60 protein-coding genes, 1 tRNA gene and 4 pseudogenes (2 of these 65 running past the window's edge) are annotated in these 115,343 nt (G+C 49.0%); 39 read left to right on the top strand and 26 right to left on the bottom strand.

Annotated elements, in window-relative coordinates:
- The 9 genes and pseudogenes from EJL04_RS08230 to EJL04_RS08270 all read right to left on the bottom strand — a co-directional run.
- Positions 1–1,557 (bottom strand): annotated as a pseudogene (locus tag EJL04_RS08230) (helicase-related protein) (its annotated part extends 963 nt beyond the left edge of the window); the annotation flags it as partial.
- A gap of 115 nt (positions 1,558–1,672) precedes the next feature.
- The gene (locus EJL04_RS08235) at positions 1,673–3,475 is read right to left on the bottom strand and encodes a reverse transcriptase domain-containing protein (RefSeq protein WP_008646012.1); all 1,803 of its coding nucleotides are present in this window, start codon (positions 3,473–3,475) and stop codon (positions 1,673–1,675) included.
- A 564-nt stretch (positions 3,476–4,039) separates the two neighbouring features.
- A pseudogene (locus EJL04_RS16815) lies at positions 4,040–5,698 on the bottom strand (DNA methylase); the annotation flags it as partial.
- Between the two features lie 699 nt (positions 5,699–6,397).
- Positions 6,398–7,246 (bottom strand): annotated as a pseudogene (locus EJL04_RS16820) (N-6 DNA methylase); the annotation flags it as partial.
- Positions 7,236–7,688 carry a DUF1896 domain-containing protein gene (locus tag EJL04_RS08250; RefSeq protein ID WP_005830224.1) on the bottom strand — a complete coding sequence of 151 codons (453 nt, stop codon included), beginning with the start codon at positions 7,686–7,688 and terminating at the stop codon, positions 7,236–7,238. The gene EJL04_RS08250 and the pseudogene EJL04_RS16820, both read right to left, overlap by 11 nt.
- Positions 7,689–7,856: 168 nt before the next feature.
- The gene (locus EJL04_RS08255; protein ID WP_077154596.1) at positions 7,857–9,968 is read right to left on the bottom strand and encodes a type IA DNA topoisomerase; all 2,112 of its coding nucleotides are present in this window, start codon (positions 9,966–9,968) and stop codon (positions 7,857–7,859) included.
- Positions 9,969–10,024: 56 nt separating this feature from the next.
- Positions 10,025–11,617, bottom strand: a complete 1,593-nt coding sequence (locus EJL04_RS08260; RefSeq protein ID WP_077154597.1) for a DUF3945 domain-containing protein — start codon at positions 11,615–11,617, stop codon at positions 10,025–10,027.
- A gap of 20 nt (positions 11,618–11,637) precedes the next feature.
- Complete coding sequence (locus EJL04_RS08265; RefSeq protein ID WP_004308425.1) at positions 11,638–11,988, bottom strand: helix-turn-helix domain-containing protein; 351 nt, start codon at positions 11,986–11,988, stop codon at positions 11,638–11,640.
- 3 nt (positions 11,989–11,991) lie between these two features.
- Positions 11,992–12,351: a helix-turn-helix domain-containing protein gene (locus EJL04_RS08270; RefSeq protein ID WP_077155842.1), complete on the bottom strand. Its 360-nt coding sequence runs from the start codon at positions 12,349–12,351 to the stop codon at positions 11,992–11,994.
- A 210-nt stretch (positions 12,352–12,561) separates the two neighbouring features.
- Between EJL04_RS08270 and EJL04_RS08280 the strand changes: the two genes are divergently transcribed.
- Positions 12,562–12,855: a helix-turn-helix domain-containing protein gene (locus EJL04_RS08280; protein WP_077155843.1), complete on the top strand. Its 294-nt coding sequence runs from the start codon at positions 12,562–12,564 to the stop codon at positions 12,853–12,855.
- 32 nt (positions 12,856–12,887) lie between these two features.
- Positions 12,888–13,193 carry a helix-turn-helix domain-containing protein gene (locus tag EJL04_RS08285; protein WP_077154598.1) on the top strand — a complete coding sequence of 102 codons (306 nt, stop codon included), beginning with the start codon at positions 12,888–12,890 and terminating at the stop codon, positions 13,191–13,193.
- An 80-nt stretch (positions 13,194–13,273) separates the two neighbouring features.
- On the opposite strand, the gene EJL04_RS08290 is transcribed toward EJL04_RS08285, so the two are convergent.
- Together EJL04_RS08290 and EJL04_RS08295 are read right to left on the bottom strand one after the other, a co-directional pair.
- Positions 13,274–13,636 carry a virulence RhuM family protein gene (locus EJL04_RS08290; protein WP_004308431.1) on the bottom strand — a complete coding sequence of 121 codons (363 nt, stop codon included), beginning with the start codon at positions 13,634–13,636 and terminating at the stop codon, positions 13,274–13,276.
- Between the two features lie 12 nt (positions 13,637–13,648).
- Positions 13,649–14,884 carry a site-specific integrase gene (locus tag EJL04_RS08295; RefSeq protein ID WP_077154599.1) on the bottom strand — a complete coding sequence of 412 codons (1,236 nt, stop codon included), beginning with the start codon at positions 14,882–14,884 and terminating at the stop codon, positions 13,649–13,651.
- 394 nt (positions 14,885–15,278) lie between these two features.
- Here EJL04_RS08295 and EJL04_RS08300 point away from each other — a divergent pair, with 394 nt between their 5' ends.
- From EJL04_RS08300 to EJL04_RS16360, 4 genes are all read left to right on the top strand, one after another.
- On the top strand, positions 15,279–16,691 hold the full coding sequence (locus EJL04_RS08300; protein WP_021853761.1) for a threonine/serine exporter family protein: 1,413 nt from the start codon (positions 15,279–15,281) through the stop codon (positions 16,689–16,691).
- A gap of 600 nt (positions 16,692–17,291) precedes the next feature.
- On the top strand, positions 17,292–20,363 hold the full coding sequence (locus EJL04_RS08305) for a DUF6298 domain-containing protein (RefSeq protein WP_125104631.1): 3,072 nt from the start codon (positions 17,292–17,294) through the stop codon (positions 20,361–20,363).
- Between the two features lie 133 nt (positions 20,364–20,496).
- Entirely contained in the window at positions 20,497–21,006 is a 510-nt protein-coding gene (locus tag EJL04_RS08310; RefSeq protein WP_021853759.1) for an RNA polymerase sigma factor, read from the top strand.
- 47 nt (positions 21,007–21,053) lie between these two features.
- Entirely contained in the window at positions 21,054–21,197 is a 144-nt protein-coding gene (locus EJL04_RS16360; protein WP_021853758.1) for a hypothetical protein, read from the top strand.
- Positions 21,198–21,519: 322 nt separating this feature from the next.
- On the opposite strand, the gene EJL04_RS08315 is transcribed toward EJL04_RS16360, so the two are convergent.
- From EJL04_RS08315 to EJL04_RS08330, 4 genes are read right to left on the bottom strand one after another with little or no spacing between them, the layout of a single operon-like run.
- Positions 21,520–22,485 (bottom strand): glycoside hydrolase family 43 protein, encoded by a 966-nt coding sequence (locus tag EJL04_RS08315; protein ID WP_053397920.1) that lies wholly within the window; start codon positions 22,483–22,485, stop codon positions 21,520–21,522.
- A 42-nt stretch (positions 22,486–22,527) separates the two neighbouring features.
- Positions 22,528–23,649 (bottom strand): endo-1,4-beta-xylanase, encoded by a 1,122-nt coding sequence (locus EJL04_RS08320; protein WP_125104632.1) that lies wholly within the window; start codon positions 23,647–23,649, stop codon positions 22,528–22,530.
- A gap of 9 nt (positions 23,650–23,658) precedes the next feature.
- The gene (locus EJL04_RS08325; RefSeq protein WP_021853755.1) at positions 23,659–25,080 is read right to left on the bottom strand and encodes an MFS transporter; all 1,422 of its coding nucleotides are present in this window, start codon (positions 25,078–25,080) and stop codon (positions 23,659–23,661) included.
- Between the two features lie 46 nt (positions 25,081–25,126).
- On the bottom strand, positions 25,127–26,308 hold the full coding sequence (locus EJL04_RS08330; protein ID WP_125104633.1) for an SGNH/GDSL hydrolase family protein: 1,182 nt from the start codon (positions 26,306–26,308) through the stop codon (positions 25,127–25,129).
- A gap of 241 nt (positions 26,309–26,549) precedes the next feature.
- Here EJL04_RS08330 and EJL04_RS08335 point away from each other — a divergent pair, with 241 nt between their 5' ends.
- The 24 genes and pseudogenes from EJL04_RS08335 to EJL04_RS08450 all read left to right on the top strand — a co-directional run bounded on the left by EJL04_RS08335 (position 26,550) and on the right by EJL04_RS08450 (position 85,061).
- Complete coding sequence (locus EJL04_RS08335; protein ID WP_125104634.1) at positions 26,550–29,063, top strand: glycosyl hydrolase 115 family protein; 2,514 nt, start codon at positions 26,550–26,552, stop codon at positions 29,061–29,063.
- 82 nt (positions 29,064–29,145) lie between these two features.
- Entirely contained in the window at positions 29,146–33,057 is a 3,912-nt protein-coding gene (locus EJL04_RS08340; RefSeq protein ID WP_125104635.1) for a hybrid sensor histidine kinase/response regulator transcription factor, read from the top strand.
- Entirely contained in the window at positions 33,054–34,985 is a 1,932-nt protein-coding gene (locus EJL04_RS08345) for an alpha-glucuronidase (protein ID WP_125104636.1), read from the top strand. Before EJL04_RS08340 ends, EJL04_RS08345 begins: the two co-directional genes overlap by 4 nt.
- A gap of 57 nt (positions 34,986–35,042) precedes the next feature.
- Positions 35,043–36,767: a GH35 family beta-galactosidase gene (locus EJL04_RS08350; RefSeq protein WP_125105325.1), complete on the top strand. Its 1,725-nt coding sequence runs from the start codon at positions 35,043–35,045 to the stop codon at positions 36,765–36,767.
- 1,038 nt (positions 36,768–37,805) lie between these two features.
- Positions 37,806–40,970 carry a SusC/RagA family TonB-linked outer membrane protein gene (locus EJL04_RS08355; protein ID WP_125104637.1) on the top strand — a complete coding sequence of 1,055 codons (3,165 nt, stop codon included), beginning with the start codon at positions 37,806–37,808 and terminating at the stop codon, positions 40,968–40,970.
- 51 nt (positions 40,971–41,021) lie between these two features.
- A complete protein-coding gene (locus EJL04_RS08360) occupies positions 41,022–42,734 on the top strand; it encodes a RagB/SusD family nutrient uptake outer membrane protein (RefSeq protein ID WP_053397927.1) in 1,713 nt (570 codons plus the stop codon).
- A 37-nt stretch (positions 42,735–42,771) separates the two neighbouring features.
- Positions 42,772–44,166 carry a glycan-binding surface protein gene (locus EJL04_RS08365; RefSeq protein WP_021854991.1) on the top strand — a complete coding sequence of 465 codons (1,395 nt, stop codon included), beginning with the start codon at positions 42,772–42,774 and terminating at the stop codon, positions 44,164–44,166.
- A 178-nt stretch (positions 44,167–44,344) separates the two neighbouring features.
- A complete protein-coding gene (locus tag EJL04_RS08370; RefSeq protein ID WP_125104638.1) occupies positions 44,345–46,156 on the top strand; it encodes an endo-1,4-beta-xylanase in 1,812 nt (603 codons plus the stop codon).
- 2,140 nt (positions 46,157–48,296) lie between these two features.
- A pseudogene (locus tag EJL04_RS08375) lies at positions 48,297–51,314 on the top strand (SusC/RagA family TonB-linked outer membrane protein).
- A gap of 13 nt (positions 51,315–51,327) precedes the next feature.
- A complete protein-coding gene (locus EJL04_RS08380) occupies positions 51,328–53,283 on the top strand; it encodes a RagB/SusD family nutrient uptake outer membrane protein (RefSeq protein WP_125104639.1) in 1,956 nt (651 codons plus the stop codon).
- Between the two features lie 405 nt (positions 53,284–53,688).
- The gene (locus EJL04_RS08385; protein ID WP_125104640.1) at positions 53,689–54,555 is read left to right on the top strand and encodes a sugar phosphate isomerase/epimerase family protein; all 867 of its coding nucleotides are present in this window, start codon (positions 53,689–53,691) and stop codon (positions 54,553–54,555) included.
- Positions 54,552–55,217: a DUF3826 domain-containing protein gene (locus EJL04_RS08390; protein ID WP_021854996.1), complete on the top strand. Its 666-nt coding sequence runs from the start codon at positions 54,552–54,554 to the stop codon at positions 55,215–55,217. The genes EJL04_RS08385 and EJL04_RS08390 overlap by 4 nt, the downstream gene beginning before the upstream one ends.
- Before the next feature lie 36 nt (positions 55,218–55,253).
- Positions 55,254–57,335 (top strand): aceric acid hydrolase, encoded by a 2,082-nt coding sequence (locus EJL04_RS08395; RefSeq protein WP_125104641.1) that lies wholly within the window; start codon positions 55,254–55,256, stop codon positions 57,333–57,335.
- Positions 57,314–59,074, top strand: coding sequence for a right-handed parallel beta-helix repeat-containing protein (locus EJL04_RS08400; protein WP_125104642.1), 1,761 nt, complete (start codon positions 57,314–57,316; stop codon positions 59,072–59,074). Before EJL04_RS08395 ends, EJL04_RS08400 begins: the two co-directional genes overlap by 22 nt.
- A gap of 70 nt (positions 59,075–59,144) precedes the next feature.
- Positions 59,145–60,521 carry an MFS transporter gene (locus EJL04_RS08405; RefSeq protein WP_021854999.1) on the top strand — a complete coding sequence of 459 codons (1,377 nt, stop codon included), beginning with the start codon at positions 59,145–59,147 and terminating at the stop codon, positions 60,519–60,521.
- Entirely contained in the window at positions 60,505–62,586 is a 2,082-nt protein-coding gene (locus EJL04_RS08410; protein WP_125104643.1) for an alpha-L-rhamnosidase-related protein, read from the top strand. Before EJL04_RS08405 ends, EJL04_RS08410 begins: the two co-directional genes overlap by 17 nt.
- Positions 62,583–65,225: an alpha-d-galacturonidase gene (locus EJL04_RS08415; RefSeq protein WP_125104644.1), complete on the top strand. Its 2,643-nt coding sequence runs from the start codon at positions 62,583–62,585 to the stop codon at positions 65,223–65,225. Before EJL04_RS08410 ends, EJL04_RS08415 begins: the two co-directional genes overlap by 4 nt.
- A gap of 18 nt (positions 65,226–65,243) precedes the next feature.
- Positions 65,244–69,287 carry a beta-d-glucuronidase/beta-L-arabinofuranosidase gene (locus tag EJL04_RS08420; RefSeq protein WP_125104645.1) on the top strand — a complete coding sequence of 1,348 codons (4,044 nt, stop codon included), beginning with the start codon at positions 65,244–65,246 and terminating at the stop codon, positions 69,285–69,287.
- A gap of 323 nt (positions 69,288–69,610) precedes the next feature.
- Positions 69,611–72,709, top strand: a complete 3,099-nt coding sequence (locus EJL04_RS08425; protein WP_125104646.1) for a glycoside hydrolase family 2 TIM barrel-domain containing protein — start codon at positions 69,611–69,613, stop codon at positions 72,707–72,709.
- Between the two features lie 10 nt (positions 72,710–72,719).
- Positions 72,720–75,530 (top strand): glycoside hydrolase family 2 TIM barrel-domain containing protein, encoded by a 2,811-nt coding sequence (locus tag EJL04_RS08430; protein ID WP_125104647.1) that lies wholly within the window; start codon positions 72,720–72,722, stop codon positions 75,528–75,530.
- Positions 75,530–78,676, top strand: coding sequence for a glycosyl hydrolase (locus EJL04_RS08435; RefSeq protein WP_125104648.1), 3,147 nt, complete (start codon positions 75,530–75,532; stop codon positions 78,674–78,676). The genes EJL04_RS08430 and EJL04_RS08435 overlap by 1 nt, the downstream gene beginning before the upstream one ends.
- Before the next feature lie 34 nt (positions 78,677–78,710).
- Positions 78,711–80,120, top strand: coding sequence for a sialate O-acetylesterase (locus EJL04_RS08440; RefSeq protein ID WP_125104649.1), 1,410 nt, complete (start codon positions 78,711–78,713; stop codon positions 80,118–80,120).
- Between the two features lie 917 nt (positions 80,121–81,037).
- Positions 81,038–82,603: an ATP-binding protein gene (locus tag EJL04_RS08445; protein ID WP_125104650.1), complete on the top strand. Its 1,566-nt coding sequence runs from the start codon at positions 81,038–81,040 to the stop codon at positions 82,601–82,603.
- Between the two features lie 226 nt (positions 82,604–82,829).
- Complete coding sequence (locus EJL04_RS08450; protein ID WP_241209965.1) at positions 82,830–85,061, top strand: DUF5703 domain-containing protein; 2,232 nt, start codon at positions 82,830–82,832, stop codon at positions 85,059–85,061.
- A gap of 247 nt (positions 85,062–85,308) precedes the next feature.
- On the opposite strand, the gene EJL04_RS08455 is transcribed toward EJL04_RS08450, so the two are convergent.
- Both EJL04_RS08455 and EJL04_RS08460 read right to left on the bottom strand, forming a co-directional pair.
- Positions 85,309–86,481 (bottom strand): iron-containing alcohol dehydrogenase, encoded by a 1,173-nt coding sequence (locus EJL04_RS08455; protein ID WP_125104651.1) that lies wholly within the window; start codon positions 86,479–86,481, stop codon positions 85,309–85,311.
- 145 nt (positions 86,482–86,626) lie between these two features.
- Positions 86,627–87,859, bottom strand: a complete 1,233-nt coding sequence (locus EJL04_RS08460; RefSeq protein WP_021855011.1) for a Cof-type HAD-IIB family hydrolase — start codon at positions 87,857–87,859, stop codon at positions 86,627–86,629.
- A 372-nt stretch (positions 87,860–88,231) separates the two neighbouring features.
- Here EJL04_RS08460 and EJL04_RS08465 point away from each other — a divergent pair, with 372 nt between their 5' ends.
- Positions 88,232–90,940: an alpha-L-rhamnosidase gene (locus EJL04_RS08465; protein ID WP_241209966.1), complete on the top strand. Its 2,709-nt coding sequence runs from the start codon at positions 88,232–88,234 to the stop codon at positions 90,938–90,940.
- 843 nt (positions 90,941–91,783) lie between these two features.
- Here the strand turns inward: EJL04_RS08465 and EJL04_RS08475 are convergent.
- From EJL04_RS08475 to EJL04_RS08505, 6 genes are all read right to left on the bottom strand, one after another.
- Positions 91,784–94,615, bottom strand: a complete 2,832-nt coding sequence (locus EJL04_RS08475) for a putative LPS assembly protein LptD (protein ID WP_125104653.1) — start codon at positions 94,613–94,615, stop codon at positions 91,784–91,786.
- Positions 94,616–94,848: 233 nt separating this feature from the next.
- A complete protein-coding gene (locus EJL04_RS08480) occupies positions 94,849–97,125 on the bottom strand; it encodes a cation:proton antiporter (protein WP_021855016.1) in 2,277 nt (758 codons plus the stop codon).
- A gap of 287 nt (positions 97,126–97,412) precedes the next feature.
- Positions 97,413–98,636 (bottom strand): peptidase T, encoded by a 1,224-nt coding sequence (gene pepT / locus EJL04_RS08485; protein WP_053398870.1) that lies wholly within the window; start codon positions 98,634–98,636, stop codon positions 97,413–97,415.
- Between the two features lie 613 nt (positions 98,637–99,249).
- A complete protein-coding gene (locus tag EJL04_RS08495) occupies positions 99,250–99,621 on the bottom strand; it encodes a hypothetical protein (protein WP_125104654.1) in 372 nt (123 codons plus the stop codon).
- 527 nt (positions 99,622–100,148) lie between these two features.
- A tRNA-Arg gene (locus EJL04_RS08500) sits at positions 100,149–100,222 on the bottom strand.
- Between the two features lie 372 nt (positions 100,223–100,594).
- A complete protein-coding gene (locus EJL04_RS08505) occupies positions 100,595–101,968 on the bottom strand; it encodes a tryptophanase TnaA (protein ID WP_125104655.1) in 1,374 nt (457 codons plus the stop codon).
- Positions 101,969–102,837: 869 nt separating this feature from the next.
- Between EJL04_RS08505 and EJL04_RS08510 the strand changes: the two genes are divergently transcribed.
- The 3 genes from EJL04_RS08510 (at position 102,838) to EJL04_RS08520 (ending at position 105,404) form a co-directional block, all read left to right on the top strand.
- Positions 102,838–103,275, top strand: a complete 438-nt coding sequence (locus EJL04_RS08510) for a hypothetical protein (protein WP_125104656.1) — start codon at positions 102,838–102,840, stop codon at positions 103,273–103,275.
- A gap of 1,070 nt (positions 103,276–104,345) precedes the next feature.
- The gene (locus EJL04_RS08515) at positions 104,346–104,729 is read left to right on the top strand and encodes a hypothetical protein (RefSeq protein WP_125104657.1); all 384 of its coding nucleotides are present in this window, start codon (positions 104,346–104,348) and stop codon (positions 104,727–104,729) included.
- A gap of 87 nt (positions 104,730–104,816) precedes the next feature.
- On the top strand, positions 104,817–105,404 hold the full coding sequence (locus EJL04_RS08520) for a hypothetical protein (RefSeq protein ID WP_125104658.1): 588 nt from the start codon (positions 104,817–104,819) through the stop codon (positions 105,402–105,404).
- Positions 105,405–105,621: 217 nt separating this feature from the next.
- Here the strand turns inward: EJL04_RS08520 and EJL04_RS08525 are convergent, their stop codons facing one another.
- Positions 105,622–106,701, bottom strand: a complete 1,080-nt coding sequence (locus EJL04_RS08525; protein WP_241209967.1) for a TlpA disulfide reductase family protein — start codon at positions 106,699–106,701, stop codon at positions 105,622–105,624.
- A 203-nt stretch (positions 106,702–106,904) separates the two neighbouring features.
- On the opposite strand from EJL04_RS08525, the gene EJL04_RS08530 reads away from it, so the two are divergent.
- From EJL04_RS08530 to EJL04_RS08550, 5 genes are all read left to right on the top strand, one after another.
- Complete coding sequence (locus EJL04_RS08530) at positions 106,905–107,597, top strand: queuosine precursor transporter (RefSeq protein ID WP_021855022.1); 693 nt, start codon at positions 106,905–106,907, stop codon at positions 107,595–107,597.
- On the top strand, positions 107,594–108,070 hold the full coding sequence (gene queF / locus EJL04_RS08535; protein ID WP_021855023.1) for a preQ(1) synthase: 477 nt from the start codon (positions 107,594–107,596) through the stop codon (positions 108,068–108,070). The genes EJL04_RS08530 and queF overlap by 4 nt, the downstream gene beginning before the upstream one ends.
- Positions 108,071–108,121: 51 nt before the next feature.
- On the top strand, positions 108,122–110,347 hold the full coding sequence (locus EJL04_RS08540) for a patatin-like phospholipase family protein (protein ID WP_021855024.1): 2,226 nt from the start codon (positions 108,122–108,124) through the stop codon (positions 110,345–110,347).
- 1,077 nt (positions 110,348–111,424) lie between these two features.
- Positions 111,425–113,206, top strand: coding sequence for a pyruvate carboxylase subunit B (locus tag EJL04_RS08545; RefSeq protein WP_021855025.1), 1,782 nt, complete (start codon positions 111,425–111,427; stop codon positions 113,204–113,206).
- A 411-nt stretch (positions 113,207–113,617) separates the two neighbouring features.
- Positions 113,618–114,154, top strand: coding sequence for an HDIG domain-containing metalloprotein (locus tag EJL04_RS08550; protein WP_125104659.1), 537 nt, complete (start codon positions 113,618–113,620; stop codon positions 114,152–114,154).
- A 298-nt stretch (positions 114,155–114,452) separates the two neighbouring features.
- On the opposite strand, the gene EJL04_RS08555 is transcribed toward EJL04_RS08550, so the two are convergent.
- On the bottom strand, positions 114,453–114,878 hold the full coding sequence (locus tag EJL04_RS08555) for an Hsp20/alpha crystallin family protein (RefSeq protein WP_021855028.1): 426 nt from the start codon (positions 114,876–114,878) through the stop codon (positions 114,453–114,455).
- Positions 114,879–115,085: 207 nt separating this feature from the next.
- A protein-coding gene (locus tag EJL04_RS08560) for a Ppx/GppA phosphatase family protein (RefSeq protein ID WP_125104660.1) crosses the window boundary here: on the bottom strand, positions 115,086–115,343 show its 3' portion. It continues 684 nt past the right edge of the window; the window shows 258 of its 942 coding nt (coding positions 685–942); its start codon lies beyond the right edge, outside the window; its stop codon occupies positions 115,086–115,088.

Genomic DNA, 115,343 nt, shown 5'->3' on the forward strand with positions numbered 1-115,343 from the left:
AAAATGCTTGGCAATCTCGTTCCCGGCTCTAACACCCCGTCCGTCACGCTGTTGCAGGTCGGACGGTCGCCACGGTGTATCAAGGTGATGGATGGCGACACATCTTTTCTGCGCATTCACGCCCGTTCCGAGCATACTTGTGGAGCCGAACAGCACGCGTACCGTCCCGGCGTTCATGGCATCTATCACCGCCTTACGAGCCTTATCCGTCTTACACTCCTGAATGAAGCGCACCTCACTTGCCGGTATGCCGTAATCCTCCACCAACTTGCGTTTTATCTCGCTGTACACGTTCCATCCTTCCCCCGGCTGGTATGTCCCCAAGTCGGAGAATACGAACTGCGTACCCTTGTGCGCCTCGTACTTGTGGTAATACTCTGCAATCATCTTGGCACAATGGCTTGCCTTGTTGTCGGGATGGTCCTCGTAGTTCGGGTCTATCATGCGCATATCAAGAGCCATCTTTCTCGCGTAGTCGGTGGCGATGAGCATCTTCGCCTTTTCCTCCGTTTCCGACAGGGGTAACCTGCCAAGCAGAGTGGCATCGCCGGTTTTGGCAAACTGCATCAGCTTCTGTATGAAGTCCTCCTGCTCCGGTGTGGGCGGTATGTGGTGCAGTATCTCATTCTTGTTTGGTCTGTCCACACCTACATCCTCCGCCGTGCGGTAGTCGGTAATCTCGTTGTAGAAGGCGGCAAGCTCCGGCACCTTGATGAAATAGCGAAAACGCTCCTTCTGAACGATATTGTTCGTTACGTTGAACTCAAAATCGGTCGTCTTTTTGGCGAAGATGGCAGCCCAAGCATCGAAACAGCGGATGTCCTGCCGTTCCAGTTCGTTGGGGCGCAGGTATTTGAAGAGCAGGTACAGTTCCGTCAGACTGTTGGAAATGGTCGTGCCCGAAAGGAACGTAGCCCCCAAGTCCTTGCCCGTGCGTTCCTGTATGGTACGGATGGCAAAGAGCATATTCAGGGCCTTCTGGCTTCCTTCCGAGTTCCCCAATCCCGCCACACGGTCATGACGGGTGTTGAAAGTCAAGTTCTTGAACTGGTGACTCTCGTCAATGAAGATGTGGTCGATGCCCATCTGCTTGAAGTCCACCACATCATCCGTGCGGGACTTGATAGCGTGTTCCACCTTCTCCAGCTTCGCCACAAGGTTGTGCTTGCGCTTCTCCAGCCCTTTCAGCATCGCCCGCGACACGTTCTTGCCCTGCTGCCGCAAGACTTCGAGGTTTTCCTCCACCGTATCAAGCTCCGCCTGCAGGATGCGCTGCTGCAACTCCGGTGACTGCGGTATCTGGCCGACTGGGTCGTGCGACATGATGCCGCAATCGTAATCGTTATTTTTGATGTTGTTGAAAAAACGCACGCGGTTGGCGGTCGAGAAATCCTTTTCAGAAGCGTAGAGAATCCTCGCATTGGGATATGCCGCCTGATAGGTGGCGGCAATCTCCGCCACATTCGCTTTCAGCCCGATAATCATCGGCTTGTGCGCCAAGTTCAGACGCTTCATCTCATGTGCCGCTATGCACATTATCAGCGTCTTGCCGGTTCCACAGGCTAAGCGCAAAGCGCCTTGCCGTCCTTTCGGACGGTAGGTTTCTAAACGCTCGCCACCGAACCGTACGTACACGTCTCCATGTATACGGCTCTCCATGGTTATTTTCAGTCTATTTCTTTTCATGAATCTTACGATAACAATTTTCACATACTGCTATTGTTTTTCTCTGTCTGGCAATCATGAAGCGTTCCCACTCCTGTTTGCCTTTCAGGTCTTTTAGCTTGCGGACATGCACCATTCTAAGGTTGTCCTCCGCTCCGCAATATTCACATTCACGGGCTTTCAACCGAGCCATAAGGCTGGTACTTTCAGTCCCGCGATAACTGGGCATGATATGCGCATTGTCAATACGCGCGTCTTTTCTCTGCTTGAACCCTCCATGATAAATAGTACGTTCCAACATTTCGCCCTTGTTGTTTTCATACCTTACTGTAAAGACTTTATTCCGGCAATATTTACGGATTATTTTCCTTACGGTTGATTCATACTTGGATGATAATGTTTTATACATACTCTCTTTCATGTAGTAATAGAAACTATTGAGAATGTTGACATTGTTTGCAATACAGTAGTAGTTATAGATTCCCCGAATTTCCGAATTGTATCGGTTGAGTATTTCAAGGTCATCATTACTACGGAGATACGGGCGTGAGGTCGATTCCCATGCTTCCTTGCCATTCTTGATTATTATGCGCATCGCATTATAGTCAAGCAGTTTCTTTCTCATAACCTCATAAGGCAGGAGAAGAACCACTTTATGGTCAAGTGAGCGTATGGGGATTCCTCTGAAATCCTTTCTCGTCTTGTCCGTACTGCGGACTGTAACATCAAAGCCGAGAAATTTGGCTGCGTCGTGTGAGTTGGTGATTAACGTCTTTTCATCCGAAAGTTCGAGTTTCAACGTATCTTGCAGAAAGGTCTTAATGTCCCCCTTTGCTTTTACACAGTCCTCTTTACTTCCGATTACGCAAATCAGAAAATCATCGGCATAGCGTACATACCTCATGCGTTTGAAGTTTTCGTCCATGTCAAGAGTTGCAGGAAGTTGTTGCATCTCACGGTGGAGAATGGCTATCTCCCTGCGCAATGCTTCTTTCTTCTGCTCGTCTGTTTCATTCTTCAGTTTCTTTACACGTTTGTCCTTACGATTTGCAACCCTTTTATATTCGGGGTTGCGTACACGTGCTTTACCTTTATTGAAGACGTTTATGTAGTTCCGCATAAATTTATCGAGTTTGTCAAGATAAATATTCGCCAAAATCGGACTTATTATGCCTCCCTGCGGTGTTCCGATATAGGAATTTTTGTACTCCCATTGTTCCATGTAGCCTGCTTTGAGGAATTTACGTATCAGTCGCAGGAAACGCTCGTCATTGATTCTTTCAGCAAGGATTCCGATTAAAACATCATGGTTGATGTTGTCAAAGAAACCCTTGATGTCTCCCTCGATGAACCAACGTGCTCCCGTACCTCCCTTTTGTAAGGAAGCCATAGCCGTATGACAGCCACGGTGTGGTCTGAATCCATGCGAGCAGTCTTCAAAATGACCTTCGTAGATGGATTCAAGAATCATCCTTACAACTTCCTGTACAAGTTTGTCCTTAAAGGCTGGTATGCCTAAAGGACGTTGCTTGCCATTCTTTTTGGGAATGTAAATTCTCCGTGCAGGGCACGGACGGTAACTTTCGTCTTTCAACTGTCCAATGATAGAGTGAATGTGCTTTATGCTCATTCCGTCTATGGTCTGCCCGTCTGTGCCTTTCGTATAGTTGCCCGCATTCTGCGACAACTTTTGATAGGCAAGTGCGTACAGATTTTCATTGAACAGCAGTCGGTAAAGCCGTTCAAACTTGTAATTAGGGTCTTGGCTGTGCCCAGCCAGACTGTTTAATACATTTGCTGAATCTCTCATAATGTCTCACACATCATTCGTTAAACATATTAAATAATAACTCACTGTCTCCCTTCGCCATGTACAAGGCTTTCCCTTGCTCGGACTACTACGGAGACTCTGTTGTCATATAGGATATTCAGGGGGCAAACCCCATAGCCTTTCGGCATTCCTACTTAGACAATCCCCATTTAGACATATAGTAACATAGCTCAATAGATTGTCGGATGCGATTTTCGTCCTTTTCCGCTTATTGCGGCTGTTCTGCAATCGGTTTTCGGCTCTCGTACTTGAGGTAGGAAAGTAGAAGTATTGCAGCCCGACGTTTGTAACTATCTTCCGTCGGGGTTTACCAACTAACAACTCGGACTGTCGTTCAAACAGTATAGTCTTCATCCTCATATCTATCATTTCATTTAGACATTCAGTAGCAGCATGATAGTTAGCTGACTTATGCCGTTTCCAACATGCGACACTCCCCACCGCCTTTCGGCTAAGTGGATAAGTTGGCTAATGACCGGCGTTGAAAACCCTTGCCGGGTAGGTTGCTAAGCCTACATTTACTATATGCCCTTATGGGCGCAGCACCTCGTGGTCGCAGATCCCGCCGCCGTTCTGTTTCAGCATCCAGACGCAATCCTTCTGCGACGGATAAACGCTTTGAATACCCCGGCTTGCCAATCCTTTCAGATTGAGGTCGGGAAACGTCTGGTGCGAACCGTCATACTTCGGGCGCACGAAACAGTTGAACTTGCGGTTATACATTGTCACGAGCCGTTCCTTGAACTGCGGCGACTGCTCTTCCAACCATTCCGAGAACCCGTTGCGGATTTCGTCAATCTTGGCGTTGGCGAGCTGTATGCCCTCGCTGTCACGCACCTTGATGTCGTTGCCGTTCTCATCTTTGCCAATACTTTTCATCATGTCGGGACAGGTGTTGTGCAAAGCGTGTTTCAACAGGTGCATACCGTCATAGTTCCGGTAATAGCCCTTTACCAGAAACTCGTCCGTGATCTTCATGGTGCGGTAGCCGCACGCCACGGAAAACTCGTCCATGCTGGCGGAATAGGCGATTTTCACGTCCGTGTCGAAAAGATGGCTCATGTAGGCGGCATACACGCCCGTGGGAATCCAGCGTTCACCGAAGTTGAAGTCGAGGTCTTCAAAGGCGATACGCTGCGGCTCGGCTTCCTTCAAAGCCTCCAAAGCCTGTTTCACTTCCGGCAATCTTTCGCTTTCCAGATTATTTTCCATCCATGCCTCTATACGCTCCGCCTTCTCTATCACGTTTCCCGCGATGAAGCGGTCTTTAATCTCGTAACCGGTTACGAGCGGATTGTAGAAGATACGCCCCTTGAGGGCATTGAGAAGCTCCTCTTCCGTACTGTCTGTTATCCCCCGCATATAGTTGAGATTGACCGTACCATACTTGTTGAGCGATGCAGACAAGGCTTCTTCCGGAGAACCGACGTTGGCATGGTTCTCCACCGAGAAGGAAACGGGACGGTCGAAGATGTCCGCTTTGACGAACTTGCCGTCCTCCGCACGTTCCAGCGAAAGGATGTCGCGCCCTCCGGCGTCCATCATCACCAGTTTCACGTTCTGTTTGGCGTTGAGGTTGCCATAACGCATGACAAACTCGTCGTAACAGGTGTTCAGGTGTTCACGCCAAGGTACATTTTCCTCACGTCTGTTCGATTCATAGCGGTACAACCGCTCGTATGCGTCACGGAGCGATACATACAGCAACGCTTTCTCTTTCTGATAACCGGTTAGTCCAAGCGGCTGGAAGGTTGCACCGTAGGGAGTAATGTCCTTCAGATAACCGATGTCGCGTGCCCTGTTTGCCACCAGCGACCCTTCACGCAGGTGCATTTCCGGCGTGCGGTGATAGGGACGCGGCGTAAGGTCGAGGGCTTCTTTTTTCGGCTTTTCCGTTTCAAATTCCGGGAACAGGGAAGTGGCAACCGTTTCGGAAGTAGGCACAACTTCTGCCGGTGTTTCAGGTTGCTTTATTTCTTCCGTTTGTTCCGGCTTTTTATCCATATTGTCCGAAGAAGGCGCAAAAGCAGGGTTCAACGTGTCTTTGATACCCATCTTTTTCAGTTGTTCCTGCCTGTGCCGTTCTGCCTCAAGCCGTAGGGCCTTGCGCCGTTCCGCTGTCAGACTCATCATTGTCTCATAGAAGCCGTTGATGGGAGGATTGGTTTCCCAATCCAGAGTGGCGTAAATGTCGTCCGGGTCGTTTGGCTTTTCGGCATTTTCCGGCTTTTCTTCCTTATTACCGTTTACCGGCTTGGCGGCTTCAACGGGTGGAGTAACTTTGACCTGCGGTTTAGGCGTGGACGGCATAGGCTTCGGCTTGCTTTCCTTTTTCGCTGCCTTTTTCTTTTTTGCCGGTTCCTCTATGGGCATACCCCAAAGGTCGAGCAGGGTAAGCTGCACGGCTGACGAATGGTTGGGTTGGCGCGGCTCAATCTCCGGCTTTTCCTCTATGGGCTGTGCCTGCGGCTTCTCCACTCCCTTGACAGGCTCAATTACAGAAACGGGGGCTATTACAGAAGGTGATACCTTTTCTGTTTTCGGAGCAGGTTGCACTTCCGCAGCCGTGCTTTCCTCCTTTGTCGGATGCAGGCTGTGTTTCTCATACAGTTTCCTGTCAAGTTGTTGCAGTTCTATTTTCAGATGCTCCCGCAAGTCTTCCGCCAGTTGTGCGATGTCCCCACGGTGCAGGAGTTTATAGGCTGGTTTCCCGTACGGGTCGGTACTTCTGATCAAATCCGTGTGTGAAAGCGAGCCGATGCTCCATACATACCCATTTACGGAAGTGCCGATAGGGGTCTGTTCGGTCTGCACGAAGAGTTTTTCGTTGTAATACAGTTCACCATTCTTTCCGCTGTTCTTTTGCAGGATAATCAGGTCGCTGCCCACCTCCGTTCCCGCGTTATCCGTAAAGAGGTTGTTCGGCAGGCGGGCTACGCCCACCAGATTGGTATGGTTCATCATATACTCGCGTATGGGCGCGTTGGTCGGGGCATCCAGTACCCCCTGCGAGGTGATGAACGCCACGATTCCGCCTTCACGCACCGCGTCAAGGCTTTTCAGGAAAAAGTAATTGTGTATCGTCCGTGCCGCCGAGTGCCTTGCAGGATCCTTGCTGCCCGAAAATTCCGGGTCGAACACCGCCACATCGCCAAACGGTATATTGGAGACAGCCAAATCAAAATGGTTCATGAACGGCTTTTCTATCTTCTCGAAGCCCTGTACCCTTACTTTCTGTCCGGGATGCAGGTGCTTCAGTATCTTGCCCGTCATCAGGTCTTTCTCAAAAGCCATGATGTCCGCGTCCGGTCTGTTCTCCAGCACGGCGTCCACGAATGCACCGACACCTGCCGACGGCTCCAGCACCCGGTCGGGACGGATGCCGTGTTCATGCAGCACGTCCGCGATGGTCCCGGTTATCTCCGGCGGGGTATAGAAGGCGGTCAGCACGGACTGCTTCATGGCATCCATATACCGTTTGTACTCCGTCTCGTCTTTTGTGTTCTCCCGCAGCAACCTGTGCAGTTCCACGGTAGGGGCAAACAGTTCGAGGTCGGACTTCGCCCAGTGGACGGCATCCGTCAGTTCCCTTGCAGGGTTGAGTATGCTCTTCAGTCCCCCGAAACCGCAATAACGCTCTAACAAGAGCCGTTCGCGTGCGGTGGGTGTGCGCTGTTCCCTGTCAAGGAGGAATGCCGTCCGTATCGCCTCGATGTTGTCCCTCAGCCTCTGTTTGCGGTTAAACGCCATACTCTTCGATATAGAGGATGACGGCTCCCGTCAGCTCCGTGTAGAGCAGGTCATATTCGGGCGACAGGGCGAAATTGTCGTCCGAGAGGTCATAGATGGAGAATACGTTTCCGACAAGCGGTAGCAGCTTCTGGGTAAAGGCTTCACATTTTTCTCCCGGTACTTCACCCGCAAATTCGTTCTCCACGACTTCGCGCAGGATGGCGTGCCTGGAGTAGCGAAGGCCCTCCGTCAGCACCTTCATCGCCAGTTCCTGCGCCCCGTCGGCAGGATAGCCTTCGAGCCTTGCCCGTTCATACGCTTCGGCGGCACGGTCGGTTCTTTCTCGGATGAAGGCTTCATCGGCTGCCTGTTCGAACTTGTTCGTGGTGAGGTAGTCCAGCAGGTACAGACCGTAATAGGAAAAGTCGGTCCGACCCTCGTTTTTCTTCTTGTTGTTCATTTCTTTGGAATTTAGTGGATTGATAATGATGATAGGGATAATCGTTGGAAAACGAGAAGAAAAAGGCACCCGGTATCCCTCCGAGTGCCACCACTAAATCCAAAGTATGAGTGTAATCCGGTATCGAAGAACAATTCATTACTCTGAACCAGTGGCAAAGTTAAACATTTATTTTCTTCTTTTCGCAGAGGTCGCTTTACTTTTCCTTTCTGGGAACACGAAAACCGTGTTATAGTCCCCGTCAAAGGCGACTACGGCATCAAAACTCTTGCCCTGCTTGCTCTTGAATCCTTTGAGCAGTTTCGTGTGTCCGTCGGTGAGCAGGTTTTTGATTTCATCATCAGAGAGGGTGCGGTTTGCTTTCAGGCGGAACACGGGCAGACCGCACTCCGCGTTGTCGCAGCGGACGACCTTGCCGTAAAACTGCATCGTCCCCGCTCCGCACTTGGGACACTTGCAGCCGGAATCCCTGCGGGCGAACAGCTTGTCGCACGACAGCAGTTCGGAGGTAATTTCCCGTGTATATGCCTCAATCTTCCTGCGGAAGTCATCGGCGGGCAGTTCCCCACGCTCGATGCGTGCCAATTCCTTTTCCCATTCGCCCGTCATGGCGACATCGGCAATACGCATCGCCTTCACGACCGAGTAGAGGGCAAGCCCTTTTTCGGTGGGGACAAGCGACTTCTTGCAGCGTTCCATATAGCCGCGCTTGAAAAGCGTTTCGATGATGGACGCACGGGTGGCGGGCGTGCCGATGCCGCAATCCTTCATAGCCTGCCGCAATGCGTCGTCCTCTATCTCCTTGCCAGCCGTTTCCATCGCGGACAGCAGGGTGGCTTCGGTATGCAGCGGCTTGGGTTTGGTCTTTCCCTCCGTGATGGAGGCGGCTTTCAGTGCCAGCGTGTCGCCTTCCTGCCAACAGGGAATGGCGGCGGTTTCCTCTTGGCTGTTGTTCTCTTCTCCATTCTCCTTGCCATAGACGGCACGCCATCCGGCTTGCCTGATGATGCTGCCTTTTGCCACGAACTCCACTCCGGCACACTCTGCCGTGACGGTGGCAGTGTCCTTGACGCATTTTTCGGAGAAAGCCTCAAGCATGCGCCCGGCTATCATGTGATAGACGGTGCTGTCCTCTTTGGAGAGGAACAGCGGCTTCTCGCCCGTGACGAGCAGGGCATGGTGGTCTGTCACCTTGCCGCCGTCCAGGCTGCGGCGTGTCGGCACGGCTTTCGGCTGCAACTTGCCCTTCCATTCGGGCAGGCTGCCGATGAAGGCAAGCAGCTTGGGGATTTCCGCGAACACGTCTTCGGGAATGTAGCGGCTTCCGGTTCGCGGATAGGTGATGAGCTTCTTCTCGTAGAGCTTCTGCGCGATTTCAAGCGTCTGTTCCGCCGTGAAGCCATGCTTGGCGTTGGCTTCCTTCTGGAGCGTGGTCAGGTCGTACAGGAGCGGAGTTTCCTCTATCTTCTCCTTGCGTTCCACTTTCGTGACGGTGGCTGTGCCTGTTTCCTTTACCTTATTATATAAGACTGTGGCAGGCTCCATCTCCTTCCATTTCCCGGTGGAAGAGAATTTCACGGTATCACCATCGCCTCCGTCAGCGGCAATATGGAGTTGCCAGAAAGGTTCCACCGTGAAGCGGCGGTTCTCCCAGTAGCGTGCGCACACCATCGCCAGCGTGGGTGTCTGTACCCGTCCGACGGAATACGTGCCGTGTCCGGCGGCGATGGAGAGAGCCTGCGTGCCGTTGATGCCCACGAGCCAGTCGGATTCGCTCCGCGCTTTGGCGGCGAGGTAGAGGTTGTCATACTTGCTCCCCGCTTCGAGGTTGCGCAGTCCATCGCGGATGGCCTTGTCGGTAAGCGAGCTTATCCAGAGGCGCACGAAAGGGGTGGCGCATCCTATGTAATGGTAGAGGTATCGGAAGATAAGTTCGCCCTCGCGACCGGCATCGGTCGCCACGATGATCTGCTCACTGTCATTGAACAGGCGGGTTATGGTTTTTATTTGTGACACCACGCCGCTGTCGGGTTTGTAGCCCTTCTCAACCTTTACCTGACGGGGTATGAGCGTGAAGGAGTCGGGGATGACGGGCAGGTTGTCACGGACAAAGCCGCGTATGCCGTAACCGTCGGGCATGGCAAGCTGGACGAGGTGCCCGAATGCCCATGTCACGGCGTAGCCGCTTCCCTCGAAATATCCTTCCTCTCTCTTTGTCGCGCCCACGATGCGGGCGATTTCACGTGCCACGGATGGCTTTTCTGCAATGATTGTCTTCATGCTGATTACTTTTTTTTATGAATTGTTACTTTGGATTTAGTGGCGGACACGGGATGTTACATCTTCATGCCCTTGTTGTTTTTCTTCTGAGATTTCTCCTGCAGCTTTTGCTGTTTGTCGTCTTTCGGGGCGGTCTGTCCTTTCAGCAACGGCTCTTTCAGGTTCTTAGTCGCCTCGTTGGTCTTGCCTTCGCTGTTCACCGCCACCTGTGTACGGCTCTCGTTGGATGGGGCGACCTTCTGCGCATTGTCGGGGTTGGTGTCATAGCGGTACGGACGTCCCTTCTCCGGGTTGAACTTGATGTACATCGTGGCGTGGAAGCCTTGCTTGTCGGTCACGTTCTCCAGCTTTATCGCCTTACCCGCAGCGTAGTCGGCTTTCTGCTGGTCGGTGAAGTTCACACCGCTCCATTTGCTGATGGGGCGGATACTGCCATCAGCGTTCGTCCACGTGTTGCGGCGTTGCTCTTTCTGTGGGGCTGCGGAATTTTCCATGCCCTGAGCCTGTCCCTGCGTGGGATTGTTCTTGGCTTCCTGCGTCTGGGTGGTACGGGGCGACCTGCCAGTTCCCGGTACGAACTCCACGCCTCGCTGCTCTACATTCACTTGAAGAGTGGTGACGAACTTCCTGCCGTCGTTGCGTTCGATGAGCTTGTCGCGCACGGGCAACCCGGCACGCAGCATATCCTGTTCCTGCTTGGTGATTTCCGTCTTTCCGATGCGCTCCGGTATGCGTACCTTGTTTGCAGGAATGTCCGTGATTTCATTCGTCTTGCGGTCTATGCTGATGAACGAGGGGATGATTTCACCCGTTTCTTTGTCCACGATGTCCACGACCCTGCCGAGGTTACCCGTTTCGCGCAGGTTCTTACGGTCTTCGTCGGAGAACTTGTGTTCCTTGTACTCGTCGAGTTTCTGCTCCTTGCGGATGAAGTGCGGCACGAGGCTGACATTGCCTTCACCGTCCTTCTTGAAGGAAAGGCGGGCATCCAGTTCAAAAGCCTCGCCGCCGAACTTGGGCGACACTTTCACCAAATCGGACTTGCCGTAGTTGAGCATCTTGTTCAGATCACCAGACTTTTCAAGGTCGTCACGTTTCACGCCCCATTTCTCTTCCAGCTCCTGCCAGTTGATTTTGCTCTCGTCAATGGGTTGGTAGCCACGTCTTCCCTGCGCCTGTTGTTGCGGGCTTTCCTGATTCTGTTCCTGCTTCTTTTCCATTTCTTCCTGTTTTTGGGTTTCTTTGGGTTGTCCTTCCTGTTTTTGTTCCGGCATCCCGGCGGTCTGTTCTTCCTTTACCTGCTTTTCGTAGCCGGAAGTGTCCACCTTGTGGGGCGCAAGCAGTTCCTTGTTGGCTTCGGGGTCTTTCAGCAGGTCTTTCATCACCTCCATCAGTTTGTCGGCTTGGTCTGCCGCGAAACGGTAGAAACCGAAGCGACTGGGTTCCTTGCACTGCCGGAAGAAGTTTTTGAAGAAGTTGTCCAGCACGTCGCCGTGGCGGTCGAATTGCAGGAAACTCTGTGCGTTCTCCGCCTTTGCGGGGGTACGCTTGGGTGAGCCATCGGCGTTAAGCCCGGCTACCACACTGATCTCGCCCGTCTTCTCGTCGCGGACTATCAGCACGTCTTTTTCTGTTGTTTTCTTTGCCATTTGAAAAATGTTTTAATGGGTTATTTATTAAAGAAATTATGGATACGCGCCTTGTAGAAGGCTATATCTTCCTTGCGGAAATCCTTTACGTGTTCGGAGAGGAATGTCAGTACGTCCTCCTCGCTGTAATAGGTCTTTTTGCCGAGCGTCTTGTACGGCAATGCACCGATGCTGCGGTAGCGCTGCAGGGTACGCTTGCTTATCTGGAGCAGCATGCAGAGGTCTTGGTTGTCGAACATCCTGATACTTTCCATCGGGTTCGGGGCTTTGCCGGACGGTCGCAGGGAGAGCAGCAGCTCGTCCTGACGGTCGAGCCGTTCCATCAGCTTCTGCATCCAGTCCTCAAAATTGTTTCGTGTAAGCAGTTCCATATCTTATGTCCTCCTTCCTTTGGGTTTGCTGCCGCCCGTGCGCAGCGTGTGGTTGCGTTTCAGTTCCGTCAGTGTCGCTGCATCTTCTGCCACGGTGCAGTCTGCGAGCAGGCGGTCTATTTCCGACCGGCGGTAGCGGCATTTGCCGCGCAGCACGATATAGCCGATGCGCTGTTCGCTGCGCATACGTTGGAGGGTACGGGTACTCACGTTCAGCAGGTGCGCCGCCTCGCGGGTGGTGAGCAGCATGTCGGTAGACTCTCCCTTCCTCTCACCGGAAACGGCACGCACATAGACCGCTATCTCGGCTATCTGTTCCGTCAGGGCGGTGAAGGCGGAACTTTCAATCGTTATCACTTTCATATTTTGTCCTTTCTTTTGTTTCTCTGCGGCAAAATTCGGCAATAAACAAAAGGGGCTTTAACAACTCACTACGTGACTCACGTAAGATTTTCTTTGAAAGTGACTCCGTAACCCGGACAACCGGCGCAACAAGCTGCCGTATAGCGGAAAACGGCACGCATTCAAGGCGGCTGCGTTACCTTTGCGGTAAATCATTAAATGTTTTGGTATATGGAAATCGTATCTATCGAGAAAAAGACCTTCGAGATGATGCTGGCGTCATTCAACGCCCTCTCGGAGAAAGTCACCGCCCTCAGGCGCAAAAGCGACGGCGGGCGGCTGGAAAGGTGGCTCACGGGCGAGGAGGTCTGCGGGCAGTTGAGAATCAGCCCGCGCACGTTGCAGTCATTGCGTGACAGGCGACTTATCGGCTACTCGCAGATAAACCGCAGGTTCTATTACAGGCCGGAGGAGGTCAGGCGGCTGATTCCGCTTATCGGCACGATCTATCCCGATGGAAAATGACTCTGTTTTTATTAACCACTTAATCCGATGTTATGATGAACGAGAACAACGAGGTTTTCACAATGGAGGACGAGCCGGTTGCCACCGCGATACAGAATATGCTCAAAGGCTCCAAATGGCTCTCCGCATTTTTGGAAAGTTACCGTCCGCCACTGGACGGGGAACATTACTTGACGGACAAGGAGGTGGCGGAAATGCTCCGGGTAAGCCGCCGCACCTTGCAGGAGTATCGCAACAACAGGATGCTGCCCTTTATCCTTCTGGCAGGTAAGGTGCTTTATCCCGAATCGGGACTGCGTGAACTGTTGGAGGCGAATTACCTCAAGCCGCTGGAATAAGGCGGTTGCATGAAAAAAAGAGGAAGCGGACAGCACCCGATGGCGTTGTCCGTTTCCTTTTTCGTTGTCTGTATGCGTGTTCAGCAATATCCGGTTTTCCCGTTCTGTATGAACATCACGTATGCCTGCCTCTTTTCCTTTGAGAGTGCCTTCTCCACCAGCCACATGCGGAACACGTGTGTATAGTAGGTGTTCAGCCGGAAGGCTACTGGAATGATGATTTCAAGCGAGTAAACATCCGCGTACAGGCCGTTTTCAAGCTGTATGTAGCGGCATACCTCGTAGTCGTTCAGCACGTCCGACTTGCGGACGGCTTTGATGGCGGCGTTCACTGCCGGGACGGTGGCATGGAACTCTTCGGCGATTTCCCCGGCGGTCATCCATACCTCGTTACCAGTTACGCTGACCGTCTTGTCCTCTATAATGATTATGTCACGTTTCATGGCGTCTCTGTTTTAGATGGTACATCCTGCAAATTCCTCGATTTGGTTCAATCTCGCGGCAAGGTTCTCCATGTCTTGGTTGAGCTTCTCTTTGGTTACCTTCGCGTATATCTGCGTTGTCTTTATACTCTTGTGTCCCAGCATGGAACTGACTGTTTCGATGGGTACACCGTTGGAGAGGAACACCGTCGTGGCTGCCGTATGGCGGCTCTGATGCCACGTGATATGCTTGGTGATGCCGCAACGCTTGGCGACGGCACGGATTCCGGCGAGGCACGTGTTGTAGTGGGGAACAGGGAAAATCCTGCCGTTTTCGCACAGCCCGCGGTATTTGTCGATGATTTGTTTCGCAATGTCAAGCAGGCGGATGTTAGACACCACGCCCGTCTTCTGGCGGTTGATGTTTATCCACTCGTGTTCATCGAAGTAGGTGCGGATGTTCTCTTCCGTCAAATTGCGCATATCGGCGAATGACAAGCCCGTGAAGGCGCAGAACAGGTAGAGGTCGCGGTATAGTTCCTGTTTGGCGTTCTTCAGTTTACCTTCCATCAGCAGGCGGATTTCGTCTTTGGTCAGGAAACTGCGTGTCGTTTCCTCCTTCTTGATTTCATACTCTCTAAACGGGTCGCGTGTGAGCCATTCGTTGTTGATGGCGATGAACACCATCGTCCGAAGCGGGCATACATACAGCCACACGGTATTGGTGCAGCAGTGTTTGTCCGTGCGCAGAAACATCTCGAAGTCGGAAATGAAAGCGGGGGTAAGCTCTTTCAACGCGATGTCCTTCACGTGGTAACGGATGTTGAGAAACTCTTGCAGATGCTTGTAAACAGTCTTGTACTTCAAGAGCGTGCCTTTGGCTTTCATGCCTGCTTCCACCTGCTTGGCATAGTCCTCGTTGTGTTGCTGGAACACCTGCATCAGCATGTGATAGCGGTGTTCCAGTCCGAGAAAGGCGTTCTTCACCTTCTCTGCCGTGACGAAGTTGTCACGCTCCATGATTTCCTGATAGTGCTTGTTGATGCGCACCCGCATCTTGTCAAGCATGCGGTTCGTTTCGAGTGCCGCCGTGCTTCTGCCCATGACACGTCCCCCTTTGGTGTCCCACAACTTGGGATCGACGGTCAGTTTGCAACTGAATTGCGTCTGGCTGCCGTCCACCGTGATGCGTCCCATGACGGGAACCGTCCCGTCGTTTTTCACTACCTGACGTTTGAGGTAGTAAATAACTGAAAATGTACTCTTCATCGTCCTTAATTTTTTTTTGTTCAAAATTAGTTGGTGAAGAGCCCTCCTCTGATACGCAAATCGCGGAAGAACGGCGCAATCTTTTTTCGTTAACGGATTTTTTGCGTGAGTTGTCAGTAACTCGCTAATCCTTAAGGCCTTGTTTCGTTATTCGTGTCCATTTCGTCACCTATTGGGCGTGGTTACGAACAAGTAACGTAGCTCCGTCTTGATTTGGCTTCGGCGTGGATTGTAATGGCTCTCAGAATAATTGGCAGCGTTAATGAAACCCCTGTAAATCAAATCCATTACCATATTCTTCCGCATTTCACTTTTTTGTAGTAACTTTGCACCCTGAAAATGAGCATAGGTATGACTATTCGTCAAATTTCATTAAAATAAAGGCAAAAAGATTATGGAAGAAACTCAGCAGTCTGACTCCCTGGAGGTGTTACGCCGTAAACTCGACCTGCTGCTGCGCACCGGTCAGTTATTGATGGAAAGTTCGGCAGACACCAGCCGCATAATACGCAACATGGACCGCACGGCGGCATATCTGGGCCTGCCGGAAAAGAAGCTGCACATTCACATCACCTACAACATGCTGATGGTAAACCTCAGCGACAAGACCCATTCTTTCTCTAAATTTCAGCGCTGCGACAGGCACGGCATCAACATGGACGCCATATCTGCCATAAGCAAGCTGTCGTGGAGGGCCATCAAAGAGGACTATACCCTCGACCAATACGAGAAGGAGCTGGAAAGAATAAAGAACAAGAAGCGCAACTACAGCCCGTGGCTCACAGCCATAGGAGCCGGTCTGGCCTGCGGCGGCTTCTGCGTTCAGTTCGGCTGCGACTGGCCTGCGTTTATCTATTCTTCGATAGCAGCCATAGCAGGCTTCCGCCTTAGAGCATGGCTCAACTCGACAGGCTCCAACGAATACGTCAACATTGCCTTTGCAGCATTTTTCTCCACACTGCTGGCATGCCTGTCAGCATACATCTCGCTGCCGGTGATTGAGTCGCACATACCGTCGGCACTGATACCCTTCACACACAGCGACACACCTTGGCATCCGCTCATGGCCTGTGCCCTGTTCATCGTTCCGGGCGTACCGCTGATCAACTTTGTGAGCGACATGCTCGACAGCCACATCAGCATAGGCATAACGCGGGCCGTCAACACGCTCATGATAGTGGCGGCCATGTCGTTCGGCATAGTAATAGCCATCAAGGTGTGCGGCATAGACAACTTTGTGAAAGACCTCAGCATGACGCCACACAACAGCTATCTGGCCTATGCCGTGGCGGCAGCCATATCGGCCATGGGCTTCTCTATGATATTCAACATACCGCGGCGTCTGCTCTGGGTGGTAGCCATAGGAGGCATAATAGCCGTATGCACGCGTAACTTCGTGAACCTCGGACCGAGCAACGGCAACGTGGGACTCGACTGGGGCCTCATCCTTGGCTCGCTCATAGGCTCGTCGCTCATAAGTATCATCTGCATAAAAGCCGTTCACATATTCCACACGCCTCACCACTGCCTGTCTATCCCAAGCGTCATCCCGATGGTGCCGGGCGTGCTCATGTACAGGGCTCTCTTTGCACTGATAGAAATGCACGGAGTGGTCGGCGAGCTTACCATCGCCATACATAACGGCATAAGGGCGTCGCTGATTATTCTCTGCATAGCCATCGGCGTGGCCATTCCTAACATATTTGCACGCAAATGGATTGCACCTGAACGCCATAAGAAACTGATAAAGATGATAGCCGAGCGCAAAGTGAGAGGCAAGTTTGTCGACCTTGAACACATGAAATAACCTCTGACTCAGCGGCCACAGCGACTGCACGGAAGGTATGAAAGACGGACCGGCATGACAGTTTCTGCAACATATAAAGAAAGGCCGGGGCTGATGAAAATATAAAAGGTGTCCTTTTGCACTGCGAAAGGGCACCTTTTGCATTGTAAAAGGGCATCTTTTAAGAGCCAAAAGGCGGCATTTTACAACGCATTGAATATCAAAAGATTACGACATAAGTACAATCAGTCTCAGCCATAACCCACTGATAGGACCCAACAATGGCAGCCGCAGCTGGATAATGAGACCTGCTATAAGCCTAAACGCGAATAGCCCGGCAGACCGAATACTGTCTGATTTTACAAACAGACTGATGCTTTCTGCCGGGTATGTTACTCTTTCTGCCGGATTGCGGTCCGTCTGTTCTTGACGTAAGCAGCCATACCTGCGAAAAAGTCGTCGGCCATCCACATCATATTAAACTAAAAAATCCTGCCTAATCTCTATGACTGATTTGGGTTAAAAGAAAAAATGGCGCAGAATAATAAGTACAATAAAAAAACATACGCGTCGTTTTGTAAGTATAGGTAATTACTGAAACAAACAATTTGTCAATCTGATATGAAAAAAAATCTAACAAGCCGCTGCCTTGCCATTCTGCTGATAGCCGGATTGTGCACAGTTAAGGCCATGGCAGGCAAGGCAAAAAAAGAGGTTTACATTCCGATGGACTATTCGGCATGCGGATATCATGCGTCTGAAATAGCCATTCCGGATGTACGAAACGCTGTCTTCGTGGGCAGCGACGGGGCCGACTGCTACGAGAAACTGCAGCGCGCCATCAACTACGTGTCGGCACTGAAACCCGACAAGAACGGCCACCGCGGAGCCGTATTGCTGGGCGAAGGCACTTTCAGAATAAGCAAACCGCTGCGCATAAGCACATCGGGAGTGGTGATAAGAGGTGCCGGACGCGGCAAGACAACCATAATAAAGCAGGGCTATAACAGAGGTGCACTGCTCTATATCGAGGGCGGAATGAAGATGACTGGAGGCGACACCATTGCCGTTGCAGGCGAAAAGACCATGGCCGGAGCCACTACGCTGACGCTAGCATCTGCCGCCAAGATACAGAAAGGCAGCCGTATAAGAATTGTAAGGCCGTCGACAAAGGAATGGATAGCGTCGCTCTGCTGCAACGACTTCGGCGGAGGACTCGACTACACCGGATGGAAACCCACCGACATCGACATAACATGGGACAGAACCGTCAGCGCCGTTAACGGCAACAGCATAACGCTCGACGCGCCGATAACAACCACGCTCGACAAGAAATACGGCGGGGGCTTCGTTGTTACGGGATATAACAGCGCGGAGATAAGCGAATGTGGCGTTGAGAACCTTACTCTCATGTCGGAACACAACTCATGGAACCCTAAAGACGAGGACCACTGCTGGGACGCGATTTGGGCTGACAATGCGCGCGACTGCTGGGTAAGACGTGTGGAATTCAGGCACTTCGCAGGCAGCGCAGTAAATTTGCAGAAGCAGACAAGCCGCATAACGGTCGAAGACTGCATTGCAGGCGAGCCCGTGTCGGAGACAGGAGGATGGCGCAGATGCGTGTTCATAACACGCGGACAGCAGACCCTGATACAGCGCTGCGTGTCGCGCCAGGGCATACACGACTTTGCGGCAGGCTTCTGTGCGGCAGGCCCCAACGCCTTTGTACAGTGCGAGGGCGAAAACTCTTTGGGCTTCAGCGGAAGCATTGGCTCATGGGCAGCCGGACTGCTGTTTGACATTGTGAACATCGACGGCAACGACATAAGCTTCAAGAATCTTGAGCAGTTCCAGTTTGGAACGGGCTGGAACACGGCCAACAGCATGATGTGGCAGTGTACAGGCTCAACTCTCTACTGCTACTCGCCCGACAGCGACAACCGCAACAGCGCACACGGATGCTGGGGCACGCTGACAGGCAACGCCGAATGGACAAGCAGCAACGACCACGTGCAGCCGCGCAGCCTCTTCTACGCACAGCTCGAGAAGCGCATGGGCAAAGAAGCCATAAACGGATACATACTGCCCAGAAACACCAACGCATCGAGCAGCCCTGAGATTGCACAGGCGCAGATCATGGCACAGGTGTCGCTGACACAGCCAAGACTGACTATGGAGATGTGGATAGACTCTGTACCCTACACAGCAAGCACATCGGCCAAAGGCGTGAAAGACATTGAGAGCGTGAAAGGAAGCAAGTATGATGTGGCTGAAAATGGCGGCAAAGCCATGAAATTTGCAATAGAGAACGGCCACATCACTGCCGACGGCAAGCTGATAACGGGCAACAACTACCAGATACCATGGTGGGCCGGACGCGTGAAAGACAACTTCGTGAAGAAAGGCGCACGCCCTGCCATAACACGCTTCGTGCCGGGACGCGAGGGCACCGGCTGGACCGACCGCATAGACTCTGTGGTGACATATCTCGACAAAAACAACTTCTGCATCTTAGACCACCACTACGGACTGTGGTATGACCTGCGCCGCACTGACCATGAGCGCGTGCGCCGTGCCGACGGCGACGTTTGGGCTCCGTTCTACGAACAGGCTTTCAGCCGTACAGGTCAAGGCACCGCATGGGACGGCCTGAGCTGCTACGACCTTACAAAGCCTAACCAATGGTACTGGATGCGACTCAACGAGTTTGCCGAAAAAGGTGCAGAGAAAGGCATACTGCTGTTCAACCAGAACTATTTTCAGCACAACATACTCGAGGCAGGAGCCCACTGGGTAGACTGTCCGTGGCGTCCGGTGAACAATGTCAACGGCACCGACTTTCCCGAACCTGTGCCTTTCACAGGCGACAAGCGCATATTCATGGCCGAGCAGTTCTACGACATCAACAACCCCATACTGCGACCGCTGCACAAGCAGTACATCCGCCAGTGTCTCGACAACCTCAAGGACAAGGGCAACGTGGTGCAGCTGCTGAGCGAGGAATATACAGGTCCGCTGCACTTCACACGCTTTTGGCTCGAGACAATAGCCGAATGGGAAAAAGAGACAGGCCTGCATCCTATGGTGGCGCTGAGCTGCACGAAGGACGCCCAGGACGCCATACTTGCCGATCCGGAGCTGTCGAAAGTGGTAGACATCATCGACATAAGATACTGGCACTACAACACCAAGGGCCTTTGGGCGCCAGAGGCAGGCAAGAACCTTGCTCCGCGACAGTTCATGCGCAAGATGAAGGTAGGCAAGACTGGATTTGCCGAGGCATATAATGCCGTGAAGGAATACCGCACAAAGTATCCCGAAAAGGCCGTAACATTCTTCTCGCAGCAATATCCGCAGTATGGCTGGGCCATCCTCATGGCCGGAGGCTCTTGTCCAAACGTGGCCATAGGCAGCGACAAACTGCTGACCGACCTGACAAAGATGAGCTACATCAGCGGCGAAGGCAACTCAGCCACTCAGGTGATAGGCAACCCTGCCGTTGGATATGTGATATATGCCCATGCCGAAGGCGACATTACGCTCAACGTTGAGAACGGAAAATACACACTGCATGCCGTCGACACGAAAAGCGGACTGGTAAAAACTGTGAAGAAGAGCGAAAAAATTTCAGGCACATACACAATAAGCGGTAAAGCCAAAGACACAGCCTACTGGCTGGAAAGATTATAAGAAATCATAGAATTTACTGATAACAGGTGTTGATTTTACACGTCAATACCTGTTTTTCGTATTTATAAATCAATTTTTCCCATTCTTTTAAGCCGTTCATCACTAATTTTGCAGCAAAAGAACGAGAAAACCTATGATTAACTTTACCGAACTTTACGACAAAACAATTGATAACCTTTTCGCATTCGGAACCAAATTCACCTCCGACCGCGAAATGATTAAAGACTGCATACAGGACGTCTTTGTCAAGTTGTACACCAAACGCGGTGAACTTGAATCAGTGATCAACATTGAGTCGTATCTGTATGTATCATTAAGGAACAGAATCAACGACGAGTTCAGACACAACACTCATGTCTGCGACAACGAGATTAACGATAACAATGTCAAGCCGCTCTTCGACAGCGAGACATACGACATGGAACGCATCGAAGAAGAGCAGAAAAAGAACAACACCCTTACAGAATATGTAAAATGCCTGTCGCCCAGACAGCAGCAGATAATAAAGCTCTACTATATTGAGCAGCGCAAATATGACGATATCTGCCAGATTATGGGCATAAACTATCAGTCGGTGCGTAACCTCATGCACAGAAGTCTGCTAAGATTGCGTTTTTTAGCAGCAAGAAATGAGGCTGTATAAAGAGTACAAAACAAACTGCTTGCCGTCATATTATAAAATAATATAAGATGGCAAAAAAACAGAACATTAAAACAATGGCTGACAGGATTCTGTCAGGCAACAGATTTAACATTCCCCCTCTTACAGAGATGGAGAAAAAAGAACTCAAAGAGAGAACTCTATTGACTATTTTACAGCTGAAAGAGCTTTAACGCATAATACACTTTTTTATAATAGCAAACGAGAACGGCCGCAAATCTTATGATTTCTGCGGCCGTTCGTTATCAAAAAGACTTATTTTTACCATTATTTATTACAACGCATTTTTAGCACGCCTATCTATTTTCGCATACATCAACTGCAGCATATCCTGTATGTAAAAGCCAAAAAGAAGACATTGCAGCATAAGCGGCACTGCAAACGAAACGTACCTAAGGCAAAACCGTACATATATAAAAACAGGACCGCAACACTGCGGCCCTGCCAGAATAATTGATATAATCTAATACAAATCAGGCTTAGTCAGACACCTGATTATTCGCTTTTTGCTGTCTTTATTTCGCCTTCTTCGTTGACATCAAGCTCAAGCACCTTCAGACTTCTTAGCCATGTAACGTCGTTAGAGGGCACACAGTCGTGATGGAACAGATACCATTTGCCTTTATATTCAACAATAGAATGATGAGTTGTCCAGCCTACAACCGGCTCAAGAACCACCCCCTTGTATGTAAACGGACCATAAGGGTTATCGCCAACAGCATAACACAGCAGATGGCTGTCGCCGGTTGAATAAGAGAAGTAATACTTACCATTGAACTTGTGCATCCATGAAGCCTCAAAGAAACGGTGAGGATCAGAGGCAGCAAGCGGCTTGCCGTTTTCGTCAACCACAAGCACGGGCTTCGGCTCTTCGGCAAACTGCAGCACGTCATCGGTCATCTTAACCACTCTTGACGGCAATGCAGGCTCATCTCCTTCGGGCAGATACTCCTTGCCCATGGCTTTGTTGTCTTTATAGCGCTGAAGCTGTCCGCCCCAAAGTCCGCCAAAATATACATAAATAGAGCCGTCATCATCCTTGAAGACACAAGGGTCTATCGAGTAAGATCCGCGAATGTGGTCGGCCTGCGGCTTAAACGGACCTTCCGGTCTGTCAGCAACAGCCACTCCGAGGTGGAACACATCGTTCTTGTCCTTTGCGCTGAAGATAAGATAATACTTACCGTCTTTCTCAACGACATCATTGTCCCACAGCTGTCTGCCTGCCCATGGAATATCCTGCAGGTCGAGAATCTTGCCACAGTCGGTAGCCTCTTCGTTCTCAATATCAGTGAGCGTGAGCGCATGATAGTCTTTCATTTCGAAATGACCGCCGTCGTCATCAAACGCAGCACCTGAATCCCAGTCGTGAGACGGATAAATATACAGTTTGTCGTTAAACACATGTACAGACGGGTCTGCCATATAATCAGACGGGAAAAGATATCTTGCTTTTTTCATGATTATTAATTTTAAAAGTTGTTTCTATTTAATTCATTGAACTTATTTCTCAAAGATCTTTATAATCTTGTCGACCACCGGCTTAGGCTTATTGCTGCGGTCGAAGAGCAGCGGATAGTTTACACGTCCGGGAACGGGGAAATCGTTAAGCCATGAACGTGTGTCTGTAACACCCCACAGAGTGACGCGCGAAATCTGTCCGCGATGGCGATAGTAAATATTGAAAATGTCGAGATAACGCTTTTCAAACTCTTTTTCAACTTCCTCGGGAAGTCCGTTCTTATACGGATTCAGTGCATCAGCATACTTGAAGTTCTGGCTTATCTCTGCTCCGCCAAACTTTTCAGGATTTGGCAGGACATTTACATCAAGCTCAGTAATCATCACCTTAACGCCACAGGCAGCAAAGGCATCTATCGACTTCTCGTATTCATCAAGGTCGGGATATTCGAGTCCGTTGTGCGACTGCATTCCGATACCGTCAACGCGGTAGCCTTTCGATTTCAGCTCTCTGACAATACGGCAAACTGCGTCGCGCTTTGCTGGTTTTGCCAACGAATAGTCGTTGATATAGAGTTCCGCATTAGGATCTGCCTCATGGGCAAACTTAAATGCAAGTTCAACAAATTCAGGACCTATTATGCGATAATATGGAGAATTACGGAAGGTGCCGTCATCGTTAAAAATCTCGTTTACGACATCCCATCCCAAGATACGTCCCTTGTAACGGCCTACAACTGCTGAAATATGACGGTGCATACGGTCGATGAGTACATCGCGTGAAACCGTGTCGCCACGCTCGTCGGTAAACATCCATACAGGAGGCTGAGAATGCCATACAAGGCAATGGCCGATAATGGCGAGACCATTGTCCTGACCAAACTTTACAAAACGGTCGGCATCGTCCCAGAAGAAACGGTTTTCTTCAGGATGAATCTCCTCCCCTTTCATACAGTTTTCTGCCACAATAGAGTTAAAGTTATTCTTAACGACGTTTGTTTCATCCGGCGTCCTGTTCCATATCTGGTCAACATTCATGGCCGCTCCGACCAGGAAGTAACGTCCCAACACATCTTTAAGAGTCTTGGTGTTTCCGGCAGAAACGGGCAATGCACTTGCCATAGCGAACATACATGCCAGCAAAAATACTACATTTCGTTTCATTTTTTTATATTAAGCTTTTTCAGTTGAACGTTTTTCTATTTCCATGTTTATCTTGTCAATAACCTCGTCTGTAAGCTCATATTTTGAAATTATGAACATTGAAAGACCTAACAGCAAGGCCGGAATGACAGCTACAAGCCAAAGAATACCCTGCTCTGCAAAAGCAGTCTGCGAAACAGAATTGTTCTTGTCGAAACCGACAAAAGCCAGAATAAGGCCGGGAACAACGCCTCCGAGAGCCATACCGGCTTTATAGAATATACCGGTAAGGGCGTTTACGATGCCTGAAATACGCTTGCCATGAGTGTATTCGCCATAAGAAATAACCTCAGGAACGAGCGCCCACATATATCCCGTGGCAACGATAACTCCGGTAGACTTGATAAACTGTGCAAGATATACCAGCCATATCTGTGAACGGAGCGACGGCACCATTGAGATAATATAAATAAGTATCATACCGAGAATGGCAACAGACAAGAAGATGTTGAACATGCCACGCTTGCCAACCTTGCGCTTGATGGCCGGAACCATAGGCATGAAAATAAATGCCGGAACTGAACCAAGAGCCATGAAGTAAGCCAGCTGGTCGGCTGAAGAGTGTATGTTGTAAATCATGTAATAAGAACCGGCAGAGTTGCCTATTGCCATCATGGCGAAAGCCGTTACAAAGAAGAAGGCAAGAATGCGCAACGGACGGTTGCGGCGGAACTCAACCCAAAGGTCGCTCACCTTAACATCGTCGGTCTCACTCTTATCCATAACCACACGTTCCTTTGTCTGAGTGAAGCAGAACAGCAGCAACACAAGACCGGCCACTGCATAGATGGCCATTGTTACGAACCAGGCATTGGCTGATTCAACGGTATTTATCTTGCCGTCGGGCGATAATGTTGCCACAATCATAGGTATGCCATATGCAACGGCAAGTCCTCCGACGTTGGCAAGGAACATTCTTACAGACGTAAGCACGGTTATCTCTTCCGTATCGCGGGTCAGCGACGCATTAAGCGCGCCATAAGGCACATTTATCAGAGTGTAGAGCATAGACATGCCCACATAAGTGATGTATGCATAAAGCAAAGACCCGGAGAAACCATCCCAGAAACATAATATGGCGAAGCCCGTAAGCGGCACGCCGGCCAGCAAAAGGTAAGATCTGTACTTGCCAAACCTTGGATTATGCTTATCGACATAGGTTCCAACAACAGGGTCCCAGATAACATCCACCACCCTGACAATCAGGAACATAAATGCAGCAGCAGAAGGGTCGAGGCCATATACGTTTGTATAAAACATAAGCAGATACATCGATATGGTCTGATAAATAAGGTTTTGGGCCAAATCACCTGATCCGAAACCTATTCGCTGAAGCCACGACAGCTTGTAAAAGCCTCTCGAGGCTGCGTTTTCCATCGTGTTTGAACTCATCTTTTTTAATTTAAATTTGTTTTGTAACTAAGGTAAACCAATTATGCTATTTTATTATTTTTGCGGCATACTCACCCATAACCTTATATCCTGCGGCATTAGGATGCAGCCAGTCGTCCTGCAAATCAGCCTTGAGCTTTGAAGGCTCTGAAGGATCGCGCATAAGCTCGTCAAAGTCTATCACGTCATCAAACGTTCCGCTCGTTCTTATCAACTCGTTCACTGCCTGTCGTGCAGCCTCACGGAAGAATGTAAAATAAGAATGTCCGGCAAAAGGAGTTATCGTTGCTCCATATACCTTATATCCACGTTCGCGTGCCTTCTTGGCAAGCTGCTGATAAGCCTCAATAAGCTTGGCTGCCATAGCCTCACTGTTGCCGTTGATAGAACCCAAGTCGTTGACACCCTCAAAAATCACCACAGCCGAAACACCTCTCTGTGCCAGGATATCCCTGTCATAGCGCTGCATGGCAGGCGTACCGAGTCCGCCGTTCAACACGCAGTTGCCGCCAATTCCGAGGTTAAGCACAGCCAGGTTCTTTCCGCCGGCCTGCAGGTTTGTAGCCAGGATGTCTGTCCAACGGTTCTGCATATTTGTAGTACTTCCTCTACCGTCTGTTATCGAGTTACCCAACACGGCCACTGCACTATTTTCATTTCCGCAAATATCTATTGCTGAAATATTGTACCAGTGGTCTATCTTTATTCCTTTTGAGAAATCGCTGCCGGGCTTTGACACACCTTTAATAATATATGACGTTGTACGCGAACCGAGATGTGATGTGGCTTCTGAAGGCGTGCTGCCATAATTTATTGTTATGGCGAGGCGCTGCAGCGGTTTAAGGTCAAACTTAACGGCATCAGACATTACAGCCTTGCCGGCTTCAATGGTAACATTGCGTTTCTTGCCAAAAGTAAGATACTTTGCCGAACTCTTGTCGATAACACACGAATCTTCTGCATCTGCGATGTAAACCGACTTGATTTCAACAGGCGTCTTGCTGTATTCGTTTGAAAGTTGAAGCCTCAAGACATCTCCACCAACCGAAACACGCACAATCTGACGCAACGACATGCCCGACAAGTCGGTCTCGGCAGGCATATCCTTTCCGGCAGCAAGCTGAGGTGCCGCTGCCCATGTGCCGGTCCACCGGTTATCCTTAACATCATTACCGGCATTGGCACTCATTGCAATGCTCAACAGAGCAACAATAAAAAACTTTTTCATGTTATTAAATATTAAAGAAACAAGCCGTCGGTGTCACAGCCTTGATGAAAAAGCAGACATCAGTCAGGCTTATACAAAATCAAAATTATTTATCAATTGCAAAAATACTCCATTGTTTTCTAAATGGGGATTATTTTCGTTACCATTGCGTTTCAATTCGTATCATCGGCAACTATTTACAACAAATAAATTAGGTTTTTTATATTTACGTAAGTATTTTTGCATAAAAAACCTTAGTAATATGAAAAATAAAGTAGTTACAGCATTTGTATTCTTTATCTTTTTTGCATCATTAAAAGCTTTTAGTGCAAATAGCTTTATCAGTTTTTCGGCAGGCGACATGCTGCTGAACCAGAACAATGAAGTGACTATATTTGTTGACCAAAACGACTGTAAGGGTGTGATGACGGCTGTACGCAACATGTCAACTGACATCAACAAAGTTTGTGGAGCAGACGTAAAGATCAGCACAAACAGCAACAACGCAAAAATTATTGTAGGCACAATAGGCCACTCTGCTGCCATAGACAAAATAATGAAACAGCGCAAGAACGACATGAAGCAGCTGAAGGGAAAGAGAGAGATGTATGTCATCACCATCGACAACGGCCAGCTGGTGATTGCCGGCAGCGACAGAAGAGGTACGATATACGGAATTTATGAACTGTCAAAACAGATTGGCGTCTCGCCATGGTACTATTGGGCAGACACTCCTATCGAACAGCACAAACATATATATATAAAAAAAGGTGTCTATACGGACGGTGAACCGGCCGTAAGATACCGTGGAATTTTTCTCAACGATGAAGCTCCATGCCTCACAACATGGGTGAAGAACACCTTTGGCACAGAATACGGCAACCACGAGTTTTATGCAAAAGTGTTCGAACTTATACTCCGTCTGAAAGGTAACCTGCTATGGCCGGCCATGTGGGGATGGGCCTTCTACGCTGACGATGAGCTTAACAGCAAGACTGCAGACGAGATGGGAGTGATTGTAGGCACATCGCACCATGAGCCCATGGCACGCAACCATCAGGAATGGGCACGTAACCGTGACAAATACGGAAAGTGGAACTATAACACAAATCAGGAAGTACTTGACAAATTCTTTAAGGAAGGAATTGAAAGACGACAGGGTACAGAAGACATTGTAACCATCGGCATGAGAGGCGACGGTGACGAGGCAATGAGCGAGGAGTCTGACGTAGCACTGCTCGAAAAGATAATACGCAATCAAAGACAGATAATCAGTGACGTTACGAAGCAGCGGGCAGACAAGACCCCACAGATGTGGGCATTGTATAAAGAGGTTATGGACTATTACGACAAAGGCATGAAGGTGCCGGACGACGTTACCATACTGCTGTGTGACGACAACTGGGGCAACGTAAGACGCGTGCCAAACGCAAAAGAAGCAAAACGTGCCGGAGGCTGGGGTCTGTATTACCACGTTGATTACGTTGGCGCACCGAGAAATTCAAAATGGATAAACGTAACACCCACACAGAATATGTGGGAACAGCTCTCGCTGGCTTCTGAATACGGCATAGACCGCATCTGGATATTAAACGTTGGCGACTTAAAACCGATGGAATATCCTATCAGCCTGTTCCTCGACATGGCATGGAATCCAAAGAGATATAACGAAACCAACATAACCGACCACACCCTCGACTTCTGTAAACAGCAGTTTGGCGACGAACAGGCAGAAGAAGCCGCACGCCTGCTTAACCTCTGCTGCAAGTACAACGGAAGAATCACGGCAGAAATGCTTGACCGCAACACATATAACCTTGAAACCGGCGAATGGGAAAAGGTTGTCAACGACTATATGAAACTGGAAGCAGAAGCACTGCGACAATTTATCACGCTGAAAGATGAATATAAGGACACATACCGCGAGATAATCCTGTTCCCCATACAGGCTATGGGCAACCTTTACCAGATGTATTACGCACAGGCCATGAACCACAAGCTATACAAGAACAACGACCCTGATGCAAATATATGGGCCGACAAAGTGGAAGAAGCCTTCAGACGCGACTCTGTATTGTGCGCGCAATATAATCATGAGATTGCCGGCGGAAAATGGAACGGCATGATGATCCAGAAGCACATTGGATACACCAGCTGGAACGACGATTTTGAGAAAGACATGTTGCCCGAAGTGTTCAGAATAGCAGAAAACAACGCCGAAGGCGGCTTCATACACAAGGCAAGCAACGGCTATGCAGCCATAGAGGCAGAACATTTTTACAGCAAGGCTGATGCCAAAGATGCCAAGTGGACTGTAATCCCATTTATGGGCAGGACTCTGAGCGGAATATCATTAAGACCATACAACAAGGAGGTTGAAGGCGCCGGACTGACATACAAATTCGTTACAGACGGTAAATACACTGGCGATGTTAAGGTATATGTCGTAGTGAAGTCAACTCTCGACTTCCTCAATAAAGGCGGACTGACCTATAACATTAGTATTGACGGCAGCGAAGCCAAAACAATAAACTTCAACAAGGATCTGAACGAAAGTCCGGAGAACATCTATACGGTCTACTACCCCACTGTTGCCCGCAGAGTTGTTGAGAGCGTAATAACACTGCCGCTCGGAAAAACAAGCGACAACATGCATGAAATAAAGATAACGCCCAACGATCCGGGCATCGTGTTTGAAAAAATCGTTATAGACATGGGCGGATACAAAAATTCATATCTGCACATGAAAGAATCTGAGAAGTTCAGGACGATGTAATCATAATAAAGGCAAATAAAACATAAAACAATTTGGCGGTTAAGATTTTTTCGTTATTTTTGTAGTTATACAACAAACGGATATGAAAAACTTTAAACTTGCTATTTACTTTATTATATATTTGTGTGTATCGTTGTTGGCAATAGCCGACAGCGGTTCACACCTTTATACGTCTGAACGCCTAGCCAGTAACAAGACAACATGTATAATTCAGGATAAATATGGATTTATATGGATAGGAACAGAATATGGGCTTAACAAATTCGACGGTTACAGATTTACACATTACCTCACAGACATCAACGACAGTACGTCTATAATCAGCAATGACATAACATCTTTCTTAGTTGATAAAAAAGGGCAATTTTGGATTGGAAGCGAGAAAGGCTTGATGAAATACAACTACAAGACCAACGATTTTAAAAGATATCATTGTCCAGACGGCAACACACCAAGAATAGAAACAATTCTCGAAATGAGCAATGGCGACATTTTCATTGCCACTGCCGGATACGGATTATATAAAATATCCAAAGGCACAGATAAAATCATTAAGGATAATTCTTTTTGGAAAAGTCATAATGACGACTATAAAAGCAGAATATTCGAAGATGACATGGGTAACATATGGCAAAACAGTCATCTGCCAATAATAACAAGAATTATTCTGAACAAAGAAAAAGTTCCTGTACAATTCAAAGATTTTAAACTTAGCCATGGTCCTGCTATTAGCTTTATAAAGAATGGCGCTAAAAGTTTTTATATCGTATGCATGTATGGCATACTTGAATATCGATATAAAGACGGAACCATACATGATGCCGGTTTCGATATGAGTGAACTTAACAGGACTGTCTCTATCCGAAAAGCAATATTAGACAGCAATGGAAATATCCTGATCGGTACATCAGGCAAAGGTATGATGATAATACCCCGAAACAGCCGTAAACTTATTTCGTATAAAGATAAAAATTCGACATTTGACTTGTCTACAGCAAATGTAAACAACATGTATGAAGACAAAGACAAAAACATATGGATAAGCTGCTATAAGAAAGGTATTTACATGATTTCACAAAAGAAAGATGCCTTTAACAGCTGGACTTTCTCACAACACAACTACTTGTTAGGAAGCAGCGTATCGTCCATCGCCCCCGGACACAATGGCGACATCTTTGTAACAATACAGAAAACCGGTGTTTATAAATTTGATAAAAATGGCAACATAACATCTCATCCAACATCGCCGGCAGGAGCAAACACCATATACAAGGACAAGCAAGGAAACTATTGGCTATGCAGCGAAACCACACTTTACTCATATAACCCTTATACCGGAGAATATCATCAGAAAGCAAAATACGACGGATGGGGACTAAACTATATCACAGACGACGGAAAAGGCACCCTCTATATATGCAACTACAGTAAAGGTCTCTGTGTCTATAACACTCAAAACTGTTCGACAATACAATTCAGCATGAGAGATAAAGACAAGGGTAAAGGTGTGCTGTGCAACGACTGGATAAAAACGCTGTATATTGACAGAGATGGACTTCTATGGATTGGAACGACAAATGGAATATCCGTAATGGATACTAAATCGTTTAACTTTAATGTTATAAAAGACAAACGTTTCAAGAATATACAATGCCTGTCTGTCAACGAAACGGCAGACGGTAAAATTTTACTTGGCACAAATACTGGATTATATGTTTACAACAAGAAGAAACATACACTTTACACATTTCCAAACTCGCCAAAGCAGCTCCAGAACAATTTTATATACAGCATAGTGTTCGACCATAACAATGACATATGGATGAGCACCGCCATGGGCATTTGGCAGTATAACCATAAACAAAAGACATTTATCAGCCATATACGCGGAAACGGACTTGCCACGAAGGAATACATCGCTGGAGCCGCAGCCCATTTTGACGACGACAGAATTGTATTCGGCATCGACGACGGCATAACCGTATTTTACCCGAAAGACATCAAGAACACAAAGATGGAGCTTGGGCAGATTTATCTGACAAACTTTATTCTCGACGACAAGGAGATGAGCTGTTTTTCTGATAAATTTGTTGTGCCGTATGATGAAAATACATTTTCTTTAGAGTTCTCATTGCTCAATTTCAAATATACTGATGAAATTACATTCCAATATAAGATTAACGACAATGAGAACTGGATTTCCATACCGGAAGGCACAAACGCAATATCATTCAACAAACTAAAACCAGGCAAATACGAGATTGAGGTAAGGGCTACAGCCAACGGTGCTGTATCTAAGAGCATCAAGAAAGTAACCATAAAAGTGCTGTCGCCCTGGTATGCGTCAACGCTGGCATGGATTATATACATAATGGTAATAGCCACAGGCATCTACCTATACGCAAGAAACTACAAGCGCCGCAAGAACGAAGAATTAGAGGAGACCAAGATGCAGTTCCTCATCAATGCGACCCACGACATCAGGTCGCCGCTGACACTTATCCTCGGCCCTCTCAACAAGCTGAAGTCGAGACTGACCGATGCCGAAAGCCAGAACGACATAAAGACCATCGACCGCAACGCACAGCGGCTTCTGCTGCTTGTCAACCAGATTCTTGACATCAGAAAGATTGACAAGAAACAGATGCACCTGCACTGCGAAAAGACGGAAATGGCAACATATATAAATGATGTTTGCGCAAGGTTCAGATATAATGCCGACCAGCACAACATCATATTCAACTTCGAACATGAGGCAGGCTCATGCTATGCGTGGATAGACAAGATAAACTTCGACAAGATTATATCTAACCTGTTGTCGAACGCTTTCAAGTTCACGCCCGACGGCGGAAGCATAACCATACGTCTGAAAGAAGACGAACAGCATGTAACAATAGACGTGCTCGACACAGGCACGGGTTTCAAGAACAAGAACACCGACAAGCTGTTTGAGCGTTTCTATCAGGAACCAAACAGCCGCGGCATCAGCCTTGAAGGCACCGGCATAGGACTCAACCTGAGCCGCACGCTAACCGAAATGCACGGAGGCACGATTAAGGCAGCCAACCGAACAGACAACGTGCAGGGCGCACAGATAACGATAAGCATACCCAAAGGCAACAGCCATCTGAAACCCGAAGAGATAATTTCGCCTGAAGACGACAACTCAAACAGCATGCTGTCTAAAAAGCCCACATACACCAACTGCAGGATGATGGTGGTGGACGACGATGCGGAAATGAGGCAGTACATAAAGAATGAGATGAGCGAATGGTACAAGGTAGACACGTTCCCCAACGGCGTGGAAGCCCTTGACGCCCTGCTGAAAGAACATTACGACATCGTTGTCTCAGACATCATGATGCCGGAGATGGACGGAGTAACGCTGCTGAAGAAGATAAAGACCAACAGCCGCATAAACGACATCCCCGTGATATTGCTAACTTCAAAATCTGACGTTGCCGACAGGCTCGAAAGCTTCAAGAAAGGCGCAGACGCCTTTCTGGCAAAGCCGTTCAACATGTCTGAGCTGCACATACTTACAGACAATCTTATCAGCAACGTAAGAAGACTGCGCGGAAAATATTCGGGCGCACAGGAACAGAAGGACAAGATTGAACAGATAGAGGTGAAGGGCAACAACGACCAGCTGATGAACCGCATCATGAAGTCGATAAACGAGCATATATCCGACCCCGACTTCAACGTTGAGAGTCTTGCTGAAGACGTTGGCATAAGCCGCGCACAGCTGCACCGCAAGATGAAGGAAATAACCGGAATATCAACCGGCGAGTTTATCCGTAATCTGAGACTGGAACAGGCTGCACGACTGCTAAGAGAGCAGAAGATAAACGTCACGCAGGTGGCCTATGCCGTAGGCTTCAACAACCAGACCCACTTCTCTACCGTGTTCAGGAAACGCTACGGCATGTCGCCTACTGAATACGCTAAAAAAGAGCATAACGAAAATACAGAGCAAAAACAGGAATCATGAAAAAGACATTTTTAACCGCCCTGCTAATGGCGGCAATCACATGCGTTGCATATGCAGAAGACGGCTCACGCCTTTGGCTGAGAAGCCAGCGCAACAGCGACCTGTGTGAAATCACGACTAAAGACAGGTCGAACACGGCTAAAATAGCCACAAGAGAACTTGCCACATACTGGCACGGAAAACCGGTAAGCCTGATAAAGGACAAGACGGCAACCGGCGAAGAAGGCTTCGAGATAACAACCGACAAGAGCAACGGCCACATAACAATAAAGGCGAAAAACAGCTGCGGACTGCTCTACGGAGCCTACGAACTGCTGCGCCTGCAGGACAGCGGTATGCCTGTTGACAACATCAACATAAAGGAAAATCCTGCCGTAAAATACCGCATACTCAACCATTGGGACAATCTTGACAGGTCTGTAGAGCGAGGATATGCGGGCCTGAGTATATGGAAGTGGGACGAAATCAACGGCGACAAAGGCACGATGAGCCTTGCCCTGAAAGAACGCCTCACAACTTATTGCCGCGCAAACGCGTCGATAGGCATCAACGGCTCGGTGATAAACAACGTGAACGCTTCGCCCAAGATGCTCAACACCTTATATATAAAAAAGGTAAAGGTGCTGGCAGATATGTTCCGCGACTACGGAATAAAGGTTTATCTCTCGGTGAACTTTGCGTCGCCAATGGCTGAGGGCGGACTGAAGACAGCCGACCCGCTCAACGAAGGCGTGCGCACATGGTGGAGAAACAAGGTAAACGAAATATATAAGGAGATACCCGACTTCGGCGGTTTCCTCGTAAAGGCAAACTCAGAAGGACAGCCCGGCCCCGGCGATTATCACCGCACACATGCCGAGGGAGCCAACATGCTTGCAGAAGCTCTTGCCCCGCACGGCGGACTGGTCATATGGCGCAGCTTCGTTTACGGCAATCATGAGGGCGAAGACCGCGTGATGCAGGCCGTTACAGAGTTTAAAGACCTCGACGGAAAGTTCATCAGCAACGTTATTCTGCAAACAAAGAACGGTCCGCTCGACTTCCAGCCGCGCGAGCCTTATGCTCCTCTGTTCGACCAGATTAAGCATACACCGATGATGGCAGAGCTGCAGATTACGCAGGAATATCTCGGACAGAGCCGCCACCTTGTGTACCTGGCACCGATGTGGAAAGAGTTTTTCAGCTTTGTAAGCCCCAAACAGCTTATCGGCATTGCAGGAGTGGCCAACACGGGCGATGACGCCAACTGGTGCGGCCACCATTTCTCACAGGCCAACTGGTATGCCTTTGGCCGACTGGCATGGGACCCTACCCTGTCGTCAGAACAGATTGCAGACGAATGGCTCAAACAGACTTTCACACACGACACAGCTTTCATCAACCCGATGAAGGAAGTTATGATGAGCAGCCGCGAAGCCTGTGTAGACTATATGATGCCGCTCGGACTGCACCACATATTCAAGGCCGACCACCACTATGGTCCTGAGCCACAGGGCTTCTATCCAAAATATCCGATAGAATGGTGCCCCGTATACTATCATAAGGCCGACAGCACCGGCATCGGCTTCGACCGCACAATGAACGGCACAAAGGCCGTAAGCCAGTATCGCCATCCGTTCGACAGCATATACAACGACATCAACACCTGTCCCGAGGAATATCTGCTGTGGTTCCACCACGTAAGCTGGAATCACAAGATGAAAGACGGCACGACGCTATGGCAGAGCCTCTGCGCCCACTACAACCGCGGCGTGGCAGAGGCAAAGAGATTTGCCGAGACTTGGAGCAAGATGGAGCCGTATGTAGACAGACAGCGCTTTATGGAAGTAAGCCAAAGAATGACCGAACAGGTAGAGAACGCCGAAGAATGGCGCGACACGTGCCTTAAATATTTTCAGACATTCTCAAGACAGGAAATAACAAAATAGCAAGCACATACGATGAACAAAATAACTTATCTGGCAGGCACCGCAGCCCTGTCGGCCATGATGGTCATGCTCTGCGGCAGCGAAGCCCATGCACAGGCAAAGCTGCAGAAACAGGGCACTGCCACACAAATAACAGTAGGCGGAAAGCCCATGCTCCTGCTGTGCGGAGAGCTGAGCAACTCGGCCGCTACGTGCGAGGCAGACATAATAAGCGTGATGCGCACATGCAAGGAACGCGGACTCAACACGGTGCTTGTGCCGGCACAATGGGACCTCATCGAACCGGAGGAAGGCAAGTTTGACTTCTCGCTGCCGAAGACAGTCATAGAACAGGCACGCAAAAACGACCTGAAAGTAATATTCCTTTGGTTTGGAGCATGGAAAAACTCCATGAGCTGCTATGCACCGCTATGGTTCAAGGAAAACACCAGGAAATATCCGCGTGCAATGACACGCCGCGGAAAGCCTCTTGAAATTGCCAGCGCATTCTCAGACAACATACTGCAAGCAGACAAAAACGCCTTCAGCAAATTGATGAAATTCATATCTGAGGCCGACAGCAGCCGAAACACGGTGATAATGATGCAGATTGAAAACGAAATCGGCATGCTCGAGGACGCACGCGACTACTCGGACAAGGCTCAAAAGGCTTTCAGCTCTGCTGTGCCCGAAGACCTTATAAAATATATAAGGAGCAACGGGAAAAAGCTGCATCCTCACCTGCTGAAAATGCTCACAGGCTCAGAGAAATGGACAAAAGACAGCCACAGCGCTATAAACAACAGGCTGAAGAAAGGCGCCACATGGGCACAGGTGTTTGGCACGGACATATATGCCGACGAAGTGTTCATGGCCTACTATCATGCAAAATATGTTGAACAGCTGGCTCTCGAGGCCCGCCGCATCTGCGACATGCCCCTCTATGTAAACGCCGCGCTCAACAGCCGCGGACGCAAGCCGGGCGAATATCCGTCGGCAGGGCCGCTTGCACACCTTGTAGACCTGTGGCACTGCGCCGCACCCAGCATAGACATCCTTGCTCCTGACATCTACGACACAGGCTTCAAGAGCTGGGCCGACCAGTACAAGCAGCCCGAAAATCCGCTGTTCATACCCGAGTCGCGCTTCTGCCGCAACAGTGGTGTGCGTGCGCTGTACGCCTTTGGCGAGCACGACGCCATAGGTTTCTCACCGTTCGACATAGACCACGGCTCTGCCGACGACCACAAGAGCATAAAGGAGAGCTACGCCATGCTGGAAGAGCTGTCGCCGCTGCTGCTGAAATATCAGGGCAAGGGCCTGACACACGGACTGCTCTTTGACGGCAACGACCGCGAACGCGTCATCGTAGACGGCGACATCACGCTGACATGCCGCCACAACTTCACACTGCCATGGGACCCTCGCGCCACCGACGGCTCTGAATGGCCCGAAGGCGGAGGTATTATAATAAAGCTGGCAGACATGGACTACATCATAGCCGGCAACGGCATCGTTGTAGAATTTGCGACCAACAGCGAGAAGGAACAAGAAGAAAAAAAGATACTTGGCGAAGACGGATTTGCCCAGAAGGGCCAAAACACGGGCACGCAGAACGGAGCGCAGCCTAAATTTAAAGGAATGCGTGCAGGCATAGGCTACGTGGATGAGGTGGCAATAAACAAAGACAGAACGCTGAAATATCTGAGAAGAGAAAACGGAGACCAAAGCCATCAGGGACGCCACGCCCGCATATCTGTAGGCGAATATAAGATTCTGCACGTCAAGCTGTATAAGTATTGACAAGGGGAACAGCCAAGCAAATTTAAAAAAGGCTGCAGAGTCTGCCGTCAGACAAAGATGGTTAAGGCTTCACAATAAAAATAAGGCCTGCAAGCGGCCGACAGAAAAATACTCTATATACGCCATAAGGACATCCTGAAGGGCGAATATAGAGTATTTTTTATGCCCTATCGGTCATGCCCCGTCAGACGATTGCCCCGTACACCTTATTATATTATACCCCTTACTTTCAACTCTAACCTGACTGATGCAGCAATTCAATGCTGTTGCGTAATCACTGCACAGGCGGATAAAAGGCGTTTTCGGGCGGCATCTAAAAACAGGCGTAAAAATTATAACCATTTACACCTGTTTCTGTTACATTTTAAATATCAAACGTCATTCTGCAAGAAAATTATTAACCAAACAGCAGTTGTTATGTTTCGAACCGTTAGTGGCCGGTTTACGTGTCGTAAACGGGCCATTTTTGATGCAAAAGTGACCGCTTTTTTATGCAAAAACCATAGAGTTTTGTCATTCGAAATAAAGAGTGGTCATTATTGCATGCAGGAACAAGCATGAACAAAACGTAAAAATACAACCACGCAGGCACGGACATGAGCCTGACAACGGCAGCCATAAAAGCATAAGAGGCATACGGTTTTACTCAAAAAAGGCAACAGAAAAACGTGCATCCCGACATATTTCATGTTGCAAAGCACAACATAGACAGAACACACAATAACCGGAAAACGGAAAAAAGCATGGCTGCCGCAAAAAATATTTTAACATATAGAAACAATCAGCATGCGTAAACAACGGTCAAAATCACATAACTATAAAATATGACCAGCCTACATGAAAAATAGATAAAAAATCATATTATTAACAAGAAAACACAAAAAAGAGAGTAAAAAGCCACTAAAACGACACAAATCAGCACGTCTGCAACATTAAGAAACGTTGCTGAAACATTAATTAATACACTTTTAAACATAAATTCATACTTTTGTGGCGTTGAAAACTTTACCAAATTCAAACAATTTTAAACAATTAATCATGAAACGCGCAAAAGAAGCATGTAAGACTCTGGGCTTACTGATTCTGATGAGCATTTTCCCTATTTGGGCATTTGCACAGAACACAGTAACCATCACGGGTCTTGTTACCGATGACGACGGCCCTATCATCGGAGCAACAGTAAAGGTTAAGGGGTCGACCACAGGTGCAATAACTGACCTTGACGGAAAATACACATTAAAGGTAAGTCCCGGATCAGTCGTAACGTTCACCTACCTCGGATATGCCGACAAGGAAGTAAAGGTTACAAATCAGAAAGAAGTAAACGTAAAGCTCGAACCAGACTCAAAGATGCTTGACGAGGTTGTGGCCATCGGTTACGGAACGATGAAGAGATCAGACGTAACAGGTTCTATGGTGTCAATCAACGACAAGGCCATAGAGCAGACCGTGTCTACAAGTATCGACCAGGTGCTGCAGGGACGTGCTGCAGGTGTGCAGATTCAGGCAAACTCAGGTACTCCTGGTGCCAACACAAGTATCCGCATACGTGGTGTCAACTCTCTTAATGCAACCAACCAGCCTATATTCGTCATCGACGGTGTTGTGGTTGACGCACAGGGAGCAGACAGCAACGACCCCTTGTCAAGTAACAACCCGCTTGCCAGCATCAACCCGAGCGACATCGTGTCAATGGACGTGCTCAAGGATGCCTCTGCAACAGCCATCTATGGTGCAAGAGCGTCTAACGGTGTCATAATGATTACCACAAAGAGAGGTAAGTCTGGCGAAGCCACTATAACCTACGACGGATACATCGGCTGGCAGGAAATGGCAAAGAAGCTCGACATGATGAACCTGCGTGAGTATGCCATACACCACAACGCACGCGCCGAAGAGGGCATCGTTGAATATAACGACGCATTCGTAAATCCCGACGCTCTTGGCGAAGGAACCGACTGGCAGGACGCCCTGTTCCGCAACGCTCTGATGACAAGCCACAACATATCTGTTACGGGCGGAACACAGAATGCGACATACGCAATAAGCGGAGGATACATGAACCAGGACGGTATAGCCATAGGTTCAGGCTTCAAGCGTCTTACTCTGCGCGGCAACACTGACGCACAGGTGAAGAAATGGCTCAAAGCCAGCCTGAGCTTCTCACTGACAGACTCAAAGCAGGAAGTAGGTGCCGACAACAACGTCATCATGAACGCCCTGCTCCAGCAGCCTTCAGTAGCAGTTACCAGCCCTGACGGAAGCTTCGACGGTCCGGACGACGTTTACATGCCTGTAAATGCCGTGGCCATAGCATCTATCAGAGAGAACTACAACAAGAAGATGAATTTCCGTATAAACGGAAGCCTCGAGGCAACCCTGATGAAGGGCCTCACCTTCAAGACAGAGCTTTCAACAGACTATAACCTCAACAAGTTCTATTATTATGAGCCCGACTATGAGTTCGGTGCCCTGACAAACTCTACACGTACCGGTAAATGGACAAAGACAGACACCAAATACTGGTCATGGAGAAACATCCTTACTTATCAGAACACCTTCAACAAGGTTCACAGCATCAACGTTATGCTCGGTCAGGAAATGAGCAACTCTCACTGGGAGACACAGGTGAGCACGGCTACAGGCTTCCTGACAAACAGCGCCCACGACCCGTCGGCAGGTGACATAACAGCCTCAACAGGTACAGGTACACAGAACGACAACTCTCTGTTCTCTTACTTCGGACGTGCATTCTATTCATACGACGACCGCTACCTAATCACAGCGACACTGCGTCGCGACGGTAGTTCTCACTTCGCTAAGAACAACCGCTGGGGATGGTTCCCTTCAGCAGCACTTGCATGGCGAGTTTCTAACGAGAAGTTCATGGCCGGCACAAGCGACGTTATCAACAACCTCAAACTCCGCCTCGGATGGGGTTCTACAGGTAACCAGAACGTATCAGACTGGGCTTACATGGCTCTGCTGTCTTCAAAGACCACGCCATGGGGAACTGGTGTGCTTACAGCCAACACAGCTAACCCAGACCTGAAATGGGAGACTACAACATCATACAACGTAGGACTCGACCTCAACCTCTTTGACAACCGCATCGAGTTTATCTTCGACTGGTACTACAAGAAGACTAAAGACCTGCTGCTGCAGATTCCTCTGCCTGAGTACCTCGGATCATACGGACAGGGCGCAGCTTCTAACCCATGGAAGAACGTAGGTTCTCTGCGCAACACCGGTATCGAAATGACATTGAACACTGTAAACATTGACAAAGGCGGATTCCAGTGGCGCAGCAACTTCGTGTTCTCACTCAACCGCAACAAGGTGCTCAAGCTCGACACAGAAAGTGCAACCATCGACAAGACATTCATGACAGGAAGCGAGAACAACACTGTTACAAGAACTGTTGAAGGCAAGCCTGTAGGACAGTTCTGGGGCTACAAGGTTATCGGACGCTTCGAGAAGGCAGAAGACTTCTACTACAAAGACAAGGACGGCAACGTCAAGCCGGTGGCACTGCCCGAAGGAAGCTCTATCGGAGAAGACAAGACATGGATTGGCGACTATATATTTGAAGACATCAACGGCGACGGCGTGATAAACAACAGCGACTGTACGTTCATCGGCGACCCGCAGCCTGACTTCACTTACGGTATCGGCAACACATTCTCTTACAAAGGCTTCGACCTCACCATATTCTTTAGCGGCAGCTACGGCAACGACATTCTGAACTATACACGCCGCAACATCGAGGACGTAAGAGTAAACAGCAACCTGCTGAAGAGCGCAGCCGACTACGCACAGATTGGCGTCATCGACCCCAACCTGCCCGACGACGACTTCCGCAACCTCTACGTAACCAACCCGAGCTCACGCCTGCCGCGTCTGAGCGCATCTACAACAAATGCCAACAACCGTGTAAGCGACCTCTATGTTGAGGACGGCTCTTACATTCGTCTGCAGAACATTTCGCTGGGCTACACGCTTCCGAAGTCATTCGTAAGAAAGCTCAAGCTCGAAAATGTCAAGGTATACATGAACCTGCAGAATGTTTACACATGGACCAACTACAGCGGCTACGACCCTGAAGTAGGATCAATGTACGGCGATGCACTTCTGACCGGCCTCGACTACGGCCGCTATCCTTCACCGCGCATCTACACCTTCGGTCTGAACATCTCATTCTGATAATCACAAATGTATTTGCGAAAGAAAGTAACAATTTTAACAAGAAAGAAAATGAAAACAAAAATATTCTTAGTAGGCTCGCTCCTGACAGCCGGAATAGCACTGACATCATGCAGCGACGACTTCCTTGACCAGAAAAATACGACGAGCCCTAACCAGGAAACATTCTTCGACAGCGACGAAGCTATCGACAAGGCCATGTATCCGCTTTACAACTATGTATGGCAGAGCTTCAACGACAAGGCCTACTACGGCATGGGCGACGGACGTGCCAACAACCTTACGGCTCAGTATTCAGACTATATCTACCCGTACACCAACTTCAACGAGACATCGTTAAGCCCGGGATTGTCTGACGCATGGGGCTCTCTTTACTCTGTAGTTGCACAGTCAAACAACACAATAAACAACATCCTCACCTACTCTACCTCTGCTGTAAGCGAGGAAGCCAAGACAAGAGGCGTGGCTGAGGCAAGATTCATGAGAGGCGTGGCCTACTGGTATATCGCATCTCTTTGGGGAAATGCCATAATATACACCAGGACAAGCGACCTCGTAAACAACTATGTTGTACCGGCAAACCCGAGAGCTGACGTTATGGAGTTTGCAATACGCGACCTCGAATATGCTGCTGCCTACCTGCCCGCAACATCTCCTGAGAGCGGACGTATCAACAAATACAGCGCATACGGCATGCTGTCAAGAGTATATCTGTCAATGGCCGGTCTGACAACCGAAGGACAGTATGACGGCAACAACGTGGCTACCGACTTCAACCGCGGAACCCGCAACACCTATTATCTTGAACTTGCGCGCAAAGCCGCAATGAAGGTTATCAACGAGTCTGACTTCAAGCTGATGACAAACTACGGCGACTTGTTCAAGATTGAGAACAACAACTGCCAGGAAGATATGTTCCAGCTGCAGTGGAACCAAGGCTCAACCGACGCTATCGGATGGGGATGCAACCAGACAATCACCGCTTACTTCGGATGGTCAACAATGGTTACAGACGGAACCAACTGGGGAGGTGCCACATACGCTTCTTACGACCTCTTCACCGAATATGAGAACAACGACCTGCGCAAGCATGAGAGCGTTGCATGGTACGGCGAATATTATCCCGACATGTACACAAAGGGCGGCGGCTACACCTACGGAGTAACCGAGAATGCAGGTTCTCAGGGTGCAAACATCAAGAAGTATGTTGTAGGCACACACGACGACAACGGCGTAAGCTACAAGCAGAGCTCAGGCATCAACACCCACATGCTGCGCCTGGCTGAGGTATACCTCAACCTTGCCGAAGCTATTCTGGGCAACAACGCATCTACAACAGACGCAACAGCGCTCTATTACTTCAACGAAGTGCGCAAGCGTGCCGGACTCAACGCCAAGACTTCGCTCACATATGAAGACCTGCGCCACGAGCGCCGCATGGAGCTGGCCTTTGAAGGACAGTACTGGTACGACCTCGTAAGACGTGCATACTACAAGCAGCAGGAGGTTGTAAACTACGTGAACAACCAGAACCGCAACGCATCTTATTACGACAGTTCTACTCATGAATACAAGCTCAGCGAAGACTATGTAGCTCCGGGCAAGGGTGTTGCAACAGCAACAGAGAAGAACCTGCTGCTGCCCTACTCTGACACCGACCAGAACCGCAACCCGTATCTCAAGAGCGACGCCAACGGCAACATACAGACCGTTCCTTATGAGTTCGGAGAGCGTGAGGTTTCAGAAGAAAGCCTGTTCAACTAAAATTATCAGCAAAACAAAATAAAAACGGAATTTCATTATGAAAATGTTTAAAAATATATGGCTTTTATGCCTCGCATTCGTTACAGCCGGACTGGTATCATGCAACGATGACGACGATGCGATAGACAGCGCACCTATAAGCGTGCTGCAAGTATATCTTGAAGATGCCGAAGCCACGGTAAAAGACCGCCCCGTAGAATTTGCCCGCCTTGGCCAGACCATACGCATATCAGGTTCTGGATTCAGAGGCATGCAGAAGGTATACATCAACGGCTTTGACACTTACTTCAACAATGCCTACGTTACAGACAACAACCTGATACTGAGCATCGACACAGACACTCCCGTATCAGACGCTCCAGACAGCGTGCGCAACACGATACGTTTCGTGAAGAGAGGCACTGAATATGTCTACACCTTCACAATACGCGCCGCATCTCCCTCGATAACCAGCATCGACAACACGCTGCCTATGCCGGGCGAGACGGTTACAGTGTACGGAGCCAACCTTCAGGAGACTTCAAAGGTTACACTGCCCGACGGAACAGAGATAACAGGAAACGCAATAACCAATGCTCCTGAAGATGAAGACGGCGAATGGTTCTCGTTCGTAATGCCTCACAGCATTCAGGGATACGGCGCCATAACAATAGAGTGTGCCAACGGAACAGCCAAGTCGGCAGAATACTTCAACAACGACAAGTGTATGGTGCTCAACTTCGACGGCGAAGGCAGCCAGGGCTTCTGGAGCTGGAGCGAGACAGGCAGCATGCTCGGAAGCGAAGACGTGGTTGACGACCCGCTCAACAGCGGCCGCGGCAAGGTGATCGACTTTGTGCCCTCACGTCTGCTGAGCAACGGCATCGCAGCCGGCAAGAGCCGCGCAACAGAATGCTGGACAGCCGGCAACGACGACCCGATGGACGACTGGAGCCGCATGTACTCTGTAATACCCGACACAACACTGCTCACCGACGTAGCCTTCCAGTTTGACATCTACGTTCCTGAAGCATGGGTAGGCACAGGCCACATACAGCTCTGCCTCATGAACAACTTCAACTTCGGCGGTATAGGTTCTGACGATGATGCTGACGGCAAGCAGACAGCTTTCTACTGCCCTTGGATACAGGACGGCAAGGCCATTCCGTTCAAGACAGCCGGATGGCAGACTGTTACAATACCGTTCAGCGAGTTCAAGAAATATGCAAGCGAGATTGAAGAAGGCAAGTCGCCCACATTCAGAGAAGTTGTTGAAGACCGCAACGCAGCCACATACCGCAACTTCGGAATGGGCTTTGTCAACACCGACTTCGTGTTCGACGGTCTTAGCGTAACAGCCACAATCTTCAAGCAGCACATCTACATCGACAACTGGCGTGTAGTGCCCTGCAAGAGCGAAGTAATATCAGACTTCCCCGACGAAGAAGAATAAACAATACACCGCCTGCTCCGGTGCGAACAAAAACACCGGAGCAGAATAAAAAAAAACAAGAGCGAAGTAATATCAGACTTCCCCGACGAAGAAGAATAAACAATACACCGCCTGCTCCGGTGCGAACAAAAACACCGGAGCAGAATAAAAAAAAACAAAACAACAAAAAAGTAATATCATGAAACTGAATAAAATAATCATACCGGTGCTGGCAGCCCCGTTACTCCTCACAGGATGCTACGACGAGAAGATGGACTGGCACACGCCGGACGGACATTATCCGGTTGTATCAGACGAGATTCCACTCTCACTCCAGGAGAAGATTGCCAACTACGACAACATCAAGGCCTACATGGCACAGTATATGCCTAACGTAAAGCTCGGCCTGGGACTCGGAGCAGACAAATATATCTCTGACGACACAGCCTATGTGAACAGATGTAACGACAACTTCCAGCAGTTTGTTACAGGCAACGCCATGAAGCACGGCTCAGTTGTTCAGAACGACGGTAGCCTGAAGTTCACCACGATAGACGCATTCCTGGCAAAGGTGCCTTCTGACATTGACATATACGGCCACAACTTTATATGGCACACTCAGCAGAACCAGACATATCTGAAATCGCTCATCGCACCTACGGTGGAGGTTACTCCGGGAAGCGACATCGCCAACGTCATTCAGAACGGCGACTTCGAGAGCGGCACAAAAGACCACTGGAGCAGCTGGGGCAACAGCTCTACAACAGAGGTGCAGGAAGGTGCAGGATATGACGGAAGCTACGGACTCGTAATGGTTAACCCAAGCGATGCCGACGACTATTCGGCACAGCTGGCTTACGACCTGACCGACCCGCTCGTAGCAGGAAAGAAATACATCATAAGATTTAAGGCTAAGGCCAGCACACCTGCCGGCACACTGCAGTTTGCCACACAGAACAGCAGCGACTACTCTGGCGAGGGATACCACTCATTCAGCGTAGGCACAGAATGGACAACATGTGAGTATGACTATACCTGCACAAAGGACAACCTGAACCGAGTGCTCATCAACTTCGGCAAGGTGGCAGGAACCTACTACATCGACGACGTTGAATTCGGCGAGGAAATAGGCGGATCGGCATCAGCTAAGCGCGGCCCTGCAAAGGCTTCGTCTGTAACCTACAAGTTCAAGACACCTGAAGAGAAGAAGGCAGCCCTGCTCGGAGCTATGGAGAGCTGGATTAAGGGCATGGCAGAACATCTGGGCAACAGAATAAGCGGATGGGACGTGATAAACGAGCCTATAACCGACGGCACACCTAAATGGCGCGGCATAGAGGGCAACTTCAGCGAAGGCGACAGCGAGCCTGTTGAAGATCCTGAAAGCGGCTTCAACCTCAACTGGGAGTCAGGCCACTTCTACTGGGGCTACTACATCGGCAAGGAATATGCTACAAAGGCATTCGAACTTGCACGCAAATACGCTCCAAACGCCAAACTCTATGTAAACGACTACAACCTGGAGACAAGTCCGGCAAAACTGGCAGAGCTCATCAACTTCGTAAAATACATCGACGAGAACGGAAGCGTAAAGGTTGACGGTATCGGCACACAGATGCACGTAGACGGCAAGTCGATAACCAAGGAGCAGATTGACGCAATGTTCCAGACGCTTGCAGCTACAGGCAAACTGATAAGGATAAGCGAGCTCGACGTAAGAATCGGCACGACATCGCCTACAGCCGACGACCTGCAGACACAGTCGGACGTATATCAGATGATTATAGAATCATACAAGGCAAACATACCTGAGGCACAGCAGGGCGGAATAACACTGTGGACTCTCTCTGATGCTGCCGACGAGCACACTTACTGGTATCCTGACGACGCACCAAACATCTTTGACAAGAACTATGCCCGCAAGACAGCCTACAAGGGTGTATGCGACGGTATAGCAGGCAAGGACATAAGCGAGGACTTCACAGGAGACATGTGGATGAACGGAAAATAATAATTCTGATACAGCGATTTATCTTATCAATAAGGTGCATAGGCTATCGGCCGTGCACCTTATTATTTTTATATACACAGCCGCCAACCGTGCAAAGATATACCGCCTTAGGCTTTCTGCAAGCCGGCATCATGCCCGTATGATCATTTGCCATAGACAAGAGAAAGGGCTAAATCAGGCTCGCATCAGGCGCACTACGCCCTATCTGCCACCTGTCTTCATTCTGCCTGCCACGTCGCCACATCATGACACGGCATAGTCTTTTTGCCTTACGACAGCATCACGCCACCTGCCATTCTTAACAATGCCCGCCATCACCCGGCCGTTCATCATGATTCGCGGGTAAAAAGCCTGCAACAATCAAAGCAACACAAGGCAAAACATGGATAGATCATGACGTCAGGACAAGAATAAAAACAGGCGCTGAAGGCGGTAAAAAATCAGGACATTAAATTTTTTCATTACAGAAAGCCAACATATAATATAAGTTAAACAGAAACAATAGAATCCACCATTCTATTAACCATTGTTCACAATATGCACACATTAAACATGCAAAAACAATGGTTTTGCCATGCTAAAAGCACCGGTTTTGAAGCAAAAAAGCATCACTTTCAAGTAGAAAACATGCCACTTTTGACCCGTAAACGGCATAGTAATATTATTTAACACATACACAGCAAAGCCAAAATAGAACTAAGACACATAATATCAACCACTTACACAAAACGCTAAATTTTGCGCCATCTATGGTCAAAAATCCGGTTTCATGATGAGCACCGCCATTCTGGAAGCGTTAACCGTTCGGATTTTACGAAAAATCCTTACAGTGTGTCTGTATGTCAGACATTATTTTCAAGACCAAAATATATGCAGCCAGACAATACTGCAAACAGCAAAACAAGAATAAGCATACACGCCCTTAATAAGCCACAGCCGAAAGGCATTAAATATAAAATGCATGACAACGCTTCTATCTGCCGTCAGGATTCATCAAAAGATTGTCTTATACTGAGCTGACTACCATTTTCCTTCTCATAAAATTAACTGACTTGTCAAAAAAGCAGGCGGCAATACAGCAACAGAAAAATAATATGACGGCAGAAAAATTAAGTCTACTTTAAGATTAAAACATACGCAGCAGCATCATCTATTGGTGATAAATACAACATGAAAACATGTACAAGGCAAACCGGCAAAGACTGACCGATATACCGTATGCCCATAACCCAACTGATGTAAATAAAAATCTGTTTTCACTAAAAACATTCCGACAGCAAAAGCATGCCGCAAAAACATGAAAGAAGTATGCCGTTGAGAAAACGGCAATGGCAAAAATCAGAAATAGAGCGCTCAAATATTTAAAAAAAATATGTTACAATTTCAGAAAAAACATGACAAGCCTAGAACAAAATATAAAACTAAGGATAAAAACTCATTAAATATTTTTTCACTAAAAACTTAATTCGCACGAAAATCAGGCTGAAACATCAAAACATACACACCGAAAAACCTTGCATGCATCAAAAACCTTTGTACTATGATTTTTGATACAAAAACCATAAAATAGAAATATTCAGACCATTTTAACAGAAGAAACGTGCCATAAACCATGAAAAACGTCTAAATATAGGCTCTTTTTACTTATATGAGACGTAAAAAACGCGGATGAAACATTAAGAAACGTTGATAAAACATTAAGAAACGTTGATGAAACATTAAGAAATACATTTATAAATATTAATTTATATTTTTGCAACGTAGAAAACTTTATAAAAAATACTATAAAAAAACTTACATCACCACGTAACAAAAATACCATAAAAAACAAAGCAAAAATACTTGAAACAAATATTAATGAGACACAAATGTCATGGCACAAGGCATACAGCCGGCCATAAAGAGAAGGAAAAGAAAACCAATATATAATAATGTAGAAGAAACATAATTCTGAAAACTTAAAAAAAATAATACTTTAAATTAATGTTTAACTTTGATAACTCAAAAGACTATGGATTACTTTAAATCTAGACAAAATCTAAGAGGAATCGTGCTGGCACTCGGAATAGCCTGCACAGCTTCCAATGCTTTTGCGGTATCACTTGCAACACCTCCAGAGAATGCCGGGGCTAACACAGCCATGGCCGTACAACAGAAAATTACTGTAACAGGTAACGTAAGCGATGCTACAGGTCCGTTGGTTGGAGCAACCATCAAGATTAAGGGCACGTCAACAGGTGTTGTAGCCGACATTGACGGTAACTTCAAGATTTCTGCCGGTCCAAACGACGTTCTTGAAGTGTCATACATCGGATATATCACACAGGACGTAAAAATCAACAACAAGTCGAAACTGACCATCGTACTCGAAGAAGAGAAACACTCGCTCAACGAGGTTGTGGTTATCGGTTACGGTACACAGAGACGTGAGGCCGTAACAGGTTCTGTTGCCAACGTAAGCGGCGACGAGCTCAACCAGATTGCAGCCACCAACGCCGCACAGGCCCTGCAGGGACGTGTTGCCGGTGTGCTCATGACACAGACATCTTCAAAGCCTGGTGCTGAAATGCAGATCCGTATCCGCGGTCAGCGCTCGCTCAACGCCAGCAACGACCCGCTGATTGTGCTCGACGGTATTCCGTTCATGGGTCAGCTCTCTGATATCAACCCTGGCGACATCAAGTCGATGGATATTCTGAAGGACGCTTCGGCAACAGCCATCTATGGTAGCCGCGGTGCCAACGGTGTTATCCTCATCACAACCGTAAAGGGTATGCAGGGCTCACCTGCCAAGGTAAGCTACAACGCATACATCGGTTTCAAGACCGTGTTCCACAAATATCCTATGATGAGCGGAAAGAAATATGCCGAGATGCGTAAGTATGCCGGCCTGTATACAAACTCTCTCGACGAGAGCGACGACACAGACACCGACTGGCAGGATCTGTTCTACCGCACAGGTATCACCCACAGCCACGACGTAAGCATACAGGGCGGAACTCAGGGCGGAAGCTACAGCTTCGGCGCAGGCTACTATCACGACGAGGCTGTCATCCCGACACAGGGCTACGACCGTATATCTATCAGAGGTAACTTCGACCAGAGCGTGGGCAAGTATTTCCGCTTCGGTCTTTCTACCAACACCAGCTACCGCGAGACAAAGGGCAGCAACATCAGCATCTACAACGTGCTGTCTATGAGCCCTCTTGCATCTCCTTATGATGAGAACGGCAACCTGAAGCGCACGGTGCGCATGCCTCTCGACGAGACATTCGTGCTGACAAAGAGCGTAGCTGAAGACCTCAAGGACGTATGGCTCAACGAGGACAAGGGTCTTGGTTCATACAACACCATGTTCGCTGAAGTTAAATGTCCGTGGATCGAGGGTCTGAGCTATCGTGTAAACGTAGGTTTGAACTACCGTACAGCAAAGAACGGTGTGTTCACAGGCACAGGTGTAAACAACACCAACCCCGACGCCATCAACAGTGCTTCTGTACAGCAGGACGTAACAAGAAACTGGGTTGTAGAAAACCTCTTGACTTACGACCGCACATTTGCTGAGAAGCACCACGTTAACTTCACAGGCCTCTACTCTGCTGAGCAGACTACATTCGAGCGTACATACATGTCAGGCCGCGGCATCCCGGCTGAATACTTCCAGTATTACAACATCGGTTCTGCAACAGACGAGGTTTCTGTCAATCCTAACAACCAGAACTACTGACAGAGCGGACTTATGTCATGGATGGGCCGTATCATGTATACATACGACAACAAGTATATGATTTCTGCCGCAGTACGTGCCGACGCTTCTTCACGTCTGGCCAAAGGTCATCAGTGGCACACATATCCTGCCGTATCAGTAGGTTGGAACATCTCTCGCGAGAAGTTCATGCAGAAGTTCGACTGGCTCGACAACCTGAAGCTGCGCGTTGGTTATGGTGAAACATCTAACCAGAGTATCGACCCGTATTCTACACTCGGCGCACTCAGCACACGTCCTTACAACTTCGGTCCTGCAAGCACAGGATTCCTCCGCGGATACTATGTTTCTACACTGCCTAACGAGGAACTCGGATGGGAGTATTCATCTACATGGAACTTCGGTCTTGACTTCTCACTCTTCGGCGGCCGACTCAGCGGTACGATGGAGTACTACGTACAGAACACCAACGACCTTCTGCTGAGCGTATCTCTGCCGGCTACATCAGGTGTGGGCAGCTATATGGCCAACATCGGTAAGACACGCAACAAGGGATTCGAAATGAGCTTGAACGGTGTCATCATCGACAACAAGAACGGATGGACATGGGATGCAGGCGTAAACTTCTACGTAAACCACAACGAACTTGTTGAACTTGCTTCAGGTGCAACTGAAGATGTGGGCAACCGCTGGTTCGTAGGTCATCCTATCGACGTTATCTATGACTACAAGAAGATTGGCTTGTGGCAGGAAGGCGACCCGTATCTCAACATTCTTGAACCGGGCGGAAACGTAGGTATGATCAAGGTTGAATATACAGGCGACTACAACGAGGACGGAACTCCTACACGTCAGATCAACCAGGAAGACATGCAGGTTATCGACATGGAACCTGACCTCATCGGTGGTTTCAACACAACAGTAGGCTACAAGGGCTTCGACTTCACTGTAATCGGTGCATTCCAGATTGGCGGTACACTCATCAGTACACTCCACTCTTCTAACGGTTACCTCAACATGTTGTCAGGACGCCGCGGACAGATCGACGTTGACTACTGGACAGAGGACAACACTGACGCAAAATACCCGAAACCGGGCGGCATAATGTCAAGCGACAATCCTAAGTACGGAAGCACACTCGGATACTTCGATGCAGGCTATCTGAAAGTACGTGCCATCACTCTCGGCTACGACTTCGCCAAACTGAAGGCTGTCAAGAACTTCGGCATCAGCAAGCTGCGTGCTTACTTCACAGTGCAGAATCCGTTCGTACTGTTCTCTCCGTTCACAAACGAGTGCGGTCTTGACCCGGAGACAAATACCATGAGTAACGATAACAGCACTATGGCTGTAACAATGGAAGGCTACACAGGCTCACACAAACTTCCGGTTGTCGGCTATAACACTCCTGCCACACGTAATTTCTTATTTGGTATAAATCTGACTTTCTAAAAAACAAATAACCATGAATACGCTTTTAATAAAAATAAGGAACCTCGGAATAGCATCGTTAGGATTACTGATGCTCGGTTCATGCTCTGATATCCTTGACGAGCAGCCTCGTACTAAGTACGATCCAAGTTTCTTCGGAACAGAAGAAGGAATAGAAGGCGGTCTGACCGCACTCTATTCACATCTGAGAGACACATACGGATACGCTTACTACTACAACATCTGCGAAACAGGTACCGACGAATACACCTACGGCCACGACGCTGACGGCAACTTCAAGGATGCCGACCTCTCAGGAGTGGGCTCACTGACATCACAGTCATGCCGCGCAGACGCTTTGTGGAACAACGTATTCACATACATCAACTCTGCCAGCGGCATCATCGAGAACGGTATGGCTTCAGGCATGGACGAAAGCCTTATCAGCGAGGCAAGATTCTTCCGTGCATTCGACTACTTCCGCCTCGTTCAGACATTTGGCGGTGTGCCACTCGACCTCGGAGCAGGCGAACTTAAGTTCAACACATCTCCTTCTCGCGTTTCAAAGCGCAACACTGTGCCTGAGGTTTACACAAAGGCCATATTCCCCGACCTCATCACTGCAGTAACCAATCTGCCGGAAACAGGACGCGTAACTGGCGGACTTACAAAGACTGCTGCACGTCTGGTGCTGGCTCAGGCTTATCTTACATACGGATGGTGGCTTGAGAATCCAAAAGACATCCCGACATACCCCGTATGCGACCGCGTTGACCCGGACGGCCACGACGCACAGTGGTATTTCCAGAAGGCTTACGACATTGCACTCGAGGGAATACAGAACCCTGGCCCGTTTGCACTGCAGCCTACATTCTATGACGTAAACGTAGGTTCAAACGACCGCAACAACGAAATGGTGCTCTATGCTGACCACACTGAAAACAGCGAAGAGTTCAACGGCGGTTCGCTCAGCTACGGAAGCGGAAGCGCTCCTGACAACTTTGCAGGCTGGATGGTTACATGGAACTATCCTAACATGACAGCCACAAGAGCTGACAATGATGCCAAGTTCACTCCGGTGCTCCGTGCTGCAACTCAGAATCTCGGACGTCCTTGGACACGTATGGCTCCTCCGCAGGAAGTGTTTTATAATACATTTGCCGACAAGACTCACGACTCTCGCTACGACGGTACATTTACAACCGTATTGCGCGCTAACTGGAATCTCGACCAGGCAAACTACGGAACACTGACACATGCAAAGAACGCCAACGGTATGCTTATCGGCGTAGGCGATGCCGTACTCTCATTCCTCGACAGCGATGTTGCAGATCAATCTAAGATTAAATATGTAACAGACAACTCTGTTGGCGGAGGCGTTATGGAAGGACGCGCTGACTATGTGGTTGAACCTAAAGCCATAAGCCGTCTGAAATATCCTATTCTGTGGAAACTTGGTCCGTATCGTACAGACAACAACGGAACAGTTGGTCAGCCTAATGCAGCCAGCACACGTCCGTTCCCGATTCTGAAGTTCTCTGAGCTCTACTTTGCAGCAGCAGAGGCAGCAGTTAAGGGTGCAGCAACACAGCCGGGCTATTCAGCACGCGATCTGATAAACGTTATCCGTGCACGTGCAGGTAAATGGAGCTTCAGCAATGCAAAGAACGACTATTATGTAGCCGACTTCAGCAAAGAGATGACAGATGCCACTCCGCAGGAGATCACAATCGACTACATTCTCGATGAGCTGAGCCGCGAATACTTCGGCGAAGGTCACCGCTGGTTCGACCTCGTTCGTACACAGACATGGGCTGAGCGCGCTGGCACTTATACAATCGCCGGCATGAACGCTACAGACGTTACACCACAGACATATACAAGAACCATCAATAAGGAGCACTATCTTCGTCCTATTCCACAGAGCCAGCTCGACGCTATGGAAATGACAGAAGAAGAGAAGGCTGAATTCCAGAATCCTGGATATTGATGAGTCTTTATCCCCAAATCTGCATGTAAGCACTACATAACAGGTAAAGTGTTTCTACAGGTTTTTATTTATGGTAAAGTTAGGAAGGAGATATGCCGTGTTGGCATATCTCCTTTTATTTTTTCATTTCATCAGCAATATGCCGGCGCCCACGTTTACTGAAAGCTACCGATTAACCTATGGCAGGAAAAGCTGCCTGCAACAAACGAAACGCAACAATCCATTTCGCCACAATGTAAACACAAAAGCTTTATTCCACACCCAATATATAATGGAGCCTTCAATGTCTATTTGCCTTGTTTATCAAAAAATGAAGTAGAAAAACATTATTAACGGCTAACACGATCACAAATAGGTCTCAAATAAATAGTACAAAACAGGCCATGGCACGTCTGTAAAATAATTATGAAACGTTTATTTATTACATTATTAATATTAACGGCAGGAATTATTGTTCCTGAATCGGTTTTAGCGCAACAGCGCTATCAAATCGGAGTGTGTGACTGGATGGTGCTGAAGCGCCAGAAACTGGGCGAGTTTAAGCTGGCCAAAGAACTGGGATGCGACGGCATAGAAATGGACATGGGAGGCCTGGGCGTGCGCAACTCGTTCGACAACAAGATGCGCGACCCCAAGATGGTGAAGCTCTTTAACCACACGGCCGACAGCTTCGGCATAAAGGTTGGAGCCGTGGCCATGTCCGGCTTCTACGGACAAAGTTTTGCAAAGAAAGAGAGCTGGCGCTGGCTGATACAAGACTGCCTCAACACAATGGACGCCATGGGAGCCAACGTGGCATTTCTGCCCCTTGGAGGATGCGGCAACAACTGGACCGACTCACTGCCGCTGCGCCAGCAGATAGTGTGGCGTCTGCACGAAATAGGCGAGATGGCCAAAGCTCGCGGCAAAGTGATCGGAATAGACACCCCGCTCGATGCTGAAGGCAACATAAAGCTGCTTGATGAGATAAATTCAGAAGGAATTAAGATATTCTACAAATTCCAGACAGCTATAGAAAACAAAAGAAACATAGCAAAAGAGATAGGAAAACTCGGCAAAGACCGCATCTGTGCCATACACGCAAGCAACACGGACGGTGTATGGCTCAGAAACGACAAGGCTGTGAACATGAAAAAGATAAAAAAGGCCCTCGACAAGGCTGGATGGTCTGGCTGGCTCTTTGTTGAGCGCAGCCGCGACGTAAATCAGGTTCGCAACGTAAAGAAAAACTATGGCGAAAATGTTAAATACTTAAAAGAGATAATGCAATGAAAAAAATTTTAACTATTTTTGTATCGCTTATAACATTCGGAACAAATTACGCTCAAACAATCCAGTTAAACTCTAACGGCCGCGACCAGAACTATGTTAACACCATTCTGGGAAGAGCGCAGAAAGTAACTGACGCACTGAACATAACCGGAACAGACAAGGGCGAACAAGTCAGAAACATTGTTGCAAACAGATATTTTATTCTTAATGACATTTACGAAGAAAGAGACAGCCTGAAGAAAGTTGCTTCTTCACTTGCCGGCGACGACAAGAAACTCGCACAGAACTTCGCAGAAAGTCAGAAAGACCAGAAACTTTACCGTTCACATGCAGGATTTATTGCCGACTTGTCTTTGTTCCTTGACGATGCTCAGATCGAGACAGTTAAGGACGTGATGACCTACAACGTCGTAAAGGTTACATACGACGCTCAGTGTGACATGATTCCTACTCTGAAAGATGAAGAGAAGAAGCAGATTCTGGCATGGCTTAAAGAGGCACGCGAATATGCCATCGATGCAGAAAGCTCTAAGAAGAAGCACGAAACCTTCGGAAAATACAAAGGAAGAATCAACAACTACCTAAGCAAGCGCGGATATAATCTGCAGAAAGAGCGTGAGGAATGGGCTAAACGCGTTAAGGCACGCGGAGGCACACTGTAACGCATCTAAAAAACATTTATACCTCGAAGATATATAATGAAAAAATCTATTCTGATAAATATTCTGATTTCTGCAGCCGCAGCCACACCGGTCATGGCACAGCAGAATGGCATAACAGACACACGCAACAGCAAGTATGCCATAATAAACTCCACCCCTATAAGCGCCGTAAAATGGACAGGCGGTTTCTGGGGTGAGCGCTTTGGCGTGTTCAGCGGCACTTCGCTGCAGAGCATGTGGGAGACATGGAAGTCAGACAAAGGCCACAGTTACAACAACTTCATGATTGCAGCCGGCGAGAAGAAAGGCAAGCGTCATGGACCTCCGTTCCACGACGGCGACATGTATAAGTGGCTTGAAGCTGTAGCTGCAGTATATGCAGTCAACAAAGATCCTGAACTTGAGAAGATAATGGACCGCGTGATAGAGCTTATAGCAAAAGCCCAGCGTCCAGACGGCTATCTGCATACACCGGTGGTAATAGCTGAAATCAACAAGAAGGCACTTCAGGACGAAGAGAAAGAGAACGAGACCATTGGCACAAAAGTAGGCACAAGCAAGGACGGCCGCTTCGGCAATCCGCTCAACTTTGAGGCCTACAATCTGGGGCATCTCATCACTGCCGGAATTATCCACCACCGCGCAACAGGCAAGACCACTCTGCTCGACTGCGCGATAAAGGCTGCCGACTGCCTGTATGACTTCTACATGAATCCGTCTGCCGACGCACTCGAGAAAGGAGTAATCTGCCCCTCACACTATATGGCCATAACCGAAATTTACCGTGAGACAGGCAATCCGAAATATCTCGAGCTGTCGAAACAGCTGATAAACATACGCGACAGCGTAAAGAACGGCACAGACGACAACCAGGACCGCATACCGTTCCGCCAGCAGTACAATGCCATGGGACATTCGGTCAGAGCCAACTATCTGTATGCCGGCGTTGCCGACCTTTATGTTGAGGACGGAGAGGCACAGCTGAAGAAAAACCTCGACTCAATATGGAACGACATCGTCTACCGCAAGATGTATATCAACGGAGCCTGCGGCGCACTGTATGACGGCACTTCGCCCGACGGTACTGAATATAAGCCAGACCTTATACAAAAAGTACACCAGAGCTACGGCCGTCCATATCAGCTGCCCCACTCTACCGCACACAACGAAACCTGTGCCAACATTGGCAACATGCTGCTCAACTGGCGTCTGTTCCAGAACACAGCAGACGCAAAATACACTGACCTGGTGGAAAACTGCCTGTTCAACAGCATTTTGTGCGGCATAAGTCTTGACGGCAAGAAATATTTCTACACCAACCCGCTGAGAATGTCAGACGAGCTGCCGTATAAGCTGCGCTGGCCCAAAGAGCGTACAGAATACATCAGTTGCTTCTGCTGTCCGCCGAACACGCTGCGCACACTCTGCGAGGCTCAGGACTATGCTTACAGCGTAGGCAAAAAAGAGATTTACGTTAATCTGTATGGCGCAAACACTCTCACGACAAAGCTTGACGGAATAGGCGAAATAACTCTAACACAGGAAACCGACTATCCGTGGAACGGAAGCATCGCCCTCAACGTGACAAAGCTGAAAGGCAAAAAAGATTTCACGCTGAAGCTAAGAATCCCGTCATGGTGCAATGACGCCAAGATAACAGTAAACGGCGAACCTGTCAACACTGACATCAAGAGCGAATCGTATGCAGCTGTTACACGCACATGGAAAAAGGGCGACGTTGTAAGACTCGAAATGCCTATGGAGACAAAGCTCGTTGAGGCAAATCCGCTGGTTGAAGAGTGCCGCGGCCAGGTGGCTGTACAGCGCGGACCTATTATATACTGTCTCGAGAGCAACGACCTCAACGGCGTTGACATTGACAACATAGCCATACCGGTAGACGCAAAGTTTGTGCCCGTAGAGACAAACATAGAAGGAAGCCGCATCATGGCGCTTGAGACAGAAGCCGTAAACCGCAGCGAGAAGTCATGGAACAACACTCTTTACAGAGAAGTGAGCAAAGATAAGAATAAAGTGAAAATACGCCTTATACCCTATTATGCATGGGGCAACAGAGGCAAGAGCGAAATGACAGTATGGATACCCGCAGAATATTAATAACACTAATATCCGCAGCTTTTGCCGGAATAAACATCTATGCGACCGACTTGATTGTCAAGCCGGGCGCATATGCTATAGAGAAAGCCTTGCAGCAGGCCAGAGAAGAAAGACGCCTGAACAACGCAAAGGACATAACCATACGCCTGGCGGAAGGCACATACAGCCTTAATCAGCCCATCGTTGTAAGACCCGAAGACAACGGCACACGCATTGTTGCCGACGGCAATGTGACGATAAGCGGTGGCGTAAGGATAACCAACTGGCACAAGCAAGGCAAGATGTACGTGGCCGACGTGCCCGACTTCAACGGCCGTCCGCTAGAGTTCAGGCAGATGTGGGTAAACGGCAAGAAAGCCATACGTGCACGTGATGTTGAAGACTTCAGCGACATGTTCAGAATAAGAAGTCTCGACAAGGCAAAAGAAACAATATACGTGCCGGCAAAGGCCGTAAAGAAAATAGTGAACGCCAAGTATGCTGAAATGGTGCTTCACGAAATGTGGTGTGTGGCCAATCTGCGCATAAAGTCGGTTAAGATAGCCGGCGACAGCGCTGCCGTGACATTCCATCAGCCCGAAAGTCACATCCACTTCATGCACCCTTGGCCGTCGCCAATGGTTACATCAGACGGACACAACTCAGCCTTCTATCTCACTAACGCTAAGGAACTGCTCGACAGCGAAGGTGAATGGTATCTCGATGCCAAAGCATCTAAGCTGTACTACATTCCCCGCAAAGGCGAAAACATGAACACGGCCGAGGTGATTGTGCCTGCAGTGGAAACTCTGCTGAAAGTGGAAGGCACACCCGACAATCCCGTAAAAGACGTAACTTTTGAAGGCATAACATTCAGCTATGCAACATGGATGCGCCCGTCTATAAGCGGACACGCCCCGCTTCAGGCCGGTATGTACATGACTGAGGCCTACAAGCTCAGACCAAAGATGATACGTCCCAACGGCGACCACAAGCTCGACAACCAGGGATGGGTGGGCCGTCCGGCAGCGGCAGTAAGCCTCAACTGTGCCGAAAACGTGTCATTCACAAAGTGCAGCTTTGAGCACAACGCGTCAACAGGTCTCGACTATCATACCTATATAAAAGGTGGAACCGTTGACCGCTGCAAGTTCAGCGACATGGGAGGCAACGGCATTTTGGCCGGAAGCTTCGGTCCGGAGGCTCACGAAGCCCATCTTCCTTATGATCCGTCAGACCGCAGGATTATATGCACAGACCTGAACATAACCAATAACCTCATAACAGACGTGTCGAACGAAGACTGGGGGTGCGTGGGCATAGGTGCTGGTTTTGTGAAAGACATAAAGATATGCCACAACGAAATCAGCGAAGTGTCATACACAGGCATCAGCATGGGATGGGGCTGGAATCAGCAAGTATGCTCTATGTCTAACAATCTGATTAAAGGCAACCTCATCCATCATTATGCCAAGCACATGTATGATACAGCCGGAATCTACACTCTCGGCTCTCAGCCTCACTCATTTATCGAAGAAAATGTGGTGAGAGACATCTACTCGCCGAGCTATGCACACGACCCGAACCACTGGTTCTATTTGTATACCGATGAAGGTTCTTCTTACATAACCGTAAGAAACAACTGGACTCCGAGCGAAAAATATCTGAAAAACGCCAACGGACCCGGCAACACATGGGAGAACAACGGCCCGAACGTGGCCGACAGCATAAAGGCAAATGCAGGTATTATGGCTGAATAACAGGCCATAATACCTTTAAACGAATTAATCAGTAAAACAAATAAACGAATCTATTTACAAATCTAATAATATGGGAAAAAGTAAAGGAAGCTTAAAAAGCACCATAGCCGTGTCGCTGACAAACTATCTCGACGCGGGAGCAATAGTGGCCGGAGCCAGCGGCCTGACGCTTTGGCAGAATTATCTCGACCTCAGCGAAGCTCATTTAGGATGGCTCAATGCCATAAGCGCCAACTGCCTCGGTGCAGCAATAGGAGCGATAATAGGAGGATTTCTCGCAGACAAATACGGACGCAAAGCCATCTACACATATAACATGCTTGTGTATATGCTCGGCGTGGCAATAATCATGCTGGCCGTCAACTTCCCCATTCTGCTTTTAGGCTTTCTCGTAACAGGTATATCTGTCGGCGTAGGCGTACCGGCATCATGGACTTATATTTCAGAAAGTTCTGAGACGGCAAACCGCGGACGCAACATCTGCATATCACAGATGGCATGGGGCATCGGCCCTCTTATCATTCTTATCATCGGAACATTGCTGGCACCGGCAACAGGAGGAGCAGGCGACACCGGAGGAGTGCTGTTTCCTTTTGTTGAATACGTGGCCAACCTCATAACAGGCGGCGAGGCACAGGGCGCGGCACTAAACGTGTTCAGTTCACGCATCGTGTTCGCATCTCTCTTCATCGTTGCTTTCATAGCATGGCAGCTGCAACGCCGTCTCGACGAAAGCGCAGAATGGAAAGCTGCAAAGGCTGCTGAAGCAAAGGACGACACAAAGAAACACGGAGTGTTCTCTTCATTTGGCGAACTCTTCTCAAACAAGGTTTGCGTGCGTTCTATGCTGTTCTTGGCAGGAATGTATCTCACATGGAACCTTGTATGTTCTGTCATGGGTTTCTTCCAGCCGCACATATATGAGACAGCAGGCGGTCTCAGCAATGAGATGGCAAACATGTTTGCTGCCGGACAGTGGGTGGTCATCATCATCATGACATTTGTCTGCTCGCTGATTATCGACCGTGTCAACCAGCGCATGCTCTTTGCCATAGGCGTAAGCATGGGTGTTTTGGCTTGGTTGATTATTGTAACTATAGGCATCACCAGCATGACAGGTCTCGTTGTGTTCACACTTTTGTGGGCAATCCAGGCCGGAATATCCGTACAGACATTCTATGCACTATGGGCATCAGAGCTGTTCCCTGCCAAATACAGGGCAGCGGCACAGGGCATCATGTTCTTCATCGTAAGAGGCGTATCAGCCGTATGGGGACTCTACTTTGTTCACATCTACGGCAAAAACGGCGAAGGCTTCACCATCGCAGGATATATAATGATGGCATTCTTCATAATATCCCTCATCATAGGCACAGTATGGGCACCTAAGACACAGGGCAAAACACTTGAACAAATAACAAAAGAAAGATATGGCGACAACATATAAAGCAACATGGATATGGTATCCGGGCGACTATGAGATATGGCTCGGCAACAAGATGAACAACCGCCGCACAGACCGCGGTGCGTATTTTCCGCCGTTCTGGAAACAGGACAGCCACTATGTAACCGTAGAATTCAGCAAGACCGTTGACCTTACAGAAGACGAAGAACTGAAGATCGAGGCCGAAGGCTCTTACAACATAAAGATTAACGGAAAGATGCTTTTCGGCATGCCCAAGAAAATTACTTTGGCTGCAGGAAAGCACCGCATAAACATCAAGGTGCACAACCAATGCACCCCGCCGGCACTTTATGTTGACGGAAAGACGGTGAAGACAGACGGCACATGGAACGTAACATTTGAGGACAAAGAGTGGATTGACGAGAGCGGCAAGGCCAGCGACACGTCGTCTACAGTATATATGCCGGCAGGATTCTATAACTTCGACAATATAGAACAACGCCCGTCACAGTTTAAACTTGAGCGCGAACGCCATGAAGCCGTGGCTGCCGACGGCAACGTATACGACTTCGGAAAAGAGACTTTCGGCTATGCCATACTGAAAGGCATAAAAGGCAACGGCACGATAAACATCTACTACGGCGAGAGCAAGGAAGAAGCCACGGACAAAGACCACTGTGAAACACTCGACAAACTTGAAGTATGCAATGGCATAGTAACTGATTTGGCTACAAACCAGACAGCAGAAATAGCTGACGAATACGTGCTCGGCAACAGCAAGGCATTCAGGTTTATCTGCGTTGAGACAGAAGGATGCTCTGTAAGCGGTGTAAGCATGGACTATGAGTTTATGCCCGAAGAAGAGAAAGGAACGTTCAGATGCAACGATGAAGAACTTAACAGAATATGGGAAATCGGCGCATACACAATGCAGCTCACCACACGCGAGTTTTTCATTGACGGCATAAAGCGCGACAGATGGGTGTGGAGCGGCGATGCAACACAGAGCTATCTGATGAACTACTATCTGTTCAATGACAACGACATGGTGAAACGCACCACATGGCTGCTTGCAGGCAAGGCTCCGATAACAAGCCACATAAACACCATAATGGACTATACCTTCTTCTGGTTTAACTCTGTATACGATTATTATCTGTACAGTGGCGACCGCCATTTCCTCACGCAGATATATCCTACGATGAAGACCTACATGGACTACGTGCTCGGCAGAACAGACGAAGACGGCATGGTTGAGGGTATGGACGGCGACTGGGTGTTCGTCGACTGGGCAGACAAACCCATGGACAAGCACGGACAGCTCGCCTTTGAGCAGATTCTTTTCAGAAAGTCTCTTGAGGCTATTGCTGCCGTGGCCAAACTTACCGGCAACGACGAGGAAGGAAACGTATATCAGGAAAAAGCCGACGAACTTGGCAACAAACTGATGCAGTTCTTCTGGAACGACGATAAACAGGCACTCGTACACAACCGTCTTAACGGAAAGCAGAGCGAAGACGTGTTCCGCTACCCCAACATGTTCGCCATAATATTCGGCTATCTTGACGAGGAAAGACAGCAGACCGTGAAGAATTCTGTAATCCTCAACGAGGACGTTCTCAGAATAACAACACCCTACATGCGCTTCTACGAACTTGAAGCCCTGTGCATGCTGAACGAGCAGGACAAGGTTATGAAAGAGATAAAAGACTATTGGGGAGGCATGCTCAAGGAAGGTGCAACATCATTCTGGGAGAAATACAACCCTGACGAACACGGAACCGAGAAACTGGCGATGTATGGCCGCCCATACGGCAAGAGTCTCTGCCACGCATGGGGCGCAAGCCCGATATATCTGCTCGGCAAATATTATCTCGGCGTGAAGCCCACAAAGCCCGGCTTTGAGGAATATACCATAGAACCGGCTCTCGGCGGACTCGAATGGATGGAAGGCACCGTGCCGGCTCCGTTCGGCTCCATCTACGTGAAAATGGACGGCAATTCGGTTACCGTAAAGAGTGACGGTGGCCATGGAACGCTTATATTGGAAAACGGAAAAAGAAACATAGAAATACCATCAGGAAAAGAAATTACAATTAAATTATGAGAAACATTCGAAGCATAATTGCATCAGGACTGGTGATAGCATTATCGAGTTGTGGAACCTCTGTAACGAAAGTAGAACATAACCCGGCAGTGCCGCAGACAGAGTATGCGGCATCTCTGATCAACAGTTATGTGCCTTCAATGCAAAAGGGATACAAGATTAAAATCGGTGTGGCCGAAAATCCGGTCGACCTGCCGCAGGAAGGATTCACAATAAAGAGAAAAGGCAAGACGATAAACATCATCGGCAACGACGCGTCGGGTGCCATATATGGCGCTAACCGACTGCTCGAGTATTATAAGCTCAACGGCAACCTGGAAATACCCACAATCATCGTTGACGCACCCGAAATGAAAATACGCGGAGCATGCGTGGGCCTTCAGAAGACAGTCTACCTGCCAGGGCACAAAGTTTACGAATATCCTTACACACCCGAGAACTTCCCTTGGTTCTACGACAAGGAGCTGTGGATAAAATATCTCGACATGCTCGCAGCAGACAACATGAACGCCGTGTTCCTGTGGAACGGCCATCCGTTTGCTTCACTTGTAAAACTTGAAGACTATCCTTTTGCCGCCGAAGTTGACGATGCCACAATGGCTAAGAACCAGGAGATGTTCTCCTTCCTTACGACAGAGGCTGCAAAGCGCGGTATACGTGTAATACAGATGTTCTACAACATCATTCTGTCGAAACCCTTTGCCGACCATTACGGCATCGCCACACAGGACCGCAACCGCCCCATCACTCCGCTTATCAGCGACTACACACGCAAGAGCATTTCGGCATTTATCCAGAAATACCCAAATGTAGGCTTCCTTGTATGCCTCGGCGAAGCTATGGCTACGATAGAAGACGACGTTGAATGGATGAAAAATACCATCATACCGGGCATTAAGGACGGTCTGAAAGCGTCTGGCAGAACAGATGAGCCGCCTATCATCCTGCGTTCGCACGATACAGACGGTCCACGCGTGTTGCGTGAGTCGCTTCCGCTCTACAAGAACATTTACACAATGACAAAATATACGGGCGAATCGCTCACCACATATGAGCCGGGAGGCCCATGGGGAGAGACTCAGAGACAGCTCAGCAGCGTGGCTCCGATACACATAAGCAACGTGCATATTCTTGCCAACCTCGAGCCGTGGAGATGGAGCTCGCCTGCCTTTGTCGACAAGGCGGTGAAAGCCATGCACAGAGTTCATGGCGCAAACGGTCTGCACCTTTATCCTCAAGCTAACTACTGGGACTGGCCTTACACAGCCGACAAGCTCCCCAACGGTGAGCGTCAGCTGCAGATAGACCGCGACTGGATGTGGTATTCGGCATGGGGACGCTACGCATGGAAGAGCCAGAGAGACAATGACAACGTGTATTGGCAGAAGGTTCTGGCTGACTATTACGGCACAGACACGCTCACTGCAAGACATATTCTCAAGGCTTATGACGAAAGCGGCGAGATTGCACCTAAACTTATACGCCGATTCGGCATCACAGAGGGCAACCGTCAGTGTCTGTTGCTCGGCATGAAAGCCAGCCAGCTCGTAAATCCTTATAAGTATACGGTTTATGAGGAGTTCTACCAGAGCTGTGGCCCTGCCGGCGAAAAGCTCATTGAATATGTTGAGAAAGAATGGAAGCACGAAAAGCACGTGGGCGAACTTCCGCTTGACATAGTAGACCAGTGTGTTGAACACGGCGACAAAGCTGTGGCAGCAATAAGCAATCTCAGCGACAAGATTACAAAGAACAAGGACGAGTTTGAGCGTCTTGTGAACGACATGGAGTGCTACAAAGAGTTTGCATATTCGTTTAAATACAAGGTTCTCGGCGCACAACAGGTGCTCAACTACAAGTGGAGCAAAGATGTAGAATACCTGAAAAAGGCCGTTCCGCTGCTCGAGAGGAGCAACGAATACTACAAGAAACTGGCCGAGAGAACAAAGGACACATATCTCTATGCCAACAGTATGCAGACCTCACAGCGCCGTATACCTGTAGGCGGTGACGGAGGCAAGTTCAAGACATGGGAAGAGATGATTCCTGTTTATGAGGACGAGCTTAACAGCCTGAAGAGCAACATCGTGAAGCTTACTTCTCCAGATGATGCTAACAGCAAGGATGAGAAGTATCCCAAGGCCGTAAACGCTGACGTAAAACTGATAAGCAACTACAAGACCGTTACGCTGACCAAGGGCGCCAAGCTGTTTGAAAACCGCGACGAGGCTATCGATTCGCTTGCTCCTGAGCTTGAAGGACTCAAGGCTCTTGTGCTCAACCGCGACACAACGCGCATCGTGGGAGGCAAGGTTGAGTTTGAGACCAGCAAACCCGTCAAGATGCTTGTAGGCTTCTTCATCGACGACCAGAACAAGTTTGCCAGTCCTCCAAAACTCGAGACCGACGCTACCGGCAACGAGTTCGGACAGGCTGAGGCGCTGATAACCAACGCCATAAGCATGTCTAACATGCCTATAGTAAACATTCATGCATATCATCTTAACCCCGGACGCCACGTGATAAACCTGCCCAAGGGCATTATAATGGTTGCCGGATTTACAGCCACAGACCTCAAGATAAGAGATGCCAAACTCAACGGCGGCAGCAACGAGGTGGACTGGCTATTCATGAAATAACACTGCTGAAGAATAATAATGGTAAAGAACATCCTGTTAGTTTTGATGCTGCTGATATGCACCGACGCAAACGCACAGAGCCGCAGCAGACGACGCACAAAGGCAAAGCCCGTTGTGCAGACTGTCGTGAGCCAGAAAGAGATGCAGAAGGTGTACGAGGCCGCACGAACTCCGTATAAATATGGTCTGGTCGTTGCTCCCGAAAGCAACGACCGGAAAATAGACTGCCCCACCGTGTTCAGGGAAGGCAACAGCTGGTATATGACCTATGTGTGCTACAACGGCTCTAACGGCACGAACGGAAGGGGCTATGAGACGTGGCTTGCCAAGAGCGACGACCTGCTCCACTGGACCACTCTCGGACGCATACTGGCATTCGGCAGCGAGGGCTGGGACATGAACCAGCGCGGCGGTTTTCCGGCACTTATCGACTATGAATGGGGCGGCAGCTACAACATTGAGAAATTCAAGGACCGCTATTGGATGACTTACATCGGCGGACAGGGCACCGGCTACGAAGCCGTGAACGCTCCGCTGAGCATCGGTCTGGCCTCAACCAAGGAGGACATCACCAAGGCGCACCTGTGGGAAACCTACAAGAAGCCCATACTGTCGTATGACGACAAGAATGCCCAATGGTGGGAGCAGCTGACTCAATACAAGAGTACGGTGTACAGAGTAGACAAAAAGAAATTTGGCTACCAGTTCATGATGTTCTACAATGCCGGCGGAAAAGACGCCACTCATCCAAAAGGCGAACGCATAGGCATTGCCTTCTCGAACGACATGAGGAAGTGGCACAGATACAAGGACAACCCCATATTCGCACACGACAGCGACGGAACAATAACCGGCGACGCGCAGATAGTGAAGATGGGCAACCTGTATGTAATGTTCTACTTCTCGGCCTTCAATCCTACACGCGAATATAACGCGTTCAACACCTTCGCCGCCAGCTACGACATGATTCACTGGACCGACTGGAAGGGCGAAGACCTCATTGTGCCGTCGAAGTCTTACGACGAAATGTTCGCTCACAAGAGCTCCGTGATCTACCATAACGGCGTGGTATATCACTTCTATTGTGCCGTAAACAACTCTGAACAGCGAGGCATCGCCCTGGCAACAAGCAAGCCCATGGGACAGAGCGAAGTCAGCTTCCCCAAGCCCAACGCAACGGGCAAGCGCTTTATAACGTCGCTCAACGACAACTGGGAAGTGAGCTACGGCCGCAACAAGTTCAGAACCGACATACCCTACAATCTTGACGACTATTACGGCGCGCTGCAGAAAGAGCACGGCAACCTGCACGGCAGAGCCGACTTCAAGAAGTTTTTCCTTGCGCCCAACATGGAGGGCAAAGAATACTTCCTGCGCTTTGAGGGCGTAGGAACATACGCCGAAGTGACGCTCAACGGCAAGAAAATAGGAACCTACGACATTGGCCGCACGACCAAAACCATTGATATAACAAAATATGTACGCAAGGGCGACGAAAACCAGCTTGAAGTAAGGGTGAACCATCCGAAGGGCATAACCGACATGCCGTGGGTGTGCGGCGGATGCAGCTCTGAATGGGGCTTCAGCGAAGGTTCACAGCCGTTCGGCATTTACCGCCCCGTGGTACTTGAGATAACAGACAAAGTGAGGATAGAACCCTTCGGCGTGCACGTATGGAACAATGCCACGGCCGACAGCATATTCGTAGACACCGAAGTGCGCAACTACGGCACTGACACCGCTTCTGTAAGCCTGACTAGCAAGATATGCGAGCAGAACGGCAAGCAGGTGATACGCCTCACAGAGAACATAACGCTGAAACCGGGCGAGACCAAGACCATAAGACAGTCGGCTCAGATAAGCAATCCTAATCTTTGGAGCATAGAGAAGCCTTATCTCTACAAGCTCAGCAGCATTATAAAGCGCAACAACAAGGCCACCGACGACCTCGTAACTCCGTTTGGAGTAAGGACGGCAAGCTGGCCGCTGACACGCAACGACGGCGATCAGCGCTTCTATCTGAACGGCAAGCCCGTGTTTATCAACGGCGTATGCGAATACGAACACATGTTCGGACAGAGCCACGCTTTCTCCGACAGGCAGATAGACGCACGCATAAAGGAGGTTAAGAGCGCCGGATTCAACGCCTTCAGAGACGCCCACCAGCCCCACAACCTCAGATATCAGGAGCTTATCGACAAGGAGGGACTGCTGTGGTGGCCGCAGTTCTCAGCCCATATATGGTATGACACGCCACAGTTCAGGGAGAGCTTCAAGCGCCATCTTATCCAATGGGTGAAGGAGCGCCGCAACTCGCCGTCGATAATACTGTGGGGACTGCAGAACGAAAGCACCCTGCCGGCCGACTTTGCCAAGGAATGTTCTGACATAATACGCAAGCTCGACCCGACATGCGGCACCATGCGCCTGATAACGACATGCAACGGAGGCGAAGGTACAGACTGGAACGTGGTGCAGAACTGGAGCGGAACCTACGGAGGAAAGATTGAAAACTACGGCAACGAGCTGAAACAGCCCGACCAGCTGCTAAACGGCGAATATGGCGCATGGCGCACCGTGGGCAACCATACGGGCGAAAGATACACAGAGGAGAAATTCTGCGACATACTGGAGCGCAAGGCACAGCTGGCCGAGAGCGTAAAAGACAGCGTATGCGGACAGTTCCTCTGGGTGCTGCAGAGCCACGACAACCCCGGCCGCCGTCAGCCCGACGAGGGTCTGCGACGCATCGACAAGGTTGGTCCGTTTAACCACAAAGGACTCTTCACCACATGGGAGCAGCCTACAGACGCCTTCTATATGTATAAGTCGCGCTATGTCAATGCCGACGACGAACAGACAGTATATATCGTGCCTAACATCTCTGAAGACAGCGTGCGCGTCTACAGCAACTGCGACTCTGTAAGACTGAGCTGCGGCAAGTGGGCCGAAACTAAGGTGAAGGCCGACACGACGTCGCTCTTCAGATGGACAGGCATAAGCCTCGACGGCGACATCATCAAGGCTACGGCATATCACAACGGCAAGGCCGTGGCAGAAGACTCGATAGCCCTGCCGTCATACAAGGGCTGGGACGAAAGCATGCTGAAGCCCCTGAAAGGCTATAACTATCTTTACAACATCAACTGCGGCGGCGACTCTTACACCGACAAGTTTGGCACGGTGTGGATGCAGGACAACACAAAATGGTCTAAATCATGGGGCAGCAAGTTCCCCAAGGAGGCCAGTCCGTATCAGGCCAGCCAGACATGCAACAACGGCCTTGCCGTGTCGCCTCTGTTCCGCACATCGCGCTTCGGCCGCCACGAGCTGTCATACAGCTTCCCCGCCAAGCCGGGCAACTACCGCATAGAGCTCTATTTCATTGAGCCGTGGTATGGAGCAGGCGCAAGCGAGACAACCGACTGCGAAGGTCTGCGCCTGTTTGACGTGGGCATCAACGACAGCACGTATATCAGAAACCTCGACCTCTGGGCACAGGCAAGGTATGCCAAGCCATACAAGCGCGTGGTGAACATACACAACTCTGACTACCGCATAAACATCAACTTCCCCAAGGTGAACGCCGGACAGGCCATAATATCGGCCATAGCCATAGCCACAACAGACTCTACTGCGGCTGCCGACTATCCCGAGGAGAACGAGCCGGAGATGTGGAAAAACTTTGACAGCGACATACTCACCAACACGCCCGACAGCCTGCTGCCGCCGCGCAGCAACAGCTCGATAAGCGTGGAGGGAATGATAAACAACGGAGTGATGACATGGAACTACAACGTAGGTGTGGCAAAGGTTTATGCCCTGCGCTTCCGCTACTACAACCCCGAGGCCGAGCGCACGCTGCACGTGAAGATAACCGACCTCAACGGCGTGGTGTATAAGGAAGACGACATAACGTTCGTAAAGACGCCTGAAAAGAAAACCAAGAGGCGCAACACCAGCATCACCACCGGCTCGCAGACCAATGCCGGCAGCTACATAGTGACACTGAGCGGCGAAGGCATTGAGAAAATGTTGTTTGACAAACTGACTATCGAATAAAGACCGGCTCTGCCGGCTGCCAACTCAAGCCGCCACGGCATACGGCCCTACTGCTGTTGAAGGGCTGTGTTGCCGTTGCGGCAGCAACGTTTTTAATCGGATGCACAACTCGCTGATTTTCAACACGTTGCAAAAGGCCGTCTTTTAGACTGCAAAAGATGCCCTTTTAGACGGTAAAAGCATACCTTTTAGGATGCAAAAGGACGCCTTTTACAAAACGGCTGACATGTATCGCAAAACTTAAAAGGAAAGATACATGACAAGGACGCATGACAACGATGCACCGAAACTCGGAAAAATAACATAAAAGAAGATACAGACAAATGAGAAACATCCTGATGACAGCCACACTTGCCTTATGCTCGTGCATGGCAATGGCACAAGGCCACGACTGGGAAAACCAGTATGTGCTCTCTATAAACCGCGAACCGGCAAGGGCGGCGTTTACGCCATATCTTACTGCTCCGGGCGACATGACCATGACGCTCGACGGACAGTGGAAGTTCAACTGGACCAAGACGCCCGACATGCAGCCGGAGATTTTTTATCAGACCGACTTCAACGACAGTGGCTGGACCACGTTTCCCGTGCCGGGCGACTGGGAGATGAACGGCTACGGCACGCCGATTTATTGCAGTTCAGGCTACGTGTTCAAGATTAATCCGCCCTACGTTATGGGCGAACCCAAGCAGAAATACACTTCGTTCATAGAGCGCAACCCCACAGGCTGCTACCGCCGCACGTTCACCATTCCGGCATCATGGAGCGGCAAGGAAGTGTATGTCCACTTCGGCTCCGTGTCGAGCGCATTCTACATTTATGTCAACGGCAAGCAGGTGGGCTACTCGCAGGGCAGCATGGAGCCGGCAGAGTTCAGGCTCACGCCCTACCTCAACAGCGGCACTAACCTCATAGCGCTGAAAGTTCTGAAATATTCAGACGGCAGCTATCTCGAGGATCAGGACATGTGGCGCATTGGAGGCATACACCGCAGCGTGTATCTATATGCCACGCCGCAGATACGCATACGCGACTTTGGCGTGCGCACCATTCTCGACGACACATACACCGACGCCACACTCGTGGTTCATCCCGAACTTGAAGTCGTTGGCAGCCAGCGCGGCGAGGGCTATCACATCGAGGCGCAGCTGTATGACGCCGAGGGCAAGGCAGTGCTCGACAGCACTCTGAAAGAGGATGCCGCCACGATGCTCAACCTCGACAACAAGGCAAAGATAATGAACGCGCGCAACCCGCAGCGCGGATATGCCGCCTACGGATGGCTCAAGGCAGAGGTGAAGAATCCGCATAAGTGGTCGGCAGAGACGCCTTATCTGTACACGCTCAAGCTGGCTTTGGTAGACAAGGCAGGCAACACCATAGAGCGTGCAGAAACAAAGGTGGGCTTCCGCAAACTCGAAATTAAGGACGGCCGCTTCCTCGTCAACGGCAAGCAGGTGCGCCTGCGCGGCGTAAACCGCCACGAGATGGACCCCATAACGGGCAAGGTGATGACAGAGGAGCGCATGCTGCAGGATATAATGCTGCTGAAGCAGTGCAACATTAATGCCGTGCGCACATGCCATTATCCCAACGACACGCGCTGGTATGAGCTGTGCGACAAATACGGAATATACGTCATGGACGAAGCCGACATAGAGGAACACGGACTGCGCGGCAAGTTGGCAAGCGAGCCTTCGTGGGCAGCGGCCTTCATTGACCGCACACAGCGCCTCGTAATCCGCGACCGCAACTACCCCTGCGTGGTGTTCTGGTCGCTCGGCAACGAGTCGGGCTGGGGCCCCAACTTCGCAGCTACAGGTGCATGGATAAAGGAATACGACCCCACACGCTTCATTCATTACGAAGGAGCGCAGGGCCCCGACAGCAACGACCCGGCAACGGTAGACGTGATAAGCCGCTTCTATCCGCGTGTGCAGGAGGAATATCTTAACCCCGGAGTGAAGGACAACAACATGGAGCGCCCTGAGAACGCACGCTGGGAACGCCTGCTGAGCATTGCAGAAAAGAAAGGCGACAACCGCCCCGTAGTGACGAGCGAATACGCCCACGCTATGGGTAACGCCCTCGGAAACTTCAAGGAATACTGGGACGAGATATACAGCAATCCGCGCATGCTCGGCGGTTTTATATGGGAATGGGCCGATGAAGGCATATTCAAGAAGCGCGATGACGGCAAGACTATGGTGGCATACGGCGGCGACTTCGGCGACGCGCCCAACCTCGGCGCATTCTGCGTGAAGGGCATCGTGTCGTCCGACAGACAGACAACGCCTAAATATTATGAGGTAAAGCAGGTTTATGCGCCTCTTAAACTGACGCTCGACGGCAACCGCATTAACGTTATAAAGCGCGACGAACACGTTGATATAAACAATTACCGCTTTACATGGAACATCACAGAGAACGGCAAAATAAAGAAGAAAGGCGAGCTGAAAGACTTCACGTTGCCTCAACTTAAATATTCTGACGATGCCGACGTGCGCCTCAACATAAGCGTAACGCTGAAGAACGATGCAAGCTGGGCAAAGGCAGGACATGAGATCATGCACAGCCAGTTTGTGCTCAACGACAAGCTCGCGACAGCCTTCAAGGCCGCAGAACTCAAGAAAAACAAGGATGCCGACATAGAGGCTGCAAAGCAGTGGATAGAGAACGTAAAGCCAAGATTCTTCCGTGCGCCGACCGACAACGACAAAGGCTTCGGCAACTGGATAGCAAAAGACTGGAAAAGAAACCGTCTCGACTCAGCCGAAATAGTTGAGAACGAGCCGGTGAAGGCAACGAGAAACACAGACGGAACTGTGAGCGTCAAGGTTTCTTACACTTGCAAATACGTCAAAGGTTCTATACGTACCGACTACAGCTATACCGTAGACGCAAACGGTTCGGTAGACTTTAAGGCAACATACACACCGAGCGGAGAACTGCCGCCGCTGCCGTGCGTGGGCAATACCTTTGTTATGCCGGCGTCATACACTAACATCAGCTGGTATGGCATGGGCATGCAGGACACTTACCCCGACCGTCTTGAGGCAGCATGCATCGGCCGCTGGAACTCAACTGTCGACAAGCAGTATGTCCACTATCCGCGTCCGCAGGACAGCGGCAACCACGAACAGGTGGCAGAACTTACGCTGACAGACAGCAAGGGCAACGGATGGAAGGTTACGACAGAGAGCGGCAAGCCATTCTCTTTCTCTGCCCTGCCCTACTCTGACATGCAGCTCTACAACACGGCGCACGACTGCGACCTGAAGGTTGAAGACCATGTTTACCTCAACATCAACGCCGCCGTGATGGGACTTGGCAACAGCAGTTGCGGTCCCGGCGTGCTCACGAAGTATGCCATCAAGCAGCAGCCCTACTCGCTGCACCTCCGTTTCACCAAGATTAAATAAAAATACAGATATGAAAAAGATTTTAATTTCAGCACTCTCGCTCTTTGCGGCCATGACATCAATGGCCCAAAGCAGCGTCTACACGCAACGCCAGTATCTGAGCGGACGCGGAAGCGACGACATGGTGCAGTGGGACTTCTTCTGCACCGGTGGAAACAACTCGGGCAAGTGGACCAAGATTGGTGTCCCCTCTTGCTGGGAACTTCAAGGCTTCGGCAACTATCAGTATGGCATGAAGTTCTATGGAAAGGCTTTTCCCGACGGCATTGCCGATGAGAAAGGCATGTATAAGTATGAGTTCACCTTGCCTGAAGAGTGGGCAAACCATCACATCGAGCTCGTGTTCGAAGCCTCGATGACCGACACTGAGGTGAAGATAAACAAGCGTAAGGCCGGCTCTATGCACCAGGGAGCATTCTATCGCATCACCTACGACGTGAGCGACCGCGTGTTCTTCGGCAAAAAGAAAAACCTGCTTGAAGTTACCGTGAGCAAGGAGAGCACCAACGCCGGCGTGAATCTTGCCGAGCGCCGCGCCGACTACTGGAACTTCGGCGGCATCTTCCGCCCTGTGTTCATCGTCTGCAAGCCTGCCATCAACATCGAGCGCACAGCCATTGACGCCAAGGCCGACGGCACATTCAACGCTTATGTGCTGCTTAACCACACGCTCGAAGGCGCAAAGGTGAAGACCACTATCAGCGACATGAGCGGCAAGAAGGTGGCAGAAAACACCACAGACGTAAGGACAGGCGGCAACGAAGCCAACGTTTCGTTCAGCGTGAAGAGTCCTAAACTATGGACGGCAGAAACGCCTAACCGCTATAAAGTGAGCTTCGCACTCATCGACAAGAACGGAAAGACGCTGCACATTGAGCAGGACAAATTCGGCTTCCGCACAATAGAGACGAGAGCAGGCGACGGACTTTACATCAACGGAAAGAAGGTGAACATACGCGGCGTGAACCGTCACAGCTTCTGGCCGGAGACAGGACGCACGCTAACTCCGCAGAGAAACATCGACGACGTGAAACTGATGAAGGCCATGAACATGAACGCCGTGCGCCTTTCTCACTATCCTGCCGACCCTGAGTTTTATGATGCCTGCGACAGCCTCGGCCTCTACGTGATGGACGAACTAAGCGGATGGCATGGCCATCACGAAACTATCAACGGACAGAAACTTATCCGTGAGATGGTTATACGCGACGTTAATCATCCTTCTATAATATGGTGGAGCAACGGTAACGAGAAGGGATGGAACACCGAACTTGACGGCGAGTTCCACAAATGGGACATTCAGAAGCGTCCGGTGCTGCATCCGCAGGGCAACTTCAGCGGCTATGAGACAATGCACTACCGCTCTTACGGTGAGAGCGAGGAGTATATGCGCAAGCCTGAAATATTCATGCCTACAGAGTTTCTGCATGCTCTTTATGACGGCGGAGCAGGTGCCGGACTGTATGACTACTGGGAGCTGATGCGCTCATGGCCGAGATGTGCCGGAGGATTTATCTGGGCACTGGTTGACGAGGGCGTTGTAAGAACCGACATGAACGGCATGATTGACAACGTGGGCAACTACGGAGCAGACGGCATCGTTGGCCCTCACCGCGAGAAGGAAGGCAGCTACTACACCGTGAAACAGATATGGAGCCCTGTTCAAGTGTCAATGCCTGACAACTTCAACGGCACTCTCAACGTTGAGAACAGATATAACTTCCTGTCGCTCAAGGGCTGTAAGTTTGACTATTCTTACGTAAAATACGACGGAGCAGAAACCAAGACAGTAAAACAGGGCACTGTAAACGGTGCCGACATAGCTGCCGACAGCAAGGGAGAAATAAAGATTCCTGCTGCCCCCGACAATGCTGACGCACTCAGCATAAAGGCGACAGACCAGTATGGTGAGGAGCTTTACACATGGGTGTTCAAGCTGAAAGACGCCGACAAACTGCAGGTTAAGGCTGCAAAGGCCGGCAAACCTGTTATGAACGGCAACACTGTGAAGGCAGGAAACGTTACCTATACATTCTCAGAGACAGACGGAACACTGAGCAGCGTAACCACCAGCAAGGGCGAATATAAGTTCAACGGCGGCCCGAAATTCTTTGCTTATCGCCGCGCCGACCGCTCATTCGACCAGTTCTATAACCACGACGACCCTGAAGCTGAGAAGAAGAAGACCACATACACTGCCTATGAAGACCAGGGAACATTTGCCGGACTGAGCTGCAAAGACGGACAGAACGACACTCTGATAATAACTGCCGACTACAAGCTCGGCTCACTTCAGAAGGCAGAATGGCGCATCGCACCCGACGGCGGGGCACGTCTTGTTTATACATACAACTTCAACGGCGTTGTCGATCTCATGGGCGTAATGTTCAATCTGCCTGAGTCTGACGTACTGAGCAAGCAATGGCTCGGCCACGGTCCTTACCGTGTATGGAAGAACAGGCTGCATGGTCCGCAGCTTGGAGTATGGAGCAACGAATACAACGACCCCGTTCCGGGCGAAAGCTTCACTTATCCTGAGTTCAAGGGTTACTTTGCCGGCATACAGTGGATGAAGCTAAAGACCAAGAACGGCACAATAACCCTGCAGCCTGGCACCGACAAGGAATATGTAGGAGTTTATCAGCCGCGCGACGGACGCGACCAACTGCTCTACACACTGCCCGAAACAGGCATAAGCATGATGCAGGTGATACCGGCTGTAAGAAACAAGGTGAACACCACAGACCTCAACGGTCCTTCGGCACAGCCTGTATGGGCACGCGGAAGCTATACCGGAGAAGTAACCTTACACTTTGAATAATGATGAAAAAACTCTTTTCGATAATACTTGCGTTCGCCACTTGCGCAAACGCATTCTCACATAAAGCCATTCAGGAGTCCGCTCCTGAATGGTATAAACGTTTCATGGCCCCTGCCCCCGAGACTTATCCCTGGACTTTCTGGTACTGGATGTACGGATGCGTTACCGACGAGGGCATCAAGTTAGACCTTGAAGCTATGCACGACGCCGGAATAGCCGGCTTCTATCTGATGCCTATAAAGGACACCACGGACGGCAAGGGCTACAACGGCACAGCACGCCAGCTCTCGCCCGAATGGTGGAAGCGCATGGACACTGTATTCCGCACGGCAGACAGTCTGAAACTGCAGATGGGTATACACTTTTCAGACGGTTTCGCACTAGGCGGCGGCCCTTGGATCACTCCGGCAGAGTCGATGCAGCGCATTGTATGGTCAGACACAATTGTGTCTGGCGGCAAGCAGAGCCTCACTTTATCGCAGCCTAAGGCATACAAAGACTATTATGAAGATATTGCCGTATACGCATATCCGGCCGAATATGCCGACGACCGCAAGCCAAAGGCTTCAGTAACATTCCCGTTCCGCTCGTCAGAGCCGTGTGACATCATCATGTCTTACGACAAGCCCTACACCCTGCGCAGCGTTGAAATAGTTACGGGAGGCAACAACTATCAGGCTCACCGCTTTAAGGTGTATGCCTCTGACAACGGAAAAGACTATAAGTTCGTAAGAGAAATAAGTCCGGCAAGACAGGGATGGCAGAACACCGACGCTTATGCCACTTATGCAATACCTGCCACAACGGCACGTTTCTTCAAGTTCCACTGGACTCCCGAAGGCAGCGACCCTGGTTCGGAAGACATGGATGCGGCAAAATGGAAGCCCAACCTTAAGATTGCAGGCATCGTTCTTGGCTCAGAACCCGTAGTTGACGGATATGAAGGCAAGTCGGGAAAGGTGTGGCGCGTGTCAAAGAAGTTCCCCATTGCCGACAACGAGTGCGTGTCTTTAAGCGAAATGATAAACCTTTCGGACAAGTTTATCTCATCTAATCAAACAGGCAAAGATGTAACCGTAAACCTTCCGAAAGGCAAATGGCACATACTCAGAATAGGCCATACATCGACAGGACACACCAATGCCACCGGCGGCGGAGGACGCGGACTGGAGTGCGACAAGTTCTCGCGCGAAGCCATAAACAAGCAGTTTGACAACTGGTTTGGTGCCATATACAACCATGCTCCCAAAGATGTCGTAAAGCGTGTGCTGACACGTCTGCACGTTGACAGTTGGGAGTGCGGCAGCCAAAACTGGAGCAGCAACTTCGCTGATGAATTTAAGCGCCGCCGCGGCTACGACCTCATGCCGTGGCTTCCGCTCTATGCCGGAGTGCCGATGGAATCTTCTGACAAGTCGGACGCTGTACTGCGCGACATACGCCTTACCATTGCCGAACTTATCAACGACGTGTTCTTTGACGAAGTGGAGAAGCTCGGAAAAAAATACGGATGCACCCTTTCAGCCGAATGTGTTTCGCCTACAATGGTGAGCGACGGCCTGCTGCACTATCAACACACCGACTATCCGATGGGCGAGTTCTGGCTCAACAGTCCTACTCACGACAAGCCCAACGACATGCTCGACGCCGTAAGCGGAGCGCATATATATGGAAAGAATATCATACAGGCCGAAGGTTTCACAGAAGTAAGGGGCACATGGGACGAGGATTTCGCCCTGCTGAAACCGCTGCTCGACCGCAACTACTGTCTCGGAATAAACAGCATTGTGTTCCATGTGAACACTCACAACCCATGGACCGACCGCGCACCGGGCATGACGCTCGACGGCATAGGCACATTCTTTCAGCGCGACAACACATGGTGGCGCGAGATGCCTGCCTTCACCGACTACATAAAGCGCTGTCAGGCGCTGCTGCAATATGGCAGCAATGTGGCCGACCTCGCAGTATACACAGGCAACGAGACGCCGAGAAGAGCGTTGCTGCCCGAACGTCTTGTAAGTTCGCTGCCCGGACTTTTCAGCGAAAAGGACATTCAGCGCGAAAAAGCCAGACTGGCAAACGTTGGTCAGCCGCTCGAAGTAAGTCCTGTAGGAGTTACACACACAGCCAACATGACCAAGGCTGACGCATGGACCAATCCGCTGAGAGGCTACCGCTACGACTCGTTCAACCACGACGTGCTGACAAAAGCCCGCGTTGAGAACGGCATGATTGTAACAGAAGGCGGCACAAAATACGGCGCACTCGTTATTCCGCAGGCACGTCCGATGAACCCCGACCGCATCGTTACATGCTGGAACGTGATAGACTCGCTCGAGGCTAAAGGCGCACGCGTGATACGCAAGCCATGGACACAGAGCGACCTTTCGTCAATAGGCATAAAGCGCGACATCACGCTGCCTGAAGGTATCGACTATGTTCATCGCCATGCCGACGATGCCGACATCTACTTCATGAGCAACCAGACCGACAAAACCATCAGTTTTGTACCTGAGTTCAGAGCCGTAAGGGCCAACAAATATATTGCCGACCCGATGACAGGCAAAGTGTATAATGCGCAAAACGAGCTTACGCTGACTGCCGGAGCATCGCTCTTTGTTGTGCTGACCGACCAGAAAATTGATGCCGAAGACATGCCTGACATGAGCAAATATGACACGGCAATCAGCCTTGACGGCAACAAATGGACCGTGAAGTTTGAGAAAACCGGCAAACAGGCAACAACGAAAAAGCTCTTCGACTGGAGCAAGGCCGACGACCAAAGCATAAAATTCTACTCGGGACACGCCACATACGAAACAACATTCAAGTATAAGGGCAAGCCTGAGGGCCGCGTATTCATCGACCTTGGCGAAGTAGCCGACATTGCCACAGTGTATGTAAACGGCAAGATGTGCGGAACGGCATGGATGCCGCCGTACAACGTTGACATAACACAGGCAGTGAAAAAGGGCAAAAACGAGCTGAAAATAGTTGTAGTGAACACATGGGCAAACGCCCTGCAGGGCAACGACCAGGGCACTCCACCGTTTGAAGGCATATGGACTAACGGCAAATACCGCCGCGCAAGCAAGGAACTGCTGCCGGCAGGACTGCTGGGACCGGTGGTAATTAAAAATTAAGAATTAAAAAGTAAAAATTAAACATATATACAACATGAAAAGACTTGCATTAATCCTTGGCGCCGTGTTTGCCGCTACTGGCATCAGCGCAAAGGTTACGCTACCAAAGATGTTCGCAGACGGAATGGTGATGCAGCGCGAGACTAACGCCAACCTGTGGGGAGAGGCAAAGGCATCGGCCACAGTGAAAATCACTACGTCGTGGAACAAGAAAACATATTCAGTGAAGGCCGACAGCAACGGAAAATGGAAGGCATCGGTAAGCACGCCCGAAGCAGGCGGCCCCTACTCTATCACACTGAGCGACGGCGAGAAGACCATTCTAAACAACATTCTTATAGGAGAAGTGTGGATATGCTCGGGACAGAGCAACATGGAGATGCCTATGAAAGGCTTTAAGAATCAGCCTGTTGAAAACGCCGTTGAGGACATACTGCACAGCAGCGACAGCAATCTGCGCCTGTTTACAGTGAAGCGCAACAGCCAATTCAGCGCCGTAGACACCGTAAGCGGTTCATGGAAAGAGGCTTGCCCGGCATCAGTACGTGAGTTCAGCGCAACGGCCTACTACTTCGGCCGCGAACTGCGCCAGGCTCTCAACGTGCCCGTAGGACTTATCGTTGCAGCATGGGGCGGCTCGGCCTGCGAGGCGTGGATGACAGCCGACTGGCTGAAGGCTTTTCCCGATGCCAAGATTCCGACATCGCCTGAAGATATAAAATCAAAGAACCGCACGCCGACAGTGCTCTACAACGGCATGCTTCATCCGCTCATCGGATACACCATGCGCGGAGTGATATGGTATCAGGGCGAAGACAACGTTACGCGTTACCAGACTTATGCCGACATGATGACGGCAATGATTAAAGGCTGGCGCTCACAGTGGGGACTGGGCGACTTCCCGTTCTACTACTGCCAGATTGCTCCTTACGACTATAAGCTGATTAACTATACGATAAACAGCGCCCTGCTGCGCGAACAGCAGGCAAAGGCCGAACTGATGAACACTAACTGCGGCATGGCTGTGCTTATGGACGGCGGACTGGAATACGGCATACATCCGCGCAAGAAGAACCTTGCCGGTATGCGCCTCGCACTGCTCGCACTGAGCAAGACCTACGGTGTTGAGGGTCTGACAGCCGAAAGTGCATACTATAAGGACGTAACGTTCAAGAACGACACAGCCGTAGTTACGTTCAACCGCGCCAACATGTGGATATACGGACGCAACGGACTGAAGAGCGACCTGTTTGAAGTGGCAGGCGAAGATCGCGTGTTCCATCCCGCAAAAGCATGGATAGAGCGCAGCAAGATGTACGTAAAGAGCGACTCGGTGAAGAAGCCTGTTGCCGTAAGATACGCCTTCAAAGACTGGGCCGACGGCGACCTGTTCTGCGACGGCCTGCCCGTAAGCTCGTTCCGCACAGACAACTGGGACGAATAATCCTGCCGTAACAACGTTACAGACATCTTTCATTATAAGCAAAATCGTTACACTTATGACTGCCGGATGTAAGGCAACTCATAAATGTAACGATTTTGCTTTTCTGTCAACCATGTTTTCCGAGTATGATTTTTTCATGCAGACAATATTGATATACCCCGAAATTCCGATATCACATAAGGTAAAAAGTCATGACAAAAATATTTTTCAATCTAGAAAACCAATATTAAATGTATGTTAATGTAACAGCATTACAGAAGGCAAATCATTAACATTTATTTGAATATCAGGCAAAACAAAGGGTCAAAAGCATGGATTTTTTGATACAAAAGCATGGCTAACGAGTGAAAAACAGGCATGTAATGCAGCGTAAAAGGCCTACTTTTGCACCATAAACGGCAGAGTAATATTTTTTAACGGTCTAGGTTTTAAGTCTGAAATCACATAAAAAGCTGTAAGTCAAGAACTTAATAAAAACACGCAATTTTGAGCCTTTTTCGCATAAAATCACACCTATGCGCGGAGCATCGCTATTCTGGAAGCGTCAAACGTATCTCAAATGATAATTTTTTATTACATTATCAAGCCTCATAACATATAAAATTCAACGCCATTTTTCTGCCATCTTAGCCAATTTTTTCATCTTGACGCCTGTCCTTATCGCCATTCTTTCACTAACGCTTATAACTCAGTTCACACACAGCCATTATTTTTTGTTTTTCGCATGCCCTATAATGTCTGTATTCAAACAAAATTGCGTATATTTGCATTAAAATATATAGGATGCGGCTCGGCAATGCTAATACCAGAAACGCATTTTTGTTTTCGCGTTGCTCTCGCCTTTCACTATATTGGCATATCAGACGAGCCACAGGCCGTTCATTCAGAGAACTATCATATAAAGGAGAAACGCAAAGATGAAATACCCAATAGGAATACAAAGCTTCGATCAGATAATTGAAGACGGATACGTTTATGTAGATAAGACGGACATGATTTATGACCTCACGCATGAAGGAAAAATCTACTTTCTGAGCCGTCCGCGCCGCTTCGGAAAGAGCCTGCTTGTGTCTACGCTGAAGAACTACTACCTTGGCCGCAAGGATCTTTTCAAGGGTCTTGCCATTGACGGCATGGAGAAGGAGTGGAACGTTTATCCTGTGTTCCATGTTGACTTCAATGGCTCCGACTTCACGCAGGCCGGTGTTCTGGAGAAACGTATAAACGGTTATGTTTCCGACTGGGAGAAAGAATACGGCGTGGTGTCTGACGGCAACACGCTCGACCTTGGCGGAAGGTTCATAAAGATTCTGGAGGCTGCCCACGCCAAGACAGGCCGCCGCGCGGTGGTATTGATAGACGAGTATGACAAACCGATACTCGACGTGCTCGACATGAGCCGCGAGCTTGAAGACCGCCACCGCAACGTTCTCAAGGCCTTCTACTCCGTGTTCAAGGGAGCCGACGCCCATCTGCAGTTTGTCCTGCTAACGGGCGTAACCAAGTTCTCGCAGGTCAGCGTGTTCAGCGGCTTCAACCAGCCGAAGGACATAAGTATGGACGCGCGCTACGAGACACTGTGTGGCATAACGCAGGATGAGCTTGAGCGTTATTTCGGCAGTCCTATATCCAACCTTGCCGTTGAATACCAATGCACTCCGGATGAGATGCGCCAGCGGCTCAGACGCCAGTATGACGGATATCACTTCAGCAAGCGTATGACGGGCGTCTACAATCCTTTCAGTCTGCTAAACGCTCTTGACAGTCTTAGCGTTGACGACTATTGGTTCCGCTCGGGCACTCCGACATATCTAATCCGCCTGCTTGCACACTTCAACGAGAACATGAACGAGCTTACGGGCAAATATTACGCCATGGAGGAGTTTATCGACTATAAGGCCGACGTGGAACGCCCGCTGCCTATGATATATCAGAGCGGCTACCTCACGATAAAGGACTACAACATGCGCCACAACACATTCCTTCTCGACTTTCCCAACGACGAGGTAAAGAAGGGCTTTCTCACGATGATTGCCTCTTCGTATCTTCAGCCGCGCGAGCGTCTCAACGGATGGATATTCGATGTGATTGACGCCATGGAGGCCGGCGAGGTCGACAGTCTGCGCACGCTGTTCACCTCCTTCCTGTCGAGCATCCCCTACACCATGCGCCGCAAGGACAATGAGGCGGAGCGTGAGCGCTACTTCCAGTACACGTTCTATCTCATCATGCGACTTATCAGCGTCTACACCGTTTACACGGAGAAAGTGCAGAGCCAGGGGCGTGTTGACTGCGTGGTGGAGACTCCGCAGTATGTATATATCTTTGAGTTCAAGCTCGACGGCACGGCAGACGAGGCTCTCAGTCAGATTGAAGACAAGGGCTATGCACGCGAATACGAATCAGACAGCCGCCGTGTGTTCAAGATCGGCGCCAGCTTCTCGTCGGAGACGGGGACTATATCCGACTGGATATGTGTCTGAAACAGAACGTTCAAAATGGCATTTCAACCGCAATAGCCTACCGAAAAAAGATAACAAACGATAAATTCCTACTATTGATAAAAACAATATGAAAAAAACGTACTACAGAACGCTATCGAAAAAACAAGTCAAGAAAAAACATTTTGCCTTAAAAGCAAACCGGCACGGCCGTCTGTTGCACTTCACTTATTATGTGATGTTGGTGCTTGCAGTTGTCTTAACAGCAGTGACAACAAGCATGCCGGCAGCTGCAGCCGGTAAAGCGGCAAGAGGAAAAGACTATGTTCCGGCAGACTATACATGGACGACACAGAGCAAAAATTCATCTGAATCAATGCCATGCGGCGGACACGACGTGGGCATGAACGTATGGGTGGAGAACGGCGACGTAATGATATACGTGGCACGTAGCGGAATGTTCGACGAGAACAATACGCTGCTGAAAGCCGGACGACTGAGACTGCGCCTTACGCCCAACCCGTTTAACGGTGCAGATGCAGGCTTCAGCCAGACTCTGAAGCTTGACGACGGCGCTGTTTACATAAAGGGAAAAGACACGGAAATACGCCTGTGGGCAGATGTGGAGACATCTGCCGTGTTTGCAGAGATAAGTTCAAAGACAAAGACAGACGCCACCCTAAGCTATGAAAGCTGGCGATATAAAGACAGACCTGTTACAAAAGCCGAATGCCAGCAGTGCTCATACAAATGGAATTTGCCAAAGGACTGCACCACATATCAGGATTCGATACGTGCAAAGGGCAACACACTTGTGTTCTGGCACAAGAACCGCGAACAGACTGTGTTCGACTTTACGGTAAACAAAGAAAACCTAGACGGCATTAAAAACAATCTGTACAACCCCATCGGCGGCCTGCGATTCGGCGGTGAACTCGTTGCCACGGGCTTCACTTTCTGCGGCACTACCGACGGCACCTATGCCTCAACAGACTTCCGTGCATGGAACTTTAAGGCTGAAGGCATAAAGAAATCCACGATAACGCTAAACTTGTATGACGGCGACAAAGCCCCGAAAATGCCTACGGCGAAAGAGTCGAAAAGAAGAAGTGCTGCATGGTGGCACGCTTACTGGCAAAGAAGCTATATCATACCGGCCGACAGAAACGACAACACGGACAATCCGACAAGCAAATGGCAAGGCATACTGCGCAACTACGAACTGTTCCGCTATATGCTCGGATGCAACGCTTACGGAGAATGGCCATCTAAATTCAACGGCGGCCTGTTCACCTTCGACCCCGTATACGTAGACCCGAAGACGCCTTTCACACCAGACTACCGCAAATGGGGAGGCGGAACCATGACGGCTCAGAACCAGCGACTGGTTTACTGGCCTATGCTAAAGAGTGGCGATACAGACATGATGGCATCGCAGTTTGACACGTATCTGCGACTGCTGCCCACGGCCGTTGCACGCACAAAACATTATTGGGGACACGGCGGGGCGTCGTTTACCGAACAGATAGAAAACTTCGGACTGCCTAATCCTGCCGAATACGGCAAGCATAAGCCCGGCGACGACTACGGTATGGAGCGCAACGCATGGCTTGAATATCAGTGGGACACATCATTGGAATTCTGCTCAATGATACTACAGGCGCACTTTTACACCGGAATGGACATCACGAAGTATGAACCGCTGATTGTACAATGCCTGCAATTCTTCGACGAACATTATCAGTATCTTGCAAAACAGCGCGGAGTAAAGGCGCTCGACGGTGAAGGAAAGCTTATACTCTACCCTTCATCCGGATGCGAGACATACAAAATGGCATACAACCCGTCGAGCGTGGTGGCAGCATTGCGCACGGTGACAGAGCAGTTTGAAGCATACAAGGCGACAAAAGGCACACAAGACACACTTGCTTATGCCCTCGACTCAACATTCATAAGCCGCATACCCGACATGCCGCTGCGCACCATCGAGGGCGACACATGCATAGCCCCTGCCATTGTATGGGCCAGAATACAGAACGTTGAGACGCCGCAACTGTATCCGGTATTCCCATGGCGAATATACGGCATGGGGCGCCCCGGATTAAATATTGCACGCAACACTTATCTTAAAGACCCGCACGCACTAAAGATGCGCACACACATCGGCTGGAAACAGGACAACATCTGGGCTGCATGCCTCGGCCTTACCGACGATGCGGCACGCCTTAACCTTGAGAAATTTGCCGACGGCCCTTATCGTTTCCCTGCCTTCTGGGACCCTGGCTATGACTGGGCACCCGACTGTAACCGCGGTGGTGCGGCCATGATAGGCTTGCAGGAAATGCTGCTTCAGGAAACACCCGACGGTCAACTGCTGCTCTTCCAGGCATGGCCGCGCGAATGGAACGTGAAATTCAGACTTCATGCGACAGGCGGAAGAATAGTCAATGCGGAGATAAAGGACGGAAAGATAAAGGTTGAGACAGAGAAAACCAAATAAAATACCGCTTGTCTGCCATAAGATAAACAATAAAAGAAGAATGTATAATGATGCGTAAGCTGCGGCAAGACTAACCATGAAGGCCGCAAATATGCCAAAGCACAAGCAACTTTAAAGCAAAAAGAGACGGACAAAACACGTTGACACGCTACGACATCATACATTCAAACTGTATTGAAACAATAAACAAGGCCTTGCGCATCAGTATTGCGCAAGGCCTTGTTTCATATCATATCACCGCATCGGTTTAGCGGTATGCCTTCTCATAAATAGCAAGTATTTCGTCTTCTGTCAGCATGCGCGGGTCAAGCTGGAACAAGCCTCCCATTGTTTCCTTTGCATTCTTAACCATTTCAGGAAGATCCTCTTTCTTAATGCCCCAGTCGCTCAACTTCAAGTCGTCAACCTTGCAGGCCTTCTGCATCTTAACGAGAGCATCGATAAAGTCAGACGGACGCTTACTCGGCTCCATAGTCATGGCCTCTGCCATCTTCATGTAGCGCTTCATGCTGTCATTGCGGAATGTCTCAAAATAAGACTGCGACAGACAAATCAGTCCTGCGCCGTGAGGCAGTTCAGGATAAAGGGCACTCATGGCATGCTCCATTGAATGTTCTGACGTACAGCTTGATGTAGACTCAACCATACCGGCCAGCGTACTTGCCCATGCAACCTTTGTCCTTGCCTTCAAGTTGCGTCCGTCAGCCACTGCCACAGGCAGATACTTGTAGATAAGACGGATAGCCTCGAGAGCATAAAGGTCACTTATCGGAGTGGCACAGTTTGCTATGTAGCCCTCAGCTGCATGGAAGAATGCATCAAAGCCCTGATAAGCCGTAAGTCTTGGCGGGATGCTGAGCATGAGTTCCGGGTCAACAATAGACATTGTCGGGAATGTCAGCTTGCAACCAAAGCCAATCTTTTCGTGAGCTGTCTCATGGGTAATAACAGTCCAAGGGTCAACCTCTGTACCTGTGCCGGCCGTTGTTGGGATGGCAATAATAGGCAGAGCCTTCTCAACGGGCTTGTTCTTGCCTGTACCTCCGGCAATATAGTCCCAGTAATCGCCCTCGTTGCATGCCATTATGGCTATGCTCTTTGCAGAGTCGATAGAGCTTCCGCCGCCAAGACCGATGACGAAGTCGCACTTCTCTTCACGGCACAGCGCAACTGCCTCCATTACATGCTGCTTAATCGGGTTGGGAAGAATCTTATCAAAGACAACGCTCTCAACATTATTCTCCTTAAGATAGCCTACCACTTTATCTAAATAGCCATACTTCTTCATTGAAGTTCCGCCAGAAATAACAATCAACGCTTTTTTACCAGGCAAATTTTCTGTTGCCAGCCTTCTGAGTTCGCCGCATCCGAACAATAATTTTGTAGGAATGTGCAGATTAAATACAAGGTTCTTGTTCATGATCGTATTAATTTAAAGTTTTCAAAAGCAAATATAATAAATCTATTACAAACAAAAGAATAAATATGAATTTAATTTTAAATTAAAACCGACAAGCAGCTTTATGCTTATATAAAAACATTATACTCCTGATTGCAATGTCTGCCTATTTACGCTTCATGACGCTGTTCACTACGCGCACCGACGAAACGAGCTTGCCGGTGGACGTGAACACGTCGACATTCCACACATGAGACGAGCGGCCCTTATGCACAATGGTGCCCACGGCACGCACCGTATCGCCCTCATGGGCCGAAGATATATGGTTGCCGCTTACCTGCATGCCGACAACATACTCGTCGGGATTACATATTATCATAGAGCCAAACCCTGCCACTGTCTCTGCCAACGCAAGCGTGGCTCCGCCATGCAGGATGCCGAACGGCTGACGATTGCGGTGGTCAACGGGCATAGTGGCCTCAACGCGGTCATGAGAGGCATAGGTGTACTGTATGCCGAGGTTGCCCATAAGCGTAGATTTCGACTGGGCATTAAGCTCATCGAGCGGAATCTCGCTCGGACGCACCTCAGCCAAGAACGCCTTCTCAACAGCCACAGCCACGCCGTCTTCATTGTTAGACAGTGTGATATAGTCGGCACAACGCTTCACAGATCCGGGCGCATTGCCCATGGCAATTCCGAGACTTGCCAGCTGCAACATGGTAACATCTGCCACGCCGTCGCCGAAGACTACGATATCGTCAGTCTTTATGCCCTCCATCTCCATTACGGCAGCCAGCGTGTTGGCCTTGTTGACGCGGCAGCCTACCACCTCAAGGAAGAACGGCTCTGAGCGGAACACGTCGAGCACACCGTCGAGACGGCGCTTCCAGTGGTTCTCCAGTCCTACGAGAGCCTCCTCGTCGTCGCTGACAAGCATGCACTTGCACGGAATGAAGTCGATGGCTATGGAGAAATGCTCCTCATAGACAATCTTCATGCCGTTGAGCTCGGCTTCGGCCTTGATGTGCGGATTGTCAGGCATGTTCGTAACAATACAGTCCTCATTATAAGTAAGGATGCCAAATCCGTTTTTGTCGGCCTTCTTCTCAAGATAAGGTATCAGTTCGGGATTAATGCGGCGCTCAAATATCACTTCGCCGTCAGCAGCCCTTATAACCTGTCCGCCGTTATACGCCATCACATATCCGTTGTAGGTGTCAAGCTCGAGCATCTTGGCAAGTCCGAGCAGCCCGTATGTCGGACGCCCTGACGCCAGCATTATTCGCACGCCCATCTGCTGAACCTTGCGCAGCGTTGCCAGCGTGCGCTTGCTTACCTCCTTGTTGTCGTTCAACAACGTTCCGTCAACGTCCAAAACAAGCATCTTATATTTCATAGCTCAATGTTTTAAGGGTTATGTCAAAACAAGACAAAGCTCATATCCTGCCGCCGTATGCTGCTTCAGCCGGCAGGCGGCACGGCCTTTATCTTTCTTACAAAAATACGTAAAAACATTTTCATATTCTCACTTATCAGGCTATTTTTGTAACGGCGTTTCAGTTTTTTAAGGAATGCCGCGCCTTTGCCTCCACCTTTATAAATATATCTAAAAAAGGGTTGCCAAAGGTGCAGATGGCAAATTTACGTTCAAAAGTCGACAAAGCTGCTGCAAAAGAAGTTACAACCGACAACTGAAGGCGTCATCATATAAATAAGACAAATTCAACGCAGCCCTGCCGCAAAGGCAAGGGCACAAACACTGAAAGAGATGAGAAATTTTCTGTTATCTATCCTTCTGCTCGTATCGTGCAGCATGAGCGCGAAGCTCACCGTTACAAAACTTACGTGCAACTATCAGGACGGACTGGCCGTAACAGCCGGCGACATACGCGTGGGCTGGCAGATGAAGGCCGACACCAACGGCGACAGGCAGACAGCCTACCGCATAAGGATTTTTGAGAACATAACCGGCAAAAGTGTCTACGACTCGGGCAAGACGGCGTCGGCCGAAAGCCAGCTGATATCGCTGCCGCCGCTGAAGGGCAACCGCCACGGCTACTACTGGCAGGTGTGCGTGTGGGACGCCGCCGGCAAGAAGTCGGCATGGAGCCAGAAGCAATATGTGAGAGTGGTGCCCGAAGAGCTCGGGGCTAAATGGATTGGAGCCATGACCAAAGCGGACGCAAAGCTGCCCGAAGGACGATGGGCAAACTCAGTGTTCAAGAAAGACAGCTTCAAGGCAAAATGGCAAGACACCGACACACTGTCGGCTAAAAGCATAATACTGAGAAAAGAGTTCTGCACCGGCAAAAGGAAGATTACAGATGCCGTGGTGTACATAAGCGGACTGGGACACTACGAGATGAAGATAAACGGACGTAAGGTCGGCGACAGCGAGTTTGCACCTCTTTGGAGCGAATACAGCAAGACCGTCTACTACAACACCTACGACGTGACACAGCTGCTCGCAGAGGGGCGCAACGCCATAAGCGTGCTGCTGGGCAACGGATTCTTCAACGTGCAGCGCATGGGCCGCTACAGCAAGCTGCAGACCAGCTTCGGCCCGCCGCAGATGATTATACGCATGGAGATAAACTTCAGCGACGGCAGCCGCCAGGTGATAAAGAGCGGCGAAGACTGGAAGTACACGCTGAGCCCGATAACGTTCAACAGCATATACGGAGGCGAATCTTACGACGCAAGGCTCTGCCAGCAAGGCTGCGACATGCCCGGATTTGACGACAGCAAATGGCATGACGCCGTGCAGGTGGAGGGACCAGCGGGCACGCTGACGCCGCAGACAGCACAGCCCGTGAAGATAATGGAGCGCTACGGCGTGAAGTCATGGATGAAGATACATACAGATTCGCTGGCAGCAGCGTCAAAGGCCACAAAACGAGAAATAGACCCGTCTGTGATTGTTGCCGACATGGGACAGAATCTTGCAGGATTTCCCGAAATAACAATAGAAGGCAAGCGCGGACAAAAGGTTACAATGCTCGTGGCCGAGAAGCTCACTCAGCAGGGAGCCTGCGACCAGAGGCAGACCGGACGCCAGCATTATTACGAATATACCCTGGGCAGCGACGGCACGGAGACATGGCATCCGCGCTTTTCCTACTACGGCTTCCGCTACATACAGGTGGAGGGGGCGGTGCGCGAGGGAGAGCCAAACCCGCAGGGGCTGCCCGTACTGAAGAAACTCAGCAGCTGCTTCGTTTACAACTCTGCCAGAGAGGTGTCGTCGTTTGAATGTTCGAACGAGCTGTTCACCAAGACTCACCGCCTCATAGAAAGGGCTGAGCGCAGCAACATGCAGGCCGTGCTGACCGACTGCCCTCACCGCGAAAAGCTGGGATGGCTAGAGCAAGACCATCTGTGCGGCCCCAGCCTTCTCTACAACTACGACATGACGCGCTTTGCGCCAAAGGTGATACGCGACATAACCGACACACAGAAATCAGACGGCATGGTGCCCACCACGGCGCCACAGTATGTGTCGTTCGGCAATCTGTTTGACGACTCGCCCGAATGGGGCAGCACGCTCATCATCATGCCGTTCATGTATTATGAGCAGTATGGCGACAGCACGCTCATCACCGCCAACTACGGAGCCATGAGCCGATATGTCGACTATCTGACGTCGCGCGCCGACAGCGGCATTGTGAGCCACGGACTTGGCGACTGGTACGACTACGGTCCATGGCGTGCAGGCTTCTCAAAGAACACTCCCGTACCACTTGTGGCAACGGCCCACTACATCTTCGACCTACAACTGATGACGCGCGCCGCACGCATGACGGGCAACACGGCCGACGCAGACAAATACTCCAAGCTGCTGGCATACGCCACGGATGCCTTCAACAGCCGTTTCTTCAAAGCCGACTCATGCACCTACGGCACGGGCAGCCAGACATCCAACGCCCTGCCGCTGTATCTCGGACTTACGGGCAACAACAAGCAGGGCGTGCTCAACAGTCTCGTGGCCGACATCAAGGCGCACGGCACACGCCTGACAACGGGCGACGTGGGCAACCGCTACCTGTTTCAGACGCTTGCGCAGAACGGACTCAACGACCTGCTCTACTCCATGCTGAACCATTATGAGACGCCGGGCTATGGCTTCCAGCTGCGCCACGGCGCCACAACGCTGACCGAGCAGTGGGACCCCAACCAAGGCTCGTCGCTCAACCACTTCATGATGGGACAGATAGACGAATGGCTCTTCAAGACTCTCGCAGGCATACAAAACCGCCCCGGCACCTACGGACTGCGCCACTTGCTGATAAAGCCAACGCTCGTGGGCGACCTCAAATATGTCAATGCAAGCACAGAGTCGCTCTACGGCATAATCAGCGTCAGCTGCACACGCAGTTCGCTCATCGTTGAAATACCCGTAGGCTCAGACGCCACCATAGTGCTGCCCGACGGCACCGAAAAGCAGGTTGGATCGGGCAAACACACATTCAACTTCTGAAGACATATCCATACAGACAGCCCTGACGGCAACAACACCTGACGGGCATCTGAAGCCTATATGGCCAATAAGAAAATCTGAAACATAATAAAACCGGGCAAAACATTATCCACAACATGTTTTGCCCGGTTTGTTATTTTACATGTGCAAGATTATTACGGCTTATCCTAACAGCCCTCTCATCCCCACACCCTGCCCCACATTTCCGGCAAAATGAGGCGACACAGGCGCAAGAATAAATAATAAGTTTCAGTCATGCCCGCCTTAACTGACCAAAGGACACCGGTCTTGCCACAAAAAGCCATTCATTTACGACAAAAAAAGCGGCCACTTTTGCATCAAAAACGGCCCACTTACGACCCGTAAACGATAGGTTAATGATTTGAAACCTAATCACGCCATTTTGCTTACAATCCGTATAATGTAAACTGCCGTTCAGATCATCCATTAACAACGAAGACATATTTTACTTTCAGTTTTTTGCCCTAAAAAATTCTGCTGCAATTTTCGGCCTGTAGACATGGCACGGATCTGACAGAACAAAGGCAAATCATTGGCCTGCCCATGCTCAGCCAACATCTGTATCAAACGATGCTGGCAGGTATGAAATAAAGCATCATATTTTGGACCAAATGACAGATAGAGACTAAAGCCGACAACGGCATTACAGCTGTCTGATATATAGCCGGCAGCTATACAGAAAATAAAGAATAAAAAAGCCAACTCGCTACATCCATCATCAGGAAATACTGACTATTAAATAAGGATGTAACGAGCTGGCTTGTTATTATAATACTGTTATGTTCAGCTCAATGTTAAAGTTTAACGCGGTTGCGCCTCACATCAATACCACTGCACGGCGTTGCTGTAGCCGCTGCGCTTGTCGTATTTAAGTGCATCGGTAAGAGTGGCGGCATTACATCTGAACGAGAAGTTGTAAGATGTGTATGGAGCCAGCACCACAGAGCAGCTCATGTTGAAGCAGTGGAGGTCGCGGCTCAGCGATGCAGTGGTCATAGACAGGTCATGGTTCTCAAAGTCGTAACCGGAAGAGAAGCTGATGTTCCATCCGTCGCTGATGCGTATGTTTCCGCTGAAGTTCAGGGTCTGCGTAAATGCGTAAGGATAGCGCATGGTCTTGGTGTTGAACTTTCCGCTTGTGTTCTCACGCATCGTTATTCCGTAGCCGAATGTGAGCGACCATGGCATTGAGAATTTCATGTATCCGTCTGCGTCGGTCTCGGCCTTGCCTGCATTCTTCTTTCTTGCACCGTTCTGTCCGTTCACCATGTCGTCGTCAACGTTCGACTCTATTCCGGTGTCGTCGTCCTCCGTGTTGTTGTCATCCTCCGTGGCGTCTTCTTCGTCATCTCCTCCGCCGAACCATTTCTTCAGCTTTTCGGGATTAAGGGTGAACGATATGTTCTGCGACAGACCCTGGAAGCGGCCAAAGCGGCCCTTGCTGTACTCGGTATGGTTGCTGACGTATGGTCTTCCGTTATCGTCAAGCTCGTAAGCATAGGTGGCAAACACGGCATTGAGGTTGAATGTATAGTTCTTCCACCATTTCAGCCTAAGCCTTACGGTAAGGTCGCTCCATGGTTTCTCCTTTGCGGCCATATTGTAGCCCATGTTGAATCCGAGTTCGTCTATAATGCTGAGTTTCTTGTATCCGGTAGAGTCTTTGTCCGACTTCACCTTCATCTCAATGTTGTTCGACAGGTCGAAGGTTACGCTTCCCGTCTTTCCCCTCGACGGCACATTGAACAAGCCGTTCTCAAAGGGTGAATATTCAACGAGGCTTACATTGCCGTCGGCATCGGTCTTCTGGTAGGTTTCATAGTATCTCGAGCCGCAGTCGGGCGCATAGCTGAACGTAACCTGAGGCGTCAGCACGTGGCGTATGGCCTGTATCTTGTCGCCGAAAATCTTCTTCGACGGAACCCAGAAACCGTACATCTTGGTTGAGGCGCCGATGCTCATACTCCAGTTGTATACGTTGTAGAATCCGTATGTTGTGTCGGCGCGCTCTGTCTGTGCCTGCTCATCCCACGACTTCATCACCTTGTTGGAGTACATGCGGTCGGTGAAGTTGAACGAGGGGTTGATGTTGATATAGTTGAACAGCGTAAAGTTGGCGTTGATAGGAATATTGTGCTGGAAAGCGTTGCGCCAGTCTTTTATGAGGTTCGATTTGAAGAGCTTGTCTTCCTTCGTGTCGATAGAGTTGCTGAACTGTCCGGTATAGCTCATAGAGATCTTTTCATACCAGCGCTCTTTGCCGGCCATGTGCTTGCGCTTGAACGGATAAAAGCGGCTCACAGAAATGTTGAGGTCAGGCAGCGTGAGGCTCACGGTAGAGTCTATCATGTTCTGGCTGAGGTTGGCCGATCCGCTGATGGTCATACCAAGGCTCGAGAACGATGTGCTCCAGTTGACGCTTGATGTTCGCAGACTCTGCGTGTAGCTCTGCGGATTATACATACTGTTGAGGTTGTTGCGCTCATAGCTCGTAGATGCGAAGTTGACGCTTGCCGAGAGGCTGCTGAATGGGTTTGACTTAGTATCCTGACGATGACTCCACTGCAGCTTGAAGCTGGTCTGTTCGGTATAGTCGGGCATACCCTTGTCGCCGTTCTTGGTGTTCTGGTAGCTGAAGAAGAAGCTTCCGTTATAGCGGTAGCGCTTGCGGTAGTTGCTTGCCACCGACAATCCCCACGATCCCTTTGTGTAAATTTCGCCAAGCAGCTTGAGGTCCCACTTGTCGCTCATCGCAAAATAATATCCTCCGTCACGCAGATAGAAGCCGCGCGAACTCTCGTCTCCGTAGCTCGGCATGATGAATCCGCTTGAATAGCTCTTGGTGAACGGAAAGAATCCGTAAGGAATGGCCAGCGGCAGCGGCACATCTGCCACTACGAGATAGGCCGGACCGAACACGACATCCTTGCCGGGACGCACCTTTGCACGCGACAGGGCTATGTAGAAGTCAGGGTGAGGCTGGTCGCACGTGGTGTAGCGTCCATGCTCAAGATAGAGCACTCCGCTCGAGTCGCGCTTTGAGTGCTGGCTCGACAGGTAGCCGTCTTCCTGTTCAGTATATACATTATATATAAAGCCTTTCTTGGTCTTGAAGTTGAAGGCCATGGTGTCGCTCTCATATTTGTCCTGTCCCATGGTGAACACAGGAGTGCCGGATATGGCTCCGGTTGAGTCGGCAGTACCCGTTGCGCGCACCAGACTGCTGTCGAGGCTCATCTGTATGCGGTCGCTGCTGAGGTCCATGTTCTGATACTTCACGTTTGAGTTGCCGTATAGCCTCGCCACCTTGCTCTTTGCATCATAGACCATAGAGTCTTCAGACGAGAAGGTAACGGGGGCGTCTAACGCTCCCGACTTCTTACGGTTTATGCTGTCGAGCCTGATCGAGTCGTCCACCTGTTTGTTATGGTGATATATGGCGAGTTGAAGCGAGTCCATGTTGGTGGTGTCGGGCTCGCCTGACTTATCTGTCGAATCTGCCGGAACGGAGTCAGACGACACCGTGTCGCCCACACTCAGAGAGTCGTTCTGCGCGCGCCCGTTGTCATTTTCCTTGAACAAAGGCAAGGAGGTGTCTGCCATCACAAATATGAAGGCAAACAGCAATACAAATATTACGGTTTTAGTTCTCATATAATGCAGGGTGCAAATTTACAGAAATTAAACCTAATAGCACACCAAAATCGCCTTTTTATTTAATATTTAACGTTTTACGTGTACCCGTATGCCTATTGCACCGGCATTTATACAAGTATGAAAACATCATTGGCACATATATCTGTGCCTTAGACGGTTATGCATTTTTGCATCTAAGAAGCCATTGGCCCGCCCTGCCAGCCCAATAGCTGTTTGCGCCATGACCAGGGTCAGCCTGCCGTGCAGTCAGACGCATGGTCGTTGTCCCTGCAGAAGCGCTCTATGTCGTCCTGCTCGCCGACAATCCAGATAGCCTCGCCGTGACGCAGCTTGTGCGACGGGTCCATCTGCGAGAGGTTCTCCTTGCCTTCCTCAAGTCCTACGACCATACAGTTGTACACATCACGTATGCCGCTGTCACGCAGCGTCTTGCCCGCAAAGATGCCGTTGCGGTTTATCACCACCTGATGGAGTTTCATCTCGCGCTTCTCTATCTCCGGGTCTTTATCATGCAGCTCTGTGTTCAAGGCCTCGCTGAAGGCTGTAAGCTGGTCGTCGCTGCCGATAGCCTGAATGTTGTCTCCTGGAAATAATATTGTTCCTCCGTTTGGGATGTTTATCCTCTGGCTGCCACGCAATATGCTGCTGATGTGCACCCCATATCTGTTTCTGAACTCCAGTTCGCGCAGCATCTTGCCTGCCCATAGAGAATCTTCGGGAATGGTGAAATCAGAGATATGCACGTCGCGGTCGAGCAGGCGGCCTTCATACAGCGGACGCCTACGGCCCATCACCTCGGCAACAATCTCTCTTGAACGCAGGTTCTGCATGAACAAGCGCTCCATCTTTATGCTTCTCTTCTTCAGCGAGCGCGATATTATCATAAGTGCCACGGCAGCAAGCGCTATGCTTATCATCAGCGCATTGGTGAAGCGTGTAAGATAATAGCATATATAGAAAACAAACGCCGAAGCCACGGCCACTCTCACGATGATTGTCAGAATGAGCGGCAGACGGTTGTAGGGATTGCTGTTCCAAAGAGCCTTAAACTCCTCACTGTGGTTTTTCTTCATCATTATAGCCCTCAGGAAAGGAGATATAAACAGTAGCGTGAGCAGTCCGCATGCCGCATTTGCCCACCAGTGAGGCAGAAGCTGACGCACGAAAGGCAGGAAAAAGGTGAACATAAGGGCTATGGATGCGCCCGAGAGTATGGAATAAATCACCGTGATGCGCACCATCTGCTTTATCAGGGTGCGCCATTTTGCCTCGGGCTGCGTGGTCTGCTTGGCAAGCGTAAGATTGTTCATGGCCATAATCCACTTTTTGGGCAGACGGCGTTCGAGCATGCCGTAAGCCGGGGTGGCCATGCGTATCATATAAGGGGTAAGGAAAGTGGTTATCACAGAAACGGCAACCACAACGGGATAAAGGAACTTGCCGATGACTCCGAGCGAAAGGCCAAGCGAGGCTATGATGAACGAAAACTCGCCTATCTGCGCCATTGAGAAACCGCACTGCATGGCCGACTTGAGCGACTGGCCGCCGATAAGAAAACTCAAACTGCCAAAAATAACCTGCCCGAGAATAATTACAAGCACAAGAGTTACTATCGGCCATGAATATTCTACAAGAATGGCGGGATCGACAAGCATGCCGACAGACACGAAGAACACGGCTCCGAAAAGATTCTTCACAGGCTCTACAACCTTTATTATGCGCTCGGCCTCTATAGTCTCGGCAAGGATTGAGCCCATGACAAATGCTCCGAAGGCGCTGCTGAAGCCTACCTTGGTAGACAGTACGGCCATGGCGCAGCACAGACCGAGAGCCACGATGAGCAGCGTCTCGTTGTTGATAAACTTGCGCATTGACCTAAGCATGAGCGGAATAAGGAAGATACCCACCACAAACCACAGGATGAGAAAGAAGCCTATCTTCATCAGGCTGCCTATCATCTGTCCTCCGTCGGGATTCGACCCGTTGGCTATAGCCGAGAGCATAACCATCATGACAATTGCCAGTATGTCCTCAAGTATCAGCACACTCATAACCAGTCCGGCAAAGCGCTGCTGCCTAAGGCCAAGGTCGTCGAAGGCTTTATATATAATGGTGGTGGAACTCATGGCGAGCATACCGCCGAGAAAGATGCTGTCCATACGGCTCCAGCCGAACAGATGCCCCGTGACTATGCCCAACATCATCATGCAGAACACGATGGAACACGTGGAGATTATGGGCGAAGCGCCCATCTTAAGTATCTTCTTGAACGAGAAATCCAGACCTAACGAAAAGAGCAGGAACATCACGCCGATGTCGCCCCACGTGCTGATGTCGGCCCTGTCGGCCACCGACATTATGTAAGGCATGTGCGGACTTACCAAGAATCCTGCCACGACATACCCCAGCACAAGCGGCTGTTTAAGCTTCTTGAAAACTATGGTCACTATGCCTGCCACCACAAGAATAAGTGCCAGGTCTTTCACGAGGTGTGGAAGTTCGCCCATTCTTACTGTCTGTTTTTGTCAATATGTTTAAATGTTCAGGGCTGAAAGCAGAAGTTATCAACACTGTCTCCTGCATGATTATATACAGGCAAGACACAAAACCACATTCTGCTTTCAGTCCTGTAAAAGTATTTGTATAAGTGGCGGCTCACCTTACACCGCAATGTGCTAAGGCGTGCCGCTTATGATGCCACTGCCGCATGTCGTCGCCGGCCATACCGCATGCAGGATGAATTATGCCATGCAACGGCAAGACAAGGCGTGCGCGAATGCCGCACGATATGTTATCAGTCATTATATTCGGCCGTAATCTCACATATCTTCACGATTACCTGCATGGCCTTTTCCATAACCTGAACAGAAATAAACTCGTAAGGTCCATGGAAGTTTACGCCGCCGGCAAAGATATTAGGACACGGCAGACCCTTGAACGACAGCTGAGCTCCGTCGGTTCCGCCGCGGATAGGCTCTACCTTAGGAGGCACACCGCTGTCCTGCATGGCCTTGAGCACGATGTCGATAACGTGCATCTTCGGATCTATCATCTCCTTCATGTTGTAATACTGGTCTTTCACGTCAGCAGTAACAGTGCCTTCGCCATACTTCTTGTTCATCTCTACAACGCATTTCTCGATGAAGGCCTTGCGCTCCTCAAACTTATCGCGGTCGTGGTCGCGGATGATATAAGACAGCTTGGCGTTCTCTATGTTCGACTCGATGCCCAGCAGATGATAGAATCCTTCATAACCTTCTGTTGTCTCCGGTGTCTCGTCAGCCGGCAGCATTGCTGCAAACTCGGCAGCCAGGCGGTTGGCGTTTATCATCTTGCCCTTGGCATATCCCGGATGAACGCTAACGCCCTTGATGTTTATCTTGGCAGAAGCAGCGTTGAAGTTTTCAAACTCGAGGTCGCCCAGGTCGCCGCCGTCCATTGTGTATGCCCATTCACATCCAAACTTCTCAACGTCAAAGTGGTGAGCGCCCATGCCAATCTCCTCGTCAGGATTGAAGCCCATGCGTATGTCGCCGTGAGGAATCTCCTTATGGTCGCGCAACCAGCACATGGCCTGTACTATTTCGGCTATACCAGCCTTGTCGTCAGCTCCCAGCAGAGTGTGGCCGTCGGTAACGATAAGGTCTTCGCCTACATGCTGCAGCAGTTCGGGGAATTTCTTTGTTGATGATATTATGCCCGGTGACAGTTCGATGTCCTTTCCGTCGTAGTTCTTGACAATGCGAGGCTTCACATCCTTGCCGCTGCAGTCTGGAGACGTGTCGTAGTGGCTGATGAAACCTATAGTAGGGACTTCCTTCTTGATGTTAGATTTCAGTGTGGCATAAACGTAGCCGTTGTCGTCCATCTCAACATCATCAAAGCCCTCATCCTTGAGTTCATCTCTGAGATATTTTGCAAAATCAAGCTGTTTGGCTGTGCTCGGCACGGTCTGGCTGTCCTCGGCCGACTGTGTGTCGAAGCTTACGTAATTCAAAAATCTTTCAACTATGTCCATGATATTTTTATATTATTCAGTTGTTTTTCAAAAGTACATGCTACACCCCACCATATCATGGTGCGGGCTATCAGAATGCAAATATATGAAATTTTATTGAGATACGTCAGTGTTTTTACAGGTTAATTAGCCTTAATTTGACAACTTTTATCCAAGCACAGCCTGTTGCCGCAGATAAACGATGATAAAAAAACAGGCGGAAACCCTTTTTCTTACAAGGATTTCCGCCGTATGTGATCCCGTTGGGATTCAAACCCAAGACCTTCAGAGATGCTATGTATATTGTAAATAATTAATTATTAATATATTATGCGAATTTTAAAATCTGATTGGTAAATTATTAGTAGGTAATTTATACTATTAAGTTTAACTAATAGCAAAAGCCACACTTGTGTCGGCCTTCATCAATAGCTTCACTTTCCGTTATGGCGTCTATGTCTCCGCTGCAATTGCTAAGCCCTTTACATATTGACGTCTTGTGATAAGCTTTTGAGTACGGGCCTGTACAAATGTATACACGACCATTTCCACTTCCACAAGATATTGTCAATAAAGACAATACAATTAATGCAAGATAATATTTCATTGGCTTATATCTTTATTTTCAATTATTTTATTCGTATATATCAATTTTGTTATTTATATATTCTTCCGATGCTCCAGCACGTCGTAATCTATTAATTTCATTCTCCACGTTAACATCGTGGAGAATAAGTAATTTATCTTCTTCAAGCAACAAACATTCTCTACATATTTTTTGTCCCTTAATTATTAAGATATTATATTTGCTGTGTTTTGGGGTAAACCAAGGAACACTTTTGTAAGGACAAGATTCTCCATGAATATTTCCGTATTCGTCAACAAAATATTCATCATCATCTATAATTGGCAAGATAGTATGCATATTACTAAAAAGTATACACAAAAGCAAAATAACGCCTATAATAATAAAATAAATTTTGATATCACTTATTTTCTCTTTCATTAATTTTTCTTCATTTAGTCAAAAGGAACATTAATACTCTATTACCATAAACTTTTTCAAGAGGAACAATAAAATCTGCATACTTCGGATTGAGATTTATTGAATGACACGTTACATAGCCTTATTTTTACATATTTGCATTTCTTTAATTATTACGCCATTACTTGAGTCAAGCATCTTACCAAAACGGGCTGTCTGTAAACACACTTCTTAAGACTCGCACATGAATTGGCATAGGCAAAAATATGTTTTATAATATGAAAGTAAATCTTTTTGTGTTATAAATATGGCCATCTATATGTACGCATTTCTACCTCTGTGGATAAACAAAATGTAAACATGTTAGGTCTTATCACCCTTCATTTTATAATTTTTGTTTGTTATTTTAAATGTTTCCATAACTTCATAGTGAGCAATTTGTGTTCATTTGTGGTATAATAATACAAATATTAAAAGTCCAAATTATATTGAGCTAAAAAATAAGCGGAACCCTTATAAATATCAGAACTCCGCTTATCCCCATTTTGTGATCCCGTTGGGATTCAAACCCAAGACCTTCAGAACCGGAATCTGACGCTCTATTCAGCTAAGCTACGGGACCATTGCTGTCGGCTTCCACACGCTGTGCATGCGCCCAAGGTGCGCATGTCTGTGCAAGAAGCAAGTGCAAAGGTAATATATTTTTTCGATTTATGCGTCTGTTGCCACATAAATTATTGAAAATAAGGAATAGTTAATAACCGACCACAGACCTACTGCCGCAACGGCACATGGCCTTTGCATCTACGGCGGCGGCAACATGAAGCGGCAGAAACAAGCCCACGGCACGGCAAGACGCACGCACCTGAAGGCAACGGCACAGAACAAGAGCCAACGGACATGCGCCATAATCTGGATGCGGAGCATCTGTCCGTCGGCTCATTGGTATGTCAGGCCGAAACGGCCTTTATGTTTTCTACTTTATAAGTATATATTACAGTCTCTCGAGCTGTACGGTGAAGTGACGCATGAGCGGTGCTTCCCACGCAATTCTTACACCGCGTGTAATCTCAGCCCTGCGCTCATAAACGTTCTTCAACGCAGCAGCTATAACAGCGATGTGATTGTCTGTGTAGACGCGGCGCGGAATGGCAAGGCGCAGCAGGTCAAGACCTGTGAAGCGGTTTTCGCGAGTAACCGGGTCGCGGTCGGCCAAGAGATAACCAATCTCGCATCCGCGGATACCTGCCTCGAGATAAAGCTCTATGGTAAGTGTCTGTGCGGGGAACTCCTCCTTCGGAACATGTGTGAGCACCTTTGGAGCGTCAACGAAGATGGCGTGGCCGCCTGCCGGGCGCTGATAAGGAATGCCGTACTCGTCGAGCAGGCGTGCGAGCAGCTGCACCTGACGGATGCGTGTGTCGAGGTTGTCAAACTCTGTATTCTCGTCGAGACCTATTGCCAGTGCGTTCATGTCGCGTCCGTTCATACCTCCATATGTCAGATATCCTTCAAACTGCACACAATAGCCCTTGGCGCCCTCATACCACTCCTGCTTGCGTGTGGCAATGAATCCGCCCATGTTTACAAGTCCGTCCTTCTTGGCGCTCATTGTCATGCCGTCTGCCAGAGCGAACATCTCGCGTGTAATCTCCTTTATGGTCTTGTCGGCATATCCTTCCTCGCGTGTCTTGATGAAGTAAGCATTCTCGGCGAAGCGTGCAGAGTCGAACACAACGGACTTGCCATACTTGTCGGCAACGGCGCGCACCTGTCTCAGGTTCTCCATTGACACGGGCTGTCCTCCTGCTGTGTTGTTGGTTATGGTTACGATGATGAACGGTATGCGGTCGCCGTGCTCCTTGAGCGCGTTCTCAAGCTTCACGGGGTCAACGTTGCCCTTGAACGGCACCTCGAGCTGAGTGTCCTTAGCCTCGTCGACGGTGCAGTCGAGCGCGATGGCCTTACGTCCCTCGATATGTCCTTTTGTAGTGTCGAAGTGAGAGTTGCCGGGCACGATGTCGCCTTCGTGTACGAGATAAGAGAACAGCACGTTCTCTGCGGCACGTCCCTGGTGTGTAGGTATTACATACTCAAAGCCCGTGAGCCTCTGTATCGTCTCTTTCAGCTTGAAGAATGAGTCGGCTCCGGCGTAGCTCTCGTCGCCCATCATTATTCCGGCCCACTGGCGGTCGCTCATTGCGCCTGTGCCTGAGTCGGTGAGCAGGTCGATATACACCTGGTTGGCTTTCAGTTGAAACACGTTATAGTGAGCCTCTTTAATCCACTGTTCGCGTTCTTCGCGTGTGCTTTTGCGTATAGGCTCAACCATCTTGATTTTCCAAGATTCTGCGAATGGTAATTCCATAGTTTAAGGTTTTAATAATTTCAGCTCCAAATTTAATAAAAAACCAATTATGCAGCAAGCACATTTCAATAGTTTTTTCATTCATTTATAATTTTTGTAATAATATCACGCCGCAAATATGCCCTCTGCCGGCCATCATCATGCGGCTGCACGGACAACGATGGGAGGCTTACCGGATATGAAAACTATTAAGACGGAGCATAACTCAAGGATTGCAGTATAATACAACATTCACCGAATGTAAATTATAATTAACCGGCATTACACCTGTATGACATAAGATTACTTATATTTTCAACGAAATAAAATTCATTGAATGAGATTGGATATACACGACTTATGCCGAATTTACATAAATAGAAAACAGCCACTAACAAAAAACGCAAAAAACTGTAAGCAAAACACACACATATCGTTAACAAATCAGCGAAGCACCAATAAGTTATAGACGAACTGTAAGCAAAATCACGCATAAAGGTTTCGAATCATTAACCTATCGTTTACGACCAAAAACTCGGCCACTTTTGATGCAAAAGTGGCCGAGTTTTTGGTTATAAACAAGTGTGTTTTTAGGCTAAACCTTACGCCATGCGTATGGCGTCGAGAATAAATATGGTTTAGGACTTTAACAGTGAAACACGGCTACGCTTGCATTTAATGGTGAGCTTAAGCGTATATTTTGCTTTCATTGCATCAAAAAACATGTAAAATCATCCGCCATACAAAATAATTCTATAACTTTGCTTTCGGCAGAATTCTTTATATCTTATCACTATAAAGACACAGCGGTTGTTGCCAATCGCCAATTTGCAAGCATAAAAAATCCGTTGAGCTTACGGGACATTATATGAAAACCTATAAATACCGATATGAAAACATCTTCTAAAAAAATAATATTGATATTATTGATCATCGCATTAGCAATATATGTCTTCATTCGGACAGTACAACAGTCAACCGAATCTCCTGCAGGCATATATATCAGCGAAATCAACAGTAAAGACACATTAAGATTATATCCTGACGGGAAATTCGAACAGGTGGTTTATAACAATAAAAACATATTGGTGTACTCATGTGTATCTGAATGGAGTAAAACGACCAAGGGAATACGCATCGACTCAATACTCATATATGATGATACAAAACAATTAAACTATTGGAAGGAAGAACCTTTGGAGGGAGAACAATATACGGGCTGGCGTTTTGAACATAAAAACAACAAGTATGTTTTATCGTGGAGATATTATGTGGACATTCCAGAAAAATCAACAAATTATATCAGAATTAAAGAAATAAAACAGTAATACTTGACGAATAAAACATAAACGTTATACATAAATAAAGGAGTTTAGCCGATAAAAATTCTATTGGCAAAATCAGAAAACAGAAACCGGCACAAAGAAAATACTCCGCTACAGCTATAGCACCAACATAAGCCTTGTTTGTCAGAGACAAAAAAGCATTTAAGCGCTCAAGCAGCAGCGTCAAACAGGTAAATGCGGGGCATGATATAAAAAAATAATAACCAACTGCATATAATCAAAGAAAATTATGCTATATTTGAGCTGTCGGGCAACAGTTATAGATTGAAGAATATGATGAAAAAAATAATTAAAGCAATTCTATGTTCCTATTTATCTTTTTGCAGTATACAAATTTTATGTTTCATCACTGCATATACACTTTTACCGTCTGCGTTTATTGAGCAAATAAACAACGCGCAATATGCATACGGCATTCTTGTAGAACTGTTAATCCTCTTGTTTATCATCGGCTGGATTAACACCGCTTTCCTTTACTTTCTGTATGTCACAGGAATTAATGATAAGATATTCTGCGCAAAAAGTTATGTCATCGAAAGTTTCTTATATTATATTTTAAATCTAGCCATCGGATTTATAATAGAACTGATACCGACAGAAACAAAATTTTACTACCATGATATTATCGTTAACGGAAACATCATCTCAAAGAATGCATACACATTAAAATTTTATTATACAGCTGAAGCCCAAATCATCTATGTTTACATCATATTGTTATTATTTTATGTTGCCAGGAGAATGGTTAAACGGCTTCACAATTAATTATCAATCTGCATGCTACTGCCCCGGCAACGATTGGCTTACTGAAAAATGATACAGTCGTTTAGAAAAGCTATTAGACAAAAGACTCTGAACGGAATAAATAAACTGCGATGAAGCAATGCCGACGAAAAGAAAATAGACGATGAGCCGTTAAATATAGTCAACAGATGCAGACATTTAAAAGAAAATACGCTATATTTGAGGAGATTAAATAAAATGCCAACAACATGAACTGCAACATATTAAATATTTTCAAGATAGAGCATAATCGTATAATAACTTGCACGATGCTCATTGTATTATTGGCATTTGATATGTTTTCGTTTGTCGGTTGCAAGACAAAGCAAGCAACAAGCGAAGATATAAAATGTATAAGTGAAAATCATTATTTCTATACCGGAGCTTCGGCCGAAGAAACAGGAAAACAGATATATAAAAATTTCTTATGGTCTAACGTAAATGTCAGCGACAGAGAATTTAAAGGAAAAGTCTATGTAAGATTTTTTATGAATTATAAAAACGAATTTTCTGACATCACAATTCTGACCAAGACAAACAGTCCTTCTATTGACGCAGAATTAATGAGATGCGTAAAATTAATAAAAATACGGCAAGACCATAAAATAGACAAAAAAGCAAAGATAGAGGTGATAGCCGTTGTTACATTCTGAATGAAATAATGGAGAAAATCCTTTGTCAGTAAGTTAATAATAATTAGCCGGCAGGTAAAATTATGAAGGAAAGAGACATTTATAAAAATGGAAAGAATAAAATATTACATGGCTTTATTGACCATTGCGCTGCTCTACTGCAACACAATGAACAGTCAAGTTAAATATGAGATAAAAACTAAAAAATGCCTCAATGAAATTTATAGCGAAAAATCCCATAGTGGCTCGTTTTGTCATATTGTCGAAAACAAGACAAAACAGAATTTAGTAATATTCTTTATAGAAGAAGAGAACGACACATTACCAGATGTCAAACTTCTAAAAAGGAAGCTATATCAAAGATATGGAGACTTTTATTTTTTTATGATTGAATGGGAAGCTAATATGTATATTGAAAAGAGCACAATTGTTACTCCGGACTTGTTTGTAAAAATATTAAAACCCAAAGAAAAATTGGAGGTAATAGTTCCATTTGCTAATGATACAGAAGAAGAAATTGCCTCAAAAGTTGCACAGCATCTGCTGGTATGTCCTGAAACTTTATTCTCAAATAATCTGATAGGAATGCCACACTTTGTAGAAAATCTTCAGCAATATAATCTCGCTTATGACAAAACAAAAGTAGTGATTGCCGCTGATAAATTTAAATTGTTTTTCTTGATCAAACAAAAATAGGCAGATAATAAAATAAGGAGAAAAACGAGTCAAGGTTAGACTCCTTATTATAATGCTATTTGAAATAAAAAACGAAACCGGCAGAAGTGAACTTTATTTCAATGTGAAATAAAAGATTTCTTCTGCCGGTTTATTATTTAGATGCATCAAAGGGTGTGTTTACCTTGCTTTGCGTTATGCATTTTTTCAATAAAAGCAATAAGCAGCATTGCCCTATTTAGAATCCGTAAATCTCTTTGAGTTTCTCGCCGAGATCCTCGCCCCTCAGGTCTGTGGCAACAATCTTGCCCTCGCCGTCGAGCAGCACGTTGGCCGGTATGGCGTTGATGCCGTAGAGGGGAGCTGCGGCGCACTTCCAGCCCTTCAGGTCGCTGATGTTGGGCCACTTCATGCCGATGCTCTTAATGGCAGACTTCCATGCCTCGGCGCTGTTGTCGAACGAAACGCCCACTACCTCGAAGCCCTTGGCATGATATTTCTCATAGTTTGCCACTACGTTTGGCATCTCCTGACGGCACGGTCCGCACCAGCTTGCCCAAAAGTCAACAAGCACATAGTTGCCCTTGCCGCACCACTCGCTCAGCTTGCGCTGCTTGCCTTCGGTGTCGTTCATCGTCAGGTCTGTGAACATCTTGCCGGGCATGCGCTTCTCGAAGGCTGCAAGCTGCTGCTTGACGCGGGCCAGGGCAGGATGATTATAGTAAGGAGCCGACGGACTTAGCAGGTCTTTCAGCTCGTTATAGTCGAGTGCGGTGTAAATCTGACTCAGATAAACGGCCGGTATAAGGTTGTCCTTGTTGGTCTTTATTATGTTCAGCATGTCGTTGAGCATAGAATCTCTCACCACGTTGAAGCGCTCAGCCAGAGCCTTAGCCTTTGCCTTGCCGGCTTCGCTGTTGTCTCTCGCCACCTTCTCATACTCGGCATATATCTCGCTTGTTGCAGCGTCATACTTTTTCAGCGGCAGGCTGCACTCAAAGAGTTTCTTGTTGAGGTCAGAACCGGCCATGGTGTAGTTCACCAGGTTCATGTCCACAGGTGTTCCGTCATTGAAGAATGCCATGCCCTCATTATTTGCGTCCAGCATGAATATCTCGTTAAGGTTCTGCTTTCCGCTCAGCTCAAACTTTCCGTTGCTCACCATTGCGCTGTCTAAAGCTGCGCGCTGCCCCATCACATAAAGATAAACCTTCGATACGCTTGCGGGCACTGTTCCCGTAATCTTGTAAGCAGTCTCCTGCGCCTGCATCGAGATGGCTGCCATCACCGTCAGGGCTGTTGTCAATAGTTTTTTCATATTCCTTTTACGTTTTCTTTGTTTATTTCCAAATATCTCCGGCCTTTTACGGCCTGTATAAATAACATAAATGCAAAGTTATCAATTAATCGGTATCGGGCAAATAATTACAGGCGTAATCTTATCTTATTGAGTTTTTTTATTAATTTTGCAGCCGCAATTTATTTACAGAGTGCTTGGTAAACCTCTTAAAAAACAAGGAAATGAAAACAGATAAGCAACAAGTAAGTGTGCTGTTCATGCTTTTCAGCATACTTTTCTGCGTCTGCCTGATAACGGCAAACGTGTTAGAGACAAAGCAGATTTCAATCGGACCGGTGAACATCACCGGCGGATTGCTCGTGTTTCCGGTGTCTTACATTATCAACGACTGCGTGTGTGAGGTGTGGGGATTCCGCAAGGCAAGGCTCCTTATATGGGCAGGCTTCGCCATGAACTTCATCTTCGTGCTGTTCGGAGCGCTGGCCGACGCCATTCCGGGCGCGCCTTACTGGCACAACGACGAGGGCTTCCATGCCGTGTTCGGCCTTGCCCCGCGCATTGCCGCCGCCTCGTTTGTGGCCTTCCTTGCCGGCTCGTTCATCAACGCCTACGTGATGAGCCGCATGAAGATATCGTCCAACGGCAAGCATTTCTCTCTGCGCGCCGTGGTGAGCACAGTGTTCGGCGAAAGTGCCGACTCGCTGATCTTCTTCCCGCTTGCGCTGTCGGGCGTGGTGCCTGCCGGCGAGATGCTGTCGCTCATAGTGTCGCAGGTGGTGCTGAAGACGCTCTACGAAATCATTGTGCTGCCCGTAACGATACGTGTAGTGAAGAAGACCAAGGAGCATGAGGGCACCGACGTGTATGACAACGGAATAAACTATAACGTTTGGAAAATATTTAATCTACAATGATGACTGAAGACAACAGAAAAGACGAGGGACTGAAGGCCCTCGGCGCAAAGACCGCCTACAGAATGGACTATGCACCTGAGGTGCTCGAGACGTTTGAGAACAAGCATCCGGGCAACGACTACTGGGTGCAGTTCAACTGCCCTGAGTTCACATCGCTGTGCCCTATCACGGGTCAGCCCGACTTTGCCGAGATACGCATAAGCTATATCCCCGGCGAGCGCATGGTTGAGAGCAAGAGTCTGAAGCTGTATCTGTTCAGCTTCCGCAACCACGGCGACTTCCACGAAGACTGCGTGAACATAATAATGAAGGACCTCATCAGGCTGATGAGCCCTAAATATATAGAGGTGACGGGATACTTCACTCCGCGCGGAGGCATAAGCATATATCCCTATGCCAACTACGGACAGCCCGGCACTAAATACGAGAAGATGGCCGAGCACCGCTTCATTAACCACAACATGGGACGCTGACCTTAAGCCGCGACACATGCCATAAGGCCGCCCTGCAAACCAGACAACATCATGAAAAGTAAACTCCGCCTGCTAGCTGTCATACTGACGGCATTACTTTTTGTTCCGGCTGATGCCGAAGAAGTGCAAGACTCGTGCCGCAGCCGTGTGGCTGTGGTGCTCAGCGGCGGCGGCGCAAAGGGCATGGCCCACATAGGCGTGCTGCGCGTGCTGGAGCGTGCGGGCATACCTGTAGACATTATCACGGGCACGTCGATGGGCGCCCTGATCGGCGGCTTGTATTCAATAGGCTACGACGCTGCCACACTCGACTCTCTCGTAAAGGTGCAGGACTGGAAGACGCTGCTGTCTGACAAGGTGGACGTGAGCAACCAGAGTCTGGCCGAAAGAGAGAAGCAGAACACCTATCTGCTGTCGCGCCCACTGAGCATAGCCCGCAAGGCACGCAACGCCGCAGGCGGACTGATAAGCGGCACCAACCTGTCGCAGCTCTTCACACGGCTCACCGTAGGCTATCACGACTCAATCAGCTTTGCCGACCTGCCCATACCGTTTGCCTGTGTGGCAACAAACATCGTGGACAACACCGAATACGACATGTACGGCGGACACCTCTCGACAGCCATGCGGGCAAGCATGGCCATACCGGGCGTGTTCACCCCGGTGCGCAAAGACTCGATGGTGCTCGTAGACGGAGGCCTGCGCAACAACTATCCGGCCGACATAGCCAAGCGCATGGGGGCAGATATAATAATAGGTGTGTCGGTGCAGAGCGACAACCGCACGGCGGCAGAACTGCAAAGCGGCCCCGCCATACTGATGCAGATTGTGGACATCAACTGCAAGAACAAGTTTGACGAAAACTGGGCTATGACCGACATTCCTATCAAGGTGAACGTAAAGGGCTACTCTTCGGCAAGCTTTACGCGTGCAGCCATCGACACACTGATAGCACGCGGCGAAGAGGCTGCCATGCAGCAGTGGGAAAAGATTGTGGCACTGCAGCAGCGCCTTGCCTCAGAAGGCTACATCCACGCAGCACGTGCCTCGCGCCCTGTGCCGACAAGTTCGGAACTTACGTTCAAGATAGACTCTGTATGCTTCGACCGCATTGTGGCCTCCGACCGCAACTATATCATGTCGAAATACAGGCTCAACAAAGGCGACAGCGTTTCGGTAAAACGCATCGAAGAGGCTATCACTGCCCTCGGCGTAAACTTTCTATACACCAACCCGGGCTATACGCTCAACAAGAGCGGCAAAGGATACGTGCTGAGAATATCGGCAGACGACAAGCGCACAAGCAGGGTAAACCTCGGAGTGAGATTCGACACAGAGGAGATGGTGGCCCTGCAGGCCAACGTGTCCCACCAGATAAAGGCCCGCATACCTGTGATAATGGAGCTTACGGGCCGCCTGGGCAAGCGAATGATGGCCAGGCTCGACGCACAGATCAATCCGCTGCACTACGGAAAGATAGGTCTCTCGTATGTATTCAGGCACGACGACACAAACATCTATGAGGGCGGCAAGCGCGACTACAACTTCACTTACAACCAGCACTCTGTCAACCTGCAGCTGCTCAGCTTCAACATACGCAACTTCTCGGTAGACGTAAACGTGAAGATGGACTTCTACGACTTTCACGACATGCTGTCGGGTCCGTCGTCTGAATATGAGACTCTCGACAATGTCCACTTCTACAGCTACATCTTCAGGATGAACTACAACTCGGAAGACCGCTGGTTCTTCACCACGCGCGGCGCACGCTTCAATGCCGGATACGGCTACTACACAGACAACTTCATAAGCCACGGAGATGAACCCGGACTGAGCGTGGCCGACTTCATGTGGCGCATGTCGTTCCCGCTCAACAGCCGTTTCGTGCTGCAGCCCATGGTAAGCGGACGCTTCCTTATCGGCAACGACATTCCACTAATCATGCGCAACTCCATAGGCGGCATGCACCCCGGAATGTATCTCGAACAGCAGCAGCCCTTCGCGGGCATCGGCCACATAGAGTTTGTTGACAACATGCTGCTAACGGCACAGCTCATGGCGCAGCAGCGCATCATGGACAACAACTACATCATAGGCCGCCTGTCGTTCGGACAGCGTGGCGACAAGCTGCGCAACCTCTTCGAGAAGGGACCGATGACGGGATGCGAGATAGCATATTACTACAACAGCATGTTCGGTCCGATAGGCGCGTCGCTCGGATACTCAAGCCGCACGGAGGAGCCTTACTTCTACGTAAACCTTGGCTTCCAGTTCTGACAAAACGGGACTGCATGGGAAAACCGGTTTAACCCAAATCAGTCATTGTGATTCGGTCGCTATTCTTGCTTTATATTGAGCGGATTTCGGTCAGTTTTTTGCAGGCATTTTTATAGCTCATAATTAATAATTCATAATTAACAGACACCGCAAGACACGGAAATACACAAGACAAAAGGCATGCTTCTGCAACATGAAACATGCCTTTTTGCATGCCAATACATGTCCTTTCGCATGATAAAAGATAGCCTTTCACATATTAATTCGCGGCAGTTTACACACCGAAACGCCGCATTATGAAATTAAACAGGCATGCTTTCGCACAGACAGGACAACAAAGATAAAATCACAAAGTTTTTTCTTAAAAACTCATCACTCATCACAAAGCGGCACAAGCCGCTGTGTGACAACATGTTACAGTGTGACGAGTTGCCAGCGAAACTCATCACGCCCGAAGGCCGCAGGGCACGATGTGATGAGTTGGCCTGTAAGCTCATCACGCCTCAACGCTCTGTAAGCCAACACTTTACATGGCAATGTGACGAGTGATGAGTTTCTAAAGAAAACTTTTTTGCTTATTCCTCCTCCCTGCCCTTTCCTAAATATGGTTGACGTCAAAGAGCCCTTTTCCAGATTAAAGTCGACTCCGGCTACCCCCAAAAAACGGTCATCAAAATTATGGTTAAACATCACCACCGCATCCAATCTCCCCGACTAAAGCTACAAAACTGCAAGCCAAGAAAGACAAATACAGGCAAAGCGGGCTGTATCAGTTTGTAAAATTAATTTCCACAGGCACGTTAAGGTTTGTTAGTTACAAATAGAAACTTGTCTATTTGCTATCCTACAAGTGAATTTTAGACACTTTATCATGTATTTTGCTATATGTATTTAGCAAATCAGCACAAAAAATATGATAAAATGTTCATAAGACTATAAAAAACAAATAAATATTCGTCTCAGACCATATTATTTTGTCATAAAAACTTTTAGATTTAGAAAAAATACCTATTTTTGCATAAATGAACATGTGTGCCGGACAAAATCAGGCCACACACAATAAAAGATCTAATAATAATGAAAAAGAAAATCCAATTCAGTCTCGTTTATCGCGACATGTGGCAGTCTTCAGGTAAGTTCCAGCCACGTAAGGACCAGTTGGAGCGCGTTGCTCCGGCAATCATCGATATGGGATGTTTCTCCCGCGTTGAAACCAACGGAGGAGCCTTCGAGCAAGTTAACCTGCTCGCCGGCGAGAATCCTAATGAGGCAGTGAGGGCATTCTGTAAACCGTTTAATGAAGTTGGCATTAAGACACACATGCTCGACAGAGGACTCAATGCCCTACGCATGTATCCCGTGCCCGACGACGTTCGCAGACTCATGTATAAGGTTAAGCACGCCCAGGGCGTTGACATCCCCCGCATATTCTGCGGTCTTAACGATGTCCGCAACATCATCCCCAGCATTAAATGGGCGCTTGAGGCCGGCATGACTCCTCAGGCTACTCTTTGTATAACAACATCACCAATCCATACAGTTGAATATTACAGCAACATCGCCGACCAGGTGATAGCTGCCGGTGCTACTGAAATCTGTCTTAAGGATATGGCAGGTATAGGTCAGCCGGCTATGCTCGGCAAGCTTACAAAGGCTATTAAGGACAAGCATCCAGACGTCATCATACAGTATCACGGCCACTCAGGACCGGGCCTCTCAATGGCTTCTATCCTCGAAGTGTGCAACAATGGTGCCGACGTTATCGATACAGCCATCGAGCCGCTGTCATGGGGTAAGGTTCATCCGGACATCATCTCTGTTCAGAGCATGCTGAAGAACGAAGGCTTCGAGGTTGCCGACATCGACATGAACGCATACATGCGCGCCCGCACTCTCACACAGGAGTTTATCGACGACTGGCTGGGCTACTTCATCAACCCGGGCAACAAGCACATGAGCTCACTGCTCCTCGGATGCGGTCTGCCGGGCGGTATGATGGGAAGTATGATGGCCGACCTCGCCGGAATACACCGTTCAATCAACTCTACACTGAAGAGCAAGGGACAGCCGGAACTCACAACAGACGAGATGCTGGTGAAACTGTTCGACGAAGTGGCATATGTATGGCCGCGCGTAGGTTATCCACCACTCGTAACTCCGTTCTCACAATATGTCAAGAACATCGCACTGCTCAACCTGCTCACCATGGCACAGGGCAAGGGCCGCTTCGTAATGATGGACGACTCTATGTGGGGAATGATTCTCGGCAAGAGCGGAAAGATACCTGGAACAATAGACCAGGAGCTCGTAGAGCTGGCTGAGAAGCAGGGACGTCAGTTTACTGATGCTGACCCGCACACACTTATACCTGACGCTCTCGAAGGCTTCAAGAAGGAGATGCAGGACAACAACTGGGACTTCGGACAGGACGACGAGGAACTTTTCGAGCTGGCTATGCACCCCGAACAGTATCGCGACTACAAGAGCGGAATGGCAAAGAAGCGTATGCTGGCCGACCTGCAGAAGGCAAAGGATGCGAAACTCGGCGCAAAACTCACACCGGAAGAAGTGTCAGCATTCAAGCACGCAAAGGCAGACGCCATCGTGTCGCCGTTCAAGGGACAGGTGTTCTTCGACTTCGAAGGCAGCAGCGAGTGTGTTCCTTGCCTTGAGCCGTACATCGGACAGCACTACAAGGAAGGCGAAACATTCTGCTACATACAGACACCATGGGGCCAGTTTGAACCGGTACCGGCTGCACTCGGAGGCAAGCTGGTTGAAATAGCTGCACGCCAGGGTTCAAGAGTCAACCGCGGTGATGTGATTGCATATATTGAAAGAGACTGGATCAATTCTTAATCCGAACATATTCCCGGGCCGACGGAACAGCCCTACGCCCGGGATGCCATAGCTAATTGTTGCCATACGGCCGGCTTGCCAATATTGACGAACCGGCTTATGGCAACAATATCATAAATGAAACCACTGTATACCGGCCGTTTTTAGCCCGAACCGGGCGTTAGAATTCAGCCGGGATTTTTGCTTTATATTGGGCTGATTTTCGTTTGATCAATCGCAGGCACGGCTGGCTATGCGAAGAAAAGACACACGAAAAGACAACCATAGAAAACAAAAAGCCGGATGAAAGCCTGAATAAACAAAACAGAGAAAACCATATGCCGACTGACGACCGAGCCGGGTTTAAGCATTATTAAATATATACATACAGAAAAACGGACGTGCATCCAAACAATTAATCCTACTTAAAAAATGAACTGGAGACAAATTATCGACAAGTATTATTCTGACAATGCAGAGCTGAAAGACATCCTTCTGTGCCACAGCAGCGCCGTAGCCCGCAAGGCTCTCGACATAGCAGAAAGGCATCCCGAACTGAATCTTGACCTCAACTTCATTGAGGAAGCTGCCATGCTGCATGACATAGGAGTGATAAAGACCGACGCACCCGACATAAAATGCTACGGCCATGAGCCCTATATACGCCACGGAGTGCTCGGAGCCGAGATGCTCAGAGCTGAAGGAATGCCGCGCCATGCACGCGTATGCGAACGGCATACAGGCGCAGGGCTGTCGCTTCAGGAGATTGTAAGCCGCAATCTTCCGCTGCCGCATACCGACCTGCTGCCCGAGACGCTCGAAGAACAGGTGATATGCTATGCCGACAAATTCTTCTCGAAGACACGGCTCGACCGCGAAAAGACCATCGAGCAGGCAGAAAAGAGCGTTGCGAAACACGGCGAAGAAGGCCTGAAAAGGTTCTGCCGATGGAAAGAAATGTTCGAATAAAGCCTGTCTTACCCTATAGTCTCAGACTTTAACATCAATAGGTAATCAGCATCAAGCCCGCCATTCACCTTAAGCCGGGCGAACTTACGCCATATCCTCAACAGATATAGCGTGGGCGTAAATAAGGTAAAAGACTATAATCAGCCCGACATAAGACAAGGACCACACCGGGCACAAACAACCATCTGATAAAAAAAACTTTGTTGATAAGCCATGGAACGCTGTTCCACGGCTTACCAACAAAGTATAATTTATATTATCAATTAAAGTTACCGTCTGCTTTCAGACTGCCGAACTGTTATCCTACAACAATCTGGCGCACAACATTCTTTTCCTCTTTGCGTATCTTAGGAAGCACAACCGTAAGCACGCCGTCGCTTACTTTGGCTGATATCTTCTCCTTGTCAACATCGTCGGGCAGTATCAGTGTCTGCTCAAACTTGCTGTAGGCAAATTCACGACGCAGATAGTGAGCCTTTTTCTCCTCCTCAGCATTGTTCTTCTTGCTCTCCATCTTTATTGACAAATCGCCGTCCTGGTTAAGATGAACATTGAAGTCTTCCTTCGTCATTCCCGGCGCAGCAACCTCAACCTCATAATCTATTTCGCTCTCTTTTACGTTTATTGCCGGAGCTGTAGCATTGGCCTTAGGCATGAAGTCTGTGTCAAAGAAATCGTTAAACACGTCGGGTAACCATGAATTCTTGCGATTAACTGGTATCATAATTATATTCTCCTATTTTTAATTGTTTTTTATTTCTGTTCTGTGATGAGCTTCAAATCTTGTTGTCGGCTCTCACTAAGATATATTACAACTTACGTACCAGCATAAAAAAGCATGACATTTTGTCTGAACCACAAGACAAAATGTCATGCTGAATATATTTCTGTACCTTCTTTTAAGCCGCATCAACGATGCTGCACAGAAGCATCAGTCTTCATCATCGCCTGCCTCATCAGCGTCGCTTTGCTCAGGCTTGATGTCGCAGGCTGAATACTTGTCGCGGTAAAATCCGTCTACAATGCTGTCGGCAAGGCTTATGTTAGGCACCTGCACTGAGTCGCAGCCAAGAGCCTCGGCCGCTGTGATGAATATCTCGGCTGCAGGAATGATAACGTCTGCACGGTCTACCTTGAGCCCATACTGCTCTATACGCTCCTCTACACTTAGCACCTTCAGCTTAGAGTA

The organism is Prevotella marseillensis (genome assembly GCF_900625065.1).
Classification (GTDB): domain Bacteria; phylum Bacteroidota; class Bacteroidia; order Bacteroidales; family Bacteroidaceae; genus Prevotella; species Prevotella rara.

What these genes read in the sequence shown, in the direction of transcription:
- EJL04_RS08285 (WP_077154598.1), top strand. Translation starts at nt 12,888, where the DNA reads ATGATGAACGAGAACAACGAGGTTTTCACAATGGAGGACGAGCCGGTT.
- pepT (WP_053398870.1), bottom strand. Translation starts at nt 98,636, where the DNA reads ATGGACATAGTTGAAAGATTTTTGAATTACGTAAGCTTCGACACACAG.
- EJL04_RS08400 (WP_125104642.1), top strand. Translation starts at nt 57,314, where the DNA reads ATGGATACCCGCAGAATATTAATAACACTAATATCCGCAGCTTTTGCC.
- EJL04_RS08370 (WP_125104638.1), top strand. Translation starts at nt 44,345, where the DNA reads ATGAAACTGAATAAAATAATCATACCGGTGCTGGCAGCCCCGTTACTC.
- EJL04_RS08425 (WP_125104646.1), top strand. Translation starts at nt 69,611, where the DNA reads ATGAGAAACATCCTGATGACAGCCACACTTGCCTTATGCTCGTGCATG.
- EJL04_RS08305 (WP_125104631.1), top strand. Translation starts at nt 17,292, where the DNA reads ATGAAAAAAAATCTAACAAGCCGCTGCCTTGCCATTCTGCTGATAGCC.
- EJL04_RS08355 (WP_125104637.1), top strand. Translation starts at nt 37,806, where the DNA reads ATGAAACGCGCAAAAGAAGCATGTAAGACTCTGGGCTTACTGATTCTG.
- EJL04_RS08290 (WP_004308431.1), bottom strand. Translation starts at nt 13,636, where the DNA reads ATGAAACGTGACATAATCATTATAGAGGACAAGACGGTCAGCGTAACT.
- EJL04_RS08390 (WP_021854996.1), top strand. Translation starts at nt 54,552, where the DNA reads ATGAAAAAAATTTTAACTATTTTTGTATCGCTTATAACATTCGGAACA.
- EJL04_RS08350 (WP_125105325.1), top strand. Translation starts at nt 35,043, where the DNA reads ATGATGGTCATGCTCTGCGGCAGCGAAGCCCATGCACAGGCAAAGCTG.
- EJL04_RS08555 (WP_021855028.1), bottom strand. Translation starts at nt 114,878, where the DNA reads ATGATACCAGTTAATCGCAAGAATTCATGGTTACCCGACGTGTTTAAC.
- EJL04_RS08385 (WP_125104640.1), top strand. Translation starts at nt 53,689, where the DNA reads ATGAAACGTTTATTTATTACATTATTAATATTAACGGCAGGAATTATT.
- EJL04_RS08250 (WP_005830224.1), bottom strand. Translation starts at nt 7,688, where the DNA reads ATGAACAACAAGAAGAAAAACGAGGGTCGGACCGACTTTTCCTATTAC.
- EJL04_RS08295 (WP_077154599.1), bottom strand. Translation starts at nt 14,884, where the DNA reads ATGAAGAGTACATTTTCAGTTATTTACTACCTCAAACGTCAGGTAGTG.
- EJL04_RS08360 (WP_053397927.1), top strand. Translation starts at nt 41,022, where the DNA reads ATGAAAACAAAAATATTCTTAGTAGGCTCGCTCCTGACAGCCGGAATA.
- EJL04_RS08415 (WP_125104644.1), top strand. Translation starts at nt 62,583, where the DNA reads ATGAGAAACATTCGAAGCATAATTGCATCAGGACTGGTGATAGCATTA.
- EJL04_RS08315 (WP_053397920.1), bottom strand. Translation starts at nt 22,485, where the DNA reads ATGAAAAAAGCAAGATATCTTTTCCCGTCTGATTATATGGCAGACCCG.
- EJL04_RS08405 (WP_021854999.1), top strand. Translation starts at nt 59,145, where the DNA reads ATGGGAAAAAGTAAAGGAAGCTTAAAAAGCACCATAGCCGTGTCGCTG.
- EJL04_RS08435 (WP_125104648.1), top strand. Translation starts at nt 75,530, where the DNA reads ATGATGAAAAAACTCTTTTCGATAATACTTGCGTTCGCCACTTGCGCA.
- EJL04_RS08340 (WP_125104635.1), top strand. Translation starts at nt 29,146, where the DNA reads ATGAAAAACTTTAAACTTGCTATTTACTTTATTATATATTTGTGTGTA.
- EJL04_RS08235 (WP_008646012.1), bottom strand. Translation starts at nt 3,475, where the DNA reads ATGAGAGATTCAGCAAATGTATTAAACAGTCTGGCTGGGCACAGCCAA.
- EJL04_RS08260 (WP_077154597.1), bottom strand. Translation starts at nt 11,617, where the DNA reads ATGGCAAAGAAAACAACAGAAAAAGACGTGCTGATAGTCCGCGACGAG.
- EJL04_RS08505 (WP_125104655.1), bottom strand. Translation starts at nt 101,968, where the DNA reads ATGGAATTACCATTCGCAGAATCTTGGAAAATCAAGATGGTTGAGCCT.
- EJL04_RS08310 (WP_021853759.1), top strand. Translation starts at nt 20,497, where the DNA reads ATGATTAACTTTACCGAACTTTACGACAAAACAATTGATAACCTTTTC.
- EJL04_RS08465 (WP_241209966.1), top strand. Translation starts at nt 88,232, where the DNA reads ATGAGAAATTTTCTGTTATCTATCCTTCTGCTCGTATCGTGCAGCATG.
- EJL04_RS08380 (WP_125104639.1), top strand. Translation starts at nt 51,328, where the DNA reads ATGAATACGCTTTTAATAAAAATAAGGAACCTCGGAATAGCATCGTTA.
- EJL04_RS08330 (WP_125104633.1), bottom strand. Translation starts at nt 26,308, where the DNA reads ATGAAAAAGTTTTTTATTGTTGCTCTGTTGAGCATTGCAATGAGTGCC.
- EJL04_RS08440 (WP_125104649.1), top strand. Translation starts at nt 78,711, where the DNA reads ATGAAAAGACTTGCATTAATCCTTGGCGCCGTGTTTGCCGCTACTGGC.
- EJL04_RS08510 (WP_125104656.1), top strand. Translation starts at nt 102,838, where the DNA reads ATGAAAACATCTTCTAAAAAAATAATATTGATATTATTGATCATCGCA.
- EJL04_RS08270 (WP_077155842.1), bottom strand. Translation starts at nt 12,351, where the DNA reads ATGAAAGTGATAACGATTGAAAGTTCCGCCTTCACCGCCCTGACGGAA.
- EJL04_RS08345 (WP_125104636.1), top strand. Translation starts at nt 33,054, where the DNA reads ATGAAAAAGACATTTTTAACCGCCCTGCTAATGGCGGCAATCACATGC.
- EJL04_RS08475 (WP_125104653.1), bottom strand. Translation starts at nt 94,615, where the DNA reads ATGAGAACTAAAACCGTAATATTTGTATTGCTGTTTGCCTTCATATTT.
- EJL04_RS08525 (WP_241209967.1), bottom strand. Translation starts at nt 106,701, where the DNA reads ATGAAAAAACTATTGACAACAGCCCTGACGGTGATGGCAGCCATCTCG.
- EJL04_RS08325 (WP_021853755.1), bottom strand. Translation starts at nt 25,080, where the DNA reads ATGAGTTCAAACACGATGGAAAACGCAGCCTCGAGAGGCTTTTACAAG.
- EJL04_RS08365 (WP_021854991.1), top strand. Translation starts at nt 42,772, where the DNA reads ATGAAAATGTTTAAAAATATATGGCTTTTATGCCTCGCATTCGTTACA.
- EJL04_RS08460 (WP_021855011.1), bottom strand. Translation starts at nt 87,859, where the DNA reads ATGAAATATAAGATGCTTGTTTTGGACGTTGACGGAACGTTGTTGAAC.
- EJL04_RS08550 (WP_125104659.1), top strand. Translation starts at nt 113,618, where the DNA reads ATGAACTGGAGACAAATTATCGACAAGTATTATTCTGACAATGCAGAG.
- EJL04_RS08520 (WP_125104658.1), top strand. Translation starts at nt 104,817, where the DNA reads ATGGAAAGAATAAAATATTACATGGCTTTATTGACCATTGCGCTGCTC.
- EJL04_RS08545 (WP_021855025.1), top strand. Translation starts at nt 111,425, where the DNA reads ATGAAAAAGAAAATCCAATTCAGTCTCGTTTATCGCGACATGTGGCAG.
- EJL04_RS08420 (WP_125104645.1), top strand. Translation starts at nt 65,244, where the DNA reads ATGGTAAAGAACATCCTGTTAGTTTTGATGCTGCTGATATGCACCGAC.
- EJL04_RS08430 (WP_125104647.1), top strand. Translation starts at nt 72,720, where the DNA reads ATGAAAAAGATTTTAATTTCAGCACTCTCGCTCTTTGCGGCCATGACA.
- EJL04_RS08265 (WP_004308425.1), bottom strand. Translation starts at nt 11,988, where the DNA reads ATGGAACTGCTTACACGAAACAATTTTGAGGACTGGATGCAGAAGCTG.
- EJL04_RS08335 (WP_125104634.1), top strand. Translation starts at nt 26,550, where the DNA reads ATGAAAAATAAAGTAGTTACAGCATTTGTATTCTTTATCTTTTTTGCA.
- EJL04_RS16360 (WP_021853758.1), top strand. Translation starts at nt 21,054, where the DNA reads ATGGCAAAAAAACAGAACATTAAAACAATGGCTGACAGGATTCTGTCA.
- EJL04_RS08280 (WP_077155843.1), top strand. Translation starts at nt 12,562, where the DNA reads ATGGAAATCGTATCTATCGAGAAAAAGACCTTCGAGATGATGCTGGCG.
- EJL04_RS08480 (WP_021855016.1), bottom strand. Translation starts at nt 97,125, where the DNA reads ATGGGCGAACTTCCACACCTCGTGAAAGACCTGGCACTTATTCTTGTG.
- EJL04_RS08515 (WP_125104657.1), top strand. Translation starts at nt 104,346, where the DNA reads ATGCTCATTGTATTATTGGCATTTGATATGTTTTCGTTTGTCGGTTGC.
- EJL04_RS08445 (WP_125104650.1), top strand. Translation starts at nt 81,038, where the DNA reads ATGAAATACCCAATAGGAATACAAAGCTTCGATCAGATAATTGAAGAC.
- EJL04_RS08540 (WP_021855024.1), top strand. Translation starts at nt 108,122, where the DNA reads ATGAAAAGTAAACTCCGCCTGCTAGCTGTCATACTGACGGCATTACTT.
- EJL04_RS08410 (WP_125104643.1), top strand. Translation starts at nt 60,505, where the DNA reads ATGGCGACAACATATAAAGCAACATGGATATGGTATCCGGGCGACTAT.
- EJL04_RS08495 (WP_125104654.1), bottom strand. Translation starts at nt 99,621, where the DNA reads ATGAAAGAGAAAATAAGTGATATCAAAATTTATTTTATTATTATAGGC.
- EJL04_RS08395 (WP_125104641.1), top strand. Translation starts at nt 55,254, where the DNA reads ATGAAAAAATCTATTCTGATAAATATTCTGATTTCTGCAGCCGCAGCC.
- EJL04_RS08530 (WP_021855022.1), top strand. Translation starts at nt 106,905, where the DNA reads ATGAAAACAGATAAGCAACAAGTAAGTGTGCTGTTCATGCTTTTCAGC.
- EJL04_RS08320 (WP_125104632.1), bottom strand. Translation starts at nt 23,649, where the DNA reads ATGAAACGAAATGTAGTATTTTTGCTGGCATGTATGTTCGCTATGGCA.
- EJL04_RS08300 (WP_021853761.1), top strand. Translation starts at nt 15,279, where the DNA reads ATGGAAGAAACTCAGCAGTCTGACTCCCTGGAGGTGTTACGCCGTAAA.
- queF (WP_021855023.1), top strand. Translation starts at nt 107,594, where the DNA reads ATGATGACTGAAGACAACAGAAAAGACGAGGGACTGAAGGCCCTCGGC.
- EJL04_RS08455 (WP_125104651.1), bottom strand. Translation starts at nt 86,481, where the DNA reads ATGAACAAGAACCTTGTATTTAATCTGCACATTCCTACAAAATTATTG.
- EJL04_RS08255 (WP_077154596.1), bottom strand. Translation starts at nt 9,968, where the DNA reads ATGAAGACAATCATTGCAGAAAAGCCATCCGTGGCACGTGAAATCGCC.